At 71.5% G+C, this 113,163-nt stretch carries 105 protein-coding genes, 5 tRNA genes and 1 pseudogene (2 of these 111 running past the window's edge); 27 read left to right on the forward strand and 84 right to left on the reverse strand.

The annotated features are described in order from the left end of the window. The 9 genes from IE272_RS32665 to IE272_RS32705 all read right to left on the reverse strand — a co-directional run. Window positions 1-77, reverse strand: partial view of a GNAT family N-acetyltransferase gene (locus IE272_RS32665; RefSeq protein ID WP_050358547.1) — the beginning only. Its footprint begins 769 nt before the window's first position; 77 of the gene's 846 nt are visible here — the first part of the coding sequence; it begins with the start codon at window positions 75-77; the stop codon falls past the left edge of the window. 187 nt (window positions 78-264) lie between these two features. Next, window positions 265-1,422, reverse strand: coding sequence for a flavodoxin-dependent (E)-4-hydroxy-3-methylbut-2-enyl-diphosphate synthase (gene ispG / locus IE272_RS32670; protein WP_032792501.1), 1,158 nt, complete (start codon window positions 1,420-1,422; stop codon window positions 265-267). Window positions 1,423-1,603: 181 nt separating this feature from the next. Then, window positions 1,604-2,914: a M50 family metallopeptidase gene (locus tag IE272_RS32675; RefSeq protein ID WP_050358548.1), complete on the reverse strand. Its 1,311-nt coding sequence runs from the start codon at window positions 2,912-2,914 to the stop codon at window positions 1,604-1,606. Then, entirely contained in the window at window positions 2,911-4,164 is a 1,254-nt protein-coding gene (gene dxr, locus IE272_RS32680) for a 1-deoxy-D-xylulose-5-phosphate reductoisomerase (protein WP_050358549.1), read from the reverse strand. Before dxr ends, IE272_RS32675 begins: the two co-directional genes overlap by 4 nt. A gap of 139 nt (window positions 4,165-4,303) precedes the next feature. Next, window positions 4,304-5,545: a 3-phosphoshikimate 1-carboxyvinyltransferase gene (gene aroA / locus IE272_RS32685; protein WP_190009343.1), complete on the reverse strand. Its 1,242-nt coding sequence runs from the start codon at window positions 5,543-5,545 to the stop codon at window positions 4,304-4,306. 79 nt (window positions 5,546-5,624) lie between these two features. After that, the gene (locus IE272_RS32690; RefSeq protein ID WP_190009345.1) at window positions 5,625-7,580 is read right to left on the reverse strand and encodes an acyl-CoA dehydrogenase family protein; all 1,956 of its coding nucleotides are present in this window, start codon (window positions 7,578-7,580) and stop codon (window positions 5,625-5,627) included. A 246-nt stretch (window positions 7,581-7,826) separates the two neighbouring features. Continuing rightward, window positions 7,827-9,272, reverse strand: coding sequence for an aldehyde dehydrogenase family protein (locus IE272_RS32695; protein ID WP_050358552.1), 1,446 nt, complete (start codon window positions 9,270-9,272; stop codon window positions 7,827-7,829). A 194-nt stretch (window positions 9,273-9,466) separates the two neighbouring features. Then, window positions 9,467-11,041 carry a PucR family transcriptional regulator gene (locus IE272_RS32700; protein WP_050358553.1) on the reverse strand — a complete coding sequence of 525 codons (1,575 nt, stop codon included), beginning with the start codon at window positions 11,039-11,041 and terminating at the stop codon, window positions 9,467-9,469. 186 nt (window positions 11,042-11,227) lie between these two features. Next, window positions 11,228-13,660 (reverse strand): ATP/GTP-binding protein, encoded by a 2,433-nt coding sequence (locus IE272_RS32705; RefSeq protein ID WP_190009347.1) that lies wholly within the window; start codon window positions 13,658-13,660, stop codon window positions 11,228-11,230. 286 nt (window positions 13,661-13,946) lie between these two features. On the opposite strand from IE272_RS32705, the gene gabT reads away from it, so the two are divergent. Together gabT and IE272_RS32715 are read left to right on the forward strand one after the other, a co-directional pair. After that, on the forward strand, window positions 13,947-15,287 hold the full coding sequence (gene gabT, locus IE272_RS32710) for a 4-aminobutyrate--2-oxoglutarate transaminase (RefSeq protein WP_050358555.1): 1,341 nt from the start codon (window positions 13,947-13,949) through the stop codon (window positions 15,285-15,287). A gap of 148 nt (window positions 15,288-15,435) precedes the next feature. Continuing rightward, a complete protein-coding gene (locus tag IE272_RS32715; protein ID WP_190009349.1) occupies window positions 15,436-16,284 on the forward strand; it encodes a phosphatase PAP2 family protein in 849 nt (282 codons plus the stop codon). On the opposite strand, the gene IE272_RS32720 is transcribed toward IE272_RS32715, so the two are convergent. The 8 genes from IE272_RS32720 to IE272_RS32755 all read right to left on the reverse strand — a co-directional run bounded on the left by IE272_RS32720 (window position 16,235) and on the right by IE272_RS32755 (window position 26,093). Next, a complete protein-coding gene (locus IE272_RS32720) occupies window positions 16,235-18,058 on the reverse strand; it encodes a chitinase (RefSeq protein ID WP_190009351.1) in 1,824 nt (607 codons plus the stop codon). The genes IE272_RS32715 and IE272_RS32720 overlap by 50 nt on opposite strands. Window positions 18,059-18,147: 89 nt before the next feature. After that, window positions 18,148-18,621: a bifunctional DNA primase/polymerase gene (locus tag IE272_RS32725; protein WP_190009353.1), complete on the reverse strand. Its 474-nt coding sequence runs from the start codon at window positions 18,619-18,621 to the stop codon at window positions 18,148-18,150. A 147-nt stretch (window positions 18,622-18,768) separates the two neighbouring features. Continuing rightward, the gene (locus IE272_RS32730) at window positions 18,769-20,187 is read right to left on the reverse strand and encodes an NAD(P)/FAD-dependent oxidoreductase (protein ID WP_190009356.1); all 1,419 of its coding nucleotides are present in this window, start codon (window positions 20,185-20,187) and stop codon (window positions 18,769-18,771) included. Between the two features lie 86 nt (window positions 20,188-20,273). Next, the gene (locus IE272_RS32735) at window positions 20,274-21,077 is read right to left on the reverse strand and encodes an ABC transporter permease (RefSeq protein ID WP_050358559.1); all 804 of its coding nucleotides are present in this window, start codon (window positions 21,075-21,077) and stop codon (window positions 20,274-20,276) included. Then, a complete protein-coding gene (locus IE272_RS32740) occupies window positions 21,077-22,009 on the reverse strand; it encodes an ABC transporter permease (RefSeq protein WP_007452646.1) in 933 nt (310 codons plus the stop codon). The genes IE272_RS32735 and IE272_RS32740 overlap by 1 nt, the downstream gene beginning before the upstream one ends. Then, entirely contained in the window at window positions 22,006-23,157 is a 1,152-nt protein-coding gene (locus IE272_RS32745) for an ABC transporter ATP-binding protein (protein ID WP_098891438.1), read from the reverse strand. The genes IE272_RS32740 and IE272_RS32745 overlap by 4 nt, the downstream gene beginning before the upstream one ends. Window positions 23,158-23,268: 111 nt before the next feature. Next, entirely contained in the window at window positions 23,269-24,516 is a 1,248-nt protein-coding gene (locus IE272_RS32750; protein ID WP_050358561.1) for an ABC transporter substrate-binding protein, read from the reverse strand. Window positions 24,517-24,578: 62 nt separating this feature from the next. Continuing rightward, complete coding sequence (locus IE272_RS32755; protein WP_056704278.1) at window positions 24,579-26,093, reverse strand: gamma-aminobutyraldehyde dehydrogenase; 1,515 nt, start codon at window positions 26,091-26,093, stop codon at window positions 24,579-24,581. 207 nt (window positions 26,094-26,300) lie between these two features. Between IE272_RS32755 and ybiA the strand changes: the two genes are divergently transcribed. Beyond that, complete coding sequence (gene ybiA / locus IE272_RS32760) at window positions 26,301-26,858, forward strand: riboflavin biosynthesis intermediates N-glycosidase (RefSeq protein ID WP_073957528.1); 558 nt, start codon at window positions 26,301-26,303, stop codon at window positions 26,856-26,858. 136 nt (window positions 26,859-26,994) lie between these two features. Here ybiA and IE272_RS32765 read toward each other — a convergent pair whose 3' ends face one another. After that, entirely contained in the window at window positions 26,995-27,696 is a 702-nt protein-coding gene (locus IE272_RS32765) for a DUF4190 domain-containing protein (RefSeq protein WP_078961233.1), read from the reverse strand. A 120-nt stretch (window positions 27,697-27,816) separates the two neighbouring features. Here IE272_RS32765 and IE272_RS32770 point away from each other — a divergent pair, with 120 nt between their 5' ends. From IE272_RS32770 to IE272_RS32795, 6 genes are all read left to right on the forward strand, one after another. Then, complete coding sequence (locus IE272_RS32770) at window positions 27,817-28,851, forward strand: adenosine deaminase (protein ID WP_056704273.1); 1,035 nt, start codon at window positions 27,817-27,819, stop codon at window positions 28,849-28,851. A 22-nt stretch (window positions 28,852-28,873) separates the two neighbouring features. Continuing rightward, window positions 28,874-29,587, forward strand: a complete 714-nt coding sequence (locus IE272_RS32775) for a glycerophosphodiester phosphodiesterase (protein WP_050358566.1) — start codon at window positions 28,874-28,876, stop codon at window positions 29,585-29,587. Between the two features lie 82 nt (window positions 29,588-29,669). Then, a complete protein-coding gene (locus IE272_RS32780; protein ID WP_050358567.1) occupies window positions 29,670-30,467 on the forward strand; it encodes an SAM-dependent methyltransferase in 798 nt (265 codons plus the stop codon). After that, window positions 30,467-31,645: a sensor histidine kinase gene (locus IE272_RS32785; protein ID WP_190009357.1), complete on the forward strand. Its 1,179-nt coding sequence runs from the start codon at window positions 30,467-30,469 to the stop codon at window positions 31,643-31,645. Before IE272_RS32780 ends, IE272_RS32785 begins: the two co-directional genes overlap by 1 nt. Next, the gene (locus tag IE272_RS32790; protein ID WP_190009360.1) at window positions 31,642-32,370 is read left to right on the forward strand and encodes a response regulator transcription factor; all 729 of its coding nucleotides are present in this window, start codon (window positions 31,642-31,644) and stop codon (window positions 32,368-32,370) included. The genes IE272_RS32785 and IE272_RS32790 overlap by 4 nt, the downstream gene beginning before the upstream one ends. 74 nt (window positions 32,371-32,444) lie before the next feature. Beyond that, on the forward strand, window positions 32,445-33,659 hold the full coding sequence (locus IE272_RS32795) for a serine hydrolase domain-containing protein (RefSeq protein ID WP_050358570.1): 1,215 nt from the start codon (window positions 32,445-32,447) through the stop codon (window positions 33,657-33,659). Between the two features lie 73 nt (window positions 33,660-33,732). On the opposite strand, the gene IE272_RS32800 is transcribed toward IE272_RS32795, so the two are convergent. The 3 genes from IE272_RS32800 to IE272_RS32810 all read right to left on the reverse strand — a co-directional run bounded on the left by IE272_RS32800 (window position 33,733) and on the right by IE272_RS32810 (window position 37,124). Next, entirely contained in the window at window positions 33,733-34,275 is a 543-nt protein-coding gene (locus IE272_RS32800; RefSeq protein ID WP_056704263.1) for a hypothetical protein, read from the reverse strand. A 54-nt stretch (window positions 34,276-34,329) separates the two neighbouring features. Beyond that, entirely contained in the window at window positions 34,330-35,493 is a 1,164-nt protein-coding gene (locus IE272_RS32805) for a polyamine ABC transporter substrate-binding protein (protein WP_098891434.1), read from the reverse strand. Between the two features lie 191 nt (window positions 35,494-35,684). Then, a complete protein-coding gene (locus IE272_RS32810; RefSeq protein WP_056704258.1) occupies window positions 35,685-37,124 on the reverse strand; it encodes a gamma-aminobutyraldehyde dehydrogenase in 1,440 nt (479 codons plus the stop codon). A 177-nt stretch (window positions 37,125-37,301) separates the two neighbouring features. Here IE272_RS32810 and IE272_RS32815 point away from each other — a divergent pair, with 177 nt between their 5' ends. The 4 genes from IE272_RS32815 (at window position 37,302) to IE272_RS32830 (ending at window position 41,253) form a co-directional block, all read left to right on the forward strand. After that, on the forward strand, window positions 37,302-37,793 hold the full coding sequence (locus tag IE272_RS32815) for an Lrp/AsnC family transcriptional regulator (protein WP_007452460.1): 492 nt from the start codon (window positions 37,302-37,304) through the stop codon (window positions 37,791-37,793). Continuing rightward, window positions 37,778-39,157 carry an aspartate aminotransferase family protein gene (locus tag IE272_RS32820; RefSeq protein WP_050358574.1) on the forward strand — a complete coding sequence of 460 codons (1,380 nt, stop codon included), beginning with the start codon at window positions 37,778-37,780 and terminating at the stop codon, window positions 39,155-39,157. The genes IE272_RS32815 and IE272_RS32820 overlap by 16 nt, the downstream gene beginning before the upstream one ends. A gap of 216 nt (window positions 39,158-39,373) precedes the next feature. Beyond that, on the forward strand, window positions 39,374-40,111 hold the full coding sequence (locus IE272_RS32825) for an ABC transporter ATP-binding protein (protein WP_190009362.1): 738 nt from the start codon (window positions 39,374-39,376) through the stop codon (window positions 40,109-40,111). Beyond that, window positions 40,093-41,253 carry a hypothetical protein gene (locus tag IE272_RS32830; protein WP_050358575.1) on the forward strand — a complete coding sequence of 387 codons (1,161 nt, stop codon included), beginning with the start codon at window positions 40,093-40,095 and terminating at the stop codon, window positions 41,251-41,253. Before IE272_RS32825 ends, IE272_RS32830 begins: the two co-directional genes overlap by 19 nt. Before the next feature lie 52 nt (window positions 41,254-41,305). On the opposite strand, the gene IE272_RS32835 is transcribed toward IE272_RS32830, so the two are convergent. The 3 genes and pseudogenes from IE272_RS32835 to IE272_RS32845 all read right to left on the reverse strand — a co-directional run bounded on the left by IE272_RS32835 (window position 41,306) and on the right by IE272_RS32845 (window position 44,293). After that, complete coding sequence (locus IE272_RS32835) at window positions 41,306-41,761, reverse strand: SRPBCC family protein (protein WP_032792293.1); 456 nt, start codon at window positions 41,759-41,761, stop codon at window positions 41,306-41,308. A gap of 104 nt (window positions 41,762-41,865) precedes the next feature. Then, window positions 41,866-43,061, reverse strand: a pseudogene (locus tag IE272_RS32840) (glycosyltransferase family 4 protein). Continuing rightward, the gene (locus IE272_RS32845) at window positions 43,058-44,293 is read right to left on the reverse strand and encodes a glycosyltransferase 87 family protein (RefSeq protein ID WP_190009364.1); all 1,236 of its coding nucleotides are present in this window, start codon (window positions 44,291-44,293) and stop codon (window positions 43,058-43,060) included. The pseudogene IE272_RS32840 and the gene IE272_RS32845 overlap by 4 nt, the downstream one beginning before the upstream one ends. 141 nt (window positions 44,294-44,434) lie before the next feature. Between IE272_RS32845 and IE272_RS32850 the strand changes: the two genes are divergently transcribed. Together IE272_RS32850 and IE272_RS32855 are read left to right on the forward strand one after the other, a co-directional pair. Continuing rightward, window positions 44,435-45,724 carry a sensor histidine kinase gene (locus IE272_RS32850; protein WP_190009366.1) on the forward strand — a complete coding sequence of 430 codons (1,290 nt, stop codon included), beginning with the start codon at window positions 44,435-44,437 and terminating at the stop codon, window positions 45,722-45,724. Further along, window positions 45,718-46,386 (forward strand): response regulator, encoded by a 669-nt coding sequence (locus IE272_RS32855; RefSeq protein WP_050358578.1) that lies wholly within the window; start codon window positions 45,718-45,720, stop codon window positions 46,384-46,386. Before IE272_RS32850 ends, IE272_RS32855 begins: the two co-directional genes overlap by 7 nt. Window positions 46,387-46,411: 25 nt before the next feature. Here IE272_RS32855 and IE272_RS32860 read toward each other — a convergent pair whose 3' ends face one another. The 9 genes from IE272_RS32860 to rpsB all read right to left on the reverse strand — a co-directional run bounded on the left by IE272_RS32860 (window position 46,412) and on the right by rpsB (window position 56,319). Beyond that, window positions 46,412-47,434: an ABC transporter ATP-binding protein gene (locus tag IE272_RS32860; protein WP_190009368.1), complete on the reverse strand. Its 1,023-nt coding sequence runs from the start codon at window positions 47,432-47,434 to the stop codon at window positions 46,412-46,414. A gap of 5 nt (window positions 47,435-47,439) precedes the next feature. Beyond that, the gene (locus tag IE272_RS32865; RefSeq protein ID WP_190009407.1) at window positions 47,440-49,074 is read right to left on the reverse strand and encodes an ABC transporter permease; all 1,635 of its coding nucleotides are present in this window, start codon (window positions 49,072-49,074) and stop codon (window positions 47,440-47,442) included. Window positions 49,075-49,154: 80 nt separating this feature from the next. Then, the gene (locus IE272_RS32870) at window positions 49,155-50,249 is read right to left on the reverse strand and encodes a thiamine ABC transporter substrate-binding protein (RefSeq protein ID WP_057666010.1); all 1,095 of its coding nucleotides are present in this window, start codon (window positions 50,247-50,249) and stop codon (window positions 49,155-49,157) included. A gap of 270 nt (window positions 50,250-50,519) precedes the next feature. Beyond that, a complete protein-coding gene (rlmN, locus tag IE272_RS32875; RefSeq protein ID WP_007452477.1) occupies window positions 50,520-51,626 on the reverse strand; it encodes a dual-specificity RNA methyltransferase RlmN in 1,107 nt (368 codons plus the stop codon). A gap of 109 nt (window positions 51,627-51,735) precedes the next feature. Next, complete coding sequence (locus IE272_RS32880; protein ID WP_056704198.1) at window positions 51,736-52,821, reverse strand: phosphatidate cytidylyltransferase; 1,086 nt, start codon at window positions 52,819-52,821, stop codon at window positions 51,736-51,738. After that, window positions 52,821-53,378, reverse strand: coding sequence for a ribosome recycling factor (frr, locus tag IE272_RS32885; RefSeq protein ID WP_018960718.1), 558 nt, complete (start codon window positions 53,376-53,378; stop codon window positions 52,821-52,823). Before frr ends, IE272_RS32880 begins: the two co-directional genes overlap by 1 nt. Before the next feature lie 122 nt (window positions 53,379-53,500). Then, the gene (pyrH, locus tag IE272_RS32890) at window positions 53,501-54,277 is read right to left on the reverse strand and encodes a UMP kinase (RefSeq protein ID WP_007452480.1); all 777 of its coding nucleotides are present in this window, start codon (window positions 54,275-54,277) and stop codon (window positions 53,501-53,503) included. A gap of 161 nt (window positions 54,278-54,438) precedes the next feature. Then, window positions 54,439-55,275 (reverse strand): translation elongation factor Ts, encoded by an 837-nt coding sequence (tsf, locus tag IE272_RS32895; protein ID WP_018960720.1) that lies wholly within the window; start codon window positions 55,273-55,275, stop codon window positions 54,439-54,441. Between the two features lie 99 nt (window positions 55,276-55,374). Beyond that, entirely contained in the window at window positions 55,375-56,319 is a 945-nt protein-coding gene (gene rpsB, locus IE272_RS32900) for a 30S ribosomal protein S2 (RefSeq protein WP_007452482.1), read from the reverse strand. 322 nt (window positions 56,320-56,641) lie between these two features. Between rpsB and IE272_RS32905 the strand changes: the two genes are divergently transcribed. After that, the gene (locus IE272_RS32905; RefSeq protein WP_190009370.1) at window positions 56,642-57,397 is read left to right on the forward strand and encodes a M23 family metallopeptidase; all 756 of its coding nucleotides are present in this window, start codon (window positions 56,642-56,644) and stop codon (window positions 57,395-57,397) included. On the opposite strand, the gene IE272_RS32910 is transcribed toward IE272_RS32905, so the two are convergent. The 17 genes from IE272_RS32910 to IE272_RS32990 form a co-directional block, all read right to left on the reverse strand. After that, complete coding sequence (locus tag IE272_RS32910; protein WP_050358584.1) at window positions 57,348-57,905, reverse strand: TetR/AcrR family transcriptional regulator; 558 nt, start codon at window positions 57,903-57,905, stop codon at window positions 57,348-57,350. The two genes, IE272_RS32905 and IE272_RS32910, sit on opposite strands and share 50 nt — an antisense overlap. A gap of 105 nt (window positions 57,906-58,010) precedes the next feature. Continuing rightward, the gene (gene whiG / locus IE272_RS32915; protein ID WP_050358585.1) at window positions 58,011-58,847 is read right to left on the reverse strand and encodes an RNA polymerase sigma factor WhiG; all 837 of its coding nucleotides are present in this window, start codon (window positions 58,845-58,847) and stop codon (window positions 58,011-58,013) included. Window positions 58,848-59,101: 254 nt separating this feature from the next. Continuing rightward, entirely contained in the window at window positions 59,102-60,214 is a 1,113-nt protein-coding gene (gene dprA / locus IE272_RS32920; protein WP_190009409.1) for a DNA-processing protein DprA, read from the reverse strand. 134 nt (window positions 60,215-60,348) lie between these two features. Further along, window positions 60,349-61,971, reverse strand: a complete 1,623-nt coding sequence (locus IE272_RS32925) for a YifB family Mg chelatase-like AAA ATPase (RefSeq protein WP_190009372.1) — start codon at window positions 61,969-61,971, stop codon at window positions 60,349-60,351. Continuing rightward, complete coding sequence (locus IE272_RS32930) at window positions 61,971-62,330, reverse strand: YraN family protein (protein WP_050358587.1); 360 nt, start codon at window positions 62,328-62,330, stop codon at window positions 61,971-61,973. Before IE272_RS32930 ends, IE272_RS32925 begins: the two co-directional genes overlap by 1 nt. Window positions 62,331-62,489: 159 nt before the next feature. Beyond that, window positions 62,490-62,798: a DUF2469 domain-containing protein gene (locus IE272_RS32935; protein WP_003965949.1), complete on the reverse strand. Its 309-nt coding sequence runs from the start codon at window positions 62,796-62,798 to the stop codon at window positions 62,490-62,492. Window positions 62,799-62,862: 64 nt separating this feature from the next. Beyond that, window positions 62,863-63,351, reverse strand: coding sequence for an NUDIX hydrolase (locus tag IE272_RS32940; protein WP_190009374.1), 489 nt, complete (start codon window positions 63,349-63,351; stop codon window positions 62,863-62,865). After that, on the reverse strand, window positions 63,348-64,103 hold the full coding sequence (gene lepB / locus IE272_RS32945) for a signal peptidase I (protein ID WP_190009375.1): 756 nt from the start codon (window positions 64,101-64,103) through the stop codon (window positions 63,348-63,350). The genes IE272_RS32940 and lepB (IE272_RS32945) overlap by 4 nt, the downstream gene beginning before the upstream one ends. Before the next feature lie 50 nt (window positions 64,104-64,153). Further along, window positions 64,154-65,050: a signal peptidase I gene (gene lepB / locus IE272_RS32950; RefSeq protein ID WP_050358590.1), complete on the reverse strand. Its 897-nt coding sequence runs from the start codon at window positions 65,048-65,050 to the stop codon at window positions 64,154-64,156. Further along, window positions 64,953-66,029: a signal peptidase I gene (lepB, locus tag IE272_RS32955; RefSeq protein WP_190009377.1), complete on the reverse strand. Its 1,077-nt coding sequence runs from the start codon at window positions 66,027-66,029 to the stop codon at window positions 64,953-64,955. The genes lepB (IE272_RS32950) and lepB (IE272_RS32955) overlap by 98 nt, the downstream gene beginning before the upstream one ends. Further along, the gene (gene lepB / locus IE272_RS32960) at window positions 66,022-66,792 is read right to left on the reverse strand and encodes a signal peptidase I (protein WP_190009379.1); all 771 of its coding nucleotides are present in this window, start codon (window positions 66,790-66,792) and stop codon (window positions 66,022-66,024) included. The genes lepB (IE272_RS32955) and lepB (IE272_RS32960) overlap by 8 nt, the downstream gene beginning before the upstream one ends. 45 nt (window positions 66,793-66,837) lie before the next feature. After that, on the reverse strand, window positions 66,838-67,188 hold the full coding sequence (rplS, locus tag IE272_RS32965; protein ID WP_050358593.1) for a 50S ribosomal protein L19: 351 nt from the start codon (window positions 67,186-67,188) through the stop codon (window positions 66,838-66,840). A 130-nt stretch (window positions 67,189-67,318) separates the two neighbouring features. Next, window positions 67,319-68,140, reverse strand: coding sequence for a tRNA (guanosine(37)-N1)-methyltransferase TrmD (gene trmD, locus IE272_RS32970; RefSeq protein ID WP_056704185.1), 822 nt, complete (start codon window positions 68,138-68,140; stop codon window positions 67,319-67,321). After that, the gene (gene rimM, locus IE272_RS32975; protein ID WP_190009381.1) at window positions 68,140-68,730 is read right to left on the reverse strand and encodes a ribosome maturation factor RimM; all 591 of its coding nucleotides are present in this window, start codon (window positions 68,728-68,730) and stop codon (window positions 68,140-68,142) included. Before rimM ends, trmD begins: the two co-directional genes overlap by 1 nt. 121 nt (window positions 68,731-68,851) lie before the next feature. Next, complete coding sequence (locus tag IE272_RS32980) at window positions 68,852-69,091, reverse strand: RNA-binding protein (protein WP_003965959.1); 240 nt, start codon at window positions 69,089-69,091, stop codon at window positions 68,852-68,854. Between the two features lie 2 nt (window positions 69,092-69,093). Next, the gene (gene rpsP, locus IE272_RS32985; RefSeq protein ID WP_007452840.1) at window positions 69,094-69,534 is read right to left on the reverse strand and encodes a 30S ribosomal protein S16; all 441 of its coding nucleotides are present in this window, start codon (window positions 69,532-69,534) and stop codon (window positions 69,094-69,096) included. Window positions 69,535-69,691: 157 nt separating this feature from the next. After that, window positions 69,692-70,285, reverse strand: coding sequence for a hypothetical protein (locus IE272_RS32990; protein ID WP_018509633.1), 594 nt, complete (start codon window positions 70,283-70,285; stop codon window positions 69,692-69,694). Window positions 70,286-70,736: 451 nt separating this feature from the next. Here IE272_RS32990 and IE272_RS32995 point away from each other — a divergent pair, with 451 nt between their 5' ends. Next, complete coding sequence (locus tag IE272_RS32995) at window positions 70,737-71,621, forward strand: methyltransferase domain-containing protein (protein ID WP_190009383.1); 885 nt, start codon at window positions 70,737-70,739, stop codon at window positions 71,619-71,621. 73 nt (window positions 71,622-71,694) lie between these two features. On the opposite strand, the gene ffh is transcribed toward IE272_RS32995, so the two are convergent. The 5 genes from ffh to nsdA form a co-directional block, all read right to left on the reverse strand. Beyond that, a complete protein-coding gene (ffh, locus tag IE272_RS33000; RefSeq protein WP_050358597.1) occupies window positions 71,695-73,242 on the reverse strand; it encodes a signal recognition particle protein in 1,548 nt (515 codons plus the stop codon). Between the two features lie 131 nt (window positions 73,243-73,373). After that, window positions 73,374-75,833, reverse strand: coding sequence for a [protein-PII] uridylyltransferase (locus IE272_RS33005; protein WP_050358598.1), 2,460 nt, complete (start codon window positions 75,831-75,833; stop codon window positions 73,374-73,376). A 29-nt stretch (window positions 75,834-75,862) separates the two neighbouring features. Beyond that, a complete protein-coding gene (locus IE272_RS33010; protein WP_007452846.1) occupies window positions 75,863-76,201 on the reverse strand; it encodes a P-II family nitrogen regulator in 339 nt (112 codons plus the stop codon). Next, window positions 76,198-77,550, reverse strand: a complete 1,353-nt coding sequence (locus tag IE272_RS33015) for an ammonium transporter (protein WP_050358599.1) — start codon at window positions 77,548-77,550, stop codon at window positions 76,198-76,200. Before IE272_RS33015 ends, IE272_RS33010 begins: the two co-directional genes overlap by 4 nt. Before the next feature lie 353 nt (window positions 77,551-77,903). Then, complete coding sequence (gene nsdA / locus IE272_RS33020) at window positions 77,904-79,379, reverse strand: transcriptional repressor NsdA (protein WP_050358600.1); 1,476 nt, start codon at window positions 79,377-79,379, stop codon at window positions 77,904-77,906. Between the two features lie 456 nt (window positions 79,380-79,835). Between nsdA and IE272_RS33025 the strand changes: the two genes are divergently transcribed. After that, entirely contained in the window at window positions 79,836-80,483 is a 648-nt protein-coding gene (locus IE272_RS33025; RefSeq protein WP_057665993.1) for a bifunctional DNA primase/polymerase, read from the forward strand. Window positions 80,484-80,561: 78 nt separating this feature from the next. On the opposite strand, the gene ftsY is transcribed toward IE272_RS33025, so the two are convergent. Next, on the reverse strand, window positions 80,562-81,770 hold the full coding sequence (ftsY, locus tag IE272_RS33030) for a signal recognition particle-docking protein FtsY (protein ID WP_056704182.1): 1,209 nt from the start codon (window positions 81,768-81,770) through the stop codon (window positions 80,562-80,564). A gap of 241 nt (window positions 81,771-82,011) precedes the next feature. Here ftsY and IE272_RS33035 point away from each other — a divergent pair, with 241 nt between their 5' ends. Next, window positions 82,012-82,995 (forward strand): LLM class flavin-dependent oxidoreductase, encoded by a 984-nt coding sequence (locus IE272_RS33035; RefSeq protein ID WP_190009385.1) that lies wholly within the window; start codon window positions 82,012-82,014, stop codon window positions 82,993-82,995. Between the two features lie 40 nt (window positions 82,996-83,035). Here the strand turns inward: IE272_RS33035 and IE272_RS33040 are convergent, their stop codons facing one another. From IE272_RS33040 to IE272_RS33055, 4 genes are all read right to left on the reverse strand, one after another. Next, a complete protein-coding gene (locus tag IE272_RS33040) occupies window positions 83,036-84,454 on the reverse strand; it encodes a sugar porter family MFS transporter (RefSeq protein WP_056704176.1) in 1,419 nt (472 codons plus the stop codon). Between the two features lie 216 nt (window positions 84,455-84,670). Next, the gene (locus tag IE272_RS33045; RefSeq protein ID WP_190009387.1) at window positions 84,671-88,378 is read right to left on the reverse strand and encodes an AAA family ATPase; all 3,708 of its coding nucleotides are present in this window, start codon (window positions 88,376-88,378) and stop codon (window positions 84,671-84,673) included. Between the two features lie 323 nt (window positions 88,379-88,701). Then, the gene (locus IE272_RS33050; protein WP_003965973.1) at window positions 88,702-88,914 is read right to left on the reverse strand and encodes a hypothetical protein; all 213 of its coding nucleotides are present in this window, start codon (window positions 88,912-88,914) and stop codon (window positions 88,702-88,704) included. 438 nt (window positions 88,915-89,352) lie between these two features. Continuing rightward, window positions 89,353-89,634, reverse strand: coding sequence for an acylphosphatase (locus tag IE272_RS33055; protein WP_050358606.1), 282 nt, complete (start codon window positions 89,632-89,634; stop codon window positions 89,353-89,355). A gap of 227 nt (window positions 89,635-89,861) precedes the next feature. Between IE272_RS33055 and IE272_RS33060 the strand changes: the two genes are divergently transcribed. Next, window positions 89,862-90,803, forward strand: coding sequence for a CAP domain-containing protein (locus IE272_RS33060; RefSeq protein WP_190009389.1), 942 nt, complete (start codon window positions 89,862-89,864; stop codon window positions 90,801-90,803). A gap of 74 nt (window positions 90,804-90,877) precedes the next feature. After that, the gene (locus IE272_RS33065) at window positions 90,878-91,264 is read left to right on the forward strand and encodes a winged helix-turn-helix transcriptional regulator (RefSeq protein ID WP_007448175.1); all 387 of its coding nucleotides are present in this window, start codon (window positions 90,878-90,880) and stop codon (window positions 91,262-91,264) included. On the opposite strand, the gene mutM is transcribed toward IE272_RS33065, so the two are convergent. The 9 genes from mutM to fakA form a co-directional block, all read right to left on the reverse strand. Next, window positions 91,237-92,097 (reverse strand): bifunctional DNA-formamidopyrimidine glycosylase/DNA-(apurinic or apyrimidinic site) lyase, encoded by an 861-nt coding sequence (gene mutM / locus IE272_RS33070; RefSeq protein ID WP_050358608.1) that lies wholly within the window; start codon window positions 92,095-92,097, stop codon window positions 91,237-91,239. The genes IE272_RS33065 and mutM overlap by 28 nt on opposite strands. Before the next feature lie 140 nt (window positions 92,098-92,237). Further along, entirely contained in the window at window positions 92,238-93,062 is an 825-nt protein-coding gene (rnc, locus tag IE272_RS33075) for a ribonuclease III (RefSeq protein ID WP_050358609.1), read from the reverse strand. Window positions 93,063-93,081: 19 nt separating this feature from the next. Next, on the reverse strand, window positions 93,082-93,255 hold the full coding sequence (rpmF, locus tag IE272_RS33080; RefSeq protein ID WP_003965982.1) for a 50S ribosomal protein L32: 174 nt from the start codon (window positions 93,253-93,255) through the stop codon (window positions 93,082-93,084). Window positions 93,256-93,257: 2 nt separating this feature from the next. Continuing rightward, window positions 93,258-93,929 (reverse strand): YceD family protein, encoded by a 672-nt coding sequence (locus tag IE272_RS33085; RefSeq protein ID WP_050358610.1) that lies wholly within the window; start codon window positions 93,927-93,929, stop codon window positions 93,258-93,260. A gap of 160 nt (window positions 93,930-94,089) precedes the next feature. After that, window positions 94,090-95,205 carry a F0F1 ATP synthase subunit B gene (locus IE272_RS33090; RefSeq protein ID WP_050358611.1) on the reverse strand — a complete coding sequence of 372 codons (1,116 nt, stop codon included), beginning with the start codon at window positions 95,203-95,205 and terminating at the stop codon, window positions 94,090-94,092. 116 nt (window positions 95,206-95,321) lie between these two features. Further along, a complete protein-coding gene (gene coaD / locus IE272_RS33095; RefSeq protein WP_050358612.1) occupies window positions 95,322-95,801 on the reverse strand; it encodes a pantetheine-phosphate adenylyltransferase in 480 nt (159 codons plus the stop codon). Window positions 95,802-95,827: 26 nt separating this feature from the next. After that, window positions 95,828-96,412: a 16S rRNA (guanine(966)-N(2))-methyltransferase RsmD gene (rsmD, locus tag IE272_RS33100; RefSeq protein WP_032790666.1), complete on the reverse strand. Its 585-nt coding sequence runs from the start codon at window positions 96,410-96,412 to the stop codon at window positions 95,828-95,830. A gap of 151 nt (window positions 96,413-96,563) precedes the next feature. Then, window positions 96,564-98,840, reverse strand: coding sequence for an ATP-dependent DNA helicase RecG (gene recG / locus IE272_RS33105; RefSeq protein ID WP_078961236.1), 2,277 nt, complete (start codon window positions 98,838-98,840; stop codon window positions 96,564-96,566). Between the two features lie 57 nt (window positions 98,841-98,897). After that, complete coding sequence (gene fakA, locus IE272_RS33110) at window positions 98,898-100,640, reverse strand: DAK2 domain-containing protein (protein WP_190009391.1); 1,743 nt, start codon at window positions 100,638-100,640, stop codon at window positions 98,898-98,900. Window positions 100,641-100,896: 256 nt separating this feature from the next. Between fakA and rpmB the strand changes: the two genes are divergently transcribed. Continuing rightward, the gene (gene rpmB / locus IE272_RS33115) at window positions 100,897-101,082 is read left to right on the forward strand and encodes a 50S ribosomal protein L28 (RefSeq protein ID WP_003965989.1); all 186 of its coding nucleotides are present in this window, start codon (window positions 100,897-100,899) and stop codon (window positions 101,080-101,082) included. A gap of 85 nt (window positions 101,083-101,167) precedes the next feature. On the opposite strand, the gene thiD is transcribed toward rpmB, so the two are convergent. Beyond that, window positions 101,168-101,989 (reverse strand): bifunctional hydroxymethylpyrimidine kinase/phosphomethylpyrimidine kinase, encoded by an 822-nt coding sequence (gene thiD, locus IE272_RS33120; RefSeq protein WP_190009393.1) that lies wholly within the window; start codon window positions 101,987-101,989, stop codon window positions 101,168-101,170. Window positions 101,990-102,019: 30 nt separating this feature from the next. After that, window positions 102,020-103,000, reverse strand: a complete 981-nt coding sequence (locus tag IE272_RS33125) for a thiamine-phosphate kinase (RefSeq protein ID WP_032790668.1) — start codon at window positions 102,998-103,000, stop codon at window positions 102,020-102,022. Window positions 103,001-103,219: 219 nt separating this feature from the next. Here IE272_RS33125 and IE272_RS33130 point away from each other — a divergent pair, with 219 nt between their 5' ends. Both IE272_RS33130 and IE272_RS33135 read left to right on the forward strand, forming a co-directional pair. Further along, window positions 103,220-103,453, forward strand: coding sequence for an Lrp/AsnC family transcriptional regulator (locus IE272_RS33130; RefSeq protein WP_006127869.1), 234 nt, complete (start codon window positions 103,220-103,222; stop codon window positions 103,451-103,453). A 20-nt stretch (window positions 103,454-103,473) separates the two neighbouring features. Next, window positions 103,474-103,962 carry a DUF3515 domain-containing protein gene (locus IE272_RS33135; RefSeq protein ID WP_078961237.1) on the forward strand — a complete coding sequence of 163 codons (489 nt, stop codon included), beginning with the start codon at window positions 103,474-103,476 and terminating at the stop codon, window positions 103,960-103,962. A 76-nt stretch (window positions 103,963-104,038) separates the two neighbouring features. Here the strand turns inward: IE272_RS33135 and IE272_RS33140 are convergent, their stop codons facing one another. From IE272_RS33140 to IE272_RS33150, 3 genes are read right to left on the reverse strand one after another with little or no spacing between them, the layout of a single operon-like run. Next, entirely contained in the window at window positions 104,039-105,214 is a 1,176-nt protein-coding gene (locus IE272_RS33140) for a D-alanine--D-alanine ligase family protein (RefSeq protein WP_050358616.1), read from the reverse strand. Window positions 105,215-105,248: 34 nt separating this feature from the next. Continuing rightward, entirely contained in the window at window positions 105,249-106,259 is a 1,011-nt protein-coding gene (locus IE272_RS33145; protein WP_056704160.1) for an NAD(P)H-dependent glycerol-3-phosphate dehydrogenase, read from the reverse strand. After that, window positions 106,256-107,008 (reverse strand): lysophospholipid acyltransferase family protein, encoded by a 753-nt coding sequence (locus IE272_RS33150; protein ID WP_050358618.1) that lies wholly within the window; start codon window positions 107,006-107,008, stop codon window positions 106,256-106,258. Before IE272_RS33150 ends, IE272_RS33145 begins: the two co-directional genes overlap by 4 nt. Window positions 107,009-107,176: 168 nt before the next feature. Between IE272_RS33150 and cofC the strand changes: the two genes are divergently transcribed. Next, on the forward strand, window positions 107,177-107,842 hold the full coding sequence (gene cofC / locus IE272_RS33155) for a 2-phospho-L-lactate guanylyltransferase (protein WP_050358619.1): 666 nt from the start codon (window positions 107,177-107,179) through the stop codon (window positions 107,840-107,842). A 10-nt stretch (window positions 107,843-107,852) separates the two neighbouring features. Beyond that, window positions 107,853-108,056, forward strand: a complete 204-nt coding sequence (locus IE272_RS33160) for a hypothetical protein (protein WP_190009395.1) — start codon at window positions 107,853-107,855, stop codon at window positions 108,054-108,056. 120 nt (window positions 108,057-108,176) lie between these two features. Here IE272_RS33160 and IE272_RS33165 read toward each other — a convergent pair whose 3' ends face one another. From IE272_RS33165 to leuC, 4 genes are all read right to left on the reverse strand, one after another. Continuing rightward, window positions 108,177-108,851, reverse strand: a complete 675-nt coding sequence (locus tag IE272_RS33165; protein ID WP_007448208.1) for an HU family DNA-binding protein — start codon at window positions 108,849-108,851, stop codon at window positions 108,177-108,179. A 142-nt stretch (window positions 108,852-108,993) separates the two neighbouring features. Further along, window positions 108,994-109,221, reverse strand: coding sequence for an SCO5555 family protein (locus IE272_RS33170; RefSeq protein WP_032790676.1), 228 nt, complete (start codon window positions 109,219-109,221; stop codon window positions 108,994-108,996). 104 nt (window positions 109,222-109,325) lie between these two features. After that, entirely contained in the window at window positions 109,326-109,919 is a 594-nt protein-coding gene (leuD, locus tag IE272_RS33175; RefSeq protein ID WP_190009397.1) for a 3-isopropylmalate dehydratase small subunit, read from the reverse strand. 2 nt (window positions 109,920-109,921) lie between these two features. Then, window positions 109,922-111,349, reverse strand: a complete 1,428-nt coding sequence (gene leuC, locus IE272_RS33180) for a 3-isopropylmalate dehydratase large subunit (protein ID WP_056704151.1) — start codon at window positions 111,347-111,349, stop codon at window positions 109,922-109,924. A gap of 174 nt (window positions 111,350-111,523) precedes the next feature. Between leuC and ndgR the strand changes: the two genes are divergently transcribed. Then, on the forward strand, window positions 111,524-112,240 hold the full coding sequence (gene ndgR / locus IE272_RS33185) for an IclR family transcriptional regulator NdgR (protein ID WP_003966003.1): 717 nt from the start codon (window positions 111,524-111,526) through the stop codon (window positions 112,238-112,240). Between the two features lie 201 nt (window positions 112,241-112,441). On the opposite strand, the gene IE272_RS33190 is transcribed toward ndgR, so the two are convergent. The 6 genes from IE272_RS33190 to IE272_RS33215 all read right to left on the reverse strand — a co-directional run. Next, window positions 112,442-112,514, reverse strand: a tRNA-Glu gene (locus tag IE272_RS33190). Window positions 112,515-112,534: 20 nt separating this feature from the next. Next, window positions 112,535-112,606 (reverse strand) — tRNA-Gln (locus IE272_RS33195). 12 nt (window positions 112,607-112,618) lie between these two features. Further along, window positions 112,619-112,691: transfer RNA gene (locus IE272_RS33200), tRNA-Glu, on the reverse strand. A 60-nt stretch (window positions 112,692-112,751) separates the two neighbouring features. Next, a tRNA-Glu gene (locus tag IE272_RS33205) sits at window positions 112,752-112,824 on the reverse strand. A gap of 38 nt (window positions 112,825-112,862) precedes the next feature. After that, window positions 112,863-112,934: transfer RNA gene (locus tag IE272_RS33210), tRNA-Gln, on the reverse strand. A gap of 88 nt (window positions 112,935-113,022) precedes the next feature. Next, on the reverse strand, window positions 113,023-113,163 hold the 3' end of the coding sequence (locus IE272_RS33215) for an HAD family hydrolase (protein WP_050358623.1). It continues 579 nt past the right edge of the window; the window shows 141 of its 720 coding nt (coding positions 580-720); the start codon falls outside the window, past its right edge; its stop codon occupies window positions 113,023-113,025.

A 113,163-nucleotide genomic window follows, 5' to 3' on the forward strand; every position in this document is an offset into this window, starting at 1 on the left:
GGCTCGCTCTCCAGGACGGCGAGCGCTGCTCCGAGGTCGCTGGGTTCGAGGACCCGGGTGGTGGTCTGCGTCAACACGAGGGGGCCTCACCATGCGGTCTGCTGATTTCCGCACTTTAACCGACGAGCCTGTCGAACGCCGCTCGAGTCCGGAAGACGGTCTCCGGGCAGGGCGGTGGTGCAGGCGGGAGCCGGTCCCCGGACACACCGCCGCCCCACCGGGCGCGGGGCCCGGTGGGGCGGTGACGGCGTGGAAGGGCGCGGGTCAGGCGCCGATGGAGACCTGGGGTTCGCCGGACGCGATGCCGTCCTTCTCCATCTGTTCGGCGATCTTCAGCGCCTCTTCGATGAGGGTCTCGACGATCTTCGACTCGGGGACGGTCTTGATGACCTCGCCCTTCACGAAGATCTGGCCCTTGCCGTTGCCGGAGGCGACGCCGAGGTCGGCCTCGCGGGCCTCGCCGGGGCCGTTGACGACGCAGCCCATGACGGCGACGCGGAGCGGGACCTCCATGCCCTCCAGGCCGGCGCTGACCTGGTCGGCGAGCTTGTACACGTCGACCTGGGCGCGGCCGCAGGACGGGCAGGAGACGATCTCCAGGCGGCGCTGCTTGAGGTTGAGCGCCTCCAGGATCTGCAGGCCGACCTTGACCTCCTCGGCCGGCGGGGCCGAGAGGGAGACGCGGATGGTGTCGCCGATGCCCTCGGAGAGCAGCGCGCCGAACGCGACGGCCGACTTGATGGTGCCCTGGAACGCCGGTCCGGCCTCGGTGACGCCGAGGTGCAGCGGGTAGTCGCTCTGGGCAGCGAGCTGGCGGTAGGCGTTGACCATCACGACCGGGTCGTTGTGCTTGACCGAGATCTTGATGTCGCCGAAGCCGTGCTCCTCGAAGAGGGACGCCTCCCACAGGGCCGACTCGACGAGGGCCTCGGGGGTGGCCTTGCCGTACTTCTTCAGGAGCCGCGCGTCCAGGGAGCCGGCGTTGACGCCGATCCGGATCGGGGTGCGGGTCTCGGCGGCCGCCTTCGCGATCTCCTTGACCTTGTCGTCGAACTGCTTGATGTTGCCCGGGTTCACCCGGACCGCGGCGCAGCCGGCGTCGATCGCGGCGAAGACGTACTTCGGCTGGAAGTGGATGTCGGCGATCACCGGGATCTGCGACTTCCGGGCGATCGTGGCGAGCGCGTCGGCGTCGTCCTGCGTCGGGCACGCGACCCGGACGATCTGACAGCCGGACGCCGTCAGCTCGGCGATCTGCTGGAGGGTGGCGCCGATGTCCGACGTACGTGTCGTCGTCATCGACTGCACGGATACGGGCGCGTCGCCGCCGACCGCGACCGTGCCGACCTGGATCTGTCGGCTGACCCTTCGGTCGGCGAGCTTGGTCGGAACGGCCGGCATTCCGAGAGAAATCGCAGTCATGCGCTGAGCATCCCCAAGGTGTGGATCAAGGTCCCGAGATCGGCGGGCTCCAGCCTTCGAGGTTACGGCACCGAAGGCGGGAGGCACGCACCGTGTCGACAAGTCCACCCGTTGGTGAGCGGCCGGACACGGGGTGTGTGCCCGGCCGACACCTGGGGGACGGCAGAGGTGGAAGGGGCGGTCAGGAGATCTTGACGGGGTTCACGATGTCGGCCACCAGGACCAGCAGCGTGAAGCAGATGAAGATTCCGGCGACCACGTAGGCGACCGGCATCAGCCGGGCCACGTCGAACGGACCGGGGTCGGGGCGCCGGAAGACCTTGGCCACATTGCGCCGCAGGGACTCCCAGAGCGCGCCCGCGATGTGTCCGCCGTCCAGCGGGAGCAGCGGCAGCATGTTGAACAGGAACAGCGAGAGGTTGAAGCCCGCGAGCAGGAACAGCATCATCGCGACCTGGTTCTGCGCCGGGATGTCGAGGTTCATCACCTCGCCGCCGATCCGGGCCGCGCCCACCACGCCGACCGGCGAGTCGTCGGCCCGTTCGCCGTCGCTGAAGGCGGCGTCCCAGAGGGCCGGGATCTTGGACGGCAGGGCGATGATCGAGTCGACGCCGTTCTCGATCATGTCGCCCATGCGGACGGTGGACTCGCCGAAGGAGAGCGGCACGATCTCGGTCTGCGCGGCGAAGCCCAGGTAGCCCGCCTTGATGAACTGGTCCGGGACGACCTGGCCGTTGCCGTCCTTCTTCGCGACGGCGTTCTCGCGCAGGACGGCGTTGAGGGTCACTTCCTCGCCGTCGCGTTCGACGACGATGGTGGCGGGGCCGATGGTCTCGCGGATGCGGTCCGAGAGCGTCGCCCAGTCGTCGACCTTCTTCCCGTCGAAGGCGACGATCCTGTCGCCCTCCTGGAGGCCTGCGGCCTTGGCGGGCGAGACCGGGTCGCCGTCCTTGCAGGTCTCGCGCTTGTCGCTCTGCGAGATCACGCACTGCTGGACGCCGGCGACCTCGGTGGTCTGCGTCTGGAAGCCGAAGGTCATCGCGACGCCCATGAAGATGGCGACCGCGAGGATCAGGTTCATGAAGGGGCCGGCGAACATCACGATGACGCGCTTCCACGGCTTGCGCGTGTAGAAGAGCCGCTTCTCGTCGCCCGGCTCCAGCTCCTCGTAGGCGGCGGAGCGGGCGTCCTCGATCATGCCGCGCCACGGTGAGGTGGAGCGGGCTTCGAGGCGGCCGTCGGGTCCCGGCGGGAACATCCCGATCATGCGGATGTAGCCGCCGGCCGGGATGGCCTTGATGCCGTACTCCGTGTCGCCCTTCTTGCGCGACCAGATCGTCGGACCGAAGCCGACCATGTACTGCGGGACCCGGATGCCGAACATCTTGGCCGTGGAGAGGTGGCCCAGCTCGTGCCAGGCGATGGAGAAGAGCAGTCCCACGACGAAGACGGCGATCCCCAGGACCGTCAGCAGGACCGAGGTCAGACTCATGCGCGCGCCTCCGCTGTCGCTTTCGCCGAGAGTTCCCGGGCCCGTGCGCGGGCCCACGTTTCCGCTTCGAGGACGTCCGCGACGCTGAGCGAGGTTCCCGGGGCGGGGGTGCCGTGTTCGGACACCACAGCGGTGACCGTATCCATGATTCCGTTGAAGGGCAGCTGTCCGGCGAGGAAAGCGTCCACGCATTCCTCGTTCGCCGCGTTGAAGACGGCCGGCGCGGTGCCGCCGAGCCCGCCGACGTGCCGGGCGAGGCCGACCGACGGGAAGGCCTCGGTGTCCAGCGGGAAGAACTCCCAGCTGGAGGCCTTCGTCCAGTCGAAGGCGGGGGCGGCGTCCGGGACGCGCTGGGGCCAGCCGAGGCCGATCGCGATGGGGCCGCCCATGTCCGGCGGGGTGGCCTGGGCGAGTGTGGAGCCGTCGCTGAACTCGACCATGGAGTGCACGTAGGACTGGGGGTGGACGACGACCTCGATCCGGTCGAACGGAATGTCGTAGAGGAGGTGCGCCTCGATGACCTCCAGGCCCTTGTTGACCAGGGTCGCGGAGTTGATGGTGATGACCGGCCCCATCGCCCAGGTCGGGTGGGCGAGCGCCTGCTCCCGGGTGACGTCGGCCAGTTCGTCGCGCGTACGGCCCCGGAAGGGTCCGCCGGAGGCGGTGACGACGAGTTTGCGGACGTCGGCGCGGGTGCCCGCGGCCAGCGCCTGGAAGAGCGCGGCGTGCTCGGAGTCGACCGGGATGATCTGGCCGGGGGCGGCGAGCGCCTTCACCAGCGGGCCGCCGACGATCAGCGACTCCTTGTTGGCGAGGGCGAGGGTGCGGCCCGCCTCCAGCGCGGCCAGGGTCGGGGCGAGCCCGATGGAGCCGGTGATGCCGTTGAGCACGGTGTGGCAGGCGCTCGCGGCGAGGGTGGTGGCCGCGTCGGGTCCGGCCAGGATCTCGGGGAGCGGCTCGCCGGGCCCGTACTGTTCCCGCAGCGCCGTGCGCAGGGCGGGGACGGCGTCCTCGGCGGCGACGGCGACCGTGTCGACCCGCAGTCGGCGGGCCTGCTCGGCCAGCAGGGCGACCCGGCCGCCGGCGGCCGAGAGCGCCGTGACCCGGAAGCGGTCGGGGTTGCGCAGGACCAGGTCGATGGCCTGGGTGCCGATGGACCCGGTGGAGCCGAGGATCACGAGATCCCGGCGGCCGTCCGCGGCGTCGAAGACGAGATGCGGATCGGCGAGGGGGGCGGGGCTGTCGCTCATGCCCCCCATTGTTGCCGCTCCGGCTGTGTGCCGGGACAGCGCGTCCCGGTGGGGCGCGTTGGCGGCTTCCGTCCGGCTCGTCGAGGTCGCGGTTCACCGTGCCGCGAGGTGGTGCGTCACGCTGCCGCGAGGTGGTGCGTCACACTGCCGTGAGGTCGCGCGTGAAGTCCGCGAACGCCTCGTGGAACCGAGGGAACGTCTTGCGTACGCAGCCGGGGTCGTCGTACGTGAGACCGGGGGTGCGCAGTCCGGCGACCGCGAAGGACATCACGATCCGGTGGTCGCCGCGGGTGGCGATCTCGGTGGGCTTCGGCGTGCCGGGGTGGATCTCGATCCAGTCGGGTCCGGTGTGGACGGTGATGCCCATGGCCCGCAGGTTCTCGGCGCACGCCTCCAGCCGGTCGCACTCCTTGACCCGGGTGTTGGCGACGTCCTCGATCCGTACGGGTCCGTCCGCGTACGGGGCGATGGCGGCGAGGGTCGGCATGGTGTCGGAGACGTCACGCATGTTGACGGTGAGGCCGCGCAGCCGGCCGGTGGAGCGGACGGTGGTGGCGTCGGCTCCCACCTCCACCTCGGCGCCCATGGCACGCAGCACGTCGACGAAGCGCAGGTCGCCCTGGAGCGCGCCGGCGCCGAGGCCGGGAACGGTGACCTCGCGGCCGGTGAGGGCCCCGGCGGCGAAGAAGTAGCTCGCGGTGGAGGCGTCGGGCTCGACGGCGTAGGCGGTGGCCCGGTAGCCGCCGGGAGGGACGGTGAAGGTGTTCCCCTCCCGCTCCACCTCCACGCCGAAATCGCGCATCATCGCGAGGGTGATCCCGACGTACGGCGCGGAGACCAGCTCGGTGACCTCGATCCGCAGCCCCTGCGCGGTGAGCGGCCCGAGCATCAGCAGTGCGGTGAGGTACTGGGACGACTCCCCCGCGTCCAGGGTCAGTCCACCGCCCTCGATCCCGGCGGCCCGGACGGTCAGCGGGTGGTGGCCCTCAGCCTTCTCGTGGCGCAGGTCGACGCCGAGGGCGGTGAGGGCGCGGGTGAGCGGGGCGAGCGGGCGGCGGCGCATCTGGGCGGAGGCGTCGAAGCGGTACGTGCCGGAGGCTGCGGCCGCGACGAGGGTGGGCAGGAAGCGGGCGGTGGTCGCGCCGTCGCGGCAGTAGACGTCGGCGTCGGGGGCGGCGGGCCCGGCGGGGCGGCCCTCGACGTGCCAGCGGTCGGCTGCCCGGTCGACCCGGTAGCCGAGGTTCTCCAGGCCTTCGGCGAAGCCCTCGGTGTCGTCCGAGCGCAGCGGCCTCAGCAGGGTGCTGGTGCCGTCGGCGGCGGCGGCCAGGAAGAGGGCGCGGGCGGTGACGGACTTGGAGCCGGGGATGTCGATGACGGTCACGGCCCTCATCCTGCCCTGCGGCGGGCGGGCCGGGCGGGGTGCGTCCGGTGCGTGGACGCGCCCTGCCCGGCGGCGCGGCTCAGCGCACCGGGCGGTGCTGGTTCTCCCGGGCGGAGGGTCCAGGGGTGGCGTCCGCGATCCAGGGGCCCTCGCCGCTGGGGTCGACGACACCCTCCTCCAGCCAGGTGTACGTCCCCGACAGGACGCCGTCGACGACGCGCCGGTCGAGGTCGTCGGTGTTGGACCACAGGCGGGTGAACAGCTCCTCGACCCGGATGCGGGCCTGGTGGCAGAAGGCGTCCGCGAGCTGGTAGGCCTCGCGGCCGTGCTCCCCCGTCCCGCGCAGGTACTCGGCGCGGACGCAGGCGGCGCTCATCGCGAAGAGTTCCGCCCCGATGTCGACGATCCGGCCGAGGAAGCCCTGCTTGGTCTCCATCCGCCCCTGCCAGCGGGACATGGCGTAGAAGGTGGATCGGGCGAGCTTGCGCGAGCACCGCTCGACGTACCGGAGGTGCCCGGAGAGGTCGCGGTGCCCGGCGGGGTGGAACTCGGCGTACGTACGCGGGAGCTGCCCGGGTCCCGCCACGAGCTTGGGCAGCCAGCGGGCGTAGAAGCCGGCGGCGTTCGCGCCCGCCCTGGCCTTGGCGGAGAGCGGCTTGTCGGGGTCGATGATGTCGCCCGCCACCTTGAGGTGGGCGTCGACGGCCTCACGGGCGATCAGCAGGTGCATGATCTCGGTGGAGCCCTCGAAGATCCGGTTGATCCGCATGTCGCGGAGCATCTGCTCGGCGGGCACGGCGCGTTCGCCGCGGGCCGCCAGCGAATCGGCGGTCTCGAAGCCGCGGCCGCCGCGGATCTGGACCAGTTCGTCGGCGATGAGCCAGCCCGTCTCGGAGCCGTACAGCTTGGCGAGGGCGGCCTCGATGCGGATGTCGTTGCGGTCCTCGTCGGCCATCTGGGAGGAGAGGTCGACGATGGCCTCCAGGGCGAAGGTGGTGGCCGCGATGAACGAGATCTTCGCGCCGACCGCCTCGTGCCTGGCGACGGGCCTGCCCCACTGCTCGCGTACGGCGGACCATTCGCGGGCGATCTTCAGGGACCACTTGCCCACGCCCACGCACATCGCGGGCAGCGAGAGGCGGCCGGTGTTGAGGGTGGTCAGGGCGATCTTCAGGCCGGCGCCCTCGGGCCCGATCCGGCAGGCGCCGGGCACCCGGACCCGGTGGAAGCGGGTGACGCCGTTCTCGATGCCGCGCAGGCCCATAAAGGCGTTGCGGTGCTCGACGGTGACGCCGGGGGCGTCGGCCTCGACGACGAACGCGGTGATACCGCCGGGATGGCCCTCGGACACGGGGACCCGGGCCATGACGACCAGGAGGTCGGCGACGACGCCGTTGGTGGTCCAGAGCTTCACGCCGTCGAGGACGTAGTCCGGCCCGTCGGGCACCGCGGAGGTGGCGAGGCGGGCCGGGTCGGAGCCGACGTCCGGCTCGGTCAGCAGGAAGGCGGAGATGGCGGTGGTGGCCAGCCGGGGCAGGAAGACGTCCTTCTGCTCCTGGGTGCCGAAGATCTTCAGGGGCTGCGGTACGCCGATCGACTGATGCGCGGAGAGCAGCGCGCCGATCGCGGGGCTGGCCGAGCCGACCAGGGCGAGCGCCTTGTTGTAGTACACCTGGGTGAGGCCGAGCCCGCCGTACTTGGTCTCGATCTTCATCCCGAGGGCGCCGAGCTCCTTGAGACCGGCGATCACCTCGTCGGGGATCCTCGCCTCGCGCTCGATCCGCGCGCTGTCGACGTGCGTCTCGCAGAAGGTGCGCAGCCGCGCCAGGAACTCCTCGCCGCGCCGGATGTCGTCGGGCGGCGGCAGGGGATGCGGATGGATCAGGTCGAGCCGGAAGCGCCCCAGGAACAGTTCCCTGGCGAAGCTGGGCTTGCGCCAGTCCTGCTCCCGGGCGGCCTCGGCGACCCGTCGCGCCTCGCGTTCGGTGACCTTGGGCGCCCTGGGGACCTGAGGGGTGTTGTGTGGTGCGGACATGAGGGACCTCACCTCGCCGCGCGCCACCGGACGGAGGGACCCCTGGACCTGGACGCACGGACTGCTAGTCGCTGCCTACTGGTCCGTATGTAACCCGTGTACCCGTGGTTCGGCACCCGCACCAGCCCCCGCGCACGGATACGCGAACGGCCCGAACCCCCGCACAGTCGGGTTCGGGCCGTCCGTTTCGCGCCCCCGCCCGCGCTCGCTGTCCGGGCGGAAGGCGGGCGGGGGTCGTCCGGGGTGTTACAGGGCGAGGCCGGTGAGGACCAGGACGCGCTCGTAGGTGTAGTCGTCCATGGCGTAGCGCACGCCCTCACGGCCGACGCCGGACTGCTTGGCGCCGCCGTACGGCATCTGGTCGGCGCGGTACGAGGGGACGTCGCCGATGATCACGCCGCCGACCTCCAGGGCGCGGTGGGCGCGGAAGGCGGTCTGGAGGTCGTGGGTGAAGACGCCGGCCTGGAGGCCGTACTTGGAGGAGTTGACGGCGGCGAACGCCTCGGCCTCGCCGTCGACCTTCTGGAGCGACATGACCGGGCCGAAGACCTCCTCGCAGGAGAGCTTCACGTCGTCGGGGAGGCCGGCGACGACGGTCGGGGCGTAGGTGGCCCCGTCGCGCTTGCCGCCGGTGAGCAGCTCGGCGCCGCCTTGGACGGCCTCGTCGACCCAGGACTCGACGCGCTTGGCCGCGTCCTCGCTGACGAGGGGGCCGACGTCGGTGGCGGCGTCGGCCGGGTCACCGGTGACCAGGGCCTCGACGGCGGCGACGATCTTGGGGACGAGCCGATCGTAGACGGCGGCGTCGGCGATGACGCGCTGCACGGAGATGCAGGACTGGCCGCCCTGGTAGTTGGAGAACGTGGCGATCCGGGTGGCGGCCCAGTCGAGGTCCGCCTCGGAGGCGTAGTCGCCGAGGACGACGGCCGCGCCGTTGCCGCCGAGCTCCAGGGTGCAGTGCTTGCGGGGCACCGACTCCATGATCGCGTAGCCGACCGGGCCCGAGCCGGTGAAGGAGATGACCGGCAGCCGCTCGTCCTGGACGAGGGCGGGCATCTTGTCGTTCGGGACCGTCAGGACGGACCAGGAGCCCGCCGGGAGGTCGGTCTCGGCCAGCAGCTCGCCCAGGATCAGCGAGGAGATCGGGGTGGCCGGGGCCGGCTTGAGGATGATCGGGGCGCCGACGGCGATGGCCGGGGCGACCTTGTGGGCGCTGAGGTTCAGCGGGAAGTTGAAGGGCGCGATACCGAGGACGGCGCCGCGCGGGAAGCGCCGGGTCAGCCCGAGGCGGCCGGTGCCGCCGAGGTCGGTGTCGAGCCGCTGGGCCTCGCCGCCGTTGAAGCGGCGGGCCTCCTCGGCGGCGAACCGGAACACGGACACGGCCCGGCCGACCTCGCCGCGGGCCCACTTGATCGGCTTGCCGTTCTCCGCCGAGATCAGCTGGGCGATCTCCTCGGTGCGCTCCGTCAGCCGCCGTACGACGTGGTCGAGGGCGGCCGCCCGTACGTGCGCCGGGGTCGCGGCGAACTCGTCGCGCACCGCGTGGGCGGCGGCGACGGCCTCCTCGACCTGGGCGTCGGTCGGCACGCTGACGGTGCCGACGAGGCGTCCGTCGTACGGGTTGGTGACGTCGAAGCTGTCGGCACCGGTGGCCTGGCGGCCGGCCACCCAGAAGGCGTGGGGCGAAGTCATGGAGGTTCCGGCCCTTCGGAGGTCGTGAGGAGGTCGTGACCGAAGTCGTGACGAAGAGGTCGGGGGCGCCCCGGAAGGCTCCCCTCTGTGGTCCCACGGTAGGGCGAGGGGGCCGCGATCGGGTTTGTCCGGGGTGGAGTGGGGTGGGTGTCCGCTGCTCCGATTTGGCCAGGGGCTTGCGGGTGGGCGGGCGCTCACTCCTCGGCGGGCGTGGCCGCCTCGGTCGTCTTGAGGGCGAGCCACAGCTCCATGCGGACGTCCGGGTCGTCCAGCGAGCGGCCCAGGATCTCCTCCACCCGCCGCATCCGGTAGCGCAGGGTGTGCCGGTGCACGCCCAGATCGGCGGCTGCGGCGTCCCACTGGCCGTGGCGGGAGAGCCAGGCGCGTAGGGAGGCCACGAGGTCGCCGCGCCCCTTGGCGTCGTGCTCGTACAGCGCGCGGAGCATGCCGTCGGCGAAGGCCCGTACCGCGTCGTCGGCGAGCAGCGGCAGCACCGAGCCGGCGGCCAGCTCCTCGTGCTCGACCAGCGCCCTGCCCCGGCGGCGGGCGACGGAGAGGGCCTGTTCGGCCTGCTTGTACGCGGCGGAGACGGCGATCGGGCCGGAGGGGGCGGAGAGGCCGACCACGACGTCGCTGTCCTCGGCGCCGCCCTCGCGCGGGGCACGGTCGTCCTGCGCCTCGGCGTAGGCGGCGCAGGCGGCCACGGCGGAGCCGCCGTCCGCGGCGAGCACGACGACGCGCTCCGCCTCGGGGACCAGGAGCAACGCCTCGCCGGTACGGGCGGCGGCGGCCTCCATCGTCTCGGTGAGCAGCTCGGATCCGGCGGGTGCGGCGGCCTCGGCGATGAGCAGCCGGAACGGGGCGTCGAGCAGCCCGCCGTAGAGGTCTCCGGCGACGGCCCGCGCGTGGTCGGGCTGGCCTGCGAGCAGCATGCGCAGGACGGCGGCGCCCAGGCGTTGCTCGGCGCCCTGGAGGGAGCGGGAGCGGGCGGTGGTCAGGGTGAGCAGGGCGACGGCGGAGTGCACGGCGTAGCGCTCGGCGGTCCCGAGCGCCGCTCCCGTACCGACGGCCAGCGCGCCGCGGGCCCGGCGGCCGGTGCCCAGCGACTGGAGCTCGACCCGGTCCTCGTTGTCGCCGACGACGACGCTGGCGGGGGCGGGCCGGTCCCGGAGGCGCTCGACGTCGGGGGTGAGGCGGGCGGCGCGGCGGGCGGCCCAGTCCGGGGCGGCGGCGAGCACCGCGCCGGAGGTGTCGTACAGGGCGGCCCAGCCGTCGATGTGGGCGGCGAGCCGGGCGAGGAGCTCGGCGGGGCCGTCCCCGGCGAGCGCGGCCTTCGTCAGCTCACGCTGGGCCTCGAAGCCGGCGGTGACCGCGCGGTACTGGTCGGCGGCGATGGCGGCGGAGACGGCCTTGCTGATGGCGAGGAACGGGGTGCGGCGGGGCACTTCGAGGAGCGGCAGCCCTGCCTCCTCGGCGGCGTCCACGAGGGCGGCCGGGACGTCGTCGTAGTTCACCCCGACCGCGAACCCCACCCCGGCGACCCCGGCCCCGGCCAGCCGCCGCACGTAGCGCCGCATGGACTCGGGGTCGTCGGCGTCGAGATTGGTGGCGGTCACGAGGAGGAGTTCACCGCCGTCCATGTACGGGACGGGGTCGGCCAGCTCGCTGGCGTGGGCCCAGCGCACGGGGGTGCCGAGCCGGTCCGCGCCCGCCCGCACGGTGAGCTTGAGCGCCGAGTGCTGGACGAGCGAGGCGAGCGTGGGGGGCATGGGCCGGGAACCCTCAAGGTCGGGGACGAGGTCGCGGCGCCGCCGTACGGACGGCCGGATCGTCGGCCGGATCGGTGACACCGAATTTCGCCGTCGCGTATGAACGGCTGTCTCCGATTCTGCCAGGGCGGCAGAGTCCCGGTAACCGCTCTCGGCCGCCCGTCGCCCTACTTCCCGGTAGGAGCCTCAGCCGTCGAGGTGGACGAGGAGGGGGGGTGCGTGTTCGCCCTCGACCGTGGCCAACCGGATGACCGCATGGCCTGCCGGGACCGCGTACGCCAGCTCCGAGGCCGACCAGCGCTCCCGCTCGACCTGCCGTACGGTCACCGCGTCCGTGGTCACGGCCTTGCCGGTGACGAGTTTGCGCAGGGCGTGCAGGGCGCGGGTGAACGGCTGGTCGGCGAAGACGGTGTGCTGGGCGACCTCGCGGGTCTCGACCCATTCCTTGCCCCAGGCTTCGGCGAAGCGTTTGCCGTCCCAGGTGGTGATGCCGGAGAAGGCGGCCGTGCAGCCGACCGCACCGAGCAGCGGCGTGTGCAGGGTCTCGGGGACGTCGTCGACGGTACGGAGGGCGAGGACGGCCCCCGCGTTGACCGAGCGCAGCCTGCGGATGCCCCGCACGGTCTCGGCGGTCACGGCGTGGGTGGCGTCGTCCAGGACCAGGCAGGCGAAGAGCGTGGTGTCGGTGCGGGCCGCGGTGATCGCGGTGAACTGGGCCAGGAGCAGCCGGGTGAGTAGCCGGGACGCCTCCGCGTGACCGCGCTCCGGCAGGTCGACGCGGACCCGCAGGGGGTGCTGGCCGAGCGCCCGCAGCGAGAACGGGCGGGCGTCCGGGCCGGTGGCGAAGAATCCGGTGAACGCGGGCCGGTCCAGCAGGGCGACCCGGTCGGCGAGGGCCGGTGCGGGGTCGCCCGGGCCGCCCGCCTGCCGGGACCGCGCGTCCAGCTCGCGGAGCATCGCGTGGTGGCCGGCGGCTTCGAGGGAGGCGCGGAGCCCGGCGAGCGCGGCCGGTGTGCCGTCGAGGAGTTCGCGCAGTTCGGGCACGGAGGGGAAGTGGCCGTGGGCCGCGCGGTAGGGGCCCAGCAGCTGGGCGAGGACCGTGGCGGCGCGGCGGCTGTCGAGACTGCCGACATCGCCGACGAGCCCTTCGGCGAGGACGGCCGCCGCCTCGTCGGGGTCGGTGGTGCCGCCGTAGAGGTCGATGTCGTGGGCGGAGCCGGGGTGGCCGAGGCGGACGACGACGTCGAAGGCGTCATCCGGTCCGAGCGGCGCCCCCGCGCCTCCGACGGCGAGGACCGCGGCCTGTCCGGCCAGGGCGCGCAGGGCGAGGGCCTCGACGACCGGCCGGATCAGCCGGGCGGTCTTCCCGGCGCCGGGCGGTCCGACCGCGAGCAGGGAGGTGCCGAGCAGCGCGGGTTCCAGGGCGAGGCCCGTGCCCCTGCGGACGTAGGGGTTGTGCGGGTCGTCCGCGCACCGGCCGATCCTGACCTGGCCGGTGAGCACGTCGTGGCGGGCTCCGCGCCGGGGCAGGTCCCGGTGGCCGGAGGGGTGCAGGGCGGCGGCGCCTCCGGTCCGGAGCACGGCCTCCGCGAGGGGGGCGAGCCGGTCGGGCCGCCGGGTGGCGAGCGCCCACGCGTGGCGCAGCCGGGCCACGTCCACATCGTTCATCCGGCCGGTGCGGACCTCGGCGGTGAGGGTGTCCGCGGCGTCGGCCCAGCCCGCGGTGCGCAGCTCGGGCCACTGGTCGGCGGAGGTCGCGGCGGCGGGGGCCGCCGCGGTGCCGTCCGGCGCCGGGGTGGCGGTGGCCCGGCGGGCGGCGATCAGTTCGCGCCAGCAGCCGAGCCGGGCGAAGGGGTAGAGCACGGCGGCGGCGATCACCGCGTAGATGACGTTGACGACGGTCTGGCTCTGGTAGATCTCGCCGCCCGCGACGGAGGCGACCAGCACGAGGACCGGGCGGACGACCGGAAGCGCCTCCTTCCAGACGAGCAGCTGGGTCAGGCCCGCCGCGGCGGCTGCCGCGAGCGCGAGGAAGGGCTGTCCCCGGTCGGCGACATGGCGGCGGAACAGCTCGGAGAAGTTGCCGATCCGGCCGCAGCCGTAGGCCAGCAGGCCGAAGAGGATCGCCTCGTACACCGTGAGGGCGTCGCTGCCCTCGATGGTGCGGGGGCCGCCGGACGTTCCCGGGTTCCACCACTCGCCCGGGGTGAAGAGCTTCAGCGGAACGAGGCGGTAGGGAAGGTAGCCGTTGCGCCACAGCGACCACAGCAGCAGCGCGGAGAGCAGCGAGATCAGCGCGCCGACCAGCAGCGACCGGTTCGAGACGCCCTCGGGCTCCTCGGGCGGCGGCGGGGTGTATCCGTACCGCCAGACGCCCGGCTCCTGCGGCGGGCGGGGTGTGCGCAGCCAGGCGTCGACCGGGGCGCCGGGGACCGGCTGCTCGGCCGGCGAGGCCGGTCCGGGCCGGGTCGGGTGCTGCTCGACGGGCGTGGCCCCCGGACGTGGGCCGGCGGCGGGCGCGGGTACTCGCGGCGGGGTCGTGGGCGGTGGCGGGAGGGCCGGTCCCGGGACCCTGTCCGCGCTCGATCCCCGTGCGCCCCGCGTGCCGTCGTCGTCCATGAACCACTGCCCCCTTGACCTGCCGGTCCGTCCGCTGCCCCGGTCAATCTAGTGCGCGCACACGGTGAGTTCAGCAACGCGCCCGGATAGTGACCGTCCCGGGGGCCGCGCGGACGCGGGCCGCGCGGACGGACGGCCGGTCCAGGCATGGGCGGTACGGCCGGGCCATCTGTCCGCCAAGGACAAGGACACGCCCCCACCACTCCCGATCGGAGCATGCCCGCACCCCTCCCCCGCCCCTAGCCTGCAGAAAGAAGAGCGTCCGAAACACCCCCAGGAGCCCCTCATGACCGCAATCCCGCAGGAGCGCCGCGTCGTCACTGCCATCCCCGGCCCGAAGTCGGTGGAGCTGCAGGCCCGCCGCCTCGCCGCCGTCGCCGCAGGTGTGGGCTCCACCCTGCCGGTGTTCACCGCCCGTGCGGGCGGCGGGATCATCGAGGACGTGGACGGCAACCGTCTGATCGACTTCGGGTCCGGGATCGCCGTGACCTCCGTCGGCGCGTCCGCCGAGGCCGTCGTGCGGCGGGCCTCCGCGCAGCTCGCGAACTTCACCCACACCTGTTTCATGGTCACGCCGTACGAGGGGTACGTCGAGGTCTGCGAGCAGCTCGCCGAGCTGACGCCGGGCGACCACGCGAAGAAGTCCGCGCTGTTCAACTCGGGCGCCGAGGCCGTCGAGAACGCGGTGAAGATCGCCCGTGCCTACACCAAGCGCACGGCGGTCGTCGTCTTCGACCACGGCTACCACGGCCGCACGAACCTCACCATGGGCATGACGGCGAAGAACATGCCGTACAAGCAGGGCTTCGGCCCGTTCGCGCCCGAGGTCTACCGCGTCCCGGTCGCCTACGGCTACCGCTGGCCGACCGGCGCCGAGAACGCCGGCGCCGAGGCGTCCGCGCAGGCCATCGACGAGATCACCAAGCAGATCGGCGCGGACAACGTCGCCGCGATCATCATCGAGCCGGTGCTCGGCGAGGGCGGCTTCATCGAGCCGGCCAAGGGCTTCCTCCCGGCGATCGCGCAGTTCGCGAAGGACAACGGCATCGTGTTCGTCGCGGACGAGATCCAGTCCGGCTTCTGCCGTACCGGCCAGTGGTTCGCGTGCGAGGACGAGGGCATCGTCCCGGACCTGATCACCACCGCCAAGGGCATCGCCGGCGGTCTGCCGCTGTCCGCCGTGACGGGCCGCGCCGAGATCATGGACGCCGCGCACGCGGGCGGCCTGGGCGGTACGTACGGCGGTAACCCGGTGGCCTGCGCCGGTGCGCTCGGGGCCATCGAGACGATGCGCGAGCTGGACCTGAACGGGAAGGCCAAGCGGATCGAGGAGGTCATGAAGGGCCGCCTGGCGGAGATGCGGGCGAAGCTGCCGAACGGCGACATCATCGGCGACATCCGCGGGCGCGGCGCGATGATCGCGATCGAGCTGGTGAAGTCCGGCACGAAGGACCCGAACCCGGAGGCGGCCGGCGCGCTCGCGAAGGCCTGCCACGCCGAAGGCGTCATGGTTCTGACCTGCGGTACGTACGGCAACGTCCTGCGCTTCCTGCCGCCGCTGGTGATCGGCGAGGACCTGCTGAACGAGGGCCTCGACGTGATCGAGCAGGCATTCGGCACGCTCTGATCCTTCGAACCCGGGAACGGGCGGGGGTGGCCTTTCGCCGCTTCCGTCCGCCATCCGGGTGAGGGCCTGTGAAGAACGTGTGCGGGGGCGATGGCGGGAGGTGGCGGCGACTGTCGGCCGCCTCTTCGCTGCCGTACGGTTTCTGCAGATGAGAGAAACACCTCGGTCGCGGGAAACCGCGGCCGACGCCGGGCCGGGGCTTCCCCAGCGCCGTCCCGGGCGTGCGTTCGCGCACACCGGAGCCTCCGGCTCCGGGACTCCTCACCGATCGGACGGCCGCCCGCCCCACACCCCCCGGGGCGCGCGGCGAACCGATCTCGCCGGCCATCCCGGAACAACCCCCCCTGTTCCCGGGTGGCCGGCCCCTCTCGTTTCCGGCGTCCTCGGTCTGCTCGCGGTCCTGTTCGCGCTGATCACCTGGCAGGTCGCCGTCGAGGGTCCGCTGCTGCGGCTCGACGAGCGCGTGGGCGGGGAGCTGTTCGGGCACGGACCGGCCGCGCTGACCCAGGTGTTCTCCGATCTCGGCGGGATGCCGGTGGCGCTTCCCGTGCTGACCTGCGTGATCGCGTACGCCCTGTGGCGGCGTGCTCTGCGGCTCGCCGTGTACGCGGCCCTCACCATGGCGGCGGTGCCCGCGCTGGTGATCCCGCTGAAGGTGGCGACCGCCCGGCAGGGGCCGCTGACGGAGGCCGTCAACTACTACCCGTCCGGTCATACGGCGACGGCCGCCGTGGCGTACGGGGCCTCGGCCCTGGTGCTGCTGGCCCTGCCCCGCCCGTCGTGGCTGCGGGAGGCGTCCTGGACCCGGGCGTGGATGATGCCCGTCGCCGCGATCCTGTTGACCACGGCGACGGGCATCGGTCTGGTGCTGCACGGCTACCACTGGCCGCTGGACGTGCTGGCCAGTTGGTGCCTGGGGCCTCTGGTGCTCGCGCCCCTGTGGTGGGTCAGTTGCCGAAGTAGGCGTCGAAGTTCTTCGAGAACTCCCAGTTGTTGAAGCGGTCCCAGTTGATGGACCAGGTCATCAGGCCGCGCAGGTCGGACCAGGTCCCGTGGGTCTGGTAGGAGCCGCAGTCGGTCTTCTTGGTGAGGCAGTTGAGCGCCTTGTTGACCTCGGCCGGTGAGGTGTGGCCGTTGCCCGCCTGGGTGGAGGCCGGGAGGCCGATGGCGACCTGGTCGGGGCGCAGGCCGGGGAAGACCTTGCCGGTGTCGCCCGCCACCGGGAAGCCCGCGAGCAGCATGTCGGTCATCGCGATGTGGAAGTCCGCGCCGCCCATCGAGTGGTACTGGTTGTCCAGCCCCATGATCGGGCCCGAGTTGTAGTCCTGGACGTGCAGCAGGGTCAGGTCGTCGCGCAGTGCGTGGATGACCGGCAGGTAGGAGCCGGCGCGCGGGTCCTGGCCGCCCCAGGGGCCGGAGCCGTAGAACTGGTAGCCGAGCTGCACGAAGAAGGTCTCGGGCGCCATCGTGAGGACGAAGTCCGGGCCGTACTTCGCCTTGAGCGACTTCACCGCGGAGATCAGGTTGACGATCACCGGTGAGGTGGGGCTGCGGAAGTCGGTGTCGCCGGTGTTCAGCGAGAGCGAGTGGCCCTCGAAGTCGATGTCCAGGCCGTCCAGGCCGTAGGTGTCGATGATCTTCGAGACGGAGGTGACGAAGGCGTCCCGGGCGGCGGTGGAGGCGAGCTGCACCTGTCCGTTCTGGCCGCCGATCGAGATCAGCACCTTCTTGCCCGCGGCCTGCTTGGCCTTGATCGCGGCCTTGAACTCCGCCTCGGACTCGACGTTCGGGCACTCGGCGACCGGGCAGAGCGCGAAGCGGATGTCGCCGGAGGTGACGGAGGTGGGCTCGCCGAAGGCGAGGTTGATGACGTCCCAGGAGTCGGGCACGTCCGCCATCCGGGTGTAGCCGGAGCCGTTGGCGAAGCTGGAGTGCAGGTAGCCGACGAGGGCGCGGGGCGGGAGCTTGGTGTCGCCGCCTCCGCCGCCCGCCGTGGTGGTCGCGGTGACGGCGGCCGACTTCGCGGACTCCCCGGCCGCGTTGGTGGCGGTGACCTGGAAGCTGTACGCGGTGGAGGCGGTCAGGCCCGTCACGGTGGCGGAAGGCCCGGTGGCCGTGGCGACCTTCGTACCGCCGCGGTAGACGTTGTAGCCGCTCGCGCCGGAGACGGGGCTCCAGGAGAGCGCGACGGAGGAGGAGGCGATCGCGGTGGTCTTGAGGCCGGCGGGGACGGCCGGGATCACGACGGGCTCGCCGCCGGGGCCGACGAGGGTGAGGTCGTCGGCGTAGTAGGCCGGGGTGCCGTACCAGCCGTGGGTGTAGACGCTCACGGAGGTGGTGGAGGGGCCGGTCCTGAAGGTGGTGGTGAGCTGCTTCCACGCACCGGGGGACTGGGTCCAGGTGGAGACGTCGGTGGTGCCGGTGCCGGCCGCGCCGAGGTAGACGTGGCTGCCCTGCACCCAGGCGCTCAGCGTGTACGAGGAGTTGGGCTTGACCGTGATGCTCTGGGAGCACTTGGCGTGGTCGTTGCCGGCCGGGGTCGCCTTGAGCGCGGAGGTGCCGCTGCGGGTGGGCGTGGAGACGGCCGTCCCGCTGGAGGCCGCGCAGTTCCAGCCGTCCAGGCCCGCCTCGAAGCCGCCGTTGCGTGCCAGGTCCACATCGGCGGCGCCTGCCGCCGGGGCCGTGGCGACCAGGGCGCCGGCGGCGAGCAGGAGGGCCGAGGAGACGGCCAGAAGTCCGGAAAATCTGACGGTTGGTCCGGTGCGTTGCACAACAGCCTCCGCGCAGGGGGGAATTCGTGGTTGGCGTGCGCATAACATGGTCCAGACCAATCAGGTTGTCAAGACCTCTGGCAGCCGGCTCAGCCCTCCGGGCGTTCCGCGCGGGCGTCCCCGGCGGCCGCGCCGGCCGCCTCGTGCATCGCGAGTTCGAGGAGTCCGGCGTCGGTGAGGGTCCCCGAGCCGTCCGGCGGGACCAGCCAGCGCACTCCCCCGCCGGCCCGCCCCGGATACGGGACGACGATCCAGGTACCCCGGCCGCAGCCCCTGATACCGGTGCCGATCCAGCGGGAGACGGTGCCCGGCGGGACGAAGAAGCCCATGCGGGACTCCCCGAAGTCGGCGAGAACGGGGCCCGGGCGGTCGATCAGACGGGTGAGGATGTCGAGCGTGGGGTAGCCCAGCTCGCCCGGGAGGATCAGAACGTCCCAGCGCCTGCCGGCGGGAAGGAGCGCGATCCCCTGCGGATTGCGCTCCCACTCCCACCGGCAGGCGGCCGGGTCCGGCGCCACCGATGTGAGCCACTCGACCGCGGCCTTCGTTTCCGAGCCAGTCATGACCAGCCTCCCGTTGACGTGAGCACCGGCGGGGTTCCGCCGGTGCGTACACGTGCGAGAGAGCGTTCGGCGTCGATTATGACGCGGGTTGAGGCTACTAGTTGGTAGTGAGGTGGGTCACAGCGCGCGGTCCGGGCCGGACGCGGCTCAGCTGTCGAAGCCGAGACCCAGCTTGTCCATGGTCTTCAGCCACAGATTGCGGTGCCCGCCGTTGCTGTCGGCGTGGGCCAGCGAGCGCTTGGTGATCTCGATCCCGGCCCAGGCGAAGGGCTCCGGCGGGAAGGGCATCGGCTTGGAGCGGACCATGTCCAGGCGGGTCCGTGCCGTCTCCTCGCCGGAGAGCAGGTCGAGCATCACATCGGCCCCGAAGCGGGTGGAGCCGACGCCGAGACCGGTGAATCCGGCGGCGTACGCGACCCGCCCCTGATGGGCCGTGCCGAAGAACGCGGTAAAGCGGGAGCAGGTGTCGATCGCACCGCCCCAGGCATGCGAGAAATTCAGTCCGGAAAGCTGCGGGAAGCACGTGAAGAACTGCTCCGCGAGTTTCAGGAACGTCTCCGGCCGCTGGTCGAGATCGGCGCTGAGCCGGCCTCCGTACGGATAGATCGCGTCGTATCCGCCCCACAGGATCCGGTTGTCCGCGGAAAGCCGGAAGTAGTGGAACTGATTGGCGCTGTCGCCGAGCCCCTGGCGTCCCTTCCAGCCGATGGACGCGAGCTGCTCGGCAGTGAGCGGTTCGGTCATCAGCGCGTAGTCGTAGACCGGCACGGTGTACGGGCGGATCCGCTTGACGAGCGACGGAAAGATGTTGGTGCCGAGGGCGACGCGCCGCGCGAAGACCCGGCCGTACGGGGTGCGGACCGCCATTCCGGATCCGGAGCGGACCAGGTCCAGGCCCCGGGTGTGCTCGTGGATCCGTACGCCCAGCTCCAGGCAGGCCCGCTTCAGGCCCCAGGCGAGCTTCGCCGGGTGCAGCATCGCGACGCCGCGCCGGTCCCAGAGCCCGCCGAGGAAGGTGGGCGAGTCGACCTCGGCGCGCAGGGCGTCACGGTCCAGGAAGTCCACGCCCGTGATGCCGAGGCCCACGATCTCCTCGTGCCATTCCCGCAGCTCCTGAAGCTGGTGGGGTTCGGTGGCGACGTCGATCTCGCCGGTGCGCTCGAACTCGCAGTCGATGCCGTAGCGGGCGACCGCGGCCTCGATGGCGTCGAGGTTCCGCTCCCCCAGCTCCTCCAGCTTCGCGATGTCGTCCGGCCAGCGCTCCACACCGTTGGCCAGGCCGTGGGTGAGGGAGGCGGCGCAGAAGCCGCCGTTGCGGCCCGAGGCGGCCCAGCCCACCTCGTGCCCCTCGATGAGGACGACGTCCCGGTCCGGGTCCCGCTCCTTGGCGATGAGCGCGGTCCACAGACCGCTGTAGCCGCCGCCGATGACCAGCAGGTCGGTGTGCTCGTCGCCGGTGAGGGCGGGCAGCGCATCGGGTTTGGCCGGGTCGTCCAGCCAGTAGGAGACCGGCTTCGCGCCGGCGATCGATCGTGCGGCAGCAGTACGCATGGCAGCTGGGGCCATGGTTTCCAACTCCTTCAGGAATTTCAGGGGGTGTCTTGTCGGTCAGGCCGGACCCCGCGAGCCCGGCCTGACCGACAAGACACCCCCTAGGGTCGAGCGTTGTTCTTGCGTCGGCTCGCTATGACCTGGCCGACGAGAACCACCGATATCGCAATGATGAACATCGCGGTGCCGATGACGTTGATCTGCACGGGCGTGCCGCGCTGTGCCGATCCCCAGACGAACATGGGGAACGTGACGGTGGAGCCCGCGTTGAAATTCGTGATGATGAAATCGTCGAACGAGAGCGCGAAGGCGAGCATCGCTCCCGCCGCGATTCCCGGGGCCGCTATGGGCAGGGTCACCCGCAGGAAGGTCTGCACGGGCCCCGCGTACAGGTCGCGGGCGGCTTCCTCCAGTCTCGGGTCCATCGACATGACGCGCGCCTTGACGGCGGTCACCACGAAGCTGAGGCAGAACATGATGTGGGCGATCAGCACGGTCCAGAAGCCGAGCTGCGCGCCCATGTTCAGGAACAGCGTGAGCAGGGACGCGGCCATGACGACCTCGGGCATCGCCATCGGCAGGAAGATCAGCGAGTTGATCGCGCCGCGCGCCCGGAAGCGGTAGCGGACCAGCGCGAACGCGATCATCGTACCGAGCGCGGTCGCCCCGAGCGTCGCCCAGAAGGCGATCTGGAGCGAGAGGGAGAGCGAGCCGCACAGGTCGGCGACGCCGCAGGGGTCCTTCCAGGCGTCCAGCGAGAACCGCTGCCAGGCGTAGTTGAAGCGCCCGTTGGGCTTGTTGAACGAGAACACCATCACGACGATGTTCGGCAGGATCATGTACGCGAGGGTCAGCAGACCAGCGATGACGACCAGGTTCCGGCGTATCCAGCGCAGTACGGGCATCAGACCAGGTCCTCCGTCCCGGAGCGGCGGATGTAGAAGGTGACCGCCAGCAGGACGATCGCCATGAGGATGAACGAGAGCGCGGCGGCCGTCGGATAGTCCAGGACCCGCAGGAACTGGCTCTGGATGACGCTGCCGACCATCTTGGTGTCGGTGGAGCCGAGGAGTTCCGCGTTGACGTAGTCGCCGCTGGCCGGGATGAAGGTCAGCAGGGTGCCGGAGACGACGCCGGGCATGGAGAGCGGGAACGTCACCTTGCGGAAGGTGGTGGCGGGGGTGGCGTAGAGGTCGCCCGCCGCCTCGTGCAGCCGGCCGTCGATCCGCTCCAGCGAGGTGTAGAGCGGCAGGATCATGAACGGCAGGAAGTTGTACGTGAGGCCGCAGACGACCGCCATCGGGGTGGCGAGGACCCGGTTGGACTCGGTCCAGCCGAGCCAGCTGGTGACGTCCAGGACGTGCAGGGTGTTCAGCACGTCCACGACCGCGCCGCCGTCGGCGAGGATCGTCTTCCACGCCAGCGTACGGATGAGGAAGCTGGTGAAGAACGGGGCGATGACCAGGACGAGCACCAGGTTGCGCCAGCGGCCCGCCTTGAAGGCGATGAGGTAGGCGAGCGGGTAGCCCAGCAGCAGGCACAGGATCGTGGCGGTGCCCGCGTACAGCAGGGACCGGATGAACTGCGGGTAGTACTCGCGCAGCGCGTCCACGTACGTCTGGAAGTGCCAGGTGACCTCGAAGCCCTGCTCCAGGGAGCCGGTCTGTACGGAGGTGGAGGCCTGGTAGACGAGCGGCAGGGCGAAGAAGACGACCAGCCAGAGGATGCCGGGGAGCAGCAGCCAGTAGGGGACGAGGCGTTTGCGGGTGGAGGGCTTGCGGAGCACCGGCTCCCGGGGGTCGGCTGGGGGCGCGGGCGGCGCCTCGGTGAGGCTCACGCCGCGTCCTCCACGCTCTCCACGCCGGCGTCGATGTCCTGGTCGGCGTCGAGGCCGAAGGTGTGGGCGGGGTTCCAGTGCAGGACCACCTCGGCGCCGGGAAGGAGTCCCGCACGCCTGTCGATGTTCTGCTCGTACACCTGGAGCGCCTTGCCCGCCGGGCTCTCGACGACGTACTGGGTGGAGACGCCGATGAAGCTGGAGTCGACGATGCGGCCGGTGACGCGGTTGCGGCCGGCGGCTATGGAGTCCGCGTCGTCCGCGTGGGCCAGGGATATCTTCTCGGGCCGGATGCCGAGGAGGAGCCGGCCGCCGGTGGTGGTGGCGGCGGAACATCGCTCGCGGGGCAGAGTGAGCTTGCCGCCGCCCGCGGCCACCACCAGGTCGCCGCCCGTGGAGACGATCTCACCCTCGATGAGGTTGGACGTGCCGAGGAAGTTGGCGACGAAGGTGGTGCGCGGGTTCTCGTAGAGGTCGGCGGGCGCGCCGAGCTGCTCGACACGGCCCCCGTTCATCACCGCGACGGTGTCGGCCATGGTCATGGCCTCCTCCTGGTCGTGGGTGACGTGCACGAAGGTGATGCCGACCTCGGTCTGGATCCGCTTGAGCTCCAGCTGCATCTGACGGCGGAGCTTGAGGTCCAGGGCGCCGAGCGGTTCGTCGAGCAGCAGGACCTGCGGGTGGTTGATGAGCGCGCGGGCGACGGCGACGCGCTGCTGCTGGCCGCCGGAGAGCTGGTGCGGTTTGCGCCGGGCGAAGTCGCCGAGCTCGACGAGCTCCAGCATGTCGTCGACCTGCTTCTTGACCGACTTGATGCCGCGACGGCGCAGCCCGAAGGCGACGTTCTCGGTGATGTCCAGGTGCGGGAAGAGCGCGTAGCTCTGGAAGACGGTGTTGACGGGCCGCTTGTACGGGGGCAGGTCGGTGATGTCCTTCTCCCCGAGGAAGACCGTGCCGGTGGTGGCCTCCTCCAGGCCGGCGATCATCCGCAGGGTGGTGGTCTTGCCGCAGCCGGACGCGCCGAGCAGGGCGAAGAAGGAGCCCTGGGGCACGGTCAGGTCGAGCGGCTGCACGGCGGTGAAGGAGCCGTAGGTCTTGCTGATCCCGGCGAGGCGGACATCGCCGCCCGCGGTCTGCTGCTGTGTCATGGGTCGCAGTCCCAGTGTGTTCGGGGGGAGTTCGGGGAAAGGGGTGGCCTCGGACGGGCCGGGCCGGGCCGGGCCGTTGTGTCGCGGTGCGGCCGGCGGCGGGTCCGGTGGTCAGGCGCCGATGAGCTTGGCGAACTTCTCCTCGTACGCCGTCTCTTCCTTCGTGCTCAGGGAGCGGAAGGAGCGGGACTTCGCCGCCATCTCCTTGTCGGGAAGGATCAGCGTGTTGGAGGCCATCGACTCGTCGATCCTGGCGAGTTCGTCGCGTACGCCGTCGACCGGGCAGACGTAGTTGATGTACGCGGCGAGCTGGGCGGCGACCGGGGGCTCGTAGTAGTAGTCGATGAGCTTCTCGGCGTTGGTCTTGTGCCGGGCCTGCGCGGGGACCAGGAGGTTGTCGCTGGAGGTGATGTATCCGGCGGCCGGGATGGCGAACCTGATGTCCGGGTTGTCGGCCTGCAGCTGGATGATGTCCCCGGCCCAGCCGACGCAGGCGGCGATGTCGCCCTTGCTGAGGTCGGCGGTGTAGTCGTTGCCCGTGAAGCGGCGGATCTGCTTCTTGTCGACGGCCTTCTGGAGGCGGCCGATCGCGCCGTCGAAGTCGGTGTCGGTGAACTTCCCCGGGTCCTTGCCCTGGTCGAGGAGGGTCATGCCGATGGTGTCGCGCATCTCGGAGAGGAAGGAGACGCGGCCCTTGAGCTTCGGGTCGTCGAGCAGCTGGGTGACGGAGTCGACCTTGCGGCCGCCGGTCGCCTTCACGTTGTACGCGATGACGGTCGGGATGCCGGTCCAGGGGTAGGAGTAGGCGCGGCCCGGGTCCCAGTCGGGGGTGCGGAACTGGGCGGACACGTTGGCGAAGGCGTGCGGGAGGTTCGAGGCGTCGAGCTTCTGCGCCCAGCCGAGCCGGATGATGCGGGCGGCGAGCCAGTCGGTGACGCATATGAGGTCGCGCCCGGTGTTCTGACCGGCCGCGAGCTGCGGTTTGATCTTCCCGAAGAACTCGACGTTGTCGTTGATGTCCTCGGTGTACTTGACCCTGATCCCGGTGCGCTTGGTGAAGGCCTCCAGGGTGGGGCGGCCCTTCTCGTCCTCGCTGACGTCCATGTACTCGGTCCAGTTGGAGAAGGTGACTTCCTTCTCCTCGGCCGAGTGGTCGTCGGAGGGCGCCCCGGCGTCGGCGCGCTTGGCGGGCGGGATGCCGCACGCGCCGAGGGTGGCCATGCCGCCCAGGGCGAGCGCGCCCATGCCGGAGGCGCGCAGCAGGGAGCGGCGGGTGAGGGCGCCCCGGCCGCTGGTCAGGGATCGCCTCATGGCCGCCAGTTGGGCGGACGAGAGGCGCTCGGGCTCGTAACTCTCCATACGCGTTGCCCTTTCGGGTGGGAGGCCGCCAGGGCCTCTCGGCCCTGATCGTGCGGCAGCTGCTATCGGTCCCCGAAGATCGTGCGGTGCCAGTCCTTGCGGGCGACCGCGGTGTTGTCGTACATGACGTGCTTGACCTGCGTGTACTCCTCGAAGGAGTACGCCGACATGTCCTTGCCGAAACCGCTGGCCTTGTATCCGCCGTGCGGCATCTCGGAGAGGATCGGGATGTGGTCGTTCACCCACACACAGCCCGCCTGGATCTCGCGGGTGGCGCGGTTCGCGCGGTACAGGTCGCGGGTCCAGGCGGAGGCGGCCAGTCCGTACGGGGTGTCGTTGGCGAGCGCGATGCCCTCGTCGTCGGTGTCGAAGGGCAGCACCACCAGGACGGGGCCGAAGATCTCCGACTGGACGATCTCGCTGTCCTGGGCGGCGCCCGCGACGAGGGTGGGCCGGTAGTACGCGCCGTCGGCGAGGTGGCCGCCGGGGGCCTCGCCGCCGGTGACGACCCGGGCGTAGCCGCGGGCCCGCTCGACGAAGGCGGCGACGCGGTCGCGCTGGGCGTGGCTGATCAGGGGGCCGAGGTCGGTGGCGGAGTCGAAGGGGTCGCCGAGCCGGACGGTCTCCATGAGTGCGGCGACGTCCCGGACGAAGGCGTCGTAGAGCGGGCGCTGGACGTAGGCGCGGGTGGCGGCGGTGCAGTCCTGGCCGGTGTTGATGAGGGAGCCGGCGACCGCTCCGTGGACGGCGGCCTCCAGGTCGGCGTCGTCGAAGACCACGAAGGGGGCCTTGCCGCCGAGCTCCAGGTGGAGGCGCTTGACGGTGGCGGTGGCGATCTCGGCGACCCGCTTGCCGACGGCGGTGGAGCCGGTGAAGGAGGTCATGACGACGTCGGGGTGGCCGACGAGGTGCTCGCCGGCGTCCTTGCCCGCGCCGGTGACGATGTTGATCACACCGTCGGGGATACCGGCCTCGGTGGCGGCCTGGGCGAACATCAGCGAGGTGAGCGGGGTCAGCTCGGCGGGCTTGAGGACGATGGTGTTGCCCGCGGCGACGGCCGGGAGGACCTTCCAGGCGGCCATCTGGAGGGGGTAGTTCCAGGGGGCGATGGAGCCGACGACGCCGATCGCCTCGCGGCGTACGTAGGAGGTGTGGTCGCCGTCGTACTCGGCGGCGGCCTTGCCCTCCAGGTGGCGTGCCGCGCCCGCGAAGAAGGCGGCGTTGTCGACGGTGCCGGGGACGTCGAACTCGGTGGAGAGCTTGATCGGCTTGCCGCACTGGAGGGACTCGGCGTACGCGAAGTCGTCCGCCTGCTCGGCGAGGACGGCGGCGAAGCGGTGCATCGCCTCGGAGCGTTCGCCGGGGGTGGCTCCGGACCAGCCGGGGAAGGCGGCGCGGGCGGCGGCGACGGCCGCGTCCACGTCGTCGGTGCCCGCCAGCTCGTAGCGGAGCACCCTCTCGCCGGTCGCGGGGTTCACCACCTCGTGGTGGTTGCCGGACGTACCGGGGAGCAGCTTGCCGCCGATGTACTGCGCACCTTCCGCGAAGCGGTCCTGAACCTGGAAGCCGTTGCTCATGACGCTCTCCTCCGCCGCTGTACCCGCTGGGCGGGGTCGGCGTAGCTTCTTCGTGAATTGAGTGCCGATCCTGACAGAGGGGTTCAAGCCCAACAAGTGATTCCGTTGTTGCCTTTTGGTTACGCGACGGAATCTGTCGACCATGTGTCGTGTCGGTGCGGAAATCCCCGTACGGAGTGTCAGTGGCGGATGCCACACTCACATGCCATGGCACCGATCGATGAGCTTCTGGCGGACGTGGCGCAGGGCAAGCGGGTGAAGTATCTGCCGTTCTGGGGGCACCGCCCGCGCCCGGACGGGCGGCTGGGGAGCAGTTGTCTCAGCCAGTGGTGGCCGTCGCCGTTCACGGTGGACGGGGTGACGTACGCGAGTGCCGAGCACTGGATGATGGCCGGCAAGGCTCGGCTCTTCGGCGATCCGGAGGCGGAGCGGGCCGCGGTGTCGGCGACGAGCCCGGCGGCGGCGAAGAAGGCGGGGCGCCTGGTCCGCGGCTTCGACGAGGACATGTGGATACGGGAGCGGTTCGCGCTGGTGGTGGCGGGCAGCACGCACAAGTTCGGGCAGGACCCGGAGTTGGGCGGCTATCTCCTGGGCACCGGGGACCGGGTGCTGGTGGAGGCTTCCCCGCTGGACCGGATCTGGGGCATCGGGCTCGCGGCGGACGACGAGCGGGTGGAGCGGCCGCAGGAGTGGCGGGGGCTGAATCTGCTGGGCTTCGCGCTGATGGAGGCGCGCGAGAGGCTGCGAGCGGGCGCGGCGGTCTGAGGCGGTTCCGCACGGTCTCGTACAGGGCCTCCGAGCCGGCTCCGTACGGGGACGCGGGCGGGTGGCGACCGGCGCCCGGCCGGGCGGGGATCGGTCCCCGCCCGGCCGGTGGTGCGCGGCGTTCACACCGACGGTGCTAGCGACGGTCCTCCACGACCAGTGATGTGGCGAACGGGTCGTCGTAGGTGCTGTCGTAGTCGCTGTCGCTGTCCGCGCTCGTCGCGGCCCAGATGATCACGCCGAGGATCGCGGCGCCGACGACGATGCCGACGGAGCCGAGGATGACCCCGGCGAGCGCCATGCCCCGGTTGGTGGCCTCGCCGCGCTTGGCACGGCCGAGGCCGATGATGCCGAAGATCAGCGCGAGGATGCCGAGGATGATGTTGACGCCGTAGAGGCAGAAGCCGACCACCGAGATGATGCCGATCACCATCGCGGCCGTGCCCAGACCGTTGTTGGGCGCGGGGGCCCAGCCGGCCGGACCCGCTCCGTAGGCGCCGTAGCCCGGGTAGCCGCCGTACGGCTGCGCGGGCGGAGCCGGGTAGCCGTAGTGCGCGGCGGCCGGCGGCGGGGCCGCGTGGCCGGGGCCGTTCGGGCCGATCGGCGGCGGCGGTACGTCCGAGGGTGCCGGCCCGAAGCCTCCGGGCTGGGGTATCGGCCCGGTGCCGTCCCCCGCGGCCGGTCCGGCACTCGGCATGGACGTCACGGTCTGCTGGTCGTGGACCGCGGGCGGCGGTGTGTGCGCACCCGGCTTGCCCAGTTCCACCCTGCTGTCCGGCGGTGCCCACGGATCGCGCGGCGCGGCCCCGCCCCCGGGCTGCTCTGTGTTGTCTGACATGGGCCTCCCCCATCGTGGTCCCGTCATGCTACGGCCAGGCCTCAACGCCCCGGACCCCGCCTGCGATGATCGGTGGGGCCGGTACGCCCGGCCGACGTCACGCCGAACGGGAGATTTCCGATGACCGATCCGCATCCCTTCATCGCCGGGCTGCCCAAGGCCGAGCTCCATGTCCACCATGTCGGGTCGGCCTCGCCCCGGATCGTCGCGGAGCTGGCCGCCCACCACCCGGACTCCAGGGTCCCCACGGACCCGGAGGCGCTGGCCGACTACTTCACCTTCACCGACTTCGCGCACTTCATCGAGGTCTACCTCTCGGTGGTGGACCTGATCCGCACCCCCGAGGACGTCCGGCTGCTCACCTTCGAGGTGGCGCGGGACATGGCCCGGCAGAACATCCGGTACGCGGAGCTGACCGTGACCCCGTACAGCTCGACCCACCGGGGCATCCCCGAGGTCGCGTTCATGGAGGCCATCGAGGACGCCCGCAAGGCGGCCGAGGCCGAGCTGGGCGTCGTCCTGCGCTGGTGCTTCGACATTCCGGGCGAGGCCGGGCTCCAGGCAGCCGAGGAGACCGCCCGGCTCGCGGTGGAGCGGCGGCCGGACGGGCTCGTCTCCTTCGGGCTCGGCGGGCCGGAGATCGGGGTGGAGCGCCCCCAGTTCAAGCCCTACTTCGACCGGGCCATCGCCGAGGGTCTGCACTCGGTGCCGCACGCCGGGGAGACCACGGGACCGCAGACGATCTGGGACGCCCTGACCGTGCTGCGCGCCGAGCGCATCGGCCACGGCACCAGCTCCGTCCGGGACCCCCGGCTGCTGGAGCACCTCGCCGAGCACCGCATCGCGCTGGAGGTCTGCCCGACGTCGAACATCGCCACCCGCGCGGTCACGGACATCGAGCTGCACCCGATCCGGGAGATGGTGGCGGCGGGCGTGCTGGTGACCGTCAACAGCGACGACCCGCCGATGTTCGGCACCGACCTCAACAACGAGTACGCGGTGGCCGCCCGGCTGCTGGAGCTCGACGAGCGGGGCATCGCGGAGCTGGCGAAGAACGCCGTGGAGGCCTCGTTCCTCGACCCGGCGGGCAAGCGGAAGCTGGCCGAGGAGATCGACACGTACACGACGAACTGGCTCCGGACCCCCGGCCGCTGACCCGGTCGTCGACAATGGCCCCATGGCCAACACCGTCACCAGCGTCACCGCCGTGGGGCATCGCGGCGATCCGTATCTCGCCCGCGAGAACACCCTGCCCTCGATCGTCTCCGCCCTCGAACGGGGGGCGGACGCGGTCGAGATCGATGTGCGGGTGACCCGCGACGGGGTGCCCGTCCTGCTGCACGACGCGACGCTGGAGCGGCTGTGGGGCCACGACCGGCGGCTGGACCGGCTGGACCACGCGGAGCTGAAGGAGCTGACGGGCGGCGGGGTGCCCACGCTCCGCGAGGCGCTGCTCGCCGTCGGGGCGCACCGGGTGATGGTCGACCTGCCCGGCTCCACGGACGCCTCGGTGAAGAAGATCGTCGGCACGGTCCGGGAGTGCGGGGCGGGCGATCGGGCGTACTACTGCGCGAGCGCGGACGCGATGCTGCGGGTGCGGGCCGCCGACCCGTCGGCCGAGATCGCCCTGACCTGGACGACGCTGGCCCCGCCGCGTCCGGAGCTGCTGGCCGCGGTGAAGCCGCGCTGGCTGAACTACCGCTTCGGCCTGGTGAGCCGGGAGCTGACGGACCGGGCGCACCGGGACGGGCTGCTCGTCTCCGCGTGGACGGCCGACACGAAGCGCACGATGCGCCGGCTGATCGAGCGGGGCGTCGACTCGATCACCACCAACCGGATCGACACGCTTCACCGGCTGCTGGCCAACTCGCCCGGTCGCGGCGGTTCTTGATCGGTCCGGCATGATGGGGAGTCCCGCACCGCCCGCCGCCTCCCCGGGGCGCCGGGCCCTTGGGCATCGAGGAGCAGATGTGATGGACCCCCGACCGCAGGCGGCCACCGCCCGGATACGTTCCGACGTCGCGCACAACGCCCGTGTGTGGAACTACTGGCTGGGCGGCAAGGACAACTACCCGGTGGACCGGGCGGTGGGCGACCGGGTCACCGGGATGTACCCGAGCATCGGTGAAGTGGCGCGCGCGGACCGGGCGTTCCTGGGCCGGGCGGTGCGTCATCTGGCCGGCGACGTGGGCGTCGACCAGTTCCTCGACATCGGCACCGGGCTGCCGACCGGGAACAACACCCACGAGATCGCCCAGCACACCGCGCCGCACGCGCGCATCGTGTACGTGGACAACGATCCGATCGTGCTGGCCCACGCCCGCGCCCTGCTGACCAGTTCGCTGGAGGGCGCGACCGAGTACGTCGACGCGGACGCGCACCGCCCGGAGCAGATCCTGCGGGCCGCCGAGCCCACCCTGGACCTGGGGCGGCCGGTCGCGGTGATGATGCTCGGCATCCTGAACTTCGTGCTGGACACGGACGAGGCGCGGTCCATCGTGCGGACGCTGATGGCGGCCGTGCCTTCGGGCAGCCACCTGGTGCTGACCCACCCGACGCTGGAGCTGGGCGGCGAGGGCAACGAGGCGGCGATGCGCTTCTGGAACGAGAACGCCACACCGCCCATCACCGCGCGCGGCCGGGAGGAGTTCGCCGGTTTCCTGGACGGTCTGGAGATCCTGGAGCCGGGGATCGTCTCCTGCTCCCGCTGGCGTACGAGCCCGCGGGAGCCGGAGGTCGCCCAGTTCGGCGTGGTGGCCCGGAAGCCCTGATGCGTTTGCCGGTCCTGTCGGCACGGCTGCGCGGGCCGCGGGCCGTCGATCTGTGGATCACGCTCGCGGTGCAGGCCGCGGTGACCATGCCGTTCGTCGTGCCGCGCGCACCGGATCTGCCGGAGGCGACCTGGGGCGCGTACGGTCTGACGACCCTGACCGTGCTGCCGCTGGTCGCCCGGCGTCTCGCACCGGTCGCCGTGCTGCTGGCGACGCTCGCGGGCGGCGCGCTGTACACGCTGGCCCTGGACGGTCCGGGCCAGCCGTTGCCGTACGCCGGACTGGTGACGTTCTACACGGTCGCCGAACTGTCCCCGCCGCGCAAACGGCTGGCGGTCGCGGTGCTGGTCGGCGCGGCGGTGTTCCCGTCGGTGGCATGGAACACGGGCGAGGCACGGGAGTTGCTGTTCTCGCTGTTCGTATTCGGTGCCGCGTACGCCTTCGGGCGGCTCAACCACACCCGCAAGGCCTATGTGGCGGCGGTGGAGGACCGGGCGCTCCAGGCGGAGCTGGGCCGGCGGATCGAGGCGGAGCGGGCCGCGGTGCGCGAACGGGCGCGGATCGCACGGGAGATGCACGACATCCTCTCGCACGCGGTGAGCCTGATGATCGTGCAGGCGGAGGCCGGGCCGGTGGCGGTCCGGGCCGCCCCCGAACGTGCGGAGGCGGCGTTCGACGCGATTTCCGAGACGGGCCGGGACGCGATGGTGCAGCTGCGCCGGATGCTCGGGGTGCTGCGCGAGGACGGCCCCGGCCGGGCTCCCGCGCCCCGTTCGCCGCAGCCTGGGCTCGCGGAGCTGCCGGCTCTGCTGGCGCGGGTGCGCGGCGGCGGCCCGGAGGCCGCCTGTACGACGACGGGGACGCCTCGCACGTTGCCGCAGGACACCGGGGCGACGGTGTACCGGATCGTGCAGGAGGCCCTGACGAACGTCGTCAAACATGCGCGGGCCGACCGCGTGGACGTGGAACTGACATACGGGGAGCGAGAGTTGACGATCACGGTGCGGGACGACGGGCAGGGGCCCGGGACCACCCAGGGGCTCGGGCTGATCGGGATCCGGGAGCGGGCCGCCGCGCACGGCGGCACCGTGCGGGCCGGTGGCGGGCCCGGCGGGCGGGGCTTCGAGCTGGTCGTCGGGCTGCCGCTCGCGCCCGGGGCCGAAGGGGTGCGGACGTGACGGTCCGGGTGGTGGTCGCCGACGACCAGGAGCTGGTGCGCAGTGGTTTCGCGATGATCCTGGACGCGCAGCCCGGCATCGAGGTGGTGGCGGAGGCGGGGGACGGGGCGCAGGCCGTGGCGGCGGTGCGCCGGCTGCGGGCGGATGTGGCGCTGCTGGACATCCGGATGCCGGTGCTGGACGGCATCGCGGCGTGCCGGGAGATCGCCGCCGCAGGGGGCTGCCGGACGGTCATGCTGACCACGTTCGACGCGGACGAGTACGTGTACGAGGCGCTGCACGCGGGCGCGAGCGGCTTTCTGCTCAAGGACGTGCGCCGGGACGATCTGGTGCACGCGGTGCGGGTGGTGGCTGCCGGGGAGTCGCTGGTCGCCCCGTCGGTGGCGCGGCGGCTGATCGCCGAGTACACCTCGCGCCCGGCGGGCCGGCCCGCACCGTCGGCCGGCCGGCTGGCAGTCCTGACCGTCCGGGAGCGGGAGACCCTGCTGCACCTGGCGCGGGGGCTGTCCAACGCGGAGATCGCGGAGGCGCTCGTGGTGAGCGAGCACACGGTGAAGACCCATGTGAGCAACGTGCTGTCCAAGCTGGGGCTGCGCGACCGCATCCAGGCCGTCATCTGCGCCTACGAGACCGGTCTCGTGGCTCCCTCGGCCGGGGGAGAAACCGGTGGGTACTCCCCCGGGCGGGGGAGCGGCACCCCCGCCGAGGACCGCCCGGGCGGGTGATCCGCCGGGACGGCCGAGCCAACAGGATGGAGTCCACCAGCAGTTGACCCCGTTCTCTCCCTCGGAGGCATCCGGTGAACAGATCTGTCCGCACGCTCCTGGCCACCGCCCTGGTCCTCGGCATCGCCGGCGGCGCTGCCGGGCCCGTGTCCGCGAGCGTCCCCGCCGACGGCGCTCCGGGCTCCCGTCCGGCGACCTCCGGAGCCCTCCGGGCCCAGGACGCTCCGGACGCCCGGGCCCTGCGCGCCGCGATCGACGGCCTGCCGCGCCAGGACGCCGTCGCCGCACTCGTCCGGGTCGGCGGCACCAGCGGGTCGTGGCGCGGCAGCGCAGGTGTGCGCGATCTGCCCTCGGGCCGGCCCGCGGATCCGGCGGGCCGCTTCCGCGCCGGATCGGTGACCAAGGTGTTCACGGCGGCCACGGTGCTGCAACTGGCGGGCGAGCGGAAGCTGGCCCTGGACCGCACCGCCCGGCACTATCTGCCGGACCTGATCCCGGCCGCGTACGGGAGGGTGACCGTACGCCAGTTGCTCGACCACACCAGCGGCATCCCCGCCGCGGACCTGCCGGGCAGGAACCCGGAGGAGTGGTACGCGCACCGCTTCGACGTCCACACGCCGCGCTCCATGGTGGCCTCCGCCACGGCGAAGGAGCGGGAGTTCGCGCCGGGCGTCAGCCAGCACTACCTCAACATCAACTACACGGTGCTGGGACTGCTGATCGAGCGCGTCACCGGTCACGCGTACGCGCGAGAGGTCTCGGACCGGATCCTGCGCCCGCTCGGCCTGCGGTCCACGTACTTCCCGGGCGCGGACCCCCGGATCCGCGGCCCGCACAACCGCGGCTACCAGGTCTTCGCGACGCCGGGCGGGGACGTCGAGTTGCGGGATGTCACGGTGTGGGGGCCGACCGACGGGTGGGCGGCCGGGGACATCATCTCGACCACCGCCGATCTGGAGCGCTTCACCACCGCGCTGTTCGGCGGGCGGGTGGTGCGCGGGCCGCTGCTGGAGGAGATGTTCACGCTGCCTGACGCCTCGGTGCGCACCCACGGCTCCGGGGAGCCGGCGCGGTTCAGTGCCGGTCTCTCCGTCTTCACCCTGGGCGGCCGCCAGGTGTGGGGGAAGACGGGCGGCCGCTGGGGATACAACTCGGTGGTGGCGGCCACCCGCGACCTCTCCCGCACTCTGGTCTACAGCGTCGGCGCGACGGACGCGAAGGGGAAGGACGCGAACGCCACGGCGATGGGCATCGTGGTGGCCGCCTTCGGAGCGCCTCCCGCCGCGTGAGCCGGACGCGGCCTCGCGGTGGGCGACGGCCCGAAAGGCGTCCTGCCGATCGCGGCCGGCCGGGCCGTGGGCGTCAAGCGCTCGCCGGCACCGGCGCCGGGGCCGCGGTGGCCGCCTGCTCCAGTGCCTCCAGGCGCTTGATCATGCGGCGGACGATCAGCAGCGGGATGACGCCGAAGACCCCGAAGGACATGTCGATCACGCTCCACCAGAACGGGATGTCGCGGATCGGGCCGCAGATCAGGGCGAGCGGGATGATCCCGGCGCAGGCGATCATGCCGAACTCGATGACCCAGATGTTGCGGACCGGGTCGCGGTAGGGGCCGTAGAAGGCGACCGCGATGACCAGGTGGGCGAAGGCCAGCCAGTCGGTGCCGTACAGCATGAAGGGCTGCTCGCGGTCGACGGTGTCGAGCCCTTCGCGGACCCGGGTGATCCACTCCATCAGGGCCGGGAAGTGCTCGGGGACCGGGGAGGCGGAGGCGCTCAGCAGATCCTCGGCCCAGCGGAGTTCGGTGACGAGCGGGAAGGCCGTGAGCCCGCTCAGTACCAGACAGACGATGAAGAACACCAACCACCTGCGTATACGCCGCGTGAGGGCGTGTCGCTCACTCATATCCGCAGCGTACGCCCGTATTTACCGCCCCTTTACGGCACCCCTGTCAGCGCTTCACAAGCCGACGATGGAGTTCCACTTCTTGGCGAAGTCCATCCGTTCCTCGGAGGTGATGTCCCTCGCGATGGCGAGCCGTTTCCGCATCGCGTCGTCGGGGAAGATCAGCGGATCCTCGGCGAGCGCGGCCGTCTCCTCGTCCTTCGAGGAGGCCAGGACGTCACGGGCGGCGGGCACGGGGCAGACGTAGTTGACCCAGGTGGCGAGTTCGGCGGCGACCTCGGGGTCGTAGTAGTGGTCCACCAGCCGTTCCGCGTTGCGCTTGTGGCGGGCGAGGTTGGGGATCATCAGGGACTCCGCCCACAGTTCGGCGCCCTCCTCGGGGACGACGAACTCGATGTCGGGGTTGTCGGCCTGGAGTTGGATGACATCGCCGGAGTACGCCTGGCAGGCGAGCACGTCTCCGGTGGCGAGGTCCTTGATGTAGTCGTTGCCGGTGAAGCGGCGGATGTGCTTGGAGCGGACCCGCTTCTGTGTCTGCTCGCAGATCTCGTGGAAGTCGTCGGCGGTCCAGCGGGTGATGTCGACGCCGTTGCCCTGCATCAGCAGCGCGAACGACTCGTCGAGCCCGGAGAGCAGGGTGACCCGGCCCCGGAGGTCGTCGGCCCACAGGTCGCCGGTGGACCGGATCTCGCGGCCGAGCTTCTTGCGGTTGTAGGCGATGCCGGTGATCCCGGACTGCCAGGGGACGCTGTGGAGCCGGCCCTCGTCGAAGGCGGGAGAACGCAGCAGTGGGTCGAGGTACTTGGCGACGTTCGGCTGCTTGGCGCGGGCCATCTCCTGGACCCAGCCGAGCCGGACGAAGCGGGCGGCCATCCAGTCGCTGATGACGATCAGGTCGCGGCCGGTCTCCTGGTGGTTCATCAGCGCGGGGCTGATCTTCCCGAAGAACTCGTCGTTGTCGTTGATCTCCTCGGTGTACGTGACGGAGATCCCGGTCCGCTTCGAGAAGGCGTCCAGGGTGGGCCGCTTCGACTCGTCCTCGTCGTCGGTGTCGATGTAGAGCGGCCAGTTGGCGAAGTGCAGGGTGTGGTCGGTGGCGGAGCTGTCGCGTCCGGCCCGGTCGCCGGGCTCGACGAAGGCCGCGGGCACCCCGCAGCCGGCCAGGGTGGCGCCGGCCGCTCCCGCCCCGAAGGCGCGCAGCAGGGAACGGCGGGACATGGGGTTCTTCCTGATCGCTCGCACCCGCGCAGAATGCCGGTCGGCGCTCGCGCGGACAATGGACCAAGCGTCCAGCGGGGCGGGCCCGCCCCGCACACCTTGTCCAGCCCGTCCCGCACACCCTGTCGGGCGGGGGCACGGGAACGGCCCCGGGCGAAAGCCCGGGGCCGTGCACGGTCGCGGCGAAGGCGTCAGTCCTCGATGGAGGTCATGACGTGCTTGATGCGGGTGTAGTCCTCGAAGCCGTACGCGGAGAGGTCCTTGCCGTAGCCGGACTTCTTGAACCCGCCGTGCGGCATCTCGGCGACCAGCGGGATGTGGGTGTTGATCCACACGCAGCCGAAGTCGAGGTTCTTGGACATGCGCATGGCGCGGGAGTGGTTCGTCGTCCACACCGAGGAGGCGAGCGCGTAGTCGACGCCGTTGGCGTACGCGACGGCCTGCTTCTCGTCGGTGAAGGACTGGACCGTGATGACGGGTCCGAAGACCTCGTTCTGGATGATCTCGTCGTCCTGCTTCAGGCCGGAGACGACGGTCGGGGCGTAGAAGTAGCCCTTGTCGCCGACCCGGTGGCCGCCCGCCTCGACCTTGGCGTGGGCGGGCAGCCGCTCGATGAAGCCGCTCACCTGCTTGAGCTGGTTGGCGTTGTTGAGCGGGCCGTATGCCACGTCCTCGTCGTCCGGCTGCCCGGTCTTCGTGTCGGCGGCGGCCTTGGCGAGCGCGGTGACGAACTCGTCGTGGATCGACTCGTGGACCAGGACGCGGGTGGCGGCCGTACAGTCCTGGCCCGCGTTGAAGAAGCCCGCCTCGGAGACGCCCGCGACGGTCTTGGCGATGTCGGCGTCGTCGAAGACGACGACGGGCGCCTTGCCGCCGAGCTCCAGGTGGACCCGCTTGACGTCCTTGGCCGCGGACTCGGCGACCTGCATGCCCGCCCGTACCGAACCGGTGATGGAGGCCATCGCCGGGGTCGGGTGCTCGACCATGGCGCGACCGGTGTCCCGGTCGCCGCACAGGACGTTGAAGACGCCCTTGGGCAGGATCTGCCCGATGATCTCGGCCATCAGCACGGTCGACGCCGGGGTGGTGTCGGACGGCTTGATGACGACCGTGTTGCCCGCGGCGAGCGCCGGGGCGAACTTCCAGACGGCCATCATCATCGGGTAGTTCCACGGCGCGACCTGGGCGCAGACGCCGACCGGCTCGCGGCGGATGATGGAGGTCAGGCCCTCCATGTACTCGCCGGCCGAGCGGCCTTCGAGAAGCCGTGCGGCCCCCGCGAAGAAGCGGATCTGGTCCACCATCGGCGGGATCTCTTCGCTGCGGGTCAGACCGAGCGGCTTGCCGGTGTTCTCCGACTCGGCGGCGATCAGGTCCTCGGCCCGCTCCTCGAACGCGTCCGCGATCTTCAGCAGGGCCTTCTGGCGTTCGGCGGGCGTGGTGTCGCGCCAAGCGGGGAAGGCCGCCGCGGCGGCCTCCATGGCGGCATCGACGTCGGCCTGGCCGGAGAGCGGCGAGGTTGCGTAGACCTCTTCCGTCACCGGGCTGACCACATCGATGGTCCGCCCGTCCGCGGCGTCCCGGAACTCTCCGTTGATGTAGTTGCGCAGACGGCGCACCTCGGTGGTCACAACCACCCCTCCTGTCGGCTGTCCGATGGGTGAGATGTCCACCCTAATCGGTCCGGTGACGCTTTCGACATACCCACCCGCCCCCAACTTCGGATTCAGTCAGATCCAGGTGCCCAGACAACGAATTTCATCGATCTGGGGTTGCGAGACAGACGAGGAGCGGTGCATGGTGGGTGCGTGGCCAGTCGCAGCGCAGACTCCAGGACCGGGAACGGATCACCGCCAGCGGTCGATGCCGTCTCCCTCGCAATCATCGAGCAGCTCCAGGAGGACGGCAGGCGTCCGTACGCCGCGATCGGCAAGGCCGTCGGCCTCTCCGAAGCGGCGGTGCGCCAGCGCGTCCAGAAGCTGCTCGACCAGGGCGTGATGCAGATCGTCGCCGTCACGGACCCGCTCACCGTGGGATTCCGGCGCCAGGCGATGGTCGGCATCAATGTCGAGGGCGACCTCGACCCGGTGGCCGAAGCCCTGTCGGCCATGGCCGAGTGCGAGTACGTGGTCATGACCGCGGGCTCCTTCGACCTGATGGTGGAGATCGTCTGCGAGGACGACGACCACCTGCTGGAGATGATCAACAAACGCATCCGGACCCTTCCCGGAGTGCGCTCCACCGAGAGCTTTGTTTACCTCAAGCTCAAGAAGCAGACCTATATGTGGGGAACCCGATAGCCGTGAGCAAGGACCTCAGCCGAACCGCGTACGACCACCTGTGGATGCACTTCACCCGCATGTCGGACTACGAGAACGCGCCCGTTCCCACCATCGTTCGTGGCGAGGGAACGCACATCTTCGACGACAAGGGCAAGCGCTACCTGGACGGTCTCTCCGGCCTGTTCGTGGTCAACGCCGGCCACGGTCGTCACGAGCTCGCCGAGGCGGCGTACAAGCAGGCCCAGGAGCTCGCCTTCTTCCCGGTGTGGTCCTACGCCCACCCGAAGGCCGTCGAGCTGGCCGAGCGTCTCGCCGACTACGCCCCCGGCGACCTCAACAAGGTCTTCTTCACCACCGGTGGCGGCGAGGCCGTCGAGACCGCCTGGAAGCTGGCCAAGCAGTACTTCAAGCTCAAGGGCCAGCCGACCAAGTACAAGGTCATCTCGCGCGCGGTCGCCTACCACGGCACCCCGCAGGGCGCGCTGTCCATCACCGGCCTCCCGGCCCTGAAGGCCCCCTTCGAGCCGCTGGTCCCCGGCGCGCACAAGGTGCCGAACACCAACATCTACCGCGCCCCCCTCTTCGGCGACGACCCGGTGGCCTTCGGCCGCTGGGCCGCCGACCAGATCGAGCAGGAGATCCTCTTCGAGGGCCCCGAGACCGTCGCGGCCGTCTTCCTGGAGCCCGTGCAGAACGCGGGCGGCTGCTTCCCGCCCCCGCCCGGCTACTTCCAGCGGGTCCGCGAGATCTGCGACAAGTACGACGTGCTGCTCGTCTCCGACGAGGTCATCTGCGCCTTCGGCCGGCTCGGCACCATCTTCGCGTGCGACAAGTTCGGCTACGTGCCGGACATGATCACCTGCGCGAAGGGCATGACCTCGGGCTACTCCCCGATCGGCGCCTGCATCGTCTCGGACCGGATCGCGGAGCCGTTCTACGAGGGCGGCAACACCTTCCTGCACGGCTACACGTTCGGCGGCCACCCGGTCTCCGCCGCGGTGGGCCTCGCCAACCTCGACATCTTCGAGCGCGAGAACCTCACCCAGCACGTCCTGGACAACGAGAACGCGTTCCTGACGACGCTGCAGAAGCTGCACGACCTGCCGATCGTCGGCGACGTCCGCGGCAACGGGTACTTCTACGGCATCGAGCTGGTGAAGGACAAGGTCACCAAGGAGACGTTCACCGACGAGGAGACCGAGCGCGTCCTGTACGGCTTCCTCTCCAAGGCGCTGTACGAGAACGGCCTGTACTGCCGGGCCGACGACCGGGGCGACCCGGTCGTCCAGCTCGCCCCGCCGCTGATCTCCGACCAGTCGACGTTCGACGAGATCGAGGGCATCCTGCGGACCGTGCTCACGGAGGCCTGGGCGAAGCTCTGACCGACATCAGGTCCCCCGGCTGATCGCCCACCGGCGGTCATTTCATACGGTTCACCGGCCCGGATACGCCCCTTCGAGTGAGAAGGGACGTATCCGGGCCGCGTGCTGTGCTCCCGCACCGGTCCGACTATCTACGGTGCCGAGTGACCGATCGGCCGCGTCTTCGTTCCCCCGTACGGGGGAACGGGAAATCTGACCTGAACCGAGGTGTACGCCATGGTGGCCCCGCCGGACAACGACGTGATCTGGGCGCGTTCCCTGCACCACTCCCACAACGGATCGCCCGGTCTCGGCGGTGTCTCCATCGGTGTCCGGGACGCCGAGATCCTCGCTGTGACCGGACCGCGCGGCAGCGGTAAGACCACGTTGCTGCACTGTCTCTCGGGCCGGCTGGTGCCCCAGCAGGGCGAGGTCTGGTTCAACAGCGTCCCCGTCCACACCATGCCCGCCCGGGTCCGCGAACAGCTGCGCCGGGAGCGCTTCGGCTGGATCGCCTCCGACCCGGAGCTGGTCCCGGAGCTGACCGTCTGGGAGAACACCGCGCTGCCCCTGCTGCTGCGCGGCTTCTCGCACCGGGCCGCCAGGAAGACCGCCACCGAATGGCTGGAGCGCCTGGACATCGCCGCCTTCGCCCGGAAGCGGCCGCACGCCCTGCTCCAGGCGCAGCGCCAGCGGATCTCCGTGGCGCGGGCCCTGGCCGCACAGCCGACCGTGATCTTCGCCGACGAGCCCACCGCGACCCTGCACCGCGCGGACCGTACCCAGGTGCTGCGCACCCTGACCACGGCGGCCCGCTCGCACGGCATCACCGTCGTGCTGGCCACGCACGACGCCGAGGTCGCCGCGCTCGCCGACCGGACCGTCCCGCTGCTGGACGGCCGCTGCGTCGCCACCGTCACCCTGCCCGCGAAACCGGAAGCGGAGGGCCGCGCGGCGTGCTCGCTCTCCGTCTAGCCCGCGGGTCCCATCCCCTCGTCCTGGTCCGGCGGCTGCTGGTGGCCGCCGCCTCGGCCGGCGTCGGATTCCTCCTCCTGTGCGCCCTCGGGTACGCCGCCGCGCACCCGGCGTCCGCCGGTTCGGTGCTGCGGCTGCTGTGGTGCTTCGTCCCGCTGGCCGCCACCGTGCAGTTCGCCGTGGCGGTGGCCCGGGCCGACCCGAGTACCCGGCCCCGGCCGGGCCTGTCCTCCGTGGGCCTCGGCCCGGTCCGGCTGTCCGCGCTGGCCGCGGTCTCCACCGCCGTCTCCACCACGCTCGGCTCCATGGTGGCCCTGCTCTTCTTCCTGCATCTGCGCGGCGATCTCACCGGGATGCCGTTCGACGGGGGCGCCGCGGAGTTCCTCGGCGCGGGCAGCCCGCTGCCGCTGGCCGCCGCGCTGATGCTGCTCGCGCTCGTACCGGTGGCCGCGTCGACGGCGAGCGCGCTGGCGCTGCGGTCGCGTCCCGACCCGGCCCGGGACGCCTTCGGCTCCGAGGAGCTGCCGGAGCCCGCACCGGCTCCGGCCGGGCTCCCCTGGGGCGTGGCGCTGACGGCTGCCGGACTCGCGGTCGAGGCGATCGCGTCCCGGGGTACCGCGGGGAGCGCGTTCCCGCTGCCCGGTCGGTACGACTCCACCCCGGTGGCGGTCCTGATCGGGTGGACGCTCACGGCGGTCGGCCTGGCGATGGCGGGGCCGAGCCTGACCCATCTGTGCGGGCGGGCGCTGCAGGCGGTGCGCCCCGGGGCCGTACGGCTGCTGGCGGGACGGGTCCTGATGAACGAGGCGCGCCGGATCGGCCGCCCGCTCGGGGTCGTCTGCGCCGTGCTGTCCGCGGCGGTCGCCGCTTCGGCGCTGTACGGGGGCGACGAGCGCCCGTACGGCCCGCTCACCGCACTCGGCGCGGTGCTGGTCCTCGGCTGTACGACGGCGACGCTGCTGACCTCGGCGCTGGAGGCCAAGCACGCCCGCGCCCACACGGTCGAGGCGCTGCTCAGGATGGGCGCCCCGGCCGCCGTGCTGCGCCGGGCGACGGCACTGCGGGCGGGCGCGCTGCTGGCCCTGTTCGCCCCGCTGACGTGGGTGATCGCGCAGTTGGCGGCGCTTCCGCTGACGCGGTGAACCGCCGGGATTTCCCGGCGGTACGGGGACGGGGACGGGAGCCCCGGCGGGGTCAGGGGTGGGTGGCGAGCCGGGCGGCCAGGGCGTCGAAGAAGGCCTCCCAGCCGTCCTCCGCCGCCGCGTACTGCTCGGGGGTGAGGTTGCCGCCGCGCTGCTGGAAGGCCAGCTCGGTGGTCCCGTCGCCGAGGTCGCTGAAGGTGACGGTGACGATCTCGCCCTCGGCGTCCTCGGGCGCGGAGGCGTCCTTGAGCGTGAGGACGAGACCGTCGGGCTCGCTCACCTCGCGGTAGACCCCGTGGAAGGGCATCTCCACGCCCGGCATCACGATGACCAGGCTCCACGCGCCACCGGGCCGTACGTCCATCGCCACCCGGTCCAGGGGGACGTCCGCCTCGCCCCCGTACCAGGCGGCGAAGTCCTCCGGCGAGGTCCAGGCGGCGAAGACGCGCTGCTGAGGGGCGTGCAGGACGCGGGTGAGGTCGATGCCCTCGCGGGTGCCACCGGTCATGATCACGGTCCTTGTCCGATCCGGCCGTCCCGCGGGGCCGGATCGCCGGCCGCGGGATTGTCCGCCTCCAGCTTGCCCGGCCCGCCGCCCCCCTGCCACGCCGGTCAGGGGGTCAGCAGTCCCGCGAGGGTGTCGTACGCCCCCTCCCAGCCCCACGCCTCGCGGACCCATGCCCGGCCCTTCTCCCCCATCGCGCGGGCCGCCGCGCGGTCCCGCAGCAGCTCGACCAGCCGGTCCGCGACGGCGGCGACGTCACGCCCGTCGACCACATGTCCCGTCTCCCCGTCCCGTACGGTGTCCGGCGCGCCGCCCGAGTCGCCGACGAGGACCGGCAGCCCGGAGGCGGCGGCCTCCAGGAAGACGATGCCCAGCCCCTCCACCTCCAGGCCCCGCCTGCGGGTGCGGCAGGGCATGGCGAAGACGTCGCAGGCCGCGTAGTGCTCCGGCATCGCCGCGTGCGGCTGCCCGCCGGCGAGGACCACCGCGTCCGCGACCCCGGTGTCCGCGGCGAGCCGGCGCAGGGTCCGTCGCCGGTCAGCAGGAGTACCGCGTCGGGCACCGCGCGCCGCACGGCGGGCAGGGCGCGGATCAGGGTGTCCTGGCCCTTGCGCGGGACGAGCCGCGCCGCGCAGAGGACCACGGGCCGCCCGCCCAGGCCGTACCGCTCGCGGACACCGCCCACCGGAGCCCCGACACCCTCCCGCGCGCCGGACCGTACGGCGTCACGCGCCCCTTCCCGTACGGCTTCACGCGCCTCTTCCCGTACGCGGAACGCCTCCGCGTCCACCCCCGGCGCCAGGCGGACCATGCGGCGGGCGGCGGCCGGGCCGAGTGCGGCGGCGATGGGGGCGCGGGTCGCCTCGCCCAGATAGGTCACCGTGTCGGTGCGGTCGCCGATCCGGCGGAGCAGGGTCCGGGCCCCGGGCGTGCGGGCCCACCACACCTCGTGCCCGTGCGTCGTGGCGACGGCCCGCCGCACCCCGCTCTCCCGGCGCAGCCGGTCCGCCAGGAGCCCGAGCGGTGCGGCGGCCCCGAACCAGACGCTGTCGCAGCCGTGGCGGCGGGCGATCTCCACCGCGCGGGTGGCGACGCGCGGGACGGGGAGCAGGGTGCGGGCCGGGTCGCGGACCACGGGGTGGGGCAGGGCGGCGTCATGGGCGGCCGCCCCGGGTTCGGCGGAGGTGTAGACGACGACGGAGTCCGCGGGGAACCGGCTGGTCATGGCGTGGACGAAGGTCTCGATGCCGCCCTGGCGCGGCGGGAAGTCATTGGTCACCACGAGCGTGCGGCGGCGCGTCATCGGGAGGCCTGCTTCCGTCGGCGTACGGGTTCGCGTACGAGGTCGCGCACCCGTTCTCGTATGCGGAGGGGGTGGGCGGGCGGCTGCCGGGCGAGGGCCCAGGCCGCGAGGACCAGCGGGTGCACCAGATAGCCGAACCGGGTCGCGGGCATGAACGCGATGGCCAGGAGCAGTCCGAGCGCGAGCCGCGCGGCGGCGGCCGCCCCGGTCGCCGGGGGCCGGACGAGCAGGGAGACGGCGAGGAGAAGGGCGCTCACCCCGAGCAGCAGCAGGGCCAGGGTCCGGCCGCCGGGGAGCTGGGTGGCGAGCAGATGGCCGGGGAGCGGGCTCGCGGCGGAGGAGACCGCTCCGGTGAGCCCGAGGGGGAAGTCGACGACATGGGTCCGGAAGGCTCCCGGGTCGCGCAGTGCGGCGGGCAGGACGAGCGCGGCGGCGGTGAGCAGGGCGACGAGCCCGCAGCGCAGGGCGGCGCGGCTCCCCCGGCGGCCGTCGCCCCCACCGGCCGTGGCGAGCAGGGCGAGGGCCACCGGCACCGCCGGCCACGCGGTCCACTTGAGGGCGGCGGCCACCCCGAGCGCCAGCCCGGCCCGGCCCGCACGCCCCTGCCCCGCACGGGCCAGCCCCAGGCACATCAGCCCGGCCACCGGCAGATCGACGCCGCCCACCGCGAGCGGCAGCGCCACCAGCGGGCAGGCGGCGAGCCACCGGGGCGCCTCGCGGCGGGCTCCCGCCGGGAGGGCGAGGGCGAACGCGCCGAGAAAGGCGGCGCCCATCCACAGCCGGGGGTCGGTGAGCGGCCCGGGCCCGGCCACCGCCTCAGGGATTCCGAAGGCCGCCATGCCCGGGAGGTACGGGTTGAAGTCCTCGGGCACGGTGGGGCGTTCGAGGTAGGGCGTGCCCTCGGACAGCAGGAGCCCCGCCGAGCGGGCGACGACGTCGACCTCCAACTGCGCCCGGTCCACGGCGAGAAGCACCAGCAGGGGCAGCAGCACCGCGCCGGTGACGGCGACCGCCCCGGCCGTACGGGGGCTCCGCCCACGGGCCGCGAGCACCGCGGCGGCCGTGTAGCCGAGCGCGGCGGCGGTGCCCCAGACCCGGTGCGGACCGAGTGAGGAGAAGGCGCCGAGCGCCAGGGCGGTGGCCGCGAAGAACGCCCACCAGGCTGCGTCGCCGGGCAGCGCGGGACGGTCCCGGCGCAGGTCGGGAGAGGTGGGGAGCGCGAAGAGGGCCATGCGTCCGAGGCTAGGAACGGGCCGTTCACGGAACGTCACACCACCGTCCGGTCCTTGAGGTCAACCCGTGGCATGAGACGGCGCCGCGAATTCCACCCCTGCTCCGATGCGCCGGCCCACCGGGTGACGAAGAATCTCCGTATGACGCGCACCGTCCCGCCGGACCGCCCGGCCACAGTCGCCGCCACCGCTACGGCCGACGCCACCGCCACCGCCGGTGTCCTGCCGGCGGACCGGTCCGTCCGGCGACGGCTCCGGCACTGGACGGCGGAGCCCGCGTACGCCTGGCTGACCGGAGCGGCGCTGACGCTCTTCGCCGTCGTGGAGCTGGCCGTCGTGCCGGGTTCGGCGATCACGGCCTTCGGGGTGCTGCTCTGCACGGCCTCGCTGGCCCTGCGGGCGACGCGGCCCGCCGTGGGGTTCCTGACCGTGGGCGCGGCCCTCCTCAGCTTCGCGACCGACGGCAACATGGCGTACGCGACCATCGCCGGGTCCCTGATCGGCTGCTACACGCTGGGGCGGCACCGGGTGCAGCACCCGGCGGTGCTCGTGCTGGCCGGTTCGCTGGCCGCGCTGGCCGTCAATCTGGTGCACATCGACCGGTGGGCCCGGGACGGCTCCCCCGGGCTGCCCGCGCTCCAGGGCACCGACCGGTTCAGTCTGGGGCTGTACGCCGAGACGCTGGTGTTGACGGTGATGATCCTGGGCGCGGTGAGTACGGGCGACGCGGTGCGGGCACGCGAGGAGACCCGGCACGCCCGGGCCGCCGCGCAGTCCCGGCTGCTGGCGATGGAGCGGCGACAGGCGGCCGAGGCGGAACGGGCCGCCATCGCACGGGAGTTGCACGACATGATCGCGCACTCGGTGTCGGTGATCGCGGTGCGGGCCGAGAGCGCCACGTACACGACCCCGGGCCTCTCGCCCCCGGCACGGGACGCCTTCCAGGAGATCGCGGGCACGGCGCGGTCCTCGATGGCGGAGCTGCGGCGGCTGCTCGGGGTGCTGCGGACCGGCGACGGCGCCGCGACGGCACCGCTCACCGCCCCGCAGCCCTCGCTGGCCGGTCTCGACGACCTCCTCGATCAGCACCGGGCGGTCGGCGGTACGGCCGAACTGCGGGTCACCGGCGAGCGGGCGGCGCTGCCTGCGTCCTGGGAGCTGTCGGCGTACCGGATCATCCAGGAGGCGCTGACGAACGCCCGGCGACATGCCCCGGGTGCCCACACGGTCGTGGAACTCCACTACGTTCCGGGCCTGTTGACGGTCCGTGCGACGGACGACGGGCCGGGCCCCGCTCCCTCCGGCGGCTCCGGGCGGCAGGGGCACGGGCTGGTGGGCATGGCCGAACGGGCCGCCCTGCTCGGCGGGCGACTCACCACCGGCCGGGGCCCGGCCGGCGGCTTTCTCGTGGAGGCGGAACTGCCGTGGTGATCCGGGTGCTGGTGGCCGACGACCAGGCGGTGGTGCGGACGGCGTTCGCCGGCCTGCTGAACACCCAGGACGACATCGACGTGGTCGGGGAGGCGGAGGACGGCGAGCAGGCCGTGCTCAGGGCCGCCGAACTGCAGCCCGATGTGGCGCTGTTGGACATCCGGATGCCCAAGCTCAGCGGCATCGACGCGGCGCGCGGCATCGTCGCGGCGTCGGGCGGGGCGACGAGGGCGCTGATGCTGACGACGTTCGGCCTGGACGAGTACGTGTACGACGCCCTGACCGCCGGAGCCAGCGGGTTCCTGCTGAAGGACGCGACCTTCCCCGAACTACTGCACGCGGTACGGGTGGTGGCGGACGGCCATGCCCTGCTGGCTCCCGAGATCACCGGGCGGCTCATCGCGGAGTTCACCCGGCAGCGGGTCAGCGCACCCCCGCCGCGCTCGATCGACGGCCTGACCGCGCGCGAGGCGGAGGTGCTCGTTCTGATCGCGCGGGGCCTGTCCAACGCGGCCATCGCCGACCGGCTGACCATCACCGACCACACGGTGAAGACCCACATCAACCGGCTGTTCGCGAAGATGGAACTGCGGGACCGGGCGCAGGCGGTGATCCTGGCGTACGAACTGGGGCTGGTGGTGGCGGGGACCCGGCAGCCGTAGCGGTGGGCGGCGACCGCTCGTCCCCTCACTCCGCCGCCAGCACCACCGTCTCCGCCGCGTCGAAGCGGACGCCCACGACCGCGCCCTCGTCCGGGGTGTCCCGCAGGGCGCACTCGGCCTCCAGCACCGGCGCGTTCTCGGGCGTCAGGCGTACGGTCACGTGGTTCCCCCGGAAGGTGCGGACGCCGACCGTGCAGCGCAGGCCGTCCTCGGGAGCGCCGATCAGGACCCCTGCGGGCCGGACCAGCAGATCGGCCTCGCCCTGCGGGGATCCCTCGGGCACCGGGACCTTGCCCCAGGCCGTGGCGGCGGCCCGGCCGGTCACGGTCGCCCCGGTGACGTTGTCGAAGCCGAGGAACCGGGCGACGAACGCCGATGCGGGGCGCTGCCAGACGTCCAGCGGGCTGCCCTCCTGCGCGATCCGGCCGTCCCGCATCACCACGACCCGGTCGGCGAGCGCGAACGCCTCGCCCTGGTCGTGCGTGACGGCCAGCACGGTGGTGCCCAACTCCTGGAAGAGGGTCCGCAGTTCGACGACGAGCCGTTCGCGGAGGCTGCGGTCGAGCTGGCCGAGCGGCTCGTCCAGCATCAGGAGCTTCGGGCGCGGGGCGAGGGCGCGGGCGAGGGCGACGCGCTGCTGCTCACCGCCGGACAGAGCGGCGACCGCGCGGCGTTCGGCCCCGGGCAGGCCGACCAGCTCCAGCAGGTCGCGGACCCGGCGCCCGGTCTCGGCCCGCCCGACGCCGTGCATCTGGAGCCCGAAGGCGACGTTGGCGCCGACGTCCCGGTGCGGGAAGAGCTGGTGGTCCTGGAACATCAGGCCGAGGCCGCGCCGGTGCACCGGGACACCGCTCTGGTCCTGGCCGGCCAGCAGGACCCGGCCGCCGTCCATGGGCTGGAGCCCGGCGACGGCCCGGAGCAGGGTGGACTTCCCGCTGCCGCTGGGACCGAGCAGACAGACGATCCGGTGGTCGGCGACCGCCAGGTCGACCGCGTCCAGAGCCGTCCGCTTCCCGAACCGTACGGTGGCTGACTGCAGGCTCAGCATGTCGTTCAGAACTCCCCGGATCGGTCGGTGCGGATACGTTCGAGGAGCAGCAGCGACACCGCGCACACCAGCATCAGAATCGTGCTGAGGGCCATCGCCTGCCCGTAGTTGAGCTCCCCGGACCGGCCCAGCAGCCGGGCGACGGCGACCGGCAGGGTCGGGTTGTCGGGCCGCGCGATGAAGACCGTCGCGCCGAACTCCCCGAGGGAGACGGCGAAGGCGAAGCCGGCGGCCACCAGTACCGCCCGCCGCACCATCGGCAGGTCGACCTCCCGCCAGGCCCGCAGCGGGGAGGCCCCCAGCACGGCGGCGGCCTCCCGCAGCCGGTCGTCGACCGCGCGCAGCACGGGCAGCATGGTCCGTACGACGAAGGGGACGCCGACCAGGGCCTGCGCCAGGGGGACCAGGATCCAGGAGGTCCGCAGGTCGAGCGGCGGCTCGTCCAGGGTGATCAGGAAGCCGAAGCCGACGGTGACGGCGGACACCCCGAGCGGCAGCATCAGCAGCGCGTCGAAGCCGCGGACCAGCCGCCCGGCCCGTCGGGTCAGGGCCGCCGCCGCGAGGCCGCCGACGACGAGAGCGATGAGCGTCGCGACGAGCGCGTACCGCAGGGAGTTGCCGACGGCCTCCAGCGGCGGGACCAGGAAGGTGGAGGAGCCGCCGGACCCGGCCGACTGGAGGGCCCGGTAGTAGCCGAGGCCGTACCCGCCGGATCCGGCGGCTCCATCAGCTCCATCGAAGGAGCGCTCCACCAGCACCCCTAGCGGCAGCAGGATCAGCAGCAGCGCGGTGAGGAGGACACCGCCGAGCAGTGCCCACTGTCCGGGACCGCGCGGCCGGCGGGAGGTCAAGTCCGGGTCGACGAGCTTCAGCGCCCGCTCCCGGCGGCGTACGGTCGCGGCGTGCACGGCGAGGATCGCGCCGACTGCGGCGAACTGGACCAGGGTCAGCACGGCGGCCGTCGGCAGGTCCAGCAGTTGCGCGGTCTGCCGGTAGATCTCCACCTCCAGGGTGGAGTACGCGGGTCCGCCGAGGATCTGCACGACACCGAAGGAGGTGAAGGTGAAGAGGAACACCATCAGCGCGGCGGCGGCGACGGCCGGGCCGAGCGCGGGCAGCGTCACCCGGCGGAAGGCGGCGAACCGTCCGGCGCCGAGCACCCGGGCGGCCTCCTCCTGCCGCGGGTCCAGCTGGGACCAGAGCCCGCCCACCGTCCGTACGACCACGGCGTAGTTGAAGAAGACGTGGGCCAGGAGGATCGCCCAGACCGTGGTGTCGAGGCGGACGCCCCACAGTTCGTCGAGGAGCCCGCCCCGGCCCAGCAACGCCAGGAACGCGGTGCCGACGACGACCGTGGGCAGCACGAACGGCACCGTGACGACCGCCCGCAGCAGTTGCTTGCCGGGGAAGTCGAACCGGGCGAAGACATACGCCCCGGGCAGGGCGATCAGCAGGGTGAGCGCGGTCGAGGCGAGGGCCTGCCAGGTGGTGAACCAGAGGACGTCGAGGATGTCGGGCCGGGCGAGCACGTCGCCGATCCGCCCGAACTGCCAGTCGCCTCCCGCCTTGAGGCCTCGGCCGACGATCGCGGTCACGGGATAGGCGAAGAACAGCCCGAAGAACGCGACGGGCACGGCCATCAGGCCGAGCCGCAGCGCGGCCCCGCGCCGCCCGGGCCCGCGTCGGGTCCGGGCGGCCTCGGCGGTCTTCGCCCCGGGCTCTACTTCAGGACCAGCGACTGCCACGACTGGATCCACTGCTCACGGTTGGCGGTGATCTTCTCGGGCGCGACGGTGGGAGGCGTGTCGATCTTCTCGCCGAACTTCGTGAACAGCTCGGGGAGCGTCGCGTCCTTCACGACCGGGTTCACGAACATGTTCAGCGGCATGTCCTCCTGGAACGTCTTGCTGATCATGAAGTCCAGCAGCGCCTTGCCGCCGGCCTCGTTCTTCGCCCCGGTCAGCAGCCCCGCGTACTCGGTCTGCCGGAAGCAGGTGCCGGTGGCGACCCCGGTGGGGGCCTCCTTCGGCTGCGGGTCGGCGTAGAGCACCTCGACGGGCGGGCTGGAGGCGTAGCTGACGACGAGCGGCCGGTCGGCGTTGGCCTTCTTGCCGCCCGCCGAGCCGGAGAACTCCTCGTTGTACGCCTGCTCCCAGCCGTCGACGACCTTGACGCCGTTGGCCTTCAGCTTCTTCCAGTACGCCTCGTAGCCGTCCTCTCCCTGGGCGGCGATGGTGCCGAGCAGGAAGCCGAGGCCGGGCGAGGAGCTGGCGGCGTTCTCGGTGACGAGGAGGTTCTTGTACGCGGGCTTCAGCAGATCGTCGAAGGTCTTCGGCGGGGCGAGCTTCTTGTCGGCGAAGTACTTCTTGTCGTAGTTGACGCAGATGTCGCCGGTGTCGACGGGCGTGACCCGCCTCTTCCCGTCCGTCTGCGTGTCCGCCGCGACCGTGTCCAGACCCTTGGCCTCGTACGCGGTGAACAGGCCGTTGTCGAGGGCGCGGGAGAGCAGGGTGTTGTCGACGCCGAAGAAGACGTCGCCGCGCGGGGAGCCCTTGGTCAGGATCTCCTGGTTGAGCGCGGCTCCGGCGTCGCCGCTCTTGAGGATCTCGACCTTGTAGCCGGTCTCCTTCGTGAACGCCTTCAGTACCTTGTCCGAGACGTTGAAGGAGTCGTGGCTGACCAGGGTCACGGTCGTGGAGCCGGAGCCCTTGGACGCACCGGAGCCCGTGGAGCCGTCGTCTCCGCAGCCCGCGAGCACGGTGACGCCGAAAGCGGCGGCGAGTGCGGTCGCCGCGTACTTCGTGGTGGTGTTCATGTGATTCCTCCTGGAGGTGACCAGGAAGAGACGCGGCCCCGCCCGCTGTCCGGCGAACCGGAAGCGGGCAGGGCGCAACAGCTTGAGTAAGGTCCGAACTTCCTACCCGGAATGACCCGGGCGAGGTTCAGAGGGTCTGCGGCCAACCTGTCCTTGGTGCCGCACTCTCAGCGCTGTGGCGCTCCCCTGTCGGAATATGAAGTTGATTTCGGGCCCAGGCTACACCGGCGAATTTCGGCCGCCCGTCCGGGAGAGGCTGCGGGACAGTCCTCAGCGCTCGGAGGCCGCCAGCTGCCCGCAGGCCCCGTCGATCTCCTGACCGCGGGTGTCCCGGACGGTGACGGGCACGCCGTGGGCCGCGATGGCCTCGACGAACGCCTTCTCGTCCTCGGGCCGCGAGGCGGTCCACTTGGAGCCGGGCGTGGGGTTCAGCGGGATCAGGTTGACGTGCACCCGCTTGCCCTTGAGCAGCCGGCCCAGCCGGTCGCCCCGCCAGGCCTGGTCGTTGATGTCCCGGATCAGGGCGTACTCGATGGAGATCCGGCGGCCGGACTTCTCGGCGTACTCCCAGGCGGCGTCCAGCACCTCGCGGACGTTCCACCGGGTGTTGACGGGGACCAGCGTGTCGCGCAGTTCGTCGTCCGGGGCGTGCAGCGAGACGGCGAGGCGGCACTTGAAGCCCTCGTCGGCGAAGCGCAGCATGGCCGGGACGAGGCCCACGGTGGAGACGGTGATCCCGCGCTGCGAGAGACCGAGGCCGTCCGGCTCCGGGTCGGTGAGGCGGCGGATCGCGCCGACCACGCGGTTGTAGTTGGCGAGCGGCTCGCCCATGCCCATGAAGACGATGTTGGACAGCCGCGCGGGCCCGCCGGGCACCTCGCCGTCGCGCAGGGCGCGCATGCCGTCGACGATCTGGTGCACGATCTCGGCGGTCGACAGGTTGCGGTCGAGGCCGGCCTGCCCGGTGGCGCAGAACGGGCAGTTCATTCCGCAGCCGGCCTGCGAGGAGATGCACATCGTGACGCGATCCGGGTAGCGCATCAGGACGGACTCGACGAGCGTCCCGTCGTGCAGCTTCCACAGGGTCTTGCGCGTGGTGTCGTCGTCGCAGCTGATGTGCCGCATCACGGACATCAGATCGGGGAAGAGCGCCTCGGCGAGCTTCTCCCTCGACCCGGCCGGGATGTTCGTCCACTCGGCCGGGTCGTGCGCGTACCGCGCGAAGTAGTGCTGCGAGAGCTGCTGGGCGCGGAACGGCTTCTCACCGGTCGCGGCGACCGCTTCCTTGCGCTCGGCGGGCGTGAGGTCGGCGATGTGCCGCGGCGGCTTCTTGGATCCGCGGGGCGCGACGAAAGTGAGTTCTCCGGGCTTAGGCATGGTTCATCCAGTGTCGCAGACAGACGGGTGAGGGCCCGCCGCCCTGTGGACGACGGACCCTCACTCGTGAAACGTGCAGGTGGGACGGGGTGTCGGGACGCCGAGGCGGTCAGCCGGAGCCGACGAACAGCACCAGCAGCAGCCAGACGACCGGCGCGGTCGGCAGCAGCGAGTCCAGCCGGTCCATGATGCCGCCGTGGCCGGGGAGCAGGGTGCCCATGTCCTTGATCCCGAGGTCCCGCTTGATCATGGACTCGCCCAGGTCGCCGAGGGTGGCGCTGGCCGCGACCGCGAGGCCGAGCAGCAGGCCCTGCCACCAGGCGCCGTCGTCGATCAGGAACTCCATGCACAGCGCGCCGGCGACCATCGCGAAGGCGACCGCGCCCAGTAGTCCCTCGCGGGTCTTGCCGGGGCTGATGCGCGGGGCGAGCTTGTGCGTGCCGAAGCGCCAGCCGACCGCGTACGCCCCCGTGTCGCTGACCACGGTGAGGATGAGGAAGGTCAGGACCCGCCACGACCCGTCGTCCGCCGTCAGCATCAGGGCGACGAAGGTGGCCAGGAAGGGGACGTAGAACGCCGCGAAGACCCCGGCCGTGACGTCCTTGAGATACCCGTCCGGCGGCTCGGTCATACGCCACACCAGCACCGCGAGGGCGGTCAGGGCCATCGCGATCCAGGCCCCCTCGGGCCCCCGCGCGTAGCCGGCGATGACCATCGCGGCTCCGCCGACGGCCAGCGGCACCAGGGGCGCCTTGATGCCCTTGCGTTCCTGGAGGCGGGTGGTCAGCTCCCAGAGGCCGACGACGACGGCGGCCACTATCACGCCGATGAAAGCGGCCTTCACGATGAACAGCGAGACGCCGATGACGGCGCCGAGACCCACGCCCACCCCTATGGCGGCGCGCAGATCACGCCCCGCGCGCTTCTTCTGCGGCGGGGGCGGCAGCGGGGTGGACATGGGCTCCTGCGGCTTCTCGTCACGGAACAGGGGGCCGCTGACGTGAGCGGCATCCCTGTCCCGGTCGTCGCGGCTCTGTGCGTCTCTACCTGCGTCGGGAACGTCCGGCACGTTGGGCATGGGCCGAGTCTGCTGGGCGCCATGCACATCGTGGGCAGGACCCGCCGGGGCAGCCCTCATCTCGGGCGTGCCCCAGTAACCGGCTCCTTGCGGGGCACCCCAGGTAGAGTCGTTCATCAGACTTCGAGCAGCTCGGCTTCCTTGTGCTTGAGCAGCTCGTCCACCTGCGCGACGTACTTCGCGGTGGTGTCGTCGAGCTCCTTCTCGGCGCGGCGCACCTCGTCCTCGCCGGACTCCTTGTCCTTGACGAGCTTGTCGAGGGTCTCCTTGGCCTTGCGGCGGATGGAGCGGATCGAGATCTTGGAGTCCTCGGCCTTGGTCTTGGCGACCTTGATGTACTCCTTGCGGCGGTCCTGGGTGAGCTCGGGGAAGGTCACCCGGATGATATTGCCGTCGTTGCTCGGGTTGACGCCGAGGTCGGAGTCGCGGATCGCCTGCTCGATGTTGCGCAGCGCGGTCTTGTCGAACGGCGTCACGACGGCCATCCGCGCCTCGGGAACCGAGAACGAGGCCAGCTGGTTGATCGGGGTCAGCGCGCCGTAGTAGTCGGCGACGATCTTGTTGAACATCGCCGGGTGCGCGCGGCCGGTACGGATCGCGGCGAAGTCCTCTTTCGCGACGACAACGGCCTTCTCCATCTTCTCCTCGGCCTCGAGGAGGATTTCTTCGATCACCACGTGCTCCTGCGTGTCTTGGGTGGGCCCGGCGTCGTCATCGCCTGGCCCTGCGGGTCCTGCGTCGCGTCCTCACCTGCACGGTGTCCGACCGGCAGGCCGTTGTCCATCCTGGGGGGCCGTCAGGCCCGAGTGCTCGCGTCGCTCACAAGCGTGCCGATCTTCTCACCCTTGACCGCGCGAGCGATATTGCCCTCGGTGGTCAGCTCGAAGACGAGGATCGGGAGCTGGTTGTCACGGCAGAGCGTGATGGCGGTGGCGTCGGCGATCTTCAGATCGCGGGTGATCACCTCGCCGTACTCCAGTGCGTCGAACTTCACCGCGTCGGGGTTGGTCTTCGGGTCGGAGTCGTAGACCCCGTCCACGCCGTTCTTCCCCATGAGCAGCGCCTCGGCGTCGATCTCCAGGGCGCGCTGGGCGGCGGTGGTGTCGGTGGAGAAGTACGGCATGCCCATACCGGCACCGAAGATCACCACGCGCCCCTTCTCCAGGTGCCGTACGGCGCGGAGCGGGATGTACGGCTCGGCGACCTGGCCCATGGTGATGGCGGTCTGGACGCGTGAGTCGATGCCTTCCTTCTCCAGGAAGTCCTGGAGTGCCAGGCAGTTCATGACGGTGCCGAGCATGCCCATGTAGTCGGACCGGGCCCGGTCCATGCCGCGCTGCTGGAGCTCGGCGCCACGGAAGAAGTTGCCTCCCCCGATGACCACCGCGATCTGGGCGCCGTCGCGTACGACGGCGGCGATCTCGCGGGCGATGGTGTGCACGACGTCGGGGTCGACGCCGAGTCCGCCGCCACCGGCGAAGGCCTCGCCGGAGAGCTTCAGCATGAAGCGCCCGGAACCCTTGTCGTCGTCGCCCTTGCCGTCGGCCTGAATGGCGTCCGCGCCCTTGTCCATGGAAATTCTCCTCGTGCACATACGAAGAAGGCCATTGCCGGTGGGTCTGGTGTCCCTACAGCGGCAATGGCCTCCTCGTCAGATCTGCGGTCGTCCGGCGTGGGTGCGGCCGTCGACTGCACCAGACCTTATCGGGTTCGGTGCTGTTCGCCCGGACGGACTCAGATGCCGACCTTGATGCGCGAGAAGCGCTTCAGGGTGACACCGGCCTCGTCCAGGACCTTCTGGACCGACTTCTTGGCGTCCAGCGCGTACGGCTGGCCCAGGAGAGTGGCCTCCTTGAAGAAGCCGTTGACCCGACCCTCGACGATCTTCGGGAGCGCGGCCTCGGGCTTGCCCTCGGCGCGCGTGGTCTCCTCGGCGACGCGGCGCTCGGCCTCGACGACCTCGGCCGGGACGTCCTCACGGGACAGGTACTTCGGGGCGAAGGCGGCGATGTGCTGCGCGATGCCCTTGGCCAGCTCGGCGTCGGCCTTGTCCAGCTCGACCAGAACACCGATCTGCGGGGGCAGGTCGGGCATGGTGCGGTGCATGTACACACCGACGTAGGCGCCGGTGAACTGCGCGAAGCGGTCCAGGACGATCTTCTCGCCGAGGTTGGCGTTGGCCTCGTCGACGTACGCCTGGACGGTCTTGCCGGCCTCGATCTCGGAGGCGAGCAGCGCCTCGATGTCGGCCGGGGAGGTCGCGGCGACGTGAGCGGCGAGGGTGTTGGCGACGGCCTGGAACTTCTCGCCCTTGGCGACGAAGTCCGTCTCGCACTTCAGCTCGAGGAGGACGCCGGACGTCTGGTCCTCGGAGATGAGGGAGACGACGGCACCGTTCTCGGCAGAACGGCCCTCGCGCTTGGCGACGCCCTTCTGGCCCTTGATACGGAGCGCCTCGACGGCCTTGTCGACGTTGCCGTCGGCCTCGTCGAGCGCCTTCTTGCAGTCCATCATGCCGGCGCCGGTGAGCTCGCGGAGCTTCTTGACGTCAGCGGCGGTGTAGTTCGCCATGAGTCTGTATGTCTCTCTCGAAGTCTGAAAGATCTACGGGTGAACGGCGGGGGCGACGCTTGTGGCGTCGGCCCCCGCCGTCAGCAGCCGTGACGGGTGTCAGGCCTGCTCGGCGTCCGCGTCGGCGGCCGGGGCCTCGGCGGCGGCCGGAGCCTCGACAGCGGCCTCGGCCTCGGCGACGGCCTCGGCCGGCTTCTCGGCGTCGGCGACCTTCTCGGTCTCGGCGGAGGTCTGGACCTCGGCGGCAGCCGCGGTCTCGTCCTTCTTGTCGCCCTCGAGCAGGTCGCGCTCCCACTCGGCGAGGGGCTCGCCGGCGGCCTTCTCGCCCGGCTTCGAGTCACCGGTGGCGGCACCGGAACGGGCGATGAGGCCCTCGGCGACGGCGTCGGCGATCACGCGGGTGAGCAGGGTGACGGAGCGGATCGCGTCGTCGTTGCCCGGAATCTTGTAGTCGACCTCGTCGGGGTCGCAGTTGGTGTCGAGGATCGCGACGACCGGGATGTGGAGCTTGCGCGCCTCACCGACGGCGATGTGCTCCTTCTTGGTGTCGACGATCCAGACGGCGCTGGGCACCTTCTGCATCTCGCGGATACCACCGAGGGTCTTCTCCAGCTTGGCCTTCTCGCGCGAGAGGACCAGGAGCTCCTTCTTGGTGAGGCCGGAGGCGGCCACGTCCTCGAAGTCGATGAGCTCGAGCTCCTTCAGACGCTGAAGGCGCTTGTAGACGGTGGAGAAGTTGGTGAGCATGCCACCGAGCCAACGCTGGTTGACGTACGGCATGCCGACGCGCGTCGCCTGCTCGGCGATGGCTTCCTGGGCCTGCTTCTTCGTACCCACGAACATGATGGAGCCGCCGTGGGCGACGGTCTCCTTGACGAACTCGTAGGCGCGGTCGATGTACGACAGCGACTGGAGCAGGTCGATGATGTAGATGCCGTTGCGCTCGGTGAAGATGAAGCGCTTCATCTTCGGGTTCCAGCGACGGGTCTGGTGACCGAAGTGGACGCCGCTTTCCAGCAGCTCCCGCATCGTGACGACGGCCATGGCCGTACTCCTTGAGGTGCTCGGTTATCGCGTCCGCAGGTTTGCGGTCGCGCCTGACGCCCCGACGCGCCGTGCCACGAGGGACCGAGGAGCGCGGCCACCTCCGAGAAGAGGGAGGTGGCGGGGCGTGCGAAGTCGACCCGGTGACCCGGATCGCCGTAAGAAGTGTACGGGACCCGTCGGGTGCCTGATGACGGCGATGTCCACAACCGGGTGACGGCGATGTCCACGGCCGGGTGGGCGCGATATCCACAACCGGCGAGTAGTCCACAGGAACGGTCCGCGATCCCCGGAATCCCGGCCTCCGGGCCATCGTGACGGCATGCGCCATCAGCCCGGCCCACGCCGCTCCCCCGCCCACCGCACCCCGCTCGTGCTGCTCTCCGTGTTCTTGCTGTACGTGCTGTTCCCGGCCGCCCCTGCGCCCCCGGGCGGGTCCGCCGTGCCGGCCGGGGCTCCGGCGCCCGCGCCGGGGGCGGTCACCGGCAGAGACAGCGGAGCGGAAGGCGGTGCGGACACCGCCCTGGACGGCGGTGCGGACAGCGGCACTGACGGCAGCACGGGCGGCGGTGCCCGGAGCTGGCCGCTGACGGGGAGGCCCGCGGTGTTACGGGGGTGGGAGCCGCCCGCCGGTCCGTACGGGCCCGGACATCGCGGCGTGGACCTCGCGGCGGGGCCGGGCGCCCGGGTGCTGGCGGCCACCGACGGCCGGGTGTCGTTCGCGGGGCGGGTGGCGGGACGCGGGGTGGTCGCCATCGAGGTGGCCGGCAGCGGTTGGCCACCGCTGCGCACCACGTACGAACCGGTGCGGGCGCTGGTCGAGGAGGGCGCGAGCACCCGGGCAGGGCAGCCGGTCGGAGTGCTGGAGGAGGGGCCGTCCCACTGCGCGGAAGGCTGTCTGCACTGGGGGCTGCGGCGCGGGGACGCCTATCTGGACCCGCTCTCGCTGCTGCCGCCCTCACTGCTGCGGAGAGGCCCCTCGCGGCTGCTGCCGGTGTTCGAGGTGCCGGAGGCCGACGCCGTCCGGGTCAGCCGCTCACACCGCGCAGCACCATCGCGACGACGGTGTCCGCGATGACGTCCGGCTCCTCCGCGACGCCCAGTTCGATACGGCGCACGGCGGCGTCGACCGAACCCTGCATGAGCATGGCGGCCAGCCTCGGCTGTGCGTGGCCGAGGTCTCCGAGCGCTTCGACGATCATGGCGATCAGCCCGCCGTGCGCGGCCCGGATCTTCTCCCGGGCGCCCGCGTCCAGCTCGCTCGCGGAGATCGCGACGACCGCGCGGTGCCGACGGTCCCCGACGAGGTCGAGCTGCCGGCGCACATACGCCTCGATCTTCGCCTCGGGCGTCTCGGCGCCCTGCATGGCGTTCTCGACCTCGGCCGCCCAGACGGGGAAGTCGACGGCGCACAGCTCCTCGACGACGGCGGCACGGGAGCGGAAGTACTCGTACACGGAGGACCGGGCGAGGCCCGTGCGCTCGGCGAGCGCGGGGAAGGTCAGCGCCTCCGTACCGCCCTCGGACAGCAGGGAGCGCGCGGCGTCCAGGAGGGCGCCGCGCTGCATGGTCCGGTGCTCGGCCACTGAGGCCGCTCGAATCCTGGGCACGCCTCCACTCTACGGCGGCAGGCGTGCGGGGGAAGGGCACGGCCGCCGATCGGATGGCCGGAGAGTGCCGGGAGGGGGACGTCAGCGACCCGCGTCGGCCAGCTTCGCCCGGAGCTGGAGCACGGATTTGGTGTGGATCTGGCTGACCCGGCTCTCGGTCACCCCGAGGACGTTGCCGATCTCCGCGAGGGTGAGGCCCTCGTAGTAGTAGAGGGTCACCACGGTCTTCTCGCGGTCGGGCAGGGTGTTGATGGCCCGCGCGAGCAGTCTTCTCAGCTCGCGGTCCTCGGCGACCTCCACCGGATTGTCGGCGGCGGTGTCCTCCAGGGTGTCCATCAGGCTCAGTCGGTCGCCGCCCTCGCCTCCGACGTGCAGCAACTCCTCCAGGGCGACCACATTCGCCAGCGACAACTGGCTGAAAACAGCGTGCAGTTCCTCCAGCGCGATGCCCATCTCCGAGGCGACCTCGGACTCCGACGGCGTGCGCCTGAACTGCGCCTCCAGCGTGGCGTACGCACGCTCCACGTTCCGCGCCTTCTGCCGGACGGACCGCGGGATCCAGTCCAGGGCCCGGAGTTCGTCGATCATCGCGCCGCGGATTCTGGTGATCGCGTACGTCTCGAACTTGATGGCCCGTTCGATGTCGAACTTCTCGATGGCGTCGATCAGTCCGAAGACCCCGGAGGAGACGAAGTCGGCCTGCTCGACGTTGGACGGCAGCCCCACGCTCACCCGGCCCGCGACGTACTTCACGAGCGGCGAGTAGTGCAGGATCAGCTGCTCCCGCAGCCGCTCGTCGCCCGTGGTCTTGTAGGAGCGCCACAACTCGTCGAGGGAGGAGGGGGCGGGAGGGCGCACAGTGCCACGCGCAACCGGTGGTACTGCCGCGCGGTCAGACCCGGAGGTGTGCTGGGGCATGTGGTGCCTTGAGCCGTTCTGCCGTGAAGTGCTGGGGGACTTTTGTCTGGGGCGGAATCCTTGTGAGCGTAGCGTGACTGTGACGTCGCAGTCCGCGCAGGACGGGAGATCCCTGCCGCCCGATCGCGTTCCGCCGTTCACGCCGTCCGCGCCCGCCGGGAGCCGGGGCCGCCGCCGTGGGCGCGGGCCCTGAACAGGTCACCGATCGATCGTGCGAGGTCATCGGCCTTACCTTTTCACCCGAATGCTCCAGGTCAAGTATCGCCTCGCCGCGCGTCGTCGTTGCGTGCCGATGGAGGCGTCAACCGCCAGCCGTCGCCCTCTCGTTCGACGAACCCCAGTGAGTGCAGTTCGTACAGTCGACCGAGCGTTTCGTCGGCGGACGTCCCCGCGGTGCGGGCGAGGTCACGGGGGTGGGCGACACCGTGGTAGGGGAGCGCATCGAGGACCCGCGCGGCGACCGCGTCCAGGTGGTCCCTGGGCAGCACCGGGCCCCGGCGGACCGGCGGAAGGTCGCCGATGTCCCCGACCAGCTCGACGACTTCGTCCGCGTCGGTGACGAGCACTCCCTCACCGCGCAACAACTCGTGGACCCCTGCCGACAGACCGCTGGTGGCGGGACCGGGTACTCCCATCGCGAAGCGGCCGAGCCGTTGCGCCTGGCGGGCGGTGACCAGCGAACCGCTGCGGTACTCGGCCTCGACCACGACCGTCCCCCTGGTCAGCGCGGCGATGACACGGTTGCGCAGGATGAACCTGCTGCGGGTGGGGTGGGAGGACGGGGGCAACTCGGCGATGATGAGACCTTGTTGTGCCAGCCGCCCGAGCAACTCGGTGTGCCCGCGCGGGTAGGGGACGTCGACCCCGCAGGCCAGCACCGCCGTCGTCGCTCCGCCCGCGGCCAGCGCGCCGCGGTGGGCGGCCCCGTCCACGCCGAACGCCGCCCCCGACACCACCACCCAGCCCCGCTCGGCGAGCCCGGAGCCGAGGGTCGCCGCCATGTGCGCCCCGTACGGGGTGCAGGCCCTCGCGCCGACCAGCGCGACCGAGCGCAGGGACCACAGCCGCAGATCGGGCCGCCCCCGCACCCAGAGCCCGACGGGCCGCGCGTCGCCCAGGTCGTCCAGTTGGCTCGGCCACTCCCGGTCCCCGGGGCAGACGAACCGCCCGCCCACCGCGGCGACGGCGGCCAGGTCCCGCCCCGGCTCCACGGATGCGGCACGCAGCCGGTAGCCCCCGAGCCGTGCGGCGGTCATCCCCGGCAGTCTCTCGGCGGAGCCGTCCTCGACGGTGAGCCTCCGCATCAGCTCGATGGGTCCGGTGCTCCGGAGCCAGCTCCCCGCGCGCTCGTCCCCCGGCTCCAGCACCCGGGTCAGCGCGGCCCTGGCCAGCCGCTCCGGCTCCCTGCCCCGGCCCGGGTCCCGGCCCGCCTCCTCGCCGGGGACGCGGTCTCGACCGTCGTCCCGGCCCGCTCCCTGCCGCCGCTCCCCCGTCAGCCCGGTCACCGCTGCACCGTCCCCATCGGCACCCCGCGCTGGATTCCGGTCCGCAGCTCCAGGGCGACCGCCACGTCGGAGGCGTCCGGCCGGTCGGCGCCGCGCAGATCCGCCACGGTCCACGCCACCCTCAGTACCCGGTCCAGCCCCCGGGCCGTGAGGATCCCGCGCTCCAGGTCCCGCTCCGCGGCCGCCAGCGCCCCCGGGGCCGCGACCAGCCGGGTCCGCAGCTCGTGGCCCGGCACCTCGCTGTTCGTGGTCCACGGGGTGCCGACCAGCCGCTCGGCCGCCCGCGCCCTGGCGTCCCGCACCCGTGCGGCGACGACGGCCGTCGACTCGCCGCGGCCGCCGTGCCCCAGGAGGTCGGCGCGGTCGACAGGCTCCACCTCGACCCGCAGGTCCACCCGGTCGAGGAGGGGCCCGGACAGGCGCGCCTGGTAGCGGCGGACGACCGAGGGCGGGCACTCGCAGCCCGCGCCGGTGAGGCTGTGCCGGCCACAGGGACACGGATTGGCGGCCAGCACCATCAGGAAGCGGGCCGGCAGCCGCACCACCCCCGCGGCCCGCGCGACCACCACATGACCGGACTCCAGCGGCTGCCGCAGCGCGTCGAGGGCCTTGCCCGAGAATTCGGGGGCCTCGTCCAGGAAAAGCACCCCCCGGTGGGCGAGGGAGACCGCCCCGGGCCTCGGCATCCCGTTGCCCCCGCCGACCAGGGACTGCATGGTCGCCGAGTGGTGCGGGGCGCAGTAGGGCGCCCGGGAGACGAGCGGTTCACCCGGGGGGAGGATGCCCGCCACGGAGTGGACCGCCGTCACTTCGAGGGATTCCTGCCGGGTCAGCGGCGGCAGGACCGACGACAGCCGCTCGGCCAGCATGGTCTTGCCCGCGCCCGGCGGGCCCGAGAACAGCAGATGGTGTCCTCCGGCCGCGGCCACCTCCAGGGCCTGGCGCGGGCGGGGCTGCCCCGCGACGTCCGCCAGGTCCGGCAGGTGCCCGTCGCCCAGCGCGGCGGCCGGGGCGAGCCCCGTTCCGAGGCCCGTGCCGGGGATCATCAGCCCGGCCAGCATGGCGTCGGGACGCCCCTGGCCCTCGACCGGCTCCTCGGGCACCGGTTCGTCGCACAGCACGGCGATGAGCTGGCGCAGGCTCCGGACGCCGAGGACCGAGATCCCCGGCACCAGGGCCGCCTCCCCGGCCGTCTGCTCGGGGACGACGACCTGCTCGTACCCCGCTTCGGCCGCCGCGAGGACGGCGGGCAGCACGCCCCGTACCGGACGGACCCGGCCGTCCAGACCCAGCTCGCCGATCATCACCACGTCGGCGATCATGGCGGGGTCGATCCGCTCCGCCGCACCGAGGACCGCGCACGCGACGGCGAGGTCGAAGCCCGAACCGCTCTTCGGCACGGAGGCCGGGGAGAGGCCGACCGTGAGCTTCTTCTGCGGCCACTCGGCACCGGAATTGACCACGGCGGCCCGCACCCGGTCCCGGCTCTCGACCAGGCTCTTGTCCGGCAGCCCGACCAGGGTGAAGGCCGCCACCCCCGGCTCCAGGTCCGCCTGGACCTCCACCACCACGCCCTCGACGCCGACCAGCGCCACGGAACACGCTCGCGCGAAGCCCATCAGGACACCCCCCGGGCGTGCTCCGTGACCGGGGCTCCGCGCCGGGGCACGATCACCCCGATCAGGTCGATGCGGACCCCGCCGGGCGGTGGCCCGCCGTGCCGGTCGAGCCAGATCTCGGCGAGCCGTCGCAGCCGGTCCGCCTTGACCGGACCGACCGCCGCCATCGGGTGTTCGAACCCTTGTGACCGGCGCGTCTTCACCTCGCAGAAGACCAGGGCGTCGCCGTCCCGCGCCACGATGTCGATCTCTCCGGCGCGACAGCGCCAGTTGCGCTCGACCACCGCCATCCCGGCTTCGGCCAGCAGCCGTGCCGCCAGGTCCTCGCCGTACCGCCCGAGTGCCCCCCGTGCGTTCATATCGGCACCACCTCCGGCACCGACTGTGCCCCGGCCCGCCCCAAGATGTGGATCTTGGTGGACAACTCCCCGGATGTGGAAAACCCGGCCACCCACACGGATGACCGGGTCGTTCCTGCAACGCGCGTATCGGCGGCCCGGCAGCGGGGCGGCGCGGGGTCAGCCTCCCGGAAGTTCCAGATCGCTCTTGTTGAGCTCTTCGATGTTGACGTCCTTGAAGGTCAGCACGCGGACCTGCTTGACGAACCTCGCGGGCCGGTACATGTCCCAGACCCAGGCGTCCGCCATGGACACCTCGAAGAAAACCTCACCCTGGACGGAGTGCACCTGCATCTCGTAGTCGTTGGTGAGGTAGAAGCGCCGTTCGGTCTCGATCACATATTTGAACAGACCGACGACATCGCGGTACTCCCGGTAGAGCTTCAGCTCCATCTCGGTCTCGTACTTCTCGAGGTCCTCGGCGCTCATGGCATGTTTCCCCTTCAGCCGTGCGTGCCCCCATTGTGCGTCAGCCTCCGGCGCCCCTGGACGATTAGACGATTTCGGGGGCCAGAACCAGCGGATCGCACGGGGGACCCTCGTCGAGGAGCGTGCGGAGCAGCTCGGCGAGTCTGGTCGGGTACACCGTCTCACGCGTCGCGAGCAGTTCGGCGGAAGTCCACCACCTCAGACCGGCGACGCTGCGCAGTTCCAGGTCGGTGAGTCCCCGCGGGGCCGTCGCGGTCTGTGTCGTACGGGCCAGGTAGTACCACTCGTCCTGGTCCCAGCGCCGCCCGTCGAACGGGAAGGAACAGATGCGGGTCCAGAGCAGCGGGCCCAGCTCGATGTCCGTGATCCCGGTCTCCTCCTCCAGCTCGCGGCGGGCCGCCTCCTCCCGGGTCTCGTCGCCCTCCAAGCCGCCGCCCGGGGTGAACCACCAGGTGTCGGCCGGGTCGTCCGGCTCGTGGCCGTGCAGCAGCAGGACGCGGTCGTCGGGGTCCAGGAGGACCACCCGGGCGACCCTGCGGGCCCCGGAGGTCACCGGGCCCCTCCGGCGGCCGTCCTCCGGCGGGCGAGGCGCGCCGCCACGGGTGCGTACACCGAGCCGCCGAGGATCAGTGCGACGCCCACCAGGATCGCGCCCAGCTGGATGGGCAGCGGCCCGGCGGCGGACACCCCGCCGGGCAGTGCGGCGAACGAGGAGGGCCGGTCGATCATGCCGTCCATCGGCCAGGCCACCGCGTCCACCCGGGCCTGCACGGCGCTCAGCGGCACGGAGCCCTTGCCGGCGTCCTGGAGGTGGACCCGGGAGTCCAGGGAGGTGGCCCGTTCGTCGCCGAGCAGGAAGATCTGGCCCCGGGGCACGGTGGCGGAGAAGTCCTGGGGCGAGGCCGGCGCCTTCGCGCCCTGGGCGGCCGGGGCCCGGTCGAGGTAGGGCTCGTCGACGGGGGTTCCATTGACGGTGAGCCGCCCCTCCCGGTCGCAGCACGCCACCTTGTCGCCGCCGACCCCGACGACGCGCTTCACCATCGGTGTGGCGCCCCAGACCTCGTCGGTGAAGACCACCACGTCACCGCGCCGGACGTCGGCGCCGTCTATCCGCTCGGCGAGCACCCGGTCCCCGGGCTTCACCGTGGGGGACATCGAGTCGGTCGGGACCGTGTACGGCTGGTAGACCACCGCCGCCCACACGAAACCGCCGAGGAAGAGCACACAGCCGACGGCCACGGCCAAGCCCGACACCATGGCGCCGAGCCGGCCGCGGCCGTCTTCCTTGCGTTCTGTACCGCTCATCCCAGCGCTCCCCCGTCGGAGATCGACAATCGCTGATCCGAGTCGGCACCCTACCCGGCGGTACGCCCGGCGGTCAGCCTCCGGCGGCGCCACAACACGAGGGGCACCGCTCCGGCTACACCCAGTGCCGCCGGCGCCATCGCGGCGGCCGCGTTCAGACCGGGCTGGTCGAAGGTGTCCGGGACCGGAAGGGTCGCCCAGCGGCCCAGCGGCCAGGCGACGACGACGGCGCGGCCGACGACCTCGTCAGTGGAGACCGTGCCCTGTCCCGGGAGCTCCTGGTGGTAGCGCGAGTCCAGGGAGTTCTGCCGGTGGTCGCCCATGACGAAGATCCGGCCGTCCGGCACCTTGATCGGGCCGAAGGGCTTGTCGTTGCACGGGGTGTTCCCCGGGAAGATGAACGACTTCTCGTCCAGGCTCTTCCCGTTGACCGTGACCGGCCCGTTCTCCTTGCACTCCACGGTGTCGCCGCCGACCGCGATGACCCGCTTGATCAGGTCCTTCTCCTCGGAGGACGGCATCAGGCCGATGAAGCTCAGGAACTTCTGCACCGCGTTGGGCTCCGGGGTCACGGTGTCCTCCAGCCAGCCGCCCGGGTCGTGGAAGACCACGACCTCGCCGCGCTCCGGCTCCGAGCCGAACCACGGGGTCAGCTTGTCGACCAGCACCCGGTCTCCCCGCTGCAGAGTGTTCTGCATGGAGTCCGAGGGGATCGAGAACGCCTGGACCAGGAACGTCTTGATCAGCAGCGCCAGAACCAGCGCGATGCCGACGAGCAGCGGCAGCTCCAGCCAGAAGGAACGCTGCCTCCTGGGTGGCCTGCCGCCGTCGCCGCCCGAGGTGTCGTCCTCACCCTCCGGCGGGACCGCCGCCCCGCCCGCGGGAGACTCGTCGCGCTCCGGCCGGTCCTCGGGTTCGTCGTGTCCGGATCGTGCGCCGACCGCCAAATCCCCCACATCCACTCCTCAATACGTGCCACTGCCCGCGCCCGATCCGGTGCAGGCCCACCACTCCCATAACGAGCGGGAGTTCCGCAGGGGTCGGGAGCCGGACCATTCCATAGGGATCCGGAGGTGCCACACTATTCGACGTGGCCGGAGCCGCCGCCTCCGATGCGCGCGCGTCCGGAACCGCGGTGAAGGTGTCGCGCTGCTCCAGGGTGCTCCAGTTGCCGAACGGCCAGGCGATCACGACGGCCCGCCCCACGACTTCTTCCTCGGAGACCGTGCCCCGGTCGGGTTCGTCGAGGTGGAAGCGGGAGTCGGCGGAGTCGGACCGGTGGTCCCCCATCATGAACAACCGGCCCTCGGGAACCTTCACCTCGAACGAGATGGTCGAGGGCCGGTCGTCGGGGTGGAGGTACGTCTCGGCCAGCGGTACGCCGTTGACGGTGACCCGGCCGTCCTCGCCGCAGCACTTCACGGTGTCGCCGCCGACCGCGATGACCCGCTTGATCAGGTCCTGCTCGTCGTCGGACGGCAGCAGCCCGATGAAGGTCAGCAGCTCGGTGACCTGCTTGACGCCGATCGGCGGGTCCTTCTTCTCCCCGGGGTTCTCCTGCTGGAGCCAGCCGCCGGGGTCCCTGAACACCACGACGTCGCCGCGCTGCGGCTCCGACCCGAACCACGGGGTCAGCTTGTCCACGAGCACCCGGTCGCCGATCCGGATGGTCTGTTCCATCGACCCGGACGGGATCACGAACGCCTGGACCAGGAACGTCTTCAGGACGAGCGCGATCAGCAGCGCCACGACGACGAGGACGGGTATCTCCCTCACCGCGGACCCGCGGCGCCTGCGCCGGACCTTCTTGGCGAGCCGGCGGCGTTCCGCCCGGGTGGGCAGGGAGCGCGGCCCGGTGGGCCTGGTCCCGGTCGGCAGGGACGCGTCGGGGTCGGGGGCGCCGCGCGGACGGCCGCGGTTACCCATGCGCCGCGCCGGGCGCCCGTACGCCGGCGAAGGCGCCGGTCCCCTCCAGCGAACCCGTCCGGGCGGGCGGCCAGCCCAGCCAGTCCACCCGGCCGGTCACCCGCTCGACGGGGACCATCCCGCCCCCGGGCGATCCCAGATGATCCCGGGAGTCGCTGGAGCGGCTGCGGTGGTCGCCCATCATCCACAGAGCGCCGGCGGGCACCTCGATGGCGAAGGGAGCCCGGGAAGCGGTGTCACCGGGGTACAGGTACGGCTCGTCCACCGTCACGTCGTTGACCGCGAGCCTCCCCCGCGCGTCGCAGCAGACGACGCGGTCGCCGCCCACGCCCACCACCCGCTTCACGAAGTCGGTGTCGGCGGGCTCCGTGAGCCCCAGGGACGAGGCCGCCCCGCGCACCAGCCCGGTCAGGGGGTTCGCGCCGAGGTCCTCCCGAACGAACGAGCCCGTGCCGTCGAAGACCACCACGTCGCCGCGCTCGGGCTCGGCGCCGAAGCGGTACGCCAGTTTGTTGACGAGGACCCGGTCACCGACCTTCAGCGTGGGCTCCATCGAGCGGCTGGGGATCAGGAAGGGCTGGACGACGTAGGAACTGAACAGCAGCAGGGCGACGGTGACCAGGACCACCCCGGTGAGCACCCGCCGCCAGGACAGAACGGAGAGGACACGGTCCCGCGTACGCGAAAAGCGCGACCTCTCCCCTGATCCCGTGTCGGGTTCCGGGGAGCGGTCGCGCTCCGAGTGCTGTGCTTGCGTGTCCATCGCGGCCGAAGCTTATCCGGCCACGCTGTGAACGCGTGCGGCAGCTCAGTTGTCGCGCTTCTCCTTGATCTTCGCGGCCTTGCCGCGCAGCTCACGGAGGAAGTACAGCTTGGCGCGACGGACGTCACCGCGGGTGACGAGCTCGATCTTCTCGAAGATCGGGCTGTGCACCGGGAAGGTGCGCTCGACGCCGACGCTGAAGGAGACCTTGCGGACCGTGAAGGTCTCGCTGACGCCCGAGCCCTGGCGGCGGATGACAACACCCTTGAACTGCTGGATACGGGAGCGGTTGCCCTCGATCACGCGCACGTGGACGTTGACGGTGTCACCGGGACGGAACGCCGGGACGTCCGAACGGAGGGTGGCGGCGTTGACGCCATCGAGCAGGGAAGTCATGGTTTCTGCTTTCTTCGCCGATGCCACAGGTCATCGACGGAATGTCGTTGAAGAGTTCGGAGTGCTGATCGCGTCGGGCGGGCGTCTTTCCCCCTGTGGCAGGGGCGCACACCGGACGTACAGCAGCGGCCTATTCTTCCACGGCGGTGGGCCTGCGCCAAAATCGGCCGCCGGGCTCCGGGGCGAAGCCGAGGATGGAGAGGATCTCCCGGTCCTTCTTGTCGAAGGCGCTCGCCTCGCACCGCTCGATCAGGTCGGGCCGGTTGAGTGCCGTGCGGGCGAAGGCCTGGTCCCGCCGCCAGCGGGCGATCTTGCCGTGGTGGCCGCTGAGCAGGACGTCCGGGATGGAGCGGCCGCGCCACTCGGGCGGCTTGGTGTAGACGGGGCCCTCCAGGAGGTTGGCCATCGCGCCCGGGGCGAAGGAGTCGTCCCGGTGGGACTCGGCGTTGCCGAGGACACCGGGCAGCAGCCGGGCCACGGCCTCCGTGATCACCAGGACGGCCGCTTCCCCGCCGGCCAGCACATAGTCCCCGATGGAGACCTCGACGACCCGGAGCCGGGTGGCGTACTCGTCGATCACCCGGCGGTCGATGCCCTCGTACCGAGCCGGGGTGAAGACGAGCCAGGGCTCGGCAGAGAGTTCGACGGCCAGTTCCTGGCCGAACGGCCGGCCGCTGGGCGTGGGCACGACGAGTACCGGGGAGTGCGCCCCGGCCTCGTAGCCGTCGGCCAGGGCCTCGTCGAGCGCCTCGCCCCAGGGTTCGGTCTTCATGACCATGCCGGGGCCGCCGCCGTAGGGGGTGTCGTCGACCGTGTTGTGCCGGTCGTACGTCCACTCCCGCAGGTCGTGGACGTGGACGTCCAGCACGCCGCGGGCGCGGGCCTTGCCGACCAGGGAGACGTTCAGCGGTTCCAGGTACTCCGGGAAGATCGTGACGACGTCGAGCCGCATCAGGCGTCGCCCTTCGGCGCCTCGTCCGCGTCCCCGGCGGCCTCTTCCTCTTCGTCGCGCGAGGAGACGACCACGGCCTCGCTCTCGTCGATCAGGCCGGGCGGCGGGGTGATCACCGCGCGCTGCTCCTCCAGGTCGATCTCGGTGACGATCTCCTCCACGAAGGGGATCATCACCTCGCTGCCGTCGGGGCGCTCCACGATGAACAGGTCCTGCGAGGGCAGGTGGGAGATCTCGGTGATCCGGCCGATCCCGGTGCCGTCGGCGAGCACCACGTCGAGGTCGATCAACTGGTGGTCGTAGAACTCGTCCTCGTCCTCGGGGAGCTCCTCCGGGTCCACCTCGGCGATCAGCAGGGTATTGCGCAGCGCCTCGGCGCCGGTGCGGTCGCGCACCCCTTCGAAGCGCAGCAGGAGCCTGCCGCTGTGGACCCGGCCCGTCTCGATCGTCAGCGGACCCGTCGCCGCCGGTTCGGTGGCCAGGACGGCGCCGGGTCCGAGCCGCAGCTCCGGCTCGTCCGTTCGTACCTCGACGGTGACCTCGCCCTTGATGCCGTGGGCGCGGCCGATCCGCGCGACTACCAACTGCACGCTGTTCTCCGATTGGTGGGGTGGGGACGTCGACCTGTCGGAAACGTCCGGGGGGCCGACGACAAAGGCCGGGGACGGCCCGAAGGCCCTCCCCGGCCCTGGCCGGTGTTCAACTCGCTTATCAGCGAACCTGGTCCACATCGACGAGGTCGACGCGGATCCCACGGCCGCCGATGGCACCCACGACCGTACGCAGAGCGCGAGCGGTGCGGCCGTTACGGCCGATCACCTTGCCGAGGTCGTCGGGGTGGACCCGAACCTCCAGCACGCGCCCGCGGCGCAGGGTGCGCTCGGCAACCTGCACGTCGTCGGGGTTGTCGACAATGCCCTTCACGAGGTGCTCGAGAGCCTCCTCGAGCATGCTCAGGCCTCGGTCGACTCGGTGGACGCGGGGGCCTCAGCCGCCTCGTCCGCCTTCTTGTCGGCCTTCTTGGCCTTGGGGGTGATGGCCTCACCCTTGGCCTCGTCGCCGTCCGAGGACAGCGCCTCGAACAGCGCACGCTTGTCAGCCTTGGGCTCCGGCTGCAGCAGCGGCGCGGGGGCCGGGAGGCCCTTGTGGGCCTGCCAGTCACCGGTGAGCTTCAGGATCGCGAGGACCGGCTCGGTCGGCTGGGCGCCGACGGACAGCCAGTACTGCGCGCGCTCTGCGTTGACCTCGATGCGCGAGGGGTTCTGCACCGGGTGGTACAGGCCGATCTCCTCGATGGCCCGACCATCACGGCGGGTACGGGAGTCGGCGACGACGATGCGGTAGTGAGGCGAACGGATCTTGCCCAGACGCTTCAGCTTGATCTTGACTGCCACGGAAGTGGTGTCTCCTGGTCTATGACGTGGTTGGGCACAACTAGATGCCACGTGGGGTTGCGGTACTCGGAGTGCCCGATGGACGCGTCAGCCGGAGGAGAGAGGGGTCCTGTGCGACTGTCGAGTACAGCTAGCCATTGTGCCACACCACATCGGCTCACCCCACCGCGACCGCCGCTTCCGGAATCTGGAACGGCTTGCCGCAGCCGCCGCAGACGATCGGCGCCTGCGCCAGGACCGACGGGACGACGCGGACGTTGCGTCCGCAGTCGCAGACGGCCTTGACCCGCACGCCGCCCCCGGAGGAACCGTGCCGGGCGGCAGGTCCGCGGAAGGAGCGCTTGGTGTCGGCGGCGGTGGCGACGGTGTGCGCCTTGAGGGCGCGCTGCAGCCGTTCGGTGGTCGGACGGTACCGGCGCTTGGCTTCCGGATTCAGCGTGACCAGCGAGAATCCGCTGCTGGGGTGGGGTTCCTCGGCATGATCGAGGCCCAGCTCCTCGGCGATCGCGAGGAAGCGTCGGTTGTGGTAGCGGCCGGCGCGGGAGGTGTCTCGGACTCCTCTCGCGGCGGCGATGCCGTGGACTGCCTCGTGGAGCAGTCGCTCGAAGGAGAGCTCGGCGCCACAGGCGGACGAGGACTCTCCGATCAGGGACTCGGGCGCGGCAAGATCGGGCAGCTCGGGGTGGTACCGCTGAATGTCGGCCCACGCCTGTGCCAGCTCTGCGGCAAGTACAGGTGGTGTCGTGCTCACGTCGTGACAACGAGCCCGAGGGCCCCGGTGTTCCTATTCCGGGGCATCCCAAATAATTTGCACGTACCAGTCAGTTGCCCTTGATGCGTCCGGACGAGGGCGGGTGCGCAGAACTGCGGAGAAGACGCACAGCTCACACCAAGGTGGTGCACAGCGTGCGGTACGCCCGGAGCTTCGGATGTGAGGTGCGCGGGCGGCCCGCGCTCCTGACGAATCCGCCCGAGAGACTACCCGCCGCCGCGCTCGACGTGCCCGGCGCGGGGTGTCGGGTAAGACTGGTCGGAGAGCAGACGTGGGACGGGGCGCACGAACGGGGCACGCAAGCACTGCTCCACAACCCCTGGACGGAACGGCGGATGCGCAGTTCTCTGGCTACGGGGTGCGGAACACACGCACACGGGGGACGTCCACTCGGGCACGACCGACCTCTTGGCGGATTGGGGACCTTTCCATGACACCAACGCTCGTCCGGAACCAGCCGGCCGCGGACGCCTCCGCGCCGGCGGACGCCGGTACCCGCGCACGCGACTGGGCCGAGATCCAGGAACGCATGCTCGCGCCGCTGTACGAGGCGGTGTACGACCGGATGGAAGTCGGGGCCGCCACCCGGATGCTGTCCCTCGGCTGCGGCTCGGGCCTCGCGATGCTCGTCGCGGCGGCCCGGGGGGCGCACGTCACGGGTGTGGACTCCGACCGGGAGCGCCTGGCGCTGGCCCGGGCCCGGCTGCTGCCCGACGCCGACTGGGACGACGCGCCCGCGCACTCCCCGCATCCGGCCCGCCGTCGGGCCCGGCTGCTGGAGGACGGGCGGCCCGCGCCCGCCGGCGCGGACAGCACTCCGTACAACCTGATCACGGTCTTCGAGCCGATCGGCTGTGCCGCCGGGGACTCCGAGGGGCTGGTTCCGGCGCTGCGGTCGGCGGTGCCGTTGGCCGTCCGGGGCGCCTCGGTGGTGCTGACCGGGTGGGGTCCGCCGGAGCGCTGCGCCACGGCCGCGGTGCTGCGGGTGGCCGCGCGGCTCGCGGAGTCCGCGCGTCCGCCGCGTACCGAACCCGGCCGGTGGCGGCCCACGCTCCGGGACGATCTGGAGGACGTGGCGGCGCGGGCCGGGCTGAAGCCGGACGGTTCGGGGCGGGTGTCCTGCCCGTTCGGCTACGCGGACGTGAACAGCGCGGTGCGCGGGCTGCTGTCCACCGGGCTCTTCGACGCCGCGGTACGGGCCACGGACCGCTCCCAGGTGGAGAAGGAGGTCGCGGAGGCCCTGCATCCGCACCGGCGTCAGGACGGCACGGTGTGGATGCCGAACGTCTTCCGCTATCTGGTCTGCGTGACCTGAGCGACCGGACAGGCGAACGCGTAAGGGGCGCCCTTGAGAAAGGGCGCCCCTTACGCGTGGTGCTCGGTTCGAGCTACATGAACTTCTTGAACTCGTCCGGCAGCTCGAAGTTCTTGTCCTCCTGGGCGGGCAGACCGAACGCGCCGCCCTGGGCCGCCTGCTCGCGGCGCTCGGCGGCGGCGGCCTCCTCGGCCTTGCGCTTCATGGGGTTGCCGCTCTTGCGCTTGCCCTTGGCCTGCTTGACCTGCTTCTTCTGACGGCCGGGGCCGCCGCCCATGCCGGGCATGCCCGGCATCCCGGGCATGCCGCCGCCCTGGGCCATCTTCGACATCATCTTGCGGGCCTCGAAGAAGCGCTCCACCAGGCTCTTGACCGCGGAGACCTCGACGCCCGAACCCTTGGCGATACGGGCCCGGCGCGAGCCGTTGATGAGCGTCGGCTCGGCGCGCTCCTTGGGGGTCATCGACTTGATGATCGCGGCGGTGCGGTCGATGTCGCGCTCGTCGATGTTGTTGATCTGGTCCTTGATCTGCCCCATGCCGGGCAGCATCCCGAGCAGCTTGGAGATGGAGCCCATCTTGCGGACCTGCTCCATCTGGGCCAGGAAGTCGTCGAGGGTGAAGTCCTTGCCACCCTTGCTCGACTGGAGCTTCGAGGCCATTTTGGCGGCCTCTTCCTGGCTGAACGTCTTCTCCGCCTGCTCGATCAGGGTGAGCAGGTCACCCATGTCGAGGATGCGGGAGGCCATCCGGTCCGGGTGGAACGCGTCGAAGTCCTCCAGCTTCTCGCCGTTCGACGCGAACATGACCTGCTTGCCCGTGACATGGGCGATCGACAGGGCCGCACCACCGCGGGCGTCGCCGTCGAGCTTGGAGAGCACCACGCCGTCGAAGCCGACGCCGTCGCGGAAGGCCTCGGCGGTGTTGACCGCGTCCTGGCCGATCATCGCGTCGACGACGAAGAGGATCTCGTCGGGGCTGACGGCGTCGCGGATGTCCGCGGCCTGCTGCATCAGCTCCTGGTCGATGCCGAGGCGGCCCGCGGTGTCGACGATGACGATGTCGTGGACCTTGGCCTTGGCGAACTCGATGGAGTCCTTGGCGACCTGGACCGGGTCGCCGACGCCGTTGCCCGGCTCGGGGGCGTACACCGAGACGCCGGCGCGCTCGGCGACGACGCTGAGCTGGTTGACGGCGTTGGGGCGCTGGAGGTCACAGGCGACGAGCAGCGGGGAGTGGCCCTGGCTCTTGAGCCAGAGGCCGAGCTTTCCGGCCAGCGTCGTCTTACCGGCGCCCTGGAGGCCGGCGAGCATGATCACGGTGGGCGCGGTCTTGGCGAACCGCAGCCGCCGGGTCTCGCCGCCGAGGATGGAGACGAGCTCCTCGTTGACGATCTTGACGACCTGCTGGGCGGGGTTCAGCGCCTGGGAGACCTCGACGCCGCGCGCCCGCTCCTTCACATTGGCGATGAAGGCCCGGACCACGGGCAGGGCGACGTCGGCTTCCAGCAGGGCGATACGGATCTCGCGTGCCGTGGCGTCGATGTCCGCCTCGGACAAGCGGCCCTTGCCCCTGAGGTTCTTGAAAGTCGCGCTAAGGCGGTCGGAGAGAGTATCGAACACGGCGCTCGTCGGTCCTCAGGGTCGGGGGCGGGGCAGGTCAGTCGCCCTCCAGGGTATCCGTCCCCCGGAGAACGCCAAGCCCTCGCCCGGATACGGAGCCGGGCAAGGGCTCGATGTCGGGGCTCCAGGGTTCAGCCCAGCGCCTTCTCGACCTCCCGGGCGACCTCGGCGGCCCGGTCCGGGGACAGCGGTTCGCCGTCGGTCCCGGTGACGTAGAAGGCGTCCACGGCGTTGGCGCCGAGCGTGGAGACATGGGCGCTGCGCACCCGTACCGCGCTCTGTTCCAGGGCCCGGCCGATGCGGTGCAGCAGGCCCGGGGCGTCCTGGGCGCGGACCTCGATGACGGTGGCGCGGCGGGAGCCCGCGGCGGCCACGGTCACCCGGGGCGGCGGGGCCTTCACGCCGCGCCGGCGCGGGTAGGCGGCCTCGCGCTCGGCGAGGCGGGCCCGGATGTCCAGGGAGCCGTCGAGGGCGCGTACGAGGTCGGCGCGGAGGCGGGCGGCCTGCGGGAGGGACCCGTACTCGGCGGCGACCCGCCAGCTGAGCAGCAGCAGGTCCGCCCGCTCCCCCAGTTCGTTGGGCAGTTCCACCGCGCGCAGGTCGGCGGCGCGCACGGTGAGGCGGTGCAGGGCGAGGACTCCGGCGGCGGCGGGCAGCACGCCGGGGCGGTCGGGCAGGGCGATGAGGAGCTCGACGCCGACGGGTTCCACTTCGCCGTCCCCGGCGGGTTCCTCGGGCCGGGTGTGCAGGGCGAGGACGGGTTCGCCGGTGCGCAGGGCCTCGATTGCGAGGCGTTCGTGCTCGGCGCTGGGCGCGGCCTCCTCGGGCTCCTCCGGGGACTCCCCGGCGAGGACGGCGGCGACGCGCTTGACCAGGTCGGTGACGAGGGAGGCGCGCCAGGAGCTCCAGGCGGCGGGTCCGGTGGCCAGCGCGTCGGCCTCGGTGAGGGCGTGCAGCAGTTCCAGGGTGGAGGCGCTGGAGACGGCTTCGGCCACCGACCGGACGGTGGCGGGGTCGTCGAGGTCGCGCCGGGTGGCGGTCTCGACGAGCAGCAGATGGTGGCGTACGAGAGTGGCGATGACGCCGACGTCGTGCTTGTCGAAGCCGATCCGGGTGGCCATGTCCCGGGCGATGACCTCGCCGGCCACGGAGTGGTCGCCGGGCCAGCCCTTGCCGATGTCGTGGAGGAGCGCGGCGACCAGGAGGAGGTCGGGGCGGTGGACGCGGCGGGTGAGGGAGGCGGCGCGGACGGCGGTCTCCACGAGGTGCCGGTCGACGGTCCAGGTGTGGACGGCGTTGCGCTGGGGGCGGCAGTGGACGCGTTCCCAGTCGGGCAGCAGCCGGGTGATGATCCCTTCCGCTTCGAGCGCCTCCCAGACTCCGACGGTGGCCTCTCCCGCGCCGAGCAGGGTGACGAGTTCCTCGCGGGCCTCGGGGGGCCAGGGGACCGGCAGCGGCTGGGCGGTGGCCGCCAGGTGGCGGACGAGGTGTCGGGAGAGCGGGAGTCCGGCCTCGGCGGCGGCAGCGGCGGCGCGCAGCGGGAGGACCGGGTCGCGTTCGGGGCGGGCGGCGCGGGCGAGGACCACTTCGCCGTCCGCGTCCACCACGCCGTCGGCGAGCGGGGTGCGTTCGGGGGCGGCCTTGGCGCCGAGCCCGCCGCTGAGCATGGCGCGGAGCTTCGGGCGGACGGAGCGGGCGCGCAGGACCCGGTTGACCTCGCGCCAGGTGACGTCGGTGGCGTACGAGACGGTGCGGGCGGCCTCGTAGACCTTGCGCAGCAGGGTGTCGGCGTCGAGGAGGCCGAGGGCCCGGGCGACCTGGTCCTGTTCCTGGAGGGCGAGGCGGTCGGTGGCGCGTCCGGTGGTGAGGTGCAGGGCGTCGCGGGTGTCCAGGAGGGTGCGGCGGGCCTCGGCGAGGCCTTCGCGGGGGGCGTCGGCGACCCAGGACGCGGCCACGGCGCGCAGGGCGGTGGCGTCGCGGAGGCCGCCGCGGGCCTCCTTGAGGTCGGGTTCCAGGAGGAACTGGAGCTCGCCCATCCGTTCCGCGCGCTCCTGGCAGAGCTCGTGGAGGGCGGGGAGGCGTTTGGGGGCCTGGTTGCGCCAGTCGGCGAGGATCGCGGTGCGCAGGGAGGCGACGAGGCCGAGATCGCCGGCGACGGGCCGGGCGTCCAGCAGGCCGAGCTGGACCTTGAGGTCCTCGCCCGCGGTCTTCCTGGCCTCGCCGGGGGTGCGTACGGAGTGGTCGAGGGCCAGGCCCAGGTCCCAGACCGGGTACCAGACGGAGTCGGCGAGGGCGGCGAGGGCCGCAGCGTCGGCGCTGCCGTCGTGCAGGAGGAGCAGGTCGAGGTCGCTGCGCGGGGAGAGCTCGCCCCGGCCGTAGCCGCCGACGGCGACGAGGGCCGCGCCCCGTACCCCGGCGCGTGTCGCGGCGGCGGTGAACAGGCCGGTGAGCCAGTCGTCGGTGAGGCGGGCGAGGGCCGCACGGCGCGGCGGCCCGGACCGCGCCTCCTGCTGGAGGAGGCGCAGCCGGGCCGCCGCGTAGCCGCTGGGTCCCGAGCCTTCTGTTTCGGTGGTCACTTCGGTACTCGTCACCCAGCTGCCTTCCGTTTGCGGGCCGTCGGTCAGAGGGCGTCCGGGCCGCGCTCGCCAGTCCGTACGCGGACGGCGGTCTCGACCGGGACGCTCCAGACCTTGCCGTCACCGATCTTGCCGGTACGGGCGGCCTTGACGACGACCTCGATGAGCTGTTCGGAGTCCTCGTCCTCGACGAGGACCTCGATGCGGATCTTGGGGACCAGGTCGACGGTGTACTCGGCGCCCCGGTAGACCTCGGTGTGGCCGCGCTGCCGCCCGTAACCGCTGGCTTCCGTGACGGTGAGCCCCTGGACGCCGAAGGCCTGGAGGGCCTCCTTGATCTCGTCCAGCCGGTGGGGCTTCACGACCGCGGTGATGAGCTTCATGCGTCCACCTTCTTTGCCTTCGGTGCTGCCGTCGGGTCCGTCGCGGGGGCGGTGGTGCGGGAGACCGTGCCGCCGCCGGCGCCGCTGAAGTCGTACGCCGTCTCGGCGTGCTCGACCTGGTCGATACCGGAGATCTCGTCGTCCTCGGAGACCCGCATCCCGATCGTCCTGTCGAGCAGGAGGGCGATGAGCGCGGAGACGACCAGAGAGTACGCGAGGACGGCGACGACGCCGATGGCCTGCTTGCCGAGCTGTTCGAGGCCCCCGCCGTAGAAGAGGCCCTTGGCGTCGGACTGGACGCCGCCGGTGGCGAAGAAGCCGACCAGGATGGAGCCGATGATGCCGCCGACGAGGTGGACGCCGACGACGTCGAGGGAGTCGTCGTAGCCGAACCGGTACTTCAGGCCGACCGCCATGGCGCACAGCACACCGGCGATGGCGCCGACCGCGATCGCGCCGAGCGGGCTGACGGAGCCGCCCGCCGGGGTGATGGCGACGAGTCCGGCGACCGCGCCGGAGGCGGCGCCCAGGGTGGTGAAGGAGCCGTGGCGCAGCTTCTCGTAGACGAGCCAGCCGAGGACGGCCGCGGCGGTGGCGACCTGGGTGTTCAGGAACATGACCGCGCCGACGCCGTCGTCGTTGCCGAGCCAGGATCCGGCGTTGAAGCCGAACCAGCCGAACCACAGGAGGGCCGCGCCGAGCATGACGAGCGGCAGGCTGTGCGGCCGCATCGGGTCCTTCTTGAAGCCGACGCGCTTGCCGATGACCAGGATGACGCCGAGGGCGGCTGCACCGGCGTTGATGTGGACGGCCGTACCGCCGGCGAAGTCGATGACGCCCATCTCGAAGAGCCAGCCGCCGGTGCCCCAGACCCAGTGGGCGACGGGGAAGTAGACGACGCTGACCCACAGGACGATGAACACGGCCCAGGCCGTGAACTTCACCCGGTCGGCGAGGGCGCCGCTGATCAGGGCCGGGGTGAGGACGGCGAACATCAGCTGGAAGACGGCGAAGACGTAGACCGGGATGGTGTAGCCGTCCCAGAGTTCGGTGACGCCGATGTTGCTGAGGCCGACGTAGTCGGAGCTCCAGCCGATGACCGAGCCGACGTCGGAGCCGAAGGCGAGGCTGAATCCGTAGAGCACCCACAGGATCGTGACGATCCCGAGGCTGATGAAGCTCATCATCAGCATGTTGAGGGTGCTCTTGACGCGGACCATGCCTCCGTAGAAGAAGGCCAGGCCGGGGGTCATGAGCATCACCAGGGCCGAGCAGATGAGCATGAACCCGGTGTTGGCGGCAGACAGCTCGGGGGCGTCTGCGGCAAGCGTCGTGATGCCTGGGGGCATCGGCGTCTCCTCGTCGTCGGTGCGGCCGCGGCGTGCGGGGGAATGCTGCGGGACCACTGGGAAGGTGCGGGCCGGTTATGGGCCATGAGATTGGCCGAGCGCCGTTTCCGGGGATGCCGCACGATGTTTCGCGAGCGTGACGAAGAGGGATCGCGTGTTACGGCCGAATGAATCCGGGGTGGCGCGTCAGGTGTGCTGCCTACCATGCAGCGCACGCCGCATACGGTGCGGTTGAAACGCCCGGGAGCCGGAAAACACGAAACCGGCCACGGCGGCCCTCCGTGTGACCAGGCGATGGGGGAGCCGAGTCGGGCTGTACGGAAGGGGCGCCGCGGCCGGGGCCGAGGGGCCGGTCAGACCGCTTCGGCGGTCTCCGGCAGCTGTTCGTGGAGCAGCTCGGTGAGCCGGGCGACGTCGGCGACATCGCCGAAGTCCCTGGCAGCGGTGTCGACGGTCTTGCGCAGGCGGGTGTTCACGCGCTCGGAGCGGACCTTCTTGGCGATCTTCAGGGCGCGGGCGGCGAGCACGGTGGACTGCTCGGGCTCCCGCTGGAGGAGATGGACGGTGGCCATGCCGATGAGGTTGAGCGCGTAGGAGCGCTGGTGCTCGTCGTCCTCGCCGAACAGCTCCACGGCCTTGTCCATGACGGGCTGGGCGAGCGAGGCGTACGTGGGGCTGCGGCCGGCGACGTAGGCCAGGTCACGGTAGGAGTGGGCGTTCTCCCCGTTCAGCTCGGCCTCGGAGAAGAAGCGGATCCAGTCGGGCTCGGGCTCGCCGTCGAGACCGGCGTCCAGGAAGGTGTCCTCGGCCATCCGGACGGCCCGCTTGCACTTGCTGGGCTGGCCCATGTTGGCGTAGGCGCGGGCCTCCATCGCATACAGCATCGCCTGCGTACGGGAGGTGGCGCAGTCGCGGCTGCCGTACTGCGCGAGGTGGATCAGCTCCAGGGCGTCGTCGGGGCGGCCCAGGTGGATCATCTGGCGGCTCATGCTGGAGAGGATGTAGCTGCCGAGCGGCTTGTCCCCGGCTTCCTTGGCGGCGTGCAGGGCGAGCACGAAGTACTTCTGGGCGGTGGGCTGGAGGCCGACGTCGTAGCTCATCCAGCCCGCCAGCTCGGCCAGTTCGGCGGCGCAGCGGAAGAGGCGCTGGGCGGTGGGTCCGGGCTGGGGCTCCTGGAGCAGGTCGGTGACCTCGTGCAGCTGCCCGACGACGGCCTTGCGGCGCAGTCCGCCGCCGCACTGGGCGTCCCACTGCCGGAACATCGCGGTGGTCGACTCCAGGAGGTCCAGCTCGGGCCGGGAGAGCCGGGAGGGGCGATGGGCGGCGGCCGGGGCCTCCGGCTCGCCGGGGCTCTGGGCGGGGACGGGCACCAGCCAGCGCTGCATCGGCTCGATTAGGGCGGGCCCCGCGGCCAGCGCCAGCGAGCTGCCGAGGAAGCCGCGCCGGGCGAGCATCAGGTCGCTGCGGGAGAACTCGCTGAGCAGGGCGACGGTCTGGGGGCCGGCCCAGGGCAGGTCGACTCCGGCCACCGAGGGTGACTGGTGGGCGGTGCGCAGCCCGAGCTGTTCGATGGCGACGACGGTGCCGAAGCGCTCCGAGAACAGCTCGGAGAGGATGCGCGGGATCGGCTCGCGCGGCTGTTCCCCGTCGAGCCAGCGCCGCACCCGGGAGGTGTCGGTGCTGATGTGGAGGGCGCCCATCTGCCGGGCCCGCCGGTTCACCTGGCGTGCCAGCTCGCCCTTGGACCAGCCACTGCGCACGAACCACGACCCCAACTGCCCGTTGGGGCGCTTCCCGGCATCCGTGTCGCCTGCGCCGCTGCCACTCACTGGAACGCCCCCATCCCGCCGAAACCTCTATCGCGCGAACCATTATCAGAATGCCGTGCATCGGTGCTGTCCGTACGGGAGTTGAGACCCCCGGCCTGACGGCCATCACCGCATATCGTCGAACAGGAAATCGGGTTGCCCGCGGCATACCCGTGGGTGCACATACTCCCAGGGTTCGTGTACCGACGGTAATCCTACGATCACCCCTCCCGCGAGGGGGATTGAGGAAACGCCACCATTCGCCACCCCTTCGAATGAACCCGACTGCCGCCGGGCGCGCTTGACTTGAGCAACCAGGACCGAGGGCGGGCGGACGGAAGCACTCGGGGGCGCGCGCTCCGTGGCGCACCCCCGTCCGCACTACCGCGCACGCCACTCGATCGAGTTTCAGCGACGGAGGGTTACCCGAGCGACGCGGGTCGTAACCACCGGCGAGCCGGACCCGTTGGAGGGGGCATGGGCTTCACGATCGGCGGCATCCGGGAGATGCGATCCGGTGCGCGGCGACGCCACCGCGGCACCGCGGGCACGGCGGTGGCCGAGTACACAGGACTGTGGGGCTGGGCGGTGACGCCCGGAGCACGGGCCGAGGCCGGCTCCTGCTCGTGCGGCGCACCGGCCTGCCCGGCGCCGGGGGCCCACCCGCTGGACTTCGCCCGGGAGGTCCCGGCGGGCACCGGCCTGGACCGTGCGTCGGACGCCTGGGCCGAGACGCCGGGAGCGGCGATGCTGCTGGCCGTGGGCCGCTCCTTCGACGTCCTGGAGGTCGCGGAGCAGGCGGGGCGGCGCGCCCTGGTGCGGATGGAGCGGATGGGGCTGCCGTCGGGGCCCGTCGCCGTGACGCCGACCGGACGGGCGCAGTTCTTCGTCGCCCCCGGGGCCGCCGCCGAGCTGCCCGAGCTGCTCTACCGGATGGGCTGGGACGACGCGCGCCTCGACCTGCGCGGCCTCGGCCCGGGGACGCACATCACCGCCCCTCCCTCCGACCTCGGCGGCCTCGGCCCGGTCCGCTGGCTGCGGCCCCCGCTGCTGGACACGGCGGCCGCTCCCCCGCAGGCGCGGCTGCTGCTGGGGACTCTCGCGTACGTCTGCCACCGCTCGTAGGCGGCACGGGAACGGCGGACGGGCGGCAGGCTCCTCCCAGGAGCCGCCGCCCGTCCGCCGTACCGGATGCGAGGTGGGTCAGTCGCCGATCAGGGCGTCCACGAAGGCGCCCGGCTCGAACGGGGCGAGGTCGTCCGCCCCTTCGCCGAGACCGATCAGCTTCACCGGTACGCCCAGCTCGCGCTGGACCGCGATGACGATGCCGCCCTTGGCGGTGCCGTCGAGCTTGGTGAGGACGATGCCGGTGATGTCCACGACCTCCGCGAACACCCGGGCCTGGACGAGGCCGTTCTGTCCGGTGGTCGCGTCGAGGACGAGCAGGATCTCGTCCAGCGGGCCGTGCTTCTCCACGACGCGCTTGACCTTGCCCAGCTCGTCCATGAGCCCGGTCTTGGTGTGCAGCCGGCCGGCGGTGTCGATGAGGACGACGTCCGCGCCCTCGGCGATGCCTTCCTTGACCGCGTCGTAGGCGATCGACGCCGGGTCGCCGCCCTCGGGCCCGCGGACCGTGCGCGCGCCGACCCGCTCGCCCCAGGTCTGGAGCTGATCGGCGGCGGCGGCGCGGAAGGTGTCGGCCGCACCGAGCACCACGCTGCGGCCGTCGGCGACGAGCACCCGGGCCAGCTTGCCGGTGGTGGTGGTCTTGCCGGTGCCGTTGACGCCGACGACCATGACGACGCCGGGGGTCTCGGCGCCGCCCTCGGTCTTGACCTCGCGGTCGAAGTCCGGGCCGAGCAGGGTGATCAGCTCCTCGCGGAGCAGGTTGCGCAGGTCCTCCGGGGTGCGGGTGCCGAGCACCCGGACGCGCTCGCGGAGCCGCTCGACCAGTTCCTGGGTGGGGGCGACGCCGACGTCGGCGGTGAGGAGGGTGTCCTCGATCTCCTCCCAGGTGTCCTCGTCGAGATTGTCGCGGGAGAGCAGGGTGAGGAGCCCCTTGCCCAGCGAGTTCTGCGAACGGGCGAGCCGGGCCCGCAGGCGGACGAGCCGGCCGGCCGTGGGCTCGGGGACCTCCAGCGCGGGCGGCGCGGGGGCCTCGGCGACCGGGGCCTCCTCCGCGGGCGCGGTGGCGTCCGGGAGGCCGACTTCGTCGATGGTGCGCCGCGCTTCGTCGCGCGGCGTCTCGGCCTCCTCGCCGACCTGCGGTTCGGCGGGAGGAGTGATGGTCGGCGCGCTCGGCGGCGGGGGCGGCAGCTTCTTCTTGCGGCTGCCTACCACGAGCCCGCCGACCAGGCCGACAGCGACCAGGGCGATGACTACAGCGAGGATGACGATTTCGACGAGTTCCATAACCCGTCCAGTATCGGCCACGGCCGTGCCGCGGGCGCGGCCCCGGCTGGCCCCCGGCGATCCATCGGGACCATTTGCACCTTTTGGCGGTAATTCGAACACCGACCCCTACACTTCTGACGCTACGTCAGCTACGGTGCCGCCGCCCGCCGGATGCCCGCCTGTCCGTGTGCCTGCTTGTCCGTGTGCCCGCCTGCCCGCATGCCTGCCTGTCTGCCGCCCCGGCGAAGGGACGCCTCCGATGGCCTTCACAGTGGTCCGGTTCAATCTCGTCGACCCCGAAGCCGACCCCGTATCGCTCTCGGCCCGCTACCGCGCCGCCCTGGAGATGGCGGCGTACGCGGACGAGCACGGCGTCGACACGGTGCAGACCGAGGAGCACCACGGGGTGGCGAACTCCTGGCTGCCCTCCCCGTTCACCTTCGCCGGGGCGGTCTTCGGCGCCACCCGCCGGATCGCGGTGACCGTTTCGGCGGTCATCGGGCCGCTGCACGACCCGCTGCGCCTCGCGGAGGACATCGCGGTGCTGGACCTGCTGAGCGCGGGCCGGCTGGTGACGGTCGCGGGGATCGGCTACCGCCCCGAGGAGTACGAGCGGGCCGGGGTCGCGTGGGGGCGGCGCGGCAGGCTCCAGGACGAGCTGCTGGAGACGCTGCTGGCGGCGTGGACCGGCGAGACGTTCCCGTACCGGGGCCGTACGGTGCGCGTCACGCCGCGCCCGTACACGCGCCCGCACCCGATGCTGCTGGTCGGCGGGAGTTCGCGGGCGGCGGCGCGGCGGGCGGCCCGGCTGGGGCTGCCGCTGTTCCCGAGCGCGTATCTGCCGGAGCTGGAGGCGTACTACCACGAGCGGCGCGCGGAGCACGGGACGGAGGGCTTCTGCATGATGCCCGCGGAGCGCACACCGCTGCTGCACGTCTCCGAGGACCCGGACCGTACGTGGGCGGAGTACGGCCAGCACCTGCTGCACGAGGCGCGGACGTACGCCTCCTGGCAGTCCAAGGACATCCGCTCGGCCGTCCGCTCGGCGGCGACGACGGTGGCGGAACTGCGTGAGGAGGGCGTCTACCGGATCGTCACGCCGGACGGGCTGAAGGCCCTGGGGGCGGAGAGCCTGGTGCTGCACCCGCTGTGCGGCGGGATGCCGGTGGAGGAGGGGTGGCGGAGCCTGCGGCTGTTCTGCGAGGCCCTGACCCCGGAGAAGCCGACGGCCCCGGCTCGGTGAGCCGGGGCCGCGCGGTTCGAAGAGAGGGGCAGCGGGGGATTTAGCCCATCTCTTCCAACGCCTTGCCCTTGGTCTCCTTCACGAACTTGAGCACGAAGGGGATCGAGAGCACGGCGAAGCAGGCGTAGATGATGTACGTCCCCGAGAGGTTCCACTCCGAGAGGCTCGGGAAGCTGGCGGTGATCGCCCAGTTGGCCATCCACTGCGCGAACACGGCGACGCCGAGGGCGGCCGCGCGCAGGCGGTTCGGGAACATCTCGCCGAGGAAGACCCAGACGACGACACCCCACGACAGGGCGAAGAACAGCACGAAGACGTGGGCGGCGATCAGGGCGACCGTGCCCTGTGTGGTCGGCAGCTTGCCGTCGACCAGGTCCGCGGAGAACGCCCAGGCCTCGACGGCGAGCGCGACGGCCATGCCGACCGAGCCGACGAGGGCGAGCGGCCTGCGGCCCACCCGGTCCACCAGCACCATCGCGATCACCGTGCCGATGATGTTGATGATCGAGGTGGTGAACGAGTAGAAGAACGAGTCGGTCGGGTCGATGCCGACGGACTGCCACAGCGTCGCCGAGTAGTAGAACGCCACGTTGATGCCGACGAGCTGCTGGAACATCGACAGGCCGATGCCGACCCAGACGATGGGCAGGAAGAAGAAGCGGTTGCCGAGCAGGTCCTTGAAGGAGGACTTGTGCTCGCGGTGCATGGCGGTCTCGATCTCGGCCACGCGGGCGTCGAGGTCGATGTGCTTGCCCTCGACCTCTTCCAGGATCTTGCGTGCTTCGACCTTCTTGCCGACCGAGATGAGGAAGCGCGGGGACTCCGGGATGGCGAAGGAGAGCAGTCCGTACAGGATGGCCGGGACGACCATCACGCCGAGCATCCACTGCCAGGCCTCCAGGCCCAGGATCTCGCCGCGCTGGTCGCCGTCGGCGATCTGGAGGACGGCGTAGTTCACCAGTTGGGAGATGGCGATGCCGATGACGATCGCGGCCTGCTGGAAGGAGCCGAGCCGGCCGCGGTAGGCGGGCGGGGAGACCTCGGCGATGTACGCCGGGCCGATCACGGAGGCCATGCCGATGGCGAAGCCTCCGATGATGCGCCACATCGCCAGGTCCCAGAGCGCGAACGGCAGCGCGGAGCCGATCGCGCTGGCCGTGAAGAGCACCGAGGCGATCTGCATGCAGCGGATGCGGCCGATCCGGTCCGCGATCCGGCCGGCGGTGGCGGCGCCGATCGCACAGCCGATCAGCGCGATGGCGATGACCTGGGCGAGCGTGCCGGAGCCGATGTCGTACCGGTCGCGGATCGCCTCGACGGCCCCGTTGATGACGGAGCTGTCGTAGCCGAAGAGGAAGCCGCCCATCGCGGCGGCCGCGGTGATGAAGATGACATGGCCGAGGTGGTCCGGGTGGGCCGCTCGGGCCCCGGACTCGGGTCCGTTCGCTGTGCTGGTCACGTGAACTCCTGATGCCTGGCCGCAAGTCAGACGTGGGGGGTGAGCCTTCCCAGTGGGGCACAACATCCGGCCCGCCACCACTTGAAGGCGAAATCAACTTTGCAGAGGTTATGCGTTCAAGAGGCGAAGTCAAACAGGGGGTCGATCCGATCTCGATCCCCATGTACCCAGGAGTGCACAAAAGGTGCGTTGAACTTCTGATGATTCGGTAAAAAGTCAGCGCAGCCGCTGGCTGATGACCTTCGAGACCCCGTCGCCCTGCATGGACACGCCGTACAGCGCGTCGGCGACCTCCATCGTCCGCTTCTGGTGGGTGATCACGATCAGCTGGGAGCTCTCCTGGAGCTCCGCCATGATCCGGATCAGCCGCTGCAGGTTGGTGTCGTCGAGCGCGGCCTCGACCTCGTCCATCACATAGAACGGACTGGGCCGGGCCTTGAAGATCGCGACCAGCAACGCCACCGCCGTCAGGGACCGCTCGCCGCCCGACAGCAGGGAGAGCCGCTTCACCTTCTTGCCCGGCGGACGCGCCTCGACGTCCACCCCGGTGGCGAGCATGTTGTCCGGGTCGGTCAGGACGAGCCGCCCCTCGCCGCCGGGGAAGAGGCGCGAGAAGACCCCCTCGAACTCGCGGGCGGTGTCCCGGTAGGCCTCCGTGAAGACCTGCTCGACCCGCTCGTCGACCTCCTTGATCACCTGGAGCAGATCGGCCCGGGTCTTCTTCAGGTCTTCAAGCTGCTCGGAGAGAAACTTGTGCCGCTCCTCCAGCGCCGAGAACTCCTCCAGGGCGAGCGGATTCACCTTCCCGAGTTGCTGGTACGCCCGTTCGGCCGACCGCAGCCGCTTCTCCTGCTCGGTCCGCAGATACGCCTTCGGCCGGTTACGGGGATGCTCCGGGTCCTCCGGAAGTTCCTCGCCCTCGGCGGCGGACGACGGCGGCACGAGCTGGTCCGGCCCGTACTCGGAGACCAGCCCCGCGGGCTCCACGCCCAGCTCCTCCAGGGCCTTCGTCTCCAGCTGTTCGATCCTCAGCCGCTTCTCCGCGCCCAGCACCTCGCCCCGGTGGACCGAGTCGGTGAGCTTGTCCAGCTCGCCCTTCAGCCCGCGGCCCCGGTCCCGCTCGACGGCCAGCTCACGCTCCCGCTCGCCCTTCGCCGCCTCGGCCGCCGTCCGCTCCTGGTCGGCCCGGACGAGGGACACCTCGACGTGCGCCAGCAGCTGACGGGCCCCCGACGCCACGGCGGCGGCGACTTCGGCCTCGTACCGCAGCCGGGCCCGGCGCTGTTCGGCACGGGTACGCGCCTCCCGTTCGGCGCGGGCGGCCCGGTCCAGCGAATCCGCGCGCCCGGCCAGCGCCTTGACCCGCTCCTCGTGCGTACGGGCCTGGAGCCGGGCCTCCATCTCGGTCTGGCGGGCGTTGGCCCCGTCGGCGGCGAGCCGGTCCCGCCGGGACGTGTCGGGCTCCTCCTCCCCCGGGGTCTCCTCGGCGACCAGCAGCCGTTCGGCCAGCTCCTCGGCCTCCTCCGTCGCCCGCTCCAGGGCCTCCTGGGCACGGGCGGCGGACGCGGTCATGCGCTCGGCCTCGCCGGACGCTCCCCGGGCCTGCCCGGCGAGCCGCCCGAGCTGCTGGGCGAAGCCGGACTTCTCCCGCTCGGCCGCCCGGCGGCGCTCCCCCAGCTCCTCGACGAGCGCGGTCCGCTCGGTGCGCCGCTCCCCCGCCAGGCGCTGGGCCTCGGCGAGCTCCTCGCACCGCACCGCGAGGTCGGCCAGCTCGGCGGCGGCCTCGTCGACGGAGGCCTGCACCTCCAGGAGGCTGGGCGCCCCGGCCGACCCGCCCTGGGCGAAGTGGCCGGAGAGCACATCCCCTTCACCGGTCACCGCGGTGACCCCGGGGTGCGCGGCCACCAGTTCCTCCGCGTCCTCCAGCGTCCCGACGACCACCATGTCCTGTACGAGACGGCGTACGGCCCCGAGCAGCGCGGCGGGCCCGCGCACCAGGTCGGCGACGGCGGGCACGGCGAGGGCGGTGGCCGTCCCGGCGCGGCCCGCCGGGTGTGCCGCGGCGTCCGTGCCGCTCCGCGCCGCCGACCCGGGTTCCGCGCCCCCCTGCGCGGGCAGCACGGCGGGCGCGGACTCCTCCGCCGCCTCCCGTACGGATGCCTGCTCCGGTACGTGATGGGGCGCGGCGGCGGCGCTGTCCGCGAGGTCCGCCCCCAGGAGCATCGCCGCGCGCCCCGCGTCCCGTTCGCGCAGCAGCCGGATCGCGTCGGCGGCCGTGGCCGGGTCCGTGACGGCCACGGCGTCCGCCGCCGCGCCGAGGGCGGCGGCCACCGCGACCTCGTACCCGGGCTCGACGGTCAGCAGTTCGGCGGCCGGGCCGAGGAGTCCGGCCAGCTGGTCCCGGGCCCCGAGCAGCGCGCCCGTACCGTCCTTGCGGCGCAGCCCCAGGGCCAGCGCCTCGTGCCGGGCCGCGACCGCCGCCCGCCTGCGTTCGGCGGCGGTCGCCCCGTCGCGCGCCGTGCTGTGGGCGGCCCGGGCCTCGGCGAGGGCCTGTTTGGCCTCCTCGTGGCGGACGGTCAGCTCCTCGTCCTCCGCGTCCAGCCCCTCGACCTCGGCCTTGAGCTGCTCGTACTCCTCCTGGGCGCTCACCGCCCGCTCCTGCGCCTCGTCGCGTGAGGCGGCCAGCCGGTCGATTTCGGCCTGTGCCGAACCGGCCCGGCCGCGGGCCGCGTTGACCTGGCCGTTCAGCCGGGCGAGCCCTTCGCGCCGGTCCGCGATGGCGCGGGCCGCGTCCTTGAGCCGGCGCTCCTCGGCGGCCAGCTCGCGTTCCAGGTCGGCGCGGTGGGCGACGGTGTCCTCCAGCGCGTGTTCGGCCGCCTCCAGGGCCGCCGTCAGCTCCGCCTCCTGCTCACGGATCCGGGCGGCCTCGCGCTCCATGTCCTCGGGGTCGCGGCCCCGGCGCTCCTCGGCGGGCGCCTGGGAGGCGCTGCGGACCCGGGCGTCGGCCAGCGAGACCGTGCCCCGGACCCGCTCGGCCAGTTGCGACAGCTCGTACCAGGTCTGCTGGGCGCGCTGGAGCCGGGGTGCGAGCCTGCGCACCTCGCCCTCCAGCTCGGCCTCGCGGGCGAGCGCCGTCCGCAGCTCCGCCTCGGCCGCGTCCTTGCGCTTCTTCAGCTCCGCCTCGTCGGCGATCTCGTCGCGCAGCGCGTCCCGGAGAGTCACCAGGTCGTCCGCGAGGAGCCTGAGCCGGGCGTCGCGCAGGTCGGCCTGGATGACGGCGGCCCGGCGGGCGACGGCGGCCTGCCGGCCGAGCGGCTTGAGCTGGCGGCGCAGTTCGTCGGTGAGGTCCTGGACCCGGGCGAGGTTGGCGCCCATCGCGTCCAGCTTCCGCAGCGCCTTCTCCTTGCGCTTGCGGTGCTTGAGCACGCCCGCGGCCTCCTCGATGAAGGCCCGGCGGCCCATCGGGTCGGCGTGCAGCACGGAGTCCAACTGGCCCTGCCCGACGATGACGTGCATCTCGCGGCCGATACCGGAGTCGGAGAGGAGTTCCTGGATGTCGAGCAGCCGGCAGGTGTCGCCATTGATCTGGTATTCGCTGCCGCCATTGCGGAACATGATCCGAGTGATCGTCACTTCGGCGTACTCGATGGGCAATGCGCCGTCGGAATTGTCGATGGTCAGCGACACTTCGGCGCGGCCGAGCGGGGGCCGCCCGGTCGTCCCGGCGAAGATCACGTCTTCCATCTTGCCGCCGCGCAGGGATTTGGCACCCTGTTCCCCCATGACCCAGGAGAGCGCGTCCACCACATTGGATTTGCCGGATCCATTGGGACCGACGACGCAGGTGATCCCCGGTTCGAACCGCAGGGTGGTGGCGGACGCGAACGATTTGAAACCACGCAGGGTCAGGGCCTTGAGGTGCACGCCGCCGGACTCTACCTTTCGCTCTCGGTTTCGTTGATGAAGGTGCAGGGCACATCAGACGGTAAGCGAAGGCCGGTACGTCCGGGGTGGGGGTCGGGCAAAGAAAAAGGGACGCCGAAGCGTCCCTGTGAATCTTGCTGGTGTCTCTGTGAATCCAGCTGTGGTCCTGCGCGGTGCATCGCAGAACGACCGGACAGCGACGTCCCCGGCGATGCGGGGACCCCGGTGTTCGGGGGACGGCGATCCGTGACGCAGAACGAATCAGTGATGTTCCGAGGCTACCGAGCATGCCCGGCCCGACCGGCCCGAGGGGGCCAGGGTGGTCAGGTCAGCGCAGGCTCGCCCTGGGGTACGTCGATGTCGATGCTGTCGAGCAGCGACTCTTGGTGCTGGGCGGCGGCGTTGAGCGCGTCGTTCTCGTCCTGGATCCGGTTGAGCTCGGATTCCAGGTCCTGGACGCGCTGCTGGAGCCGTCGCATCTCGGCGAGGAGTCGCGGGTCGGAACCGCCGACGTAACCGAGAAGCGCCTTTGCCATGATGGATGGTCCTCCACAATGAGTGACCGACCGATGCGGTGTGGGTCGTCAGGGGATCGCACCCGCGGTGCTCGGCAGGGCTCTGTCACCACTGCGGTTCTGCTGCTAATCAGCTCTACCGAACAGCTAAGGTGCGCGGGGTTTTCAGCGTCTCACCAAAAAGTTTGACGGTCAACACGATCACACCCTGTGTACCCGGGCGTCCCGGGGGCGCGCGGCCGGACGATCATGCGGCGCGACTCTCCTGCGGGACCCCGAGGGGTGTGCAGATCTTCGTCAATGCCGCAGCCTTGCACGACATCCCGCATCTGGCAACCATCGGCCGCCGCCGGGTCCCGTCGCAGGTCATTTCGGGTGCGGGGCCCGAGCGGGCGTTCCGGTGACCGTTCGGCGCGAGGCGTTCACCGAGCGGATCCGACGGGCCCGCGCGGGACGGGATCAACGGATGGCGAATCCGTCGTATCCACCGCGCGGGGTGTCCCAGATCTCAGTGACTCCGTCCACGCGCCCGGGTGTGTCGTCGGACCGCAGCCACTCCAGCAGGCGGTGGCAATTCTCACGCGTCCCTTCGGCCACGATCTGCACCCTGCCGTCGTCGAGATTGAGGGCGAACCCGATGAGACCGCCGATCTCCAAAGCATTTGCCCTGGTGAACCAGCGGAAGCCTACTTGCTGTACTCGGCCGCGTACCCAGACGACGAGGCGCGCTTCTTCGTTCATGCCCGAACGCTAACCGGCCGATTGCTCCGGAAGCACGTCGCCCCCTTTCGCCCATGGGCTACAGTCCCGTCGGAACAGCCTCACTCGATCGGGTGAGTATCGGACGGGTGGCGGATCACGACGGAAAAGTCGATCAAGCGGATTCGCTCCGCGTGCCACTGAATTCGATCAACGGGGAAGTCGAGCGACGTCGCCACGGCGTCCGGAGTACCAGGAAGGCACAGCGCATGGGACGCCACCGACGATCCGCCGCAGGCCCCGCCGCTGAAGAACCCGCGGCCGGGGCCGCTTCCCGACGCCGGGGCACGCGCCGGAAGAAGTCCGCCGTGCCGATCCGCACCGGGCTCCTCGGCGTCTCGGCGGCCGTGGCCGTCGGCGCGGTCGCCGTCGCCTCGGGCCTGATTCCCGGCGGCGACACCTACACCACCGGCAAGACCACCGCCGCCGACCAGGTGCGCACCGGCGGCGCCCCGGACCTGCTGACGCAGGGCGGCAGCTCCACCGCGCCGGCCGACCGGTCCGCCTCCCCGACCAGCCGGGGCTCCGAACGTCCCGGGGCGCCGAGCAAGGCTCCGTCGAAGACACCGTCCAAGACGCCCTCGGAGACGCCGTCGAAGTCGGCCGCCCCCTCCACGTCGAAGAAGCCGGCCGCCACCCCGTCCGAGAAGTCGAAGGCGCCGACGACCTCGAAGGCCCCGAAGAAGAGCACCGCCCCGGCGAGCAAGGCCCCGGCCCCGCCGAAGACCTCCTCCGCCCCGCCGCCCAGCAAGAAGCCGAGCCCTTCCCCCACCGACGCCTCCGCACGCACCGAGGTGCTGGCCCTGGTGAACCAGGAGCGGGCGAAGGTCGGCTGCTCCCCGCTGTCCACCAGCGCCCCGCTGACCTCGCTCGCCCAGAACTTCAGCGAGGACATGGCGGCCCGCGGCTTCTTCGACCACACGGACCCGGACGGCGACACTCCCTGGGACCGGGCCGCGCAGGCCGGTGTGCAGGGGCTCGGCGCGGAGAACATCGCCCGCGGCCAGGCCGACGCCCAGGCTGTGATGGAGGGCTGGATGAACAGCGAAGGCCACCGGGCGAACATTCTGAACTGCGACTACAAGACCATCGGCATCGGCGTGCACGAGGGCTCCGGCGGCCCCTGGTGGGTCCAGAACTTCGGCTTCTGACCGACCTCCACGATCCACTTACTCCCGCACAGCGCTCCCTCGGGGTGAGCACTGTGCGGGAGTAAGCTTCTGTCATGGCCAGTGATACGGACCGTCTCGCGTTCGACGTCTTCTCCCGGCAGTGCCCCTCGCGCTCCACGCTGGAGCACGCCACCGGACGCTGGGGCAGCCTGACGCTCGGCGCCCTGTACGAGGGAAGCCTCCGGTTCAACGAGCTGCGCCGCCGGGTCGACGGGGTCAGCGAGAAGATGCTCTCCCAGACCCTCCACGCGCTGGAACGCGACGGGCTCGTCCTGCGGGAGGCCCAGCCGGTCAACCCGCCCCGGGTGGACTACGAGCTCACGCCGTTCGGCCGCGAGGTCACCGAGAAGCTCCTCGGGCTGATCCGGTTCGTCGAGGGGCGGATGGACGACGTACTGGCCGCCCGTACGCGTTACGACGAGGCGCGCGGCGGCCGCTGACAGCGCGGGCAGTAGTAGCTGGAGCGGTTCATCCAGGCGCGGCGGCGCATCGGGGTGGAGCACCGGTGGCAGGGCTCGCCCTCCCGGCCGTACGCGTCGAGCGACCGGTCGAAGTAGCCGGACTCGCCGTTCACGTTGACGTACAGGCTGTCGAAACTGGTGCCGCCCTGGGCGAGCGCCGCGTTCATGACGTCGCGGGCGTGGCCGAGCAGCTCGGCGGACTTGGGGCGGGTCAGGGTCGCGGTCGGCCGGTCGTAGTGCAGCTTGGCGCGCCAGAGCGCCTCGTCCGCGTAGATGTTGCCGACGCCGCTGATCAGCGACTGGTCGAGCAGGGCGCGCTTGACCGTCGTACGGCGCTGCCGCAGCGCGGTGTGGAACGCGGCGTCGTCGAAGAGCGGGTCGAGGGGGTCCCGGGCGATGTGCGCGATGGTGTCCGGCAGGCCTTCGGGGGTGTTGTCGTGGAGCGAGAGCCCGCCGAAGGTGCGCTGGTCGACGAAGCGCAGTTCGGTGCCGAGCGCGTCGTCGAACCGCATCCGGATCCGCAGGTGCTTCTCGTCGGGCGCGTCCGCCGGCTGCACCAGCAGTTGTCCGCTCATACCGAGGTGTCCCAGCAGCGAGGCGGAGGCCTCGTCGATCGGCACCCAGAGGTACTTGCCGCGGCGCATCGCCGCCCCGAAGCGGACGCCGCGCAGCCGGGCGGCGAAGTCGACGCCGCCCGCGAGGTGCCGACGGACCGAGCGCGGGTGCAGGACCTCGACCTCGCTGACGGTGCGGCCGCTGACCCAGCGCTCAAGGCCCCGGCGGACCACTTCGACCTCGGGCAGCTCAGGCACGATGCACTACTCCAGACACGACGACGGTAGTACGGGAGCGCGGGACCGGCTCCCCGGGACGTACGGGGAAGCCGTGCGCGGGCTCCCCGGACAGGGAAAACCCCCCGGTGCGCATGGCACCGGGGGGTTCCCGTTTCGCTTCAGGCCGGAGCGGCGTCCGTGTTCGGCGACGGATCGGCAGGGGTGTCGGCGGCCCCTCCGTTGGCTGCGGACTTCTCCGCGGCCTGCCGTGCCTCTGCGGCGGCGCTGATCTCACGCCAGGCGGACTCGGCCGCCTGCTGCTCCGCTTCCTTCTTGCTACGGCCGGTGCCGGTGCCGTACGAGACACCACCGACGCGAGCGGCAGCAGTGAAGGTCTTCTCGTGATCCGGACCGGTCTCCGTGACGAGGTACTCGGGGACTCCGAGGCTCTCGCTCGCGGTGAGCTCCTGGAGGCTGGTCTTCCAGTCCAGGCCGGCACCGAGGTTCGAGGACCTGTCGATCAGCGGGTCGAAGAGCCGGTGGACCAGCTCCGAGGCCGCGCTGAGGCCCTGGTCGAGATAGACCGCGCCGATCACTGCTTCCAGTGTGTCGGCGAGGATGGAAGCCTTGTCCCGGCCCCCCGTGCCCTCTTCACCGCGGCCGAGCCGGATGAAGGAGCCGAGTTCGAGGCCGCGGCCCACTTCCGCAAGTGCACGCGAGTTGACCACCGCGGCCCGCAACTTGGCCAGCTGGCCTTCGGGCAGGTCGGGGTGGGTGCGGTACAGCGTGTCCGTGACCACCAGGCCGAGCACCGAATCCCCGAGGAATTCGAGCCGCTCGTTGGTGGGCAGACCGCCGTTCTCGTATGCGTACGAACGGTGGGTCAGCGCACGCACCAGAAGGGCGGACTCGAGATGATACCCGAGCCGCCCTTCCAGAAGCGTGTGGGACGAGGCTGTGTTGACGTTGTCTGCCTGCTTCTTGGCGCTGGACAACTCAGACATCGGGCCTCTCACCAGCCGCTCAGACCTCGAGGACCTGGCGCTTGTTGTAGGTGCCGCAGCTCGGGCACGCAATGTGCTGGAGCTTGGGCTCCTGGCAACGCTCGCACGAAACCAGGGTGGGGACCGCAGCCTTCCACTGCGACCGGCGGTGGCGCGTGTTGCTGCGCGACATCTTCCGCTTCGGAACAGCCACGGCTACTTCTCCTGCTTCTCGTCGACGCCAGGTTCGGCGCCGCCCATGTTGTCCTTCTCGCCGTCCTGAACGGTCTCGGCGAGTCCTTGCAGTGCCGCCCAACGAATGTCGAGGGCATCGTGGTGGTGGTCCGGATTCTCGTCCAGCCTGATTCCGCATTCGGAACACAGACCGGCGCAGGTCTCCTTGCACACCGGCTGCATGGGCAGTGCGAGCACTACCGCGTCACGCAGCATTGACTCGAGGTCGAACAAGCCGTCCTCGAGGAAGAACCTGTCCTCGTCGTCCTCGGCGTCGTCGGCCGGTTCCGCCGCACTGCTGCGGCCCCGGTCATCGGCGTCAGGGTACGAGAACATCTCCTGGAAATCCGCGTCGACCTCTACGGTCAGCGGCTCCAGACACCTTACGCACTCCCCCTCGGCGGTTGCACGGGCGGTGCCTGTGACAAGCACCCCTTCCATGACCGATTCGAGGCGGAGGTCCAGCTCCACGGGTGCGCCTTCCGGCACGCCGATGACGCCGTCGATGCCCAGGACCGGTGAACCGGGTGCGTCCACCGTGCGGGTCAGCCGCTTCAGGGCACCGGGACGCCGACCCAGCTCGTGCGTATCGAACACGAGAGGATTGCGGTGGTCGAGGTGGCCGTTCAGGGCTTTTCCTGCTTTCGAAATCATGGGTGTCGTACTGCGAAGGGAGGGCCGTCTACGGTCCGGGGACGAACCGTCTCCGTTCCGTGGACGAAACGGGCAGCCGAGATCGCGGACCTATGTGCGACCGAGGATTCAGGATACTGGACGGACCGCTCAGCACCCAATCGGGGCGGCCCGCCCGGGATCAGCGGCCCTGCTCGTACCGGCGCAGCTGCTCCAGGTCGATCATGCTGGTGTCGAAGAGACTGGTCTCGTCCAGCGCTCCCCCGCCCTGCTGGTCGGCCGCCTGCGGCTGCTGGGACTGAGGCTGCTGGACCTGCGGCTGCCAGCCGTAGTCCGGCTGGGCCCCCGGCTGGGGCGGGTACCCGTTCGGGTCGTAGCCCCCCTGCTGCTGGTACGCCGCGTACGGGTCGGGCTGCTGCTGGTAGCCGTACGCGTCCTGGACGCCCTGCTGGAGCGGCTGCTCCTGGTAGCCGTACGCCGCCTGCGCGTAGCTCGGCTCGCCCTGCGGCTGCGCGGGGTACTGGGGCGGCTGAGGCGGCTGGGGCACCTGCTGCGGTTCCGGGGCGAGCTCGGCCAGGCCGGCCAGATAGTCGGCGTCGCTGGTGTGCCCCTGGCCGCCCGCGGCGTCCTGGGCGGCCATGTGCGCACCGAGGTCGTCGCTGGCGACCCGGCCGTGGAGCTTCTGGCGGCCCCGGCCGACGGCCTCCAGGGTCTTCGCGAGGACGGCCTCGAAGGCGCCGAACTTGGCGTCGACGTAGGCGTCGGCCCGCTGCCGCAGGGTCTCCGGGTCGGCGCTGCGCTCGGGGGCCTCGGCGAAGTCGGGGTCCTGATAGCCCTGCTCGTCCAGGCCCTGGCCGCGGCCGAGGAGCTTCTCGCGGCCCCGGTCGACGGAACCGATGGTCTTGGTGAGGACGACCTCGAAGTTGGCGAGCTTGCTGTCGACGTAGTCGTCGGCCTCGGCCCGGACCTCCTCGGCCTCGCGGCGGGCCTCGGACAGGATCCGGTCGGACTCGCTCTGCGACTGGCGGGCGATCTCGGTCTCGGAGATCAGCGAGGCACGCTGGGCGTGGGCCGATTCGATGATCCGCTCGGCCTCCTGCCGGGCCTGCACGGCGAGCTGCTCATGGCCGCCGATCAGCTCCTGCGCCTGGGCGAGGGAGCCGGGCAGGGCCTGGCGCACCTCTTCGAGCATGGCGAGCAGCTCGGCGCGGTTGACCACGCACGAGGCCGACATGGGCATGGATCGGGCGCTCCCGACCGCTTCGACGATCTCGTCGAGCTTCTTCTGCACGTCCACCGTGTGCTCGCCACTCTCTGCTGCTCTGTTGAAGCTGCTGCTCCGTTGGAGACGGACGGGACGACTGTAAGGCCAGTCGGCCGCCGCCCGACACCTGGTGACGGGCAGTCAGCGGCTCAGCGTTCGCCCAGCCGCTCCACGAGTGCCTCGTGCACGGTCGGCGGCAGCAGGTGGGAGACGTCGCCGCCCCAGGTCGCCACTTCCTTGACCAGCGAGGACGACAGGAAGCTGTACGTCGGATTGGTCGGCACGAAGAGCGTCTCGACGCCGGAGAGGCCGTTGTTCATCTGGGCCATCTGGAGCTCGTAGTCGAAGTCGCTGACGGCCCGCAGGCCCTTCACGATCGCCGGGATCTCCCGCTGCTTGCAGAAGTCGACCAGCAGGCCGTGGAAGGACTCCACCTCGACGTTGCCGAAGTCGGCGGTGACCTCGCGGATCAGCTCGATCCGCTCGTCCACGGTGAACAGCCCCTTCTTGGACTGGTTGATCATCACCGCCACGTGCACCACGTCGTACAGCTTCGAGGCTCGTCCGATGATGTCGAGATGTCCGTTGGTGATGGGGTCGAAAGACCCCGGACAGACGGCGCGGCGCACTGTGATTCCCTCGCTCTCCGGTCCGGTCATCGTGCGTCTTCGCACGTAGCGGCGGCGCGACCGTACCAAAGCGTTCCCTCGCCGTAGCGACGGGCCCGCAGTGGCTCGAATCCGGCGGGCCAGCCGAATTCTCCGCCCCGGGTGCTGCGTTCCACCGTGACGAGCACATCGCCCGCGAGCCACCCCTGAGCACGGAGTGTGAGCAGGATCTCGCGAAGATCGTCGTCGGTGACGGCGTACGGCGGGTCCAGGAAGACGATGTCGTACGGGTCGGCCGGCGCCGGTCCTGTCACGATCTGCTCGGCTTTGCCGGTGCGGACTTCGGCACCGGGCAGACCGAGGGTGCGGACGTTGTCGCGGACGGTGCGGACCGCCTTCGGGTCGGCCTCGACGAGCAGGGCGTGGACCGCACCGCGGGAGAGGGCTTCGAGGCCGACGGCGCCGGATCCGGCGTACAGATCGGCGACCCTCACCCCCTCCAGGGTGCCGAGCAGCGCTTCCCAGGTCGAGAAGAGGCCCTCGCGCGCACGGTCGGAGGTGGGGCGGGTGCCGGTGCCGGGCGGGACGGCCAGGCGGCGTCCGCCGGCCGAGCCGGCGATCACGCGGGTCATGGGTGTGGGGTCCTCGGGGTCGTGGGCGTACGGCGCACGGGGCCGTCGGCGGTCGGTACGCGCGCTGTGCGCGTGCCGTGCGTCCACGATATGGCGTACCGGTTCGACCGGCCCGTCCGCCTCTGTCCTGCCCGTGGCCGCTCGCCGGCTCTCACCCCTTGTCGAGATACTCCTCGCGGTCCTTGTCCAGGAGGGCGGCCAGCACCGTGCGCAGCTCCGGCAGGTGTTCCAGCTCGGGGTCGGCGGCGACGACCGCGACGGCCTCCTCGCGGGCGGCGGCGATCACCTCCTCGTCGTCGATGACGGTGAGCATCCGCAGTGATGAGCGCACTCCGGACTGGGCCTGGCCCAGCACATCGCCCTCGCGGCGCTGCTCCAGGTCGATGCGGGAGAGCTCGAAGCCGTCCAGGGTGGCGGCGACGGCGGAGAGCCGGGCGCGGGCGGGGCTCGCCTCGTGGGCCTCGCTGACCAGCAGGCAGAGCCCGGGGGCGGAGCCCCGGCCGACCCGGCCGCGCAGCTGGTGGAGCTGGGAGACGCCGAAGCGGTCGGCGTCCATGATCACCATGGCGGTGGCGTTGGGGACGTTGACCCCGACCTCGATGACGGTGGTGGCGACCAGGACGTCGACGTCCCCGGCGGCGAAGCGGCGCATGACGTCGTCCTTGTCGTCGGGGTGCATCCTCCCGTGCAGCACCTCGACGCTCAGTCCGGCCAGCGCGCCCTTGCGCAGTTCGTCGGCGATCTCCAGCACGGCGAGCGGCGGCCGCTTCTCGGGGTCTTCCTCGGGGGCCGCCTTCTTGGCCTTCGCCTTCTTCCCGCCCTTGCCCTCCGCCTCCTCCGCGTCGTCGCCGATGCGGGGGCAGACCACGTACGCCTGGTGGCCGTTCTCGACCTCCTCGCGGACGCGTTCCCAGGCGCGGCTGAGGAAGTGCGGTTTGTCCTTGGCGGGGACGACATGGCTGGCGATCGGGGAGCGGCCGGCCGGGAGCTGGTCCAGGACGGAGGTCTCCAGGTCGCCGAAGACCGTCATCGCGACCGTACGGGGGATGGGGGTGGCGGTCATGACGAGGAGGTGGGGCGGCTGCTTGCCCTTGGAGCGGAGGGCGTCGCGCTGTTCCACGCCGAAGCGGTGCTGCTCGTCGACCACGACCAGGCCGAGGTCGTGGAACTGGACCTTGTCCTCGATCAGCGCGTGGGTGCCGATGACGATGCCCGCCTCGCCGGTGACCAGGTCGAGCAGGGCCTGTCGGCGGGCCGCCATGCCCATGGAGCCGGTGAGCAGGACGACCTTGGTGCCCCGGTCGGAGCCGCCCAGCGCCCGCCCGTCGCCCGACCGCCGCCCCTCATCGAGAGGCGCTTCGCGCCACAGCCCCCAATTGCCGGCCAGCTCGCCCATCATCTCGGTGATCGAGCGGTGGTGCTGCTGGGCGAGGACCTCGGTGGGGGCGAGCATCGCGGCCTGGCCACCGGCGTCGACCACGGTGAGCATGGCGCGCAGAGCGACCATCGTCTTGCCCGAACCCACCTCTCCCTGGAGGAGCCGGTGCATCGGGTGCTCGGTGGCCAGGTCGTCGAAGATCTCCTTGCTGACCTTCTCCTGGCCCTCGGTGAGGGTGAAGGGCAGCTTGGCGTCGAAGGCGTCCAGCAGGCCGTCCGCGACGGGGCGGCGGGCGGCGGCGGGCAGTTGGGTGTCGGCGTACCGGCGGCGGGCCAGGGCGACCTGGAGGACGAACGCCTCGTCCCACTTGAGCCGGGCCTTGGCGTCCTCGATGTCCGCCTTCGTCTGCGGGCGGTGCACCTTCAGCAGGGCTTCGGGCAGCGGGGTGAAGCCCCGGCCCTCGCGCAGGGAGGCGGGCAGCGGGTCCACCGCGTCCTGCGCGCTGGGCAGCACGGCGTCGACGGCCTTGGCGATCCGCCAGGAGTCGAGCTGCTTGCAGGCGGGGTAGATCGGCAGCAGCCGTCCGGCGAAGGCGTCCACAGCCTCGGTCGCCTCGTCGGCGTCGGAGGCGTCGAGCAGTTGGTACGTGGGGTGGGCCAGCTGCATCTTGCGGTTGAAGACGGAGACCTTGCCCGCGAACATCGCCTGGCGGCCCGGGAGCAGCTCCTTGTGCGGCTTGTGGACGCCGTGGCCGAAGAAGACCAGCTGGAGGCGGCCGCTGCCGTCGGTCAGGGTGACCTCCAGGCGTTTGCCCCGGCCGTTGTTGAACATCAGGATCCGGGCGTCGGCGACCTGGGCGACGACCGTGACGTGCTCGTCCAGCGGGAGGTCGGCCAGCGCGGTCAGCTTGCCGCGCTCCTCGTACCGCCGCGGGTAGTGGTGCAGCAGATCACCGACCGTGTGCAGGTCGAGGTGTTCGGCCATCACCTTCGCGGTGGCTCCGCCGAGCAGCTTCTTGAGAGGTTCATCGAACGAGGACACGCGATCCATTGCACACCACGGCACTGACAGCTGTCCGCCGGGCGCGACCGTGCCGCGGATTCTCGGCTACTCGACGCCGATCAGCAGGGGTGCGCGCTGGTGCCCGCCCCGGTAGACCACGGTGTCCACGGCGAGGTAGCCCTCGCGCACATGCTCCTCCAGCGCGTCGGCCAGTGAGTCGGGGACGTCCTCGCCGAGGACGAGGGTGACCAGTTCGCCGCCCGCCGCCAGCATCCGGTCGAGGACGGTGCGGGCGGTGGCCGGGACGTCGGCGCCGATCACGGCCACGTCGCCGTCGATCAGTCCGAGGATGTCCCCGGCCTGGCAGATCCCGGCCATGGTCCACGACTGGCGTTCCGCGACGGCCAGTTCGGCGTAGCGGGTGGCGCCGGCGGCGGCGGTCATGGCGACCACGTCCTCGTCGAAGCCCCGGTCGGGCTCGTGGACGGCGAGGGCGGCGATGCCCTGGACGGCGGCGCGGGTGGGAACGAGGGCGACCCGGACCCCCTCGGTCCTGGCCTGCTCGGCGGCCGCGGCGGCGGTGTGGCGCAGGGCGGCGTCGTTGGGCAGCAGCACCACCTCACGGGCGTGGGCGCGACGGATGGCGTCGACCAGTTCGCCGCTGGCGGGCGGTTCGCCGGGGCGGGCGATCACGGTGGTGGCGCCGGCCTCGGTGCAGAGCCCGGCCAGTCCGTCGCCGGGGACCACGACGACGACGGCGCGCTGCGCGGGTTCGGCCTGGACGCGGAGGTCGTGGCCGCTCTCGGTGGCGAAGTGGGTGATCCGGATCCGGTACGGCCGCCCGGCCTCGACGCCCGCCTCCACGGCGGCCCCGGCGTCGTCGACATGGACGTGGACGTGCCAGAGCCCGTCGCCGCCCACCACGACCAGGGAGTCGCCGAGCGCGTCGAGCCGGGTGCGCAGCCGGGCCACCTGCTCGTCACCGGCCTCCAGGAGGTAGATCACCTCGAACGCGGGCCCGGCGACCCCGTCCTCGGGACAGTCGAGCGGCCCCTCCCCCACCGGCACACCGGTCTCCGGAACGCCCCCCGCCGGGAAGCCTCCCGCCGGAACGCCCTCCACCGGGGTGCCGCCCACCGGCAGGCCCACCACGGAGCCGCCGTCCACGGGCGTGGGCGCCTTCCCGTGGGCGGTACGGGGCCCCCGTACCGGGGCCTGCCCGGTCACGGTCTCCACCAGCGCGCCCAGGACCGCGACCAGTCCCCGGCCCCCGGCGTCGACCACGCCCGCCCGGCCGAGGACGGCGAGCTGCTCGGGCGTCTTCGCGAGGGCCGCGAGCGCACCGGCGTACGCGGCGTGCACGACGGTGCGCAGATCCGATTCCCCGCCCTCGGCGGCCTCGGCGGCCGCTGCGGCGACGGTGAGCACGGTGCCCTCGACGGGGTGGGCGACCGCCCGGCGGGCGGCGTCGGCGGCCCGGGTGAGGGCGCGGCGCAGGTGGGCCGCGTCGCCGCCGTCGGCCAGCACTCCGGCCATGCCGCGCAGCAGCTGGGCCAGGATCGTGCCGGAGTTCCCCCGGGCGCCGATCAGGGCGCCGTGCGCCATGGCGCGTACGGCGTCGGCGGTGGCGGGCGCGGTGGCTCCGGTCTCGTGCGCGGCGAACACCGCTTCGACGGCCGCGGCCGCGGACTCGACGGTCAGATAGAGGTTGGTGCCGGTGTCCCCGTCGGCGATGGGATAGACGTTGATCGCGTCGATCTCCGCGCGCTCCCGGCCCAGGGCCTCCAGGGCCAGTGAGCACCACGTGCGCACCGCGACGGCGTCCAGATCGTCGGGGAGCTGCGGCACCGATGGTCCTCCTCGATCGGCCGTGGCAACGGACTGCACCGCAGGTTAGCCCGCCTGCCGGGGTTCCGGTCCGGACAGGGGGCGGGCGGGGCGATGGGCCAACCCGTGGTAGTTTCGTATCTCCGAAGCAGGCGTTGTATGCTGCTCCGGTTGCCCGATGAGAGTCGGGCCATCCCTCCGGTACCGCCACTTCAGTCAAATGATTCCGGCGCGCCGGATTTCACTGTAAGTGCATCTGAAGTCTTTGGAGTGACCCGTGGCTGCCAACTGCGACGTTTGCGGCAAGGGGCCGAGCTTCGGCAACAGCATTTCGCACTCGCACCGCCGTACGTCCCGTCGCTGGAATCCCAACATCCAGCGCGTGCGTGCCGTGGTCGGTCGGACGCCGAAGCGGCTCAACGTCTGCACCTCGTGCATCAAGGCCGGCAAGGTCGCGCGCTGACGTCCCCGTCGTAGCGCAGCCTTCCGGTTGCCCAAAAAGCCGGTCCATCTCGGTGGACCGGCTTTTTGCTGTGCTCAGGGGCTGATCAGGAAGCCGGACCGTCGGCCGGGCGGGTCCGCCAGCCGTGGTCGACGGGGCCGATGCCGCCGCCGAGCGGGAAGCCGGCCTCGATCGCGCCGGTGACGTACGCCTTCGCGTCCCGTACCGCCGTGGGCACGTCCCTCCCCAGCGCGAGCCCGGAGGCGATGGCGGAGGCCAGCGTGCAGCCGGTGCCGTGGGTGTGGCGGTTGTCGTGCCGGGGGGCGCGCAGCCAGTGTTCCGCGCTCCCGTCTGTGAGCAGGTCCACCGCCTCGCCGGGCAGGTGGCCGCCCTTGATCACGACCCAGCGCGGTCCGAAGGCGAGGATCTCCTCGGCGGCCCGGCGCATCCCGCTCTCGTCGGTGACCGTGACCCCGGTGAGCTGGGCCACTTCGTCGAGGTTCGGGGTGGCGACGGTGGCGACGGGCAGCAGCTTCGTCCGTACGGAATCGAGGGCTTCGGCGGCGAGCAGCGCGTCGCCGTGCTTGGAGACGCCGACCGGGTCGACGACGACGGGGGCGTCGGTTCCGGCGAGGAGTTCGGCGACGGTCTCCACGAGGGCGGCGGAGGCGAGCATTCCGGTCTTCACGGCCTGGACGCCGATGTCGTCGACGACGCTGCGGTACTGGGCGCGTACGGCGTCCACCGGAAGCTCCCACGCGCCCTGGACGCCGAGGGAGTTCTGCGCGGTGACGGCGGTGAGCACGCTCATGCCGTGCACGCCGAGCGCGAGCATCGTCTTCAGATCGGCCTGGATCCCCGCACCGCCGCCGGAGTCGGATCCGGCGACGGTGAGCACACGGGGCGGTACAGCGGTACGTATGGGCATACGCAGCAATCTAATGCTCGCGTCCCCCGCTCACGCGCGCGGCTGGGTGTCCTCGATGGAGCCGAAGTGGTCCCAGCCGCCCTTGCTGGTCCAGGGGGCTCCGTCGACGGTGACCTGGGGCAGGGCGGAGGGGTTGAGGACCTCGCCGATCACCTTCCAGCGGGCGGGCAGCTTCACGTCCGGCGGGAAGGTCGCCACGATCGCGTGGTCCTCTCCCCCGGTCAGCACCCACTGGAGCGGGTCGACGCCGACGGCCTGGCCGATGTCGGACATCTGCGAGGGGATGTCGATGAGGCCGGAGCGCAGGTCGATGCGGACCTTGCTGGACTCCGCGATGTGTCCGAGGTCCGCGACGAGGCCGTCGCTGACGTCGGTCATCGCGGTGGCGCCGAGCCCGGCGGCCGCGGGGCCCGCATGGTACGGCGGTTCGGGACGGCGGTGGGCCTCGACGAAGGCGCGGGGCGAGCGGAAGCCGCGGGAGAGCACGGCGTATCCGGCGGCGGACCAGCCGAGCCAGCCGGTGACCGCGACGACGTCGCCGGGGCGGGCGCCGGCCCGGGTGACCGGTTCGTGGTTGCGCAGGTCGCCGAGGGCGGTGATCGCGACGGTGATCGTGTCGCCGCCGACCACATCGCCGCCGACCACGGCGGCGCCCGCCACCTGGCACTCGTCGCGCAGCCCGTCCATCAGCTCGGCGGCCCAGGTGACGGGGAGGTCGGCGGGGACGACGAGGCCGAGGAGCAGCGCGGTGGGCACGGCGCCCATCGCCGCGATGTCGGCGAGGTTCTGGGCGGCGGCCTTGCGGCCGACGTCGTACGCCGTCGACCAGTCACGCCGGAAATGACGCCCTTCCAGCAGGATGTCCGTACTGGCCACGACCCTGCGGTCGGGGGCGGCCACGACCGCGGCGTCGTCGCCGGGTCCCAGCCGTACCGCCGGAGTGGTGGTGAGCCGGGACGTGAGCTCTCTGATGAGCCCGAACTCCCCCAACTCGCCCACGGTTCCCTTCACCGAGTCTCACCTCTCCTTTATCGCCCCGGACACCCGTCCGGGCCCCCGGTCGCGAGCCGTCTGTGCTGTCGGTACCGTCAAGAGATACGTCAACTTCTGCGCTCTGTACGCCACGCTGTGGACGTCATCCGGCCCGTAGGTCTCCCCGTGGCCCGCGGCAACGCGATAACGTGGCGTCCCTTTCCCCCACATGATCCTCGTGGCCGCCCTGGAGGTTCCGTGGTACAGGCGTACATCCTCATCCAGACCGAAGTGGGCAAGGCGTCGATCGTCGCCGAGACCATTTCCAAGATCCCGGGAGTCATCCAGGCAGAGGACGTCACCGGTCCGTACGACGTGATCGTGCGGGCCCAAGCAGACACGGTCGATGAACTCGGCCGCATGGTGGTCGCCAAGGTGCAGCAGGTGGACGGCATCACACGAACCCTGACCTGCCCGGTCGTCCACCTCTGACCCCCGTCTAGGCTGGGCCGGTGACGTCATCCGCCCGCCGTTCCCCCCGCTCGATATTCCTCGGTCCGTCCGCTGCCGTGCTCGTGCTGGCCGCGGCGGGCTGTTCACTCAGCGACGCGCAGCCCTCGATCACGGTTCCCACGCCGTCCCCGGAGGCCGCAGCGTACTGCGAGGCCCTGCACGAGGAACTGCCGAAGACCGTCCTCGAACTGGAACGCAGCGACCCCTCCCCGGATTCGGAGCTGACCGCCGGCTGGGGGGACGGGGCGATCGTACTGCGCTGCGGGGTCCCCCGGCCCGCCGAGATGGACGACCCCCAGTCACAGGGCGTCGAGGCGGACGGTGTGCAGTGGATGCTGGAGGAGCCCGAGGACTCCGGTCCGCGATTCACCACTACGTACCGCAAGGCGTACGTCGAGGTCACGCTCGACTCGACGTACGCCCACGACATCACGCCGCTGGCCTCCTTCGCCGGCCCCGTCTCGAAGACGGTCCCGAGCAAGTTCTGAAGGCCGGCCACCGGCCAGGGCGTGTCCGGCGGGTCAGGGCGCGGACCCGGCCAGGATCCGCCGGACACGCCCTGGGTCAGCGCAGTCCGGTGGAGCGGGTCAACGCGGCCTGGATCAGCCGGTCGACCAGCTCCGGGTAGTCGACGCCGCTCTCCTGCCACATGCGCGGGTACATGGAGATCGGGGTGAAGCCCGGCAGGGTGTTGATCTCGTTGATCACGAAGCCGCCGTCCTCGGTGAGGAAGAAGTCGGCGCGCACCAGACCCTCGCAGGAGACGGCGTCGAAGGCGGCGACGGCGAGCCGCTGCACCTCGGCGGTCTGCTCCTCGGTGAGCGGTGCGGGCACGAGCCCGGCGGCCGAGTCGATGTACTTGGCCTCGAAGTCGTAGAAGTCGTGCGCGGTGACCGGCGGGATCTCGGCGGGCACGCTGGCGCGCGGGCCGTCCTCGAACTCCAGCACCCCGCACTCGATCTCGCGGCCGCGCAGCAGCGACTCGACGAGGAACTTCGGGTCGTGGCGGCGGGCCTCCTCGATCGCCTCGTCGAGTCCGGCGAGGTCGTCGACCTTGGTGATGCCCATCGAGGAGCCGCCCCGTGCGGGCTTGATGAACAGCGGCCAGCCGTGCTCGCCGGCGAAGTCCACGATCCGCTTGCGGGCGGCGGCGGGGTCGTTGTCCCACTCGCGGGGGCGGACGACCTCGTACGGTCCGACCGGCAGCCCGAAGGAGAGGAAGACGCGCTTCATGTACTCCTTGTCCTGGCCGACGGCGGAGGCGAGAACCCCCGCGCCGACGTAGGGCACACCGGAGAGTTCGAGCAGTCCCTGGAGGGTGCCGTCCTCCCCGTACGGACCGTGCAGCACGGGGAAGACGACGTCGACCTCGCCCAGCGCCTTGGGCACGGAGCCGGGTTCGCTGTAGAGGACCTCGCGGCTGCCGGGGTCCACGGAGAGCACGACGCTGCCCTCGGCGGACTCGGTGAGCCGGTCCACGTCGGGGACCTTGCGGTCGGCGATGGCCATGCGTTCGGGATCGTCGGCGGTGAGCGCCCAGCGGCCGTCCGTCGTGATGCCGATCGGCAGGACGTCGTACTTGGTCCGGTCGATGGCCTTCATGACGGCGCCGGCCGTGACGACCGAGATGCCGTGTTCGGAGCTGCGGCCGCCGAACACGACAGCCACGCGGGGCTTGCGGCGCTGCGGCTCAGGGCTCTCGGCGCGCTCAGGGCTCTGGGGGAGGTTCTCGCTGCTCATATCGCGATGAGCGTACCTGCTGGTAGGGGAGACGTCAGCGTCGCTCGGCCTTGGCGCTCCGCGACATCAGCTCCTTGACGGCGACGACCGGGGACTTGCCCTCGTGGACGATGGAGACGACGGTCTCGGTGATGGGCATGTCGACCCCGTGCCTGCGTGCCAGGTCGAGGACCGATTCGCAGGACTTGACGCCCTCGGCGGTCTGCTTGGTGACGGCGATCGTCTCCTGGAGCGTCATGCCCCGGCCGAGGTTGGTGCCGAAGGTGTGGTTGCGCGAGAGCGGCGAGGAGCAGGTGGCCACCAGGTCGCCCAGGCCAGCGAGTCCGGAGAACGTCAACGGGTCGGCGCCCATGGCCAGACCCAGTCGGGTGGTCTCGGCGAGGCCCCGGGTGATGAGGGAGCCCTTGGTGTTGTCGCCGAGGCCCATGCCGTCCGCGATGCCGACGGCGAGGCCGATGACGTTCTTCACGGCGCCGCCGAGCTCGCAGCCGACGACGTCGGTGTTGGTGTACGGCCGGAAGTACGCGGTGTGGCAGGCGGCCTGGAGGCGTTGGGCGACGGACTCGTCGGCGCAGGCGACGACGGCCGCGGCGGGGCGTCGCTCGGCGATCTCCTTGGCCAGGTTGGGTCCCGACACGACGGCGATGCGGTCGGCGGAGACCTTGGTGACGTCCGCGATCACCTCGCTCATCAGCTCGGCGGTGCCCAGCTCGACGCCCTTCATCAGGGAGACCAGGACGGTGTCCGGCTCCAGGTGCGGGGCCCAGTCGGCGAGGTTGGCGCGCAGCGTCTGGGAGGGCACGACGAGAAAGGCGAACTCCGCGCCGCGCAGGGCCTCGGCGGCGTCCGTGGTGGCGCGGATGGAGTCGGGGAGCGCGATGCCCGGGAGGTAGTCCGGGTTGGTGTGGGTGGTGTTGATGGTCTCGGCGACCTCGGCGCGGCGGCCCCAGAGGGTGACCTCGCAGCCCGCGTCGGCGAGGATCACGGCGAAGGCCGTACCCCATGAGCCGGTTCCGAAGACGGCTGCTTTTACGGGGTGCGTCACGTGGGTCCCTTTCCCTGGGCCCTGCGCCGTTGTTCAGCACGGGCTTTGCGGTGATCGTAGAGCTCGGCGGGCGCTTTCTCGCCGCGCAGGTCCTCCAGCTCGCGGGTGACCGCCGCCATGATGACCTCGGTCGCCTCGCGGAGCACCTCGGGGGTCGGCTCCAGACCGTGGAAGCGGCTGAGGTCGACGGGCGGTCCGGCCTGCACCTGGAGCGTCTTGCGGGGGAACAGCCGGAACTTGTTCTCCTTGGCGTAGGGCGGCATCGCGAGGTTGGCGCCCCACTGGGCGACGGGGATGACGGGCGCCTTGGTCATCAGGGCGACCCGGGCGGCCCCGGTCTTGCCGGCCATCGGCCACATGTCGGGGTCCCGGGTGAGGGTGCCTTCGGGGTAGAAGGCGACGCACTCGCCGCGCTCGATGGCATCGACGGCGGCCCGGAAGGCGTCCAGGGCGTTGGTGGTCTCGCGGTAGACGGGGATCTGGCCGGTGCCGCGCAGCATCATCCCGACGAACGGGGTGCGGAAGAGGCCGGCCTTCGCCAGGAGCCGCGGCACCCGCCCGGTGTTGTACTGGAAGTGGCCGTAGGAGAGCGGGTCCAGATAGGAGTTGTGATTGACGGCGGTGATGAATCCGCCGTCGGCCGGAATGTGTTCCATCCCCCGCCAGTCGCGCTTGAACAGAACCACCAATGGCGGCTTGGCGATGACCGCCGCCAGGCGGTACCAAAAGCCGATTCTGCGGCGGGACACTCGGACACCTTCCTTAAGGACTTCGACCTGCAGCCTGGCTACTGACGGTCAAGTCTCGCCCCAGGCCCCTGCTCTGTCGAGAACACCGTACGCCTCACGTTCGGTAGCGGTCCTCCAGGTTGTCGTACCGGCAGGCGAGAATAAGTCCTCACGCGTACGGAGGGGGAGATCGCCACGAACACCGATCCGGCCGGGCCCTGGTCCCTGGTCGTTCCGCTGAAGCCGCTCGCACGGGCCAAGAGCCGCCTGGCGCGGGCGGCGGGCGAGGATGCGCGGCCCCGGCTGGCCCTGGCGTTCGCCCAGGACACGGTGGCCGCGGCGCTGGCCTGCTCCCGCGTGCGCGATGTGGTGGTCGTCACGGACGACGCCGTGGCCGCGGCGGCTCTTTCCGCGCTCGGGGCGCGGATCGTGCCGGACGCTCCGGGGGCCGGGCTCAACGCGGCGCTCGCGCACGGCGCACGCTCCGTGCGGGCCCTGCGGCCCGCCGCCGCGGTGGCCGCGCTCAACGCGGATCTGCCGGCACTGCGCACCGGCGAATTGGCGCGGGTGCTCGATTTTGCTTCCGCTTTTCCCAACGCTTTTCTCCGGGACGCGGCGGGAATCGGGACGACATTTCTGGCCGCGGCGAGCGGTGCGGAATTCCGTCCGGCTTTCGGTGGTCCGTCCGGGGCCCGGCACCTGGCGTCGGGTGCGGTGGAAATAGCGTTGTCCGGCGTCGACTCGGTGCGCCGGGACGTGGATACGGGCGAGGATCTGCGGGTCGCGCTGGCCCTGGGGGTGGGGTCGCACACGGCGCGGATCGCGGCCGCGCCCGCCTCGTCCCGTGACCGATAGGCTGCCGCCCATGCAGGCGACCTCGTACACGTACGACCCCGAGACCCGTAGCGGCAGCGTGCTGCTGGACGACGGCACCCCGGTGGACTTCGACGCCCCGGCCTTCGACGCGGGCGGCCTGCTGCTGCTGCGTCCGGGGCAGCGGTTGCGGATCGAGGGCGAGGGCCAGGGAGCGGCCCTGCGGATCACCCTGGTGACGCTGCAGACGTTCTGACCCCGCTCCCGACCGGAGCGACGCCGCTGGGCCGAACGGGGTCCGGACAGCCCGCGGGCCGGGCTCCCCCGGAGGGGAGCCCGGCCCGGCGCGTTGTGAGGAGCGAGCGGGTGCCCGGTCTCACTTCTTGCGTGCGGTGGCCTTCTTGGCCGTGGTCTTGCGCGCCGTGGTCTTCTTCGCGGGCGCCTTCTTCGCCGTGGTCTTCTTGGCGGGCGCGGTCTTGCTGGCGACGGCCTTCTTGGCGGTCGTCGCGGCCTTCTTCGCCGGGGTCGCCTTCTTGGCGGCCGCGGAGGCCTTCTTGGCCGTCGCGGTGGTCTTCTTCGCGGTGACCTTCTTGGCTGCGGCGGTGGTCTTCTTCGCCGGAGTCGCCTTCTTGGCGGTGGTCTTCTTCGCGGTGGCCTTCTTGGCGGCCGACTTCTTGGCGGCTGCGGCCTTCACCGTCGTACGGGCGGCGGAAGATCCGCCCGAGAGGCTGCCCTTGGGGGCCTTCTTGACGGCCACGTCGTTCTTGGGGAGCTTCTTCGAGCCGCTCACCAGGTCCTTGAAACCCTGGCCCGCGCGGAAGCGGGGCACCGAGGTCTTCTTGACCCGGACGCGCTCACCCGTCTGCGGGTTGCGGGCGTACCGGGCGGGGCGGTCGACCTTCTCGAACGAGCCGAAGCCGGTGACCGAGACACGGTCCCCGGCGACAACGGCACGGACGATCGCGTCGAGTACCGCGTCGACAGCGTCTGCGGCCTGCTGACGGCCGCCGACCTTGTCGGCAATCGCTTCTACGAGCTGCGCCTTGTTCACGTCTTCCCCTTCGGAGACATTGCCAGAACGAAAGTGTTCAAGCTTTTTCGCACGTTAGGCAGATATATACCGCAAATCAAACACGAAACGGGCTAATCACCCTAGTGCCGCAACGAAGTCGACCGATGCGCAGTTCCACGTGTCAGTCACCTTCGGGGAATCGGCCCTCATCGAGGTCCTTCATCAACCGGTCCAGACGCCTTGCCGCGTCCGGGAGATCGTGCTTCGCCGCGGCCGTGACGACCAGCAGCTTCCGGGTCAGCGCCATCCGTACGCTCTCCGGGACTTGCAGTGCACGCACCTTCGCGTGCGCTTCCTTCAATCGGTCGGCGACTTGGCCATAGAGCTTGAGTTGGCTGTCGCGTTCCATGCACCGATTGTGCCATCTGGGGCGAGTTGTCGCCCGACGGGGTCTCAACAAGCGACTGCGCCCCCTGCCGGGAGGCAGGGGGCGCAGTCCTGGAAAAGCGCTGCTCAGGCGGCAATGGTACGCGGCTTGAAGGCGGGCCTTGCCGCCTCGTACGCGGCGATGTCCGCTTCGTTCTGAAGGGTGAGGCTGATGTCGTCGAGGCCGTTGAGCAGTCGCCAGCGGGCGTTCTCGTCGAGCTCGAAGTCGGCGGTGATGCCCTCGGCGCGGACCTGGCGCGCCTGAAGGTCGACGGTCACCTCGACGGTCGGGTCGGCCTCCGTCAGCTCCCAGAGGGCGTCGACGACCTTCTGCTCCAGGACCACGGTGAGCAGCCCGTTCTTCAGCGAGTTGCCGCGGAAGATGTCGGCGAAGCGGGAGGAGACGACGGCCTTGAAGCCGTAGTTCTGCAGGGCCCAGACCGCGTGTTCGCGGGAGGAGCCCGTACCGAAGTCGGGGCCGGCGACCAGGACCGAGGCGCCCTCGCACTCGGGGCGGTTGAGGACGAAGTTCTCGTCCTTGCGCCAGGCTTCGAAGAGCCCGTCCTCGAACCCGTCGCGGGTGACCTTCTTCAGCCAGTGCGCGGGGATGATCTGGTCGGTGTCGACGTTGCTGCGGCGCAGCGGAACGGCCCGGCCGGTGTGCGTGGTGAATGCTTCCATGGCTATCGGACTCCGGCGGGGGTACGGGCGTCGGACAGGTCGGCGGGCGAGGCCAGATGGCCCAGCACCGCGGTGGCGGCGGCGACCTGGGGCGAGACCAGATGGGTGCGGCCGCCCTTGCCCTGCCGCCCCTCGAAGTTGCGGTTCGAGGTGGAGGCGGAGCGCTCGCCGGGGGCGAGCTGGTCGGGGTTCATGCCGAGGCACATCGAGCAACCCGCGTGCCGCCATTCGGCGCCGGCCTCGGTGAAGACCTTGTCCAGGCCCTCGGAGACGGCCTGGAGGGCGACCCGGACCGAGCCGGGGACGACCAGCATCCGTACGCCGTTCGCGACTTTGCGGCCGTCCAGGATCGAGGCCGCGTTGCGCAGGTCCTCGATGCGGCCGTTGGTGCACGAACCTACGAAGACGGTGTCGACGTTGATGTCGCGCAGCGGCTGCCCGGCGGTCAACCCCATGTATTCCAGGGCCTTTTCGGCGGCGTGGCGCTCCGAGGCGTCCTCGTACGAAGCCGGGTCGGGGACGTTGGCCGACAGGGGCGCGCCCTGACCGGGGTTGGTGCCCCAGGTGACGAACGGGGCCAGTTCGGTGGCGTCGATGACGACCTCGGCGTCGAACACCGCGTCGTCGTCGGAGCGCAGGGTCTTCCAGTACGCGACGGCGGCGTCCCAGTCCTCGCCCTCGGGGGCGTGGTCGCGGCCCTTGAGGTAGTCGAAGGTGGTGGCGTCCGGGGCGATCATGCCCGCACGGGCGCCGGCCTCGATCGACATGTTGCAGATGGTCATCCGGGCCTCCATCGAGAGCTTCTCGATGGCGGAGCCGCGGTATTCGAGGATGTAGCCCTGGCCGCCGCCGGTGCCGATCCGGGCGATGATCGCCAGGATCAGGTCCTTCGCGGTGACCTCGTCGGGCAGTTCGCCCTCGACCGTGATGGCCATGGTCTTCGGGCGGGCCAGCGGCAGCGTCTGGGTGGCGAGGACGTGCTCCACCTGGCTGGTGCCGATGCCGAACGCCAGCGCGCCGAACGCGCCGTGCGTGGAGGTGTGGGAGTCGCCGCAGACCACCGTGGTGCCGGGCTGGGTCAGACCCAGCTGCGGGCCGACCACGTGCACGACGCCCTGCTCGACGTCGCCCAGCGGGTGCAGCCGGACGCCGAAGTCCGCGCAGTTCTTGCGCAGGGTCTCCAGCTGGGCGCGCGAGACCGGGTCGGCGATCGGCTTGTCGATGTCGAGGGTCGGGGTGTTGTGGTCCTCGGTGGCGATGGTGAGGTCGAGGCGTCGTACCGGACGTCCGGCCTGGCGCAGCCCGTCGAAGGCCTGCGGGCTGGTCACCTCGTGCAGCAGGTGCAGATCGATGAAGAGAAGGTCGGGCTCGCCCTCCGCGCGCCGGACGACATGGTCGTCCCAGACCTTCTCCGCGAGTGTCCTACCCATCGCTTTCCCTCCGGCCGGCGTCTTCGCCGGCCCAACTAGAGATTCGGTGCGCCTCCGTCCGGACCCCCGTGCGGGGCGGTGGCTACGAGCCGTTGTGCGGCCGCCCCCACAGGTTCGCAACTTCCGCCGGAAATTGAACTTGCGTTTCACAGAGTGAGACGGGAGTATCGTCGTATGGACAACTCTAGCGGCGTCGGCGTTCTCGACAAGGCAGCTCTGGTATTGAGCGCCCTGGAGTCCGGTCCGGCCACCCTCGCCGGGCTGGTCGCGGCGACCGGGCTCGCACGGCCCACGGCCCATCGACTGGCCGTGGCACTGGAACACCACCGCATGGTGGCGAGGGATATGCAGGGCCGGTTCATTCTCGGCCCCCGGCTGTCGGAACTGGCAGCCGCGGCGGGCGAGGACCGCCTGCTGGCCACGGCCGGACCGGTGCTCACCCACCTGCGCGACATCACCGGCGAGAGCGCGCAGCTCTACCGCCGGCAGGGCGACATGCGCATCTGCGTGGCGGCGGCGGAACGGCTGTCCGGACTCCGGGACACGGTGCCGGTCGGCTCGACCCTCACGATGAAGGCGGGCTCCTCCGCCCAGATCCTGATGGCCTGGGAGGAGCCGGAGCGCCTGCACCGGGGTCTCCAGGGCGCCAGGTTCACGGCGACGGCGCTCTCCGGCGTACGGCGGCGGGGCTGGGCCCAGTCGATCGGTGAGCGGGAGCCGGGCGTCGCCTCGGTCTCCGCTCCGGTGCGCGGCCCCTCGAACCGGGTGGTCGCGGCGGTCTCGGTCTCCGGGCCGATCGAGCGACTGACGCGTCATCCGGGCCGGATGCACGCCCAGGCGGTCATCGACTCGGCAGCACGGCTGAGCGAGGCCCTGCGCCGCACGGGCTGACGCCGCACGATTCCTCCCACCGAACTTCCGGAAGGCCGCCCCAGCGTCGTGGCGGCCCTTTTCTTTTCCGGACCCTCCCCTCACCTCCCCTGCCGGGCGCAACGGCGGTGCCGGGCGGGTGACTTGGCGCGAGGCGCCCCGCTCCGGACAAGCGGGAAGGCCCCCCACCGAGGTGAAGGGCCTTCCCGTACTGCTGTGTTGTACCCCCGACCGGATTCGAACCGGCGCTACTGCCGTGAGAGGGCAGCGTGCTAGGCCGCTACACAACGGGGGCGTGATTACTGCTGACTTGCGCTGGGCTACCAGGACTCGAACCTAGAATGACGGTACCAGAAACCGTAGTGTTGCCAATTACACCATAGCCCATAGTGTGACAAGTACCCCCGACCGGATTCGAACCGGCGCTACTGCCGTGAGAGGGCAGCGTGCTAGGCCGCTACACAACGGGGGCCCTAGCGATCCTACATCAAGAACGTGGGTGCGACCCAAATGTTCTCGCGGGAAGGATCTGTACCCCCGACCGGATTCGAACCGGCGCTACTGCCGTGAGAGGGCAGCGTGCTAGGCCGCTACACAACGGGGGCTTGTCCTGCTGATCTTGCTTGTACTGCTTGGTCGTGCGCTGGGCTACCAGGACTCGAACCTAGAATGACGGTACCAGAAACCGTAGTGTTGCCAATTACACCATAGCCCACTGAAATGCAACCCCTGGTGGGGGTTTCATCTCTGTCTGCGCTTCCCGGCCGGATCTTTCGGCCCGCTCGGGCGGCGCAGAAAGAACATTACCCGAAGGTGTCCGGCGCTCCAAAACGGGTATTGCCCGCCAGCAGAGCGGGCAGCTGGTCGAGCCCGGTGATCGTCACGAGATCCGGCCTCCCGCCCCTGCCCCGCCGGTCGAGCCAGATGCCGGTCAGCCCGGCGGC

Origin of the sequence: Streptomyces anulatus, from assembly GCF_014650675.1 — a bacterium.
GTDB classification, from domain to species: domain Bacteria; phylum Actinomycetota; class Actinomycetes; order Streptomycetales; family Streptomycetaceae; genus Streptomyces; species Streptomyces anulatus.

Bases quoted from the DNA above. Each gene is read 5' to 3' on its own strand.
- ispG (WP_032792501.1), bottom strand. From the start codon at position 1,422: ATGACTGCGATTTCTCTCGGAATGCCGGCCGTTCCGACCAAGCTCGCC.
- IE272_RS32675 (WP_050358548.1), bottom strand. From the start codon at position 2,914: ATGAGTCTGACCTCGGTCCTGCTGACGGTCCTGGGGATCGCCGTCTTC.
- dxr (WP_050358549.1), bottom strand. From the start codon at position 4,164: ATGAGCGACAGCCCCGCCCCCCTCGCCGATCCGCATCTCGTCTTCGAC.
- IE272_RS32690 (WP_190009345.1), bottom strand. From the start codon at position 7,580: ATGTCCGCACCACACAACACCCCTCAGGTCCCCAGGGCGCCCAAGGTC.
- IE272_RS32695 (WP_050358552.1), bottom strand. From the start codon at position 9,272: ATGACTTCGCCCCACGCCTTCTGGGTGGCCGGCCGCCAGGCCACCGGT.
- IE272_RS32700 (WP_050358553.1), bottom strand. From the start codon at position 11,041: ATGCCCCCCACGCTCGCCTCGCTCGTCCAGCACTCGGCGCTCAAGCTC.
- IE272_RS32705 (WP_190009347.1), bottom strand. From the start codon at position 13,660: ATGGACGACGACGGCACGCGGGGCGCACGGGGATCGAGCGCGGACAGG.
- gabT (WP_050358555.1), top strand. From the start codon at position 13,947: ATGACCGCAATCCCGCAGGAGCGCCGCGTCGTCACTGCCATCCCCGGC.
- IE272_RS32715 (WP_190009349.1), top strand. From the start codon at position 15,436: ATGAGAGAAACACCTCGGTCGCGGGAAACCGCGGCCGACGCCGGGCCG.
- IE272_RS32725 (WP_190009353.1), bottom strand. From the start codon at position 18,621: ATGACTGGCTCGGAAACGAAGGCCGCGGTCGAGTGGCTCACATCGGTG.
- IE272_RS32730 (WP_190009356.1), bottom strand. From the start codon at position 20,187: ATGGCCCCAGCTGCCATGCGTACTGCTGCCGCACGATCGATCGCCGGC.
- IE272_RS32735 (WP_050358559.1), bottom strand. From the start codon at position 21,077: ATGCCCGTACTGCGCTGGATACGCCGGAACCTGGTCGTCATCGCTGGT.
- IE272_RS32745 (WP_098891438.1), bottom strand. From the start codon at position 23,157: ATGACACAGCAGCAGACCGCGGGCGGCGATGTCCGCCTCGCCGGGATC.
- IE272_RS32750 (WP_050358561.1), bottom strand. From the start codon at position 24,516: ATGGAGAGTTACGAGCCCGAGCGCCTCTCGTCCGCCCAACTGGCGGCC.
- IE272_RS32755 (WP_056704278.1), bottom strand. From the start codon at position 26,093: ATGAGCAACGGCTTCCAGGTTCAGGACCGCTTCGCGGAAGGTGCGCAG.
- ybiA (WP_073957528.1), top strand. From the start codon at position 26,301: ATGGCACCGATCGATGAGCTTCTGGCGGACGTGGCGCAGGGCAAGCGG.
- IE272_RS32765 (WP_078961233.1), bottom strand. From the start codon at position 27,696: ATGTCAGACAACACAGAGCAGCCCGGGGGCGGGGCCGCGCCGCGCGAT.
- IE272_RS32770 (WP_056704273.1), top strand. From the start codon at position 27,817: ATGACCGATCCGCATCCCTTCATCGCCGGGCTGCCCAAGGCCGAGCTC.
- IE272_RS32775 (WP_050358566.1), top strand. From the start codon at position 28,874: ATGGCCAACACCGTCACCAGCGTCACCGCCGTGGGGCATCGCGGCGAT.
- IE272_RS32780 (WP_050358567.1), top strand. From the start codon at position 29,670: ATGGACCCCCGACCGCAGGCGGCCACCGCCCGGATACGTTCCGACGTC.
- IE272_RS32785 (WP_190009357.1), top strand. From the start codon at position 30,467: ATGCGTTTGCCGGTCCTGTCGGCACGGCTGCGCGGGCCGCGGGCCGTC.
- IE272_RS32800 (WP_056704263.1), bottom strand. From the start codon at position 34,275: ATGAGTGAGCGACACGCCCTCACGCGGCGTATACGCAGGTGGTTGGTG.
- IE272_RS32805 (WP_098891434.1), bottom strand. From the start codon at position 35,493: ATGTCCCGCCGTTCCCTGCTGCGCGCCTTCGGGGCGGGAGCGGCCGGC.
- IE272_RS32825 (WP_190009362.1), top strand. From the start codon at position 39,374: ATGGTGGCCCCGCCGGACAACGACGTGATCTGGGCGCGTTCCCTGCAC.
- IE272_RS32835 (WP_032792293.1), bottom strand. From the start codon at position 41,761: ATGACCGGTGGCACCCGCGAGGGCATCGACCTCACCCGCGTCCTGCAC.
- IE272_RS32845 (WP_190009364.1), bottom strand. From the start codon at position 44,293: ATGGCCCTCTTCGCGCTCCCCACCTCTCCCGACCTGCGCCGGGACCGT.
- IE272_RS32850 (WP_190009366.1), top strand. From the start codon at position 44,435: ATGACGCGCACCGTCCCGCCGGACCGCCCGGCCACAGTCGCCGCCACC.
- IE272_RS32860 (WP_190009368.1), bottom strand. From the start codon at position 47,434: ATGCTGAGCCTGCAGTCAGCCACCGTACGGTTCGGGAAGCGGACGGCT.
- IE272_RS32865 (WP_190009407.1), bottom strand. From the start codon at position 49,074: ATGGCCGTGCCCGTCGCGTTCTTCGGGCTGTTCTTCGCCTATCCCGTG.
- IE272_RS32870 (WP_057666010.1), bottom strand. From the start codon at position 50,249: ATGAACACCACCACGAAGTACGCGGCGACCGCACTCGCCGCCGCTTTC.
- rlmN (WP_007452477.1), bottom strand. From the start codon at position 51,626: ATGCCTAAGCCCGGAGAACTCACTTTCGTCGCGCCCCGCGGATCCAAG.
- IE272_RS32880 (WP_056704198.1), bottom strand. From the start codon at position 52,821: ATGAACGACTCTACCTGGGGTGCCCCGCAAGGAGCCGGTTACTGGGGC.
- pyrH (WP_007452480.1), bottom strand. From the start codon at position 54,277: ATGGACAAGGGCGCGGACGCCATTCAGGCCGACGGCAAGGGCGACGAC.
- tsf (WP_018960720.1), bottom strand. From the start codon at position 55,275: ATGGCGAACTACACCGCCGCTGACGTCAAGAAGCTCCGCGAGCTCACC.
- rpsB (WP_007452482.1), bottom strand. From the start codon at position 56,319: ATGGCCGTCGTCACGATGCGGGAGCTGCTGGAAAGCGGCGTCCACTTC.
- IE272_RS32905 (WP_190009370.1), top strand. From the start codon at position 56,642: ATGCGCCATCAGCCCGGCCCACGCCGCTCCCCCGCCCACCGCACCCCG.
- whiG (WP_050358585.1), bottom strand. From the start codon at position 58,847: ATGCCCCAGCACACCTCCGGGTCTGACCGCGCGGCAGTACCACCGGTT.
- IE272_RS32925 (WP_190009372.1), bottom strand. From the start codon at position 61,971: ATGGGCTTCGCGCGAGCGTGTTCCGTGGCGCTGGTCGGCGTCGAGGGC.
- IE272_RS32930 (WP_050358587.1), bottom strand. From the start codon at position 62,330: ATGAACGCACGGGGGGCACTCGGGCGGTACGGCGAGGACCTGGCGGCA.
- IE272_RS32935 (WP_003965949.1), bottom strand. From the start codon at position 62,798: ATGAGCGCCGAGGACCTCGAGAAGTACGAGACCGAGATGGAGCTGAAG.
- lepB (WP_190009375.1), bottom strand. From the start codon at position 64,103: ATGAGCGGTACAGAACGCAAGGAAGACGGCCGCGGCCGGCTCGGCGCC.
- lepB (WP_190009377.1), bottom strand. From the start codon at position 66,029: ATGGGTAACCGCGGCCGTCCGCGCGGCGCCCCCGACCCCGACGCGTCC.
- lepB (WP_190009379.1), bottom strand. From the start codon at position 66,792: ATGGACACGCAAGCACAGCACTCGGAGCGCGACCGCTCCCCGGAACCC.
- rplS (WP_050358593.1), bottom strand. From the start codon at position 67,188: ATGACTTCCCTGCTCGATGGCGTCAACGCCGCCACCCTCCGTTCGGAC.
- trmD (WP_056704185.1), bottom strand. From the start codon at position 68,140: ATGCGGCTCGACGTCGTCACGATCTTCCCGGAGTACCTGGAACCGCTG.
- IE272_RS32980 (WP_003965959.1), bottom strand. From the start codon at position 69,091: ATGCTCGAGGAGGCTCTCGAGCACCTCGTGAAGGGCATTGTCGACAAC.
- IE272_RS32995 (WP_190009383.1), top strand. From the start codon at position 70,737: ATGACACCAACGCTCGTCCGGAACCAGCCGGCCGCGGACGCCTCCGCG.
- IE272_RS33010 (WP_007452846.1), bottom strand. From the start codon at position 76,201: ATGAAGCTCATCACCGCGGTCGTGAAGCCCCACCGGCTGGACGAGATC.
- IE272_RS33015 (WP_050358599.1), bottom strand. From the start codon at position 77,550: ATGCCCCCAGGCATCACGACGCTTGCCGCAGACGCCCCCGAGCTGTCT.
- IE272_RS33025 (WP_057665993.1), top strand. From the start codon at position 79,836: ATGGGCTTCACGATCGGCGGCATCCGGGAGATGCGATCCGGTGCGCGG.
- ftsY (WP_056704182.1), bottom strand. From the start codon at position 81,770: ATGGAACTCGTCGAAATCGTCATCCTCGCTGTAGTCATCGCCCTGGTC.
- IE272_RS33035 (WP_190009385.1), top strand. From the start codon at position 82,012: ATGGCCTTCACAGTGGTCCGGTTCAATCTCGTCGACCCCGAAGCCGAC.
- IE272_RS33050 (WP_003965973.1), bottom strand. From the start codon at position 88,914: ATGGCAAAGGCGCTTCTCGGTTACGTCGGCGGTTCCGACCCGCGACTC.
- IE272_RS33055 (WP_050358606.1), bottom strand. From the start codon at position 89,634: ATGAACGAAGAAGCGCGCCTCGTCGTCTGGGTACGCGGCCGAGTACAG.
- IE272_RS33060 (WP_190009389.1), top strand. From the start codon at position 89,862: ATGGGACGCCACCGACGATCCGCCGCAGGCCCCGCCGCTGAAGAACCC.
- IE272_RS33065 (WP_007448175.1), top strand. From the start codon at position 90,878: ATGGCCAGTGATACGGACCGTCTCGCGTTCGACGTCTTCTCCCGGCAG.
- rnc (WP_050358609.1), bottom strand. From the start codon at position 93,062: ATGTCTGAGTTGTCCAGCGCCAAGAAGCAGGCAGACAACGTCAACACA.
- IE272_RS33085 (WP_050358610.1), bottom strand. From the start codon at position 93,929: ATGATTTCGAAAGCAGGAAAAGCCCTGAACGGCCACCTCGACCACCGC.
- rsmD (WP_032790666.1), bottom strand. From the start codon at position 96,412: ATGACCCGCGTGATCGCCGGCTCGGCCGGCGGACGCCGCCTGGCCGTC.
- recG (WP_078961236.1), bottom strand. From the start codon at position 98,840: ATGGATCGCGTGTCCTCGTTCGATGAACCTCTCAAGAAGCTGCTCGGC.
- thiD (WP_190009393.1), bottom strand. From the start codon at position 101,989: ATGCCCATACGTACCGCTGTACCGCCCCGTGTGCTCACCGTCGCCGGA.
- IE272_RS33140 (WP_050358616.1), bottom strand. From the start codon at position 105,214: ATGAGCAGCGAGAACCTCCCCCAGAGCCCTGAGCGCGCCGAGAGCCCT.
- IE272_RS33160 (WP_190009395.1), top strand. From the start codon at position 107,853: ATGCAGGCGACCTCGTACACGTACGACCCCGAGACCCGTAGCGGCAGC.
- IE272_RS33170 (WP_032790676.1), bottom strand. From the start codon at position 109,221: ATGGAACGCGACAGCCAACTCAAGCTCTATGGCCAAGTCGCCGACCGA.
- leuD (WP_190009397.1), bottom strand. From the start codon at position 109,919: ATGGAAGCATTCACCACGCACACCGGCCGGGCCGTTCCGCTGCGCCGC.
- leuC (WP_056704151.1), bottom strand. From the start codon at position 111,349: ATGGGTAGGACACTCGCGGAGAAGGTCTGGGACGACCATGTCGTCCGG.
- ndgR (WP_003966003.1), top strand. From the start codon at position 111,524: ATGGACAACTCTAGCGGCGTCGGCGTTCTCGACAAGGCAGCTCTGGTA.